Genomic DNA, 115,343 nt, shown 5'->3' on the forward strand with positions numbered 1-115,343 from the left:
AGAATAACCGGCCGGTTGGCCGTCAACTTTTTCACCAGTTGCCAGTCGAACTGCTCGCCGGTGCCGCCGTAGCCTTTGTCACTCCAGGCATCAAGCAACAGCGCCGACACCTGATATCTATCTGCCCCTTCGAGAGAGGCGGCATCTTTCACCCGCAGCCCCTTGATTACCCGTAAAGGCTCAATGATGCAATCTTCCGGCGGCTCGTCTCCGTGCAGCTGCACCACGTCGAGCCGCGCCGCGGTCATGATCCGTCTGACCTGCGGGATGTCCTCGTTGACGAACAGGCCGACGGTGGTCACAAACGGTGGCAACTCGGCGATAATCTTCAGCACCTGAACCGGCGTTACACAACGCGGGCTCTTGGCATAAAAGACGAAGCCGAGTGCATCAGCCCCGGCTTCGACCGCGTATAACGCATCTTCGACATTGGTAATGCCGCAGATTTTAACCTGTGTGTCAGCCACACGCGCTCCTTACATATCAACCTTCGGCAGTTTTTCCAATGACTCTTCAATCGCCTCGGACGGATACTCGTAGTTCTCCAGCTTACCGGAGAAGAAAGCGTCGTAGGATGCCATATCAACGTGGCCGTGGCCGGAAAGGTTGAAGAGAATGGTCTTCTCTTTACCCTCTTCCTTGGCCTGCAGTGCCTCGTCGAAGGCAGCACGGATGGCGTGGGACGATTCCGGTGCCGGGATGATGCCTTCAGCACGGGCAAACTGCACTGCAGCTTCGAAACACTCGACCTGCCCGACAGCCTTGGCTTCGATGACACCTTCATCCAGCAGCTGGGACACCAGCGGTGCTGCACCGTGATAACGCAGCCCCCCGGCATGGATGCCCGGCGGCATGAAGTCGTGGCCGAGGGTGTACATCTTGGAAATCGGCGCCATTTTCGCCTGGTCGCCGTAATCGAAATCGTAGACACCTTTGGTCAGAGTCGGGCAGGAAATCGGCTCAGCAGCAAGAATACGGAGATCCTTACCAGCAGCCTTGTCAGCGACAAAGGGAAAGCCAAGCCCGGCAAAGTTGGAACCACCGCCATGGCAGGCGATGACGACATCCGGATAGTCGCCAATCATATCCATCTGCTGTTTCGCTTCCAGCCCGATGACAGTCTGGTGCAGACAGACATGATTCAGCACGCTGCCGAGACAGTAGCGGGTATCTTCGTGAGTCGCGGCATCCTCAACCGCTTCGCTGATGGCGATACCGAGAGAACCGTTGCTGTCCTGGTCTCTTTCCAGAACCGCGCGCCCGGCATTGGTCTGGTTTGACGGCGAAGGAATGACATCGGCACCCCACAGTTGCATCATGCTTTTACGGTATGGCTTCTGCTGGAAAGACACCTTGACCATATAAACGGTACATTCCAGACCGAACATCTGGCAGGCCAGGGCGATGGAAGAACCCCACTGCCCGGCGCCGGTCTCGCTGGCGATCCGCTTTGTTCCTGCCAACATGTTGTAGTAAGCTTGGGGAACCGCGGTATTCGGTTTGTGGCTGCCGGCTGGCGAGACGCCTTCATATTTATAGTAAATCTTCGCCGGGGTGCCGAGCGCCTTCTCCAGACGATGAGCGCGGAACATCGGCGATGGCCGCCACTGGGCGAGAATCTGACGAACCTCGTCTGGGATATCGATCCAGCGTTGGGTCGAAACCTCCTGCTCAATGAGTCCCATCGGAAACAGCGGCAACAGATCGTCAGGAGTCACCGGCTGCAGAGTTCCGGGATGAACCACCGGTGCCATCGGTCCATTCAGGTCGGGAATGATGTTGTACCACTGCTTGGGGATACGATCTTCCGGTAAAATAATTTTAGTTCTCTGCATTTAAAAACTCCTGCGTCAATTAGAGGGCAATCAATTCAGCTAACTTGGCTTCAATATCATCTTCGCGCATCAAGCTTTCGCCAATCAGAAAGGCACCGGCGCCGGCCGCCGTCAGCCGCTCAATGTCGGCCCGGCTGTTGATACCGCTCTCGGCCACTGCCAGCTGCTGCTTCGGAATACGTCCGGCCAGCTGTTCAGACACCGCCAGGTCGGTCACAAAGGTGCTCAGGTTGCGATTGTTGATCCCGATAAGGTCGACCGGCAACTGTAGCGCGCGCTCCAGCTCAGCCTCGTCGTGCACCTCCAACAAGGTGTCGAGTTTCAGGCTGCGCGCCTTTTCCGCCAGCTCCTGCAACTGCTCATCGTTCAACGCCGAGGCAATCAGCAGAATCGCATCGGCCCCAGCAACCCGCGCCTCAACCACCTGGTAAGGGTCAATAATGAAATCCTTGCGCAACAGTGGCAAAGAAACCTGCTCGCGGATATCCCAGAGAAAACGCAAGTGGCCATAAAAATACTGCTCATCGGTCAGCACCGACAGGCAGGTCGCGCCGCCGTTTTCGTAGGTGATGGCAATCTCGACCGGATCGAAATCCTCGCGGATGATCCCTTTCGATGGAGACCCCTTCTTCACCTCGGTGATCAATGCCGTGCCACCGGAATCGCGCATGGTGCGCAGAGCACGGGCAAAGCCACGCGGCTGGTCTTCCAGATCGCCAACGCGCAGCTCCAGCTCGACCAGCGGTTCGCGCAATTTCGCTGCGGCGACCTCTTCGGTTTTGGTTTTTAAAATTTTATCGAGAATCATGCGCCTTAATCTTTTTGCTTACAAATTTATTGATTGGTCATCCGGACCAGTGCGTCAAGAGTTTCCAGCGCCTTGCCGTTATCGAGGACAGTCTGAATCTTTTCGATGCCTTCATCAACGACTGTCGCCAATCCAGCTGCAACCAGCGCATAAGCACCGTTGAGGACGACAACATCCCGTTTCGGTCCTTTTTCTCCCGACAAAATTGCTTTGACGATGGCTGCATTCTGCTCAGCGTCGCCACCCTGCAAATCTTCGAGCTTGCAACATTCGAAACCGAACTGCTGCGGTTCAATGGTCTGGACCTCAACGGCCCCACCGCTGATCGCTGCCACCAGGGTCGGTCCGGTCAGGGTGATTTCGTCCATGCCGTCACTGCCGTGGACGACAAAACCGCGGCGGCAACCGAGCTGCAGCAGCACCTTCGCCAAAGGTTCGACCAGGTCCTCCTTAAACACACCAAGCACCTGTCGATCGGCACCAGCCGGGTTGGTCAGCGGCCCGAGAATATTAAAAATGGTGCGAATACCGATTTCGCGGCGAGGGCCGATGGCATGCTTCATCGCGCCGTGCAGAGCCGGGGCGAAGAGAAAACCGACGCCGATTTCGTCAACGCAGTGACCGACGGTTTCAGGCGACACGCCGAGATTGACACCCAGCTTTTCCAGCACATCGGCGCTGCCGCAGGAAGAAGAGATGCTACGATTACCATGCTTGGCAACTTTCGCACCACAGGCTGCAACAGCGATAGCCACCGTGGTGGAGATATTGAAACTCTTGGTGCCACTGCCACCGGTGCCGCAGGTATCAAGGATGGTTTCACGGTCGACATTGATCTCATCACGGTCGAGGTCAACCACGCCGCCAACCTGAATCGGCGTTGCGTGAGCGCGCATAACTTTTGCGGCGCCGACAATCTCCGAAAGAGCCTCCCCTTTCATCCGCAACGCGGTGATGAAAGAGCCAACCTGTGCAGGAGTCGCCTCGCCACCCATGATCTGATTCATGGCGTCGATCATCTCTGCTTCACTTAAGTCCTGCCGTTCGACAACCTTGGCAATTGCATCCTTGATCATTTCAAGCCCTCCATCAGGTCAATTCAAGAAAGTTACGCAACAACTGCATCCCCTCGGTGGTAAGGATCGACTCCGGGTGAAACTGCATTCCCCAGACCGGCAGTTGCTTGTGCTGCAGCCCCATGATCTCCTGCTCCTCCGTCCAGGCGGTGATCTCCAGACAAGCGGGGAAAGTCTCCCGTTTGGCGATCAGCGAATGGTAGCGGGTCGCAGTGAACGGGCTGGGAATCCCCTTGAAGATCCCCTGATCATCATGCAGGATCGGACTGGTCTTGCCGTGCATCAAACGATCGGCCCGCACCACGTCGCCACCGAAAGCCTCGGTAATCGACTGGTGGCCGAGACAGATGCCGAGAATGGGAATTTTGCCGGCGAAGCGCTTGATGGCATCAACCGAGATGCCTGCCTCTTTCGGCGTGCAGGGCCCGGGCGAGATGACCAGTCGCTGCGGCGCCATCTCGGCGATATCGTCGAGGGTCAGTTTATCGTTGCGAATAACCTCCACCTCTTCCCCAAGTTCGAGGAAATACTGCACCAGGTTGTAGGTGAAGGAATCGTAGTTATCGATCATCAACAGCATAGTTTACACCAGCCCCCTGTTCGCCATCTCGATGGCGCGTTTTACGCCGCGGGCCTTGTTCAAGGTTTCCTGATACTCCATTTCGGGATCACTGTCGGCGACGATGCCGGCCCCCGCTTGCAGGTAAAGCTTGTCCTTTTCGATCTGCAGGGTACGGATGGCAATAGCCAGATCCATGTTGCCGGAAAAAGAGAAGTAACCGACGGCACCACCGTAAACTTCTCGGCGACTCGGCTCCAGTTCGTCGATGATCTCCATCGCCCGGATCTTCGGTGAGCCGGACAGGGTCCCGGCCGGGAATGCGGCGCGGAAGACATCGAAGGCGTCCAGCCCTTCGCGCAGCTGCCCGCGCACGTTGGAGACAATATGCATAACGTGCGAATAACGTTCGACCACCATCAGCTCGCTCACCTCGACGGTACCGCCACGCGCCACCCGACCAACATCATTACGGCCGAGGTCGACCAGCATGATGTGCTCAGCCCGCTCTTTCGGATCGGCCAGCATCCGCTGTTCCTGCTCCAGATCCTCTTCCGGCGTCTTGCCCCGCGGCAGAGTTCCTGCGATAGGGCGGACATCAACCTGCTCGCCCTCTTTGCGCACCAGAACTTCAGGTGAAGCCCCGACCACCAGCGACTCACCAAAGCGCAGGAAAAACATGTAAGGGGATGGATTAATGGTGCGCAGCGCGCGGTAGATATCGAAAGGATCGGTCTGTACCTGACCGGAAAACCGCTGCGAGATAACAACCTGAAAGATATCACCGGCGCGAATATATTCCTTGCAACGCTCGACAGCCGCCTTGAACTTTTCTTTTTCGAAATTCGGCACCAGCTCCTGCTTGCCATCGCCACCTGCCGGCACCCCGGCCCAGGGCAAAGGCCGACGCAACGAAGCAATCATCGCTTCGATCTGGCGCTGCGCATCCAGGTACGCAGCCCGGGGATCGTCCCCTTCCTGCAGGTGAACATTGCAAACCAGCTTCACCTTCTGCTGCATGTTATCGAAAATCAACAGGCGCTCAGTCAGCATGAAGCATGCGTCCCAGCTGTCTATCTGACGCGGGTTGCTGTCGGGGAGTTCTTCGACGAAGCGGACCATATCGTAACCGAGATAGCCAACGGCGCCTCCAAAGAAACGGGGCAAACCTTCAACTTCGACCGGCTCAAACTCGGCCATCAGTTCACGAAGCTTGTTCAGCGGGTCGTCGCATTTTCCGCTGACAACCGTTTTGCCGCTGGAGAGGACTTCGTAGTAGTCATCACGGCTGCGAAATACCCGCGCCGGACCGCTACCGAGGAAAGAATAGCGCGCCCACTTCTCTCCACCTTCAATCGATTCGAGCAGGAAAGAGGTTTGACCGTCGTCTATCTTGCGAAAAGCGGAGACCGGAGTCTCCATATCGGCGAGAATCTCCCGATAAACCGGGACAAGGTTGCCTTGAGCTGCCAGTCGGCAGAAATCATTTTCTGATGGGAAGTACATGACGTCCAACAAGCTTGAGAAATAACCGTGTAAAAATAGCGTTTTCTACCATTAGACTCCGGCTTTAGTCAACAAAAGAGCCGCCAGCGACGATAAAGAAAAAGTCCGCGCCACACAGGCCCCCATGCAAGCAACGAGAATCGATCTCGCCTGGTCGCCACAAAACCAGTAAAACACATTTATACAAATTTAAAACAAAAACAAGTTCCAGGCAAAACAGGACATTTTCAAGCCTTCACTATTAACGCAAAAAAATACAGATCATGTAGGCACCCTCAAGACAGCAACCCTGGCAACAGGAAAGAAGTAAAAATAAAACCGCTAAAAACAAGTTTATAAAACATTGTTATTTAGACAAAAATAGATCTATTTTTTATGTTTTCATGAATCATATCACACACTTACAGAACTAATAAAAAATACAAAATCTTGCATATAGTGTGACCCTATAGCGATAAAACAAAAAAGCATATTGACAACTTTATAACGCCGTATTACTGTTTGATCACAAAAGAATGGAGAGAAAATTAAAAGTTGCTAAAACGAAGAGCCGGTTTAAAATTTAAACGCGGCCCATAAAAGGGATAAGCAATGCCGAACAGGGAAAAAGATACTTACTGCATAAGATCAGTAGAAAACGCCCTGCTCTTGCTGGAAGCGCTGGCCGAAGGCGATTCCAAATGCAGCCTGTCCCAACTGAGCAGCAAACTTGGCATGACCAAGGCTAGCCTGTTCCGCCTGATGGCAACATTTGAAAGCCACGGCTACGTTGAACGCGGACAAGGCTCCAGTGAATACAAGCTGGGCCTGGCAGCCTTTGAAGTCGGGCAAAAACTACTCTCCCGCATGACCCTCCTCCACAAAGCCCGCCCGGTCATGAACCAACTGGTCCGCCAGTGCAACGAAACCGTCTACCTTGTCGTTCAGCGAGACGACGATGCTCTCTTCCTGGAGATGACCGACAACGACCAGAAGGTCAAAGTCGTCTCCCTCAACGGTCGTCGCTACCCCCTGGGCGATTGCGCTGCCGGCAGAATCCTGCTGGCCTTTGACGATGCCACCAACAAAGAGCGGTCAGAAGAGCTGCCGCACAACATTCAGGATGAAATAAAGCATTGCCGCGAGCAAGGCTTCTGCATTGATCGTGACGGAATCGGCGAAGGCAGCACCTGCATCGCCGTCCCTTTGTTCAACGCCGAAGGCAACTCTTGCGGCTGCCTGGCAATGGTCGGACCGAGCTTCCGCATGGACAACGAGCGGATCAACAACCAGCTGCTTCCCGCAATTAAAGCAGCTGGCGAAATGGCTTCAGCCCGGCTCGGCCACATCGGCTTCGGCCTGAAAAGCAAGCAGCCCGCTGCCGCCAACTAGGCAAAAGCGAAACACCGTAAAGAAAAAAATAACGGGGTTCTATTTTATTATTGACTAGATTTTTTAAAAAGCATACTTTTGAACAAATACAAGAATAAAACACTGTATTATAAAAGTTAAAAAACGTAGCAAGACTGCAACAGCAAAGCTTTTTGAAACAGGAAATTTAAAACTTTAAAAGAAAGGAGGCAAAGTGGCACAAAACAACGTTTATCAAGGGCCGGGCACTTGACCCACCCTTCAAAGGTTCATTGTTAAAAGGTTTGAGTTACAACCATTCATTATTTTGAGGAGGTTTTTTCTATGTCAACACACACACACGACTCAGTAGCATACTGGAAAGAATGCTTAGCACTGATCAGAAACGTTCTGATCGTATGGTTCCTGTGTTCTTACGGTGCGGGAATCCTGTTTGCTCCGGCACTGAACAGCGTTAGCGTCGGCGGATATCCACTCGGCTTCTGGTTTGCCCAGCAGGGCTCAATGTATATTTTTATCGCTCTGATCTTCATCTACGCCAAGTTGATCGGAAACATCGATAAAAAATATGACGTTCACGAAGATTAAGGAGGATATCTTATGGGTCTTCAAGCTTTAACATATCTTGTTGTCGGGCTTACCTTTGCCCTCTATATCGGCATCGCCATCTGGGCACGTGCCGGTTCCACGAGTGAATTCTACGCCGCTGGCGGTTCGGTTCACCCGGTCCTGAACGGTATGGCGACTGGTGCTGACTGGATGTCGGCTGCGTCCTTTATCTCGATGGCCGGTCTGATCGGTCTGTTCGGTTACGGTGGTACCGTCTTCTTGATGGGCTGGACCGGTGGCTACGTCCTTTTGGCGATGCTGCTCGCTCCTTACCTGCGGAAGTTCGGTAAATTTACCGTTCCGTCCTTCTTCAGCGCCCGCTACTATTCAAAAGGCGCCGGTACTGTTGGTGTTGTCTGCCTGCTGATCGCGTCCCTGACTTACATCATCGGTCAGATGACTGGTGTTGGTGTTGCATTCTCCCGTTTCCTCGGCGTTTCCAACGCAACCGGTATCTTCATCGGTATGGGTATCGTCTTTATGTACGCGGTTTTCGGCGGCATGAAAGGCATCACCTACACCCAGGTTGCTCAGTACTGTGTTCTGATTCTTGCTTACACCGTTCCGGCGATTTTCATCTCGCTGAACCTGACCGGCAACCCGATTCCTCAGCTTGGCCTCGGTTCCGACATGGCCGGTACTGATGTTGCCCTGCTCAGCAAGCTTGACCAGGTCGTTACCGATCTCGGTTTTGCCCAGTACACCACGAACTTCCGTGGCAGTATGTTGAACACCTTCGTTTACACCCTGTCGCTGATGATCGGTACCGCAGGTCTGCCGCACGTTATCATGCGCTTCTTCACCGTTCCGACCGTTAAGGACGCACGTTCCTCCGCTGGTTGGGCACTTGTTTTCATCGCGATCCTTTACACCACCGCTCCTGCAGTTGCTGCAATGGCAACCATGAACCTGCACGCAACCGTTAACCCGGGTATCGTCCAAGACGCTAACTTCGACGTAATGGCTCCTGGTTCACAAATCGTATATGACGAGCGTCCGGCATGGATGAAGCGTTGGGAAGTTACCGGCCTGCTGAAGTTTACCGACAAGAACGGCGACGGCCGCATTCAGCACTACAACGACAAGTCAAAAGATCCTAAGTTTGCTGCTGCCGGTTGGGCAGGCAACGAGCTGAGCGTTAACAAGGACATCATGGTTCTCGCGAACCCGGAAATCGCCCTGCTGCCGAACTGGGTTATCGCCCTGGTCGCAGCCGGTGGTCTGGCTGCTGCACTCTCGACCGCTGCTGGTCTGCTGCTCGCAATCTCCTCGGCTATCTCTCACGACCTGATCAAAGAGAAGTTGATGCCTGACATCTCTGAAAAGGGCGAGCTGATGGCTGGTAAGATCTCCATGGCGTGCTCGATCTGCGTCGCCGGTTACCTCGGCCTGAACCCGCCTGACTTCGCAGCTGGTACTGTTGCCATCGCCTTCGGTCTGGCAGCCAGCTCGATCTTCCCGGCGCTGATGATGGGTATCTTCAGCAAGACCATGAACAAAGAAGGCGCGATCGCTGGTATGCTCGCCGGTATCGGCGTCACCATGCTCTACGTTTTCGCTCACAAAGGTATCTTCTTCATCAAGGGCACCGAGTTCCTCGGCCTCTTCGGTGGCAAGTCGAGCTTCTTCTTCGGCATCGAGCCGAACGCCTTCGGTGCAGTGGGTGCGGTTGTTAACTTCGCCGTTGCCTTCGCAGTGAAGAACATGACCACTCCGGTTCCGGAAAACATCGCTCAGATGGTTGAGGATGTCCGGATTCCGAAGGGCTCCAAGGCTGTTGACGGCGCCCACTAATAAGTCCATGTGCCATTGTTGATCAGGCGACAATCTGATCTGTTTCCCCCCGCCGGGCCCGGCGGGGGGAAGATTTTTTCACCAGACTCAATGACACAACCGCCTGTAACCGGGCGATAGGAGCTTAAAGATGGTATTCAACCCAAGCATTGCAATGACATGGATCCTGTTTCTGGCACTGTTCCCGATTTCCTTCGTCTGGCTTCGCCGGGCGTACAGAATCTTCATCAAGAAAAACTACTCAGAAGTCGCCCAGAAAAAAGGGGTGGCGCCGAAAAACCCGCAGAAGTGGGCACCAGTCGTCGGACTGCTCAACCTGGTCGCAGGTGCTGTCTGCGTTTACACCATCTATACTGTCCTGATGGGACTGGCTCCGTACGATGACTGGAGCGCCATGGCTGGCACCACGATCTGGACGAAGCTTTTTGCTGACTTTATCATCCGGCAACAGGCTCATCCGTTCCAATTCGGCAAAAAGAAAAAGCAGGAAGAGAAGAAAACCTGCACAGCGTAAACAAATTAGGGTTTAAGGCACGGCAAACTTTAAACCTACCAGTTCATGTGTTAACATCCCGGCATAAAGTAAAAGGCTTCCATCTTGGAAGCCTTTTGCGTCAGCGCAAAAGCAGTCCTCACTCGGGAGACGCAGAATGGGCCTGATCAACACACTAGGCGACACCGAACCCTTCAACATGCTGCCGGAAGATGTCGTCGAGACCATCATCCGCTCAGCAATCCTGCGCAAGTTCCCGGCCCGCTACCATATTTTCAACCAGCATGATCCCCCCAGCGGCTACCTTTACGTCATCAAGGACGGTGAGATCGAAATCGTTGCCCTGTCGCCCGGCGGTGTCGAAATGGTGGTTGACCGTCGCCACCCCGGGGCTTTCTGTGGCGGCACCCCGGTCTTTACCAACGAAGACTACACTGCCGGTGCCCGGACCGTAAGCGACACCGAATGCTACCTGATTCCGCAACAGCTGCTGCAGGAGATTGCCGCCGACTATCCGCAAATACGGCAATACTTCACCCGCCGCATCCACTCGCAGCTGCGTAATCTCTATTCCGGGATCATGCAGGACCATGTCAGCGACCAGGAAAGCAAGATGGAAGCCTACCCGTTCCAGAAGCGGCTGGCGGAAATCATGAGCTTCCCGGTACAGACCTGCCTGCCCGATGCGACGGCTCAGCAGATCGGCCGGCAGATGCTGGAGCACAAAGTCGGCACCGTGCTGGTTGTCGATGAGAAGAAGCGACCCTTGGGCATCGTTTCAGAAAAAGACCTGGTTGCCAAAGTCATCTCCCCCGAAGGCATCAACAGTCGCACTGCACGTGCACAGGACCTGATGGGGGCAAAGCCTCACCAGATGACGGTGAACAATTACATGTACGAGGCGATGGCGTACCTGGAAAGTCACCAGGCCAAGCACCTGACGGTAATGAATCAGGGCGAACTGGTCGGGATCGTCACCCTGCGCGACCTGATGCGCTACCGCAGTCAGAAGGCAATGCTGCTTGTCGGCAAAATCCGTGACACCAAATCGATTGAAGCCCTGGTACAGATCCGTCTGGAAATGGTCAAGATCGCCAAAATCCTGATGCATGAAGCACGCACGACCGTCGAGACAATGGAGATTCTCTCTTACATCCACCACTGTATTCTGCGTCGTGGCTACGAGCTGGTGCAGGCAGAGATGGAGGAAGAAGGCCTGACCCCGCCAGACATCAGCTACTGCTTTATCATTATGGGCAGTGGCGGCCGTAAAGAGATGCTGCTCGGACCCGATCAGGACAACGGCTTTATCTACGAAAACTTTCCGGATGAAAGGAAAGAGGAAGTCGACGCCTATTTCATTCCCTTTGCCAAACGCCTGGTCGAAGCCTTCGACATCATCGGCTATCCAAAGTGCAAGGGCAAAGTCATGGTCGACAACCCACTCTGGCGTGGAAGATTGGACGAATGGCACGATCGGATCGCCGACTGGATCAACAGTCCCAAACCGCAAAAGGTGCGCTACTCCACCATCTTTTTCGATTTTATGCCACTGGTCGGCGACCCCTCACTCTGCCGCAGCTTGACCAACATCGTTCACCAGCAGATTCGCAAATTTCCGCTGTTCCTCTACCACATGATGGAGCTTGATTTTAAACACAAGGTTCCCCTCGGCCTGCTCGGCCGCTTCATCATGGACAAAGAGGTCAAGGGGAAAATCTCCACCAAGCAGACCGGCAGCATCTTCATCGTCGATTGCGTGCGCATGTTTCTGCTGGAAAAACAAGCCGAGGCAACCACGACCTTCGAGCGGCTTGACGAGCTGGTGAAGTTAAAAGTTTTCAACCACGACACCGCCGACCATATCAAAGCAGCCTATGAAGCCTTCACTTACCTGCGCCTGCGCAACGAAATCTCGCTGATCGAAGCCGGCCTTGAACCGTCCCACTACCTCGACCCCTATGCTTTGAGCAAAGACGAGCAGGAGCTTCTGAAAGAAGCCTTCCGCGTCGCCAGCAAATTGCAGGACTCCTGCAAACGCCATTTCAACGTCGGCTGATCCGCAAAATCCGGGCAACGAGATTTCCCAGTATTTTATGCTTGAAAAACAGAGACAATACGGCATAATTAGCTGACACAAATCTTTCACCCGGGAGGGGCTATGACCGAGCAGAGCAATTCTCTTGACGAAGCAATCCGCCGCAGCAAGCTTTCCAGCAGCAACCAGATGGAGATGCTGACCTTCCGCCTGACCGATGGCCAGTTGTACGGCATCAACGTTTTCAAAATCATCGAAATCCTGGAGTGTCCGGAACGGATCGACAAGCTGCCGCAGTCACATCCAGCGGTCAAGGGTGTCATCTCCTTCCGTGGTCAGGGCATCACAGTCATCGATGTCTCCGAGTCAATCGGCATGGAGAAGGTCGATTTTCAGAACGAGCTAGCCTACCTGGTGGTCTGCGAATACAACAACCAGCTCAACGCGTTCCTGGTAAAGCAGCCGGAAACGCTGTTGACGCGTGGCTGGGACGAAATCAAGAAGCCGGAGGGATTCCACGCCCCCTCGGTGGTTGCCATCGGCTACGCTGACAACGAAGAGATGATCCTGATCCTCGATATCGAAACAGTGCTGGTCGATGTCATCGGAATGGACGCCAACCTGGATCAGCAGTTTATCACCCAGGCCGCCGCCAAGTGTGCCGGGAAAAAAGTCCTCCTGGTCGACGACTCCAATTCGGCAATGAGTTTGATGCAAAACACCATGGAGAAGTTGGGGATCGAACACAACTCCTTCAATTCAGCGGTCAAAGCTCTCGAATACCTGCACACCCAGATTGATCAAAACCAGCCGCCCAGATACGACCTGATCATTTCCGACATCGAAATGCCTGGAATGGACGGCTTTACCTTTACCCGCAATGTCCGCTCCCTTGACGATATGACCGGAACTCCAATCGCCCTGCATAGCTCAATGAGCAACCCGACCAACCAGCAAAAAGCGGTAGAAGCCGGGGCCGATGAATTTATCCCCAAGTTCAACCCGGAAGCTTTGAGCGAACTGGTCTTGCGGCTGACCGCGTAAAAGGACAGGCCGAGCAAATGGATTTCTCGCATAAAGCGCGAACCCGAAATTAGTGGTCTGGAGATTTTCCTTGCCCGTCGAAAGCCTCGAACCATAAAACGAAGTTATATTTTAACTGGCGAGCAATAACGATCAGGCGGTTAACTTACGTTATCACTGCCAAGGCAATGATTCGCTCGTCGTTAATCACACGAGTCGAACTCAGGCTTGCCGAAACGGCTTTCATTCAGTCAAAGTCATTTTTGCCCGATAGCATTCTGAGCGAATCATATTGCAACATTTTTTTTACTTCGTTAGAGTGGGAAAGAATGAAACTCTGTTTCACTTAGGTGGGCAATGACGCTATCAAGGAAAATCATAATTCTTCTCTGCGTGCTCTTTTTCTTCCTGGCAGGAATCGCTCCTGCACTGAGCGTTGCTGATTATTCTCTCCCCGGAAGAGAGACAGGGCCTGCTGTTCTGTCTGAACTCCAAAGGGATATCCAGCTGGGCGCAGCGGATGGAATTGTTGCCGATTCTCAGCAGATCAGTCATAAGCATTTTCCGGCTATCAAGCAGAGGCGTGGAAAACGAAATACTTTCACCGTCCCAACCATAGACCCAGCGCAAAACAGTTCATGTGATAGGTACTCTCCTCTTTCACCTGAAACCTATCTCCAGGCCTCATTTCCCCGGCCAAAACTTGCTTTAAGGCATCTCCGTACTGTCGTTCTCCTGCATTAAACACAGGCTCTCCGTAAAGATAAATGAATACCGTATAGGGCCGACTTATATCCATGTTCCGCATCATCTTGTAGCTTGCTCACTCCGTTCCATGGCTTGCCGATGGAGGTGTTATGCACGCAATAAATAAGCATAAAAGGCTCAAAAAAGAGCTAAAACTGAAAGACGTCTACGCGATCGCGACCGGCGCGACCTTAAGCGCGGGCTTCTTCCTGCTGCCCGGTATCGCAGCGATAGAAGCAGGCCCAGCCCTGGTCCTTGCATATCTGCTGGCCGCCGTTCCGATGGTCCCTGCCATGTTCAGCGTGATCGAGCTCGCAACTGCCATGCCGCGCGCCGGTGGAGTCTACTTCTTTCTCGACCGATCGCTTGGTCCCTATTTCGGAACCATCGGCGGGATCGGCACCTGGCTGGCTTTAATCCTCAAGGTTTCCTTTGCATTGATCGGAATGGGAGCCTACATCGCGCTGTTTCTGCCGAATTTACCCATCATTCCAATAGCGATGGTGATTGCTCTTTTACTTGGAGCCATCAACGTTGTTGGTGCAAAGAAGAGTGGCAGCTTACAGGTTTTTCTGGTTTTTGGCCTGCTGGCAATTCTGGCCTTTTTCCTGCTGGGTGGAGTAATTGAGTTTCAGCCTGTTCATTTTCAAGGCTTCTTCGCTTCTGGTTTCGATGCAATTATCGCAACCTCCGGGATGGTCTATATCAGCTATGTCGGAGTGACCAAAGTCGCCAGTCTTTCAGAAGAAGTGAGCGATCCCGGGACAAACCTGCCGAAAGGGATGATCCTCTCCCTGGTAACAGCTGTGCTGGTCTATTTTTTCGGAACCCTGATGATTGTTGGTCTGGTCCCGCCTGAGCAGCTTAAGGGAAGCTTGACCCCGGTCGCGGCAGCAGCAGAGGTTGCCATGGGACGCTTCGGTGTCGTTCTGGTTTCGGTGGCCGCCCTGCTTGCCTTTGTTTCTGTCGCCAATGCCGGCTTGATGAGTGCGTCCCGTTATCCACTGGCAATGAGCCGTGACCACCTGCTCCCACCCAAGTTCAGGAAGCTGGGGAAGTTCGGCACGCCACTGCCATCCATTCTTCTGACCCTCGGGGTGATTCTGGCAATCCTCATCCTGTTCGATCCAATGAAGATAGCCAAGCTTGCCAGTTCGTTTCAGCTGCTGATGTTCGCGCTGGTCTGTCTCGCAGTGATTGTCATGCGCGAGAGCCGTATCGAATCTTATGATCCCGGCTACAAGTCGCCTTTCTATCCCTGGATGCAGATCGCCGGCATAGTGCTGCCGTTTTTCCTGATTTTTGAAATGGGTTGGGTCTCGATCGTTTTTTCGATCGCCCTGGTCCTTATTTCAACCTTCTGGTTCATCTATTACGGTAAACAGCGCACGGCGCGGAATGGTGCAATCTATCACGTTTTTGCACGCCTCGGGCAATATCAGCATCGCGACCTCGATAGTGAACTGCGCGGAATCCTGCGAGAAAAAGGGCTGCGAAAAGAGGATCCTTTCGACGAGATTGTTGCCCGGAGTCTGGTCCTCGATCTGGAAAACGAAACCAGCTTCGAAGGGCTCGTAACAGTCGTTGCCTATAAATTACAGGCCAAAATCAACCTGACAGCCAAGGAAATCAAAGATCAGATCATGGATGGAACACGTATCGGCGCAACCCCCGTGACCCACGGGATCGCCCTGCCGCACTTCCGTACCGACCGGACTGAGCAGGCCGAAATGGTTCTGGTTCGGGCGCGCAACAGCGTCGTGATGACCCATTACAATCCTCTGACCCACGAAGAGGAAGGTGAAATCTGCGTTAAGGCGCTATTTTTCCTGGTCAGCCCGGAACATGATCCAACCCTGCATTTACGCATTCTGGCAAGGATCGCCGAACGGGTTGATGAAGACAGCTTTGCAGCTGAATGGGATCATGCCGAGGATGAGCACCAACTGCGCCAGTCGTTGCTGCACGACGATCGTTTTGCAACTTTGACTTTGGGCAAATCCAGTGCCTCCGAAAAATTGATTGAAAAAACCTTAAGCGATGTTCAGTTCCCCGAAGGCTGCCTGGTTGCGATGCTGCACCGAGCCGGACAATCGTTTGTTCCGAACGGCAACACGGTACTGCAAGACGGTGATCGCCTGACGATTATCGGTAGCGCCACCGGATTGGTGCGCTTGAAAGAGGAATGCTCCCTATAAAAATATGACATTCAGATAAATCTGGAGGAAAAACATGATCAACAAAAAAGGTCACCCGGAAATCAAACCGGCAGATAAAATTATCGTAGAGGGGTTAAACTGCGTCGTCAGCCAAGTTTATGGCAAGTTTTCGGTCATAGGAGCCTGCGAAGTCGTCGTTGCTGCAGATTCACCAGTTTGCAAAGATGTGTGCTGGGACGGGAAACAATGGGTTTTTTCTCAGCGCCCCACTTTTGTCGATGCCACGAAAAGCGCTCGCTTAAAACCCTTTATCGAGATGCTATAAAAAACGGGCGAAGCCTTCGCTTCGCCCGTTTCTATTTTGCGGTTCGGCAGGTTTTTAAATCAGTTTTTTAACCGCGTCCAAAGCTGCAGCATAATCCGGCTCGGCGGTGACTTCCGGCACCAGCTCACAATAAGCGACCTTATCGTTCTGATCGATAACATAAACCGCCCGAGCCAGCAGCTTCAGGTTTTTCAACAGCAGACCGTAATTCAGACCAAAAGAGCGCTCCTGGTAGTCTGACAGGGTTTTTACTTTATCGATCCCGGCATTGCCGCACCAGCGCTTCTGCGCGAACGGCAGGTCAACACTGATCGTATAAACCGCAACCGAGTCCGGCAGATCAGCAGCCTGCTGATTAAATTGACGGGTCATGGTGTCGCAAACTGGAGTATCGAGAGAAGGAACAACTGTAATCAAACGAACTTTGCCAGCATCAGTCGCCAGGGTCACCGGGGCAAGACCGTTGTCGACAACCTGAAAATCGGGCGCTGCGTCGCCGACTTTGATTTCCGGGCCGAGCAAGGTTGCCGGGTTACCTTTGAAAAGGACTGCTGCATCACGCTCTTGATAATCACTCATAGTATCCTCCTGGATTTGGGTAGAATTCAATATCTGACAAATTTAGTCACATTTTACTCAGCCGTTCCTATTTGTCAATTAAGAAATATAACCGACTTCTTTTTATCCGCCACTTTTCAAACCGGAAAAAAGAGAGTACTCTGCCGATGGCAGAAAAGTGCGCCCTTTCCGGCTGACGAGGAGCTGCAATGACTTCGGCTAAAAAACTGACCATCGCCTCCGTTGCTCAACTGTTGAAGCGACGCAAACTGCTTGCTGATGATCAACTTGAAACCGTCCTGCAGCACGGCGAGCAGCAGGCGGAGCGATTACTCAAGCAACTCAGCGGTGGCCGTAACCGCAAACGGTTGCCGCATGAAGAGCAGCTCTCCCCGGCTGAAGTGATCAGCTCTTTCAACCTGGAAATACCAGGCAGCAAAAAGCTGCTGACCGAAGACATCATCACCGAAGTCTTAGCCCGCGCCATCGGGTTACCCTACCTGAAGATCGATCCGCTGAAGCTTGACCTCGATATCGTCACCAACCACATTTCCCGCGCTTTCGCTTTGCGTAATCTGATGGTACCGGTCGACATGATCAACGGCAAACTGGTAATCGCCGTCTCTGACCCGTCCGCAAACCACGGCATTGAAGAGTTGCAACGCACCCGTCGCATCGAGGTCGACCGGGTACTGGCATCGCGCACCGATATCCTGAAAGTTCTGGGCGAATTTTTCGGTTTCCGTGCCTCGGTCATCGCCGCCGAAACGGAAGCGAAAAACAGCGCCGACATCAGCAACCTGGAGCAGCACTTCCAGATGCGCACCGGTCTGCATGATGATGAAGGGACCGACAAACACATCATCGCCGCGGTCGATTTTTTGCTGCAGTATGCCTTCGACCAGCGCGCCAGCGATATCCACATCGAACCGAAACGTGACAAGTCGCTGATCCGGCTGCGTGTCGATGGCGTGCTGCACAACATCCACAACATCCCGAAAAACCTGCATCCGTCGATCGTCTCGCGGATCAAGCTGCTGGCCCGCCTCGACCTGGCTGAAAAGCGGCGGCCACAGGACGGCCGGATCAAGACCGAGCACAAAGGCAAAGAGATCGAACTGCGTGTCTCCACCCTGCCGGTCGCTTTCGGCGAGAAAGTCGTTATCCGGATTTTCGATCCAGATATTCTTATGCAGGATCTTGAAAAGCTCGGCTTCGAACCGCGTGAGTTCCAGCTGTTCAACTCTTTCATCCACCAACCGAACGGTATCATCCTGGTGACTGGCCCGACTGGTAGCGGCAAGACCACCACGCTCTACTCATCGCTGCGGGCGCTCTCTTCGCCGGAAATCAACATTGTCACCGTCGAGGACCCGATCGAGATGGTGCTGGAAGAATTTAACCAGGTCGGCGTACAGAGCGCTATCGATGTTACATTTTCAACGGTGCTGCGCAACATTCTGCGCCAGGATCCCGACATCATCATGATCGGCGAGATCCGCGACAAGGAAACTGCGGACAACGCCGTGCAAGCGGCGCTGACCGGGCACCTGGTACTTTCGACCCTGCACACCAACGACGCTCCCAGTTCGATCACCCGCCTGCTGGAACTCGGCATCCCCTACTTCCTGCTCGCCTCGACGCTGATCGGCGTCAACGCCCAGCGGTTGGTGCGAAAAATCTGCACCGAGTGCAAAAAGGAGCGGCTCCTGACTGAAGCGGAACGCGACTATCTCGACCTGGGAGACGATGATGTAAAAGTCTGGGAAGGTGAAGGTTGCAACGAGTGCCGTGGCACCGGCTACAAAGGGCGCATCGGCATCTTCGAAGTCCTCGACGTCAACACCAACATCAAAGCGTCTTTGAGCAGCGAAACCGACCTGAACTTGCTGACCAGGCTGGCGCGCGAAGACGGCATGAGTACCCTGCGCGAATCGGCAATCCGCAAAATGCTGCTCGGTGAAACCACCTTTGAAGAGGTAATTGCGGTCACTGGCTAAGCAGCAAACTTGAATTGAAAAAGAATAAAAAGAGAGGCAGCACTTTAGCCAAGCGCTGCCTCTCTTTTTATTTGTATTTTGTCACTTACAGATATTCGACCGAGGTAGCAAAAAAGGTAATCGACTCAAGCTGCTTTTCCTTGGTTTTCTCCAGCACTTCCGGCTTGGGGCAGCTTTCGCCCTCCTTCATTCCTTCTTCCTGCTTCTTCTCCGTTGCACAGAGGTCGATATACTGACCGACAGCAAAACCTTCAAGTTTTACCTGTCTGCCCGTCGCATCTGTTCTGAACTTGAAGGCATTATCCTTTGCCCAGACCAGAATGACCGGATCACCCTTTTTATAGCGGCCCTCGACTAACCACACTTTGCAACCGCTCCTGCAGGCCCCGGCGATGGTTCCGGTTAAGGCAATTTTCTGCTTTTCAACCGTAACGATATCTTTGGCCAGCTGGGGCACCGTCAACGAAGTACTAGCATAAACCACTCCTGCAGCGATGGACAGAGCGACAAACAGGCTGAGACATACAAAGGTCCGTTTCGACATAATCTAAATGTCCTTTCTCGAATGATTCGATCGTGGCTTTTTTACAAGGTGCAAATAGCATCCTGAAATCGCAAGAAACACCATAATAACACCAAGCAGGTCATAAAAAATACGCCCCCAGAAACCGAAAATCTGCCCGGTGTGCAGATCCTGAATCAGCCACATAACCGGAACACTGTCCTCTTCGTCGGGAAAAAGATTTTCCAGCCCTTGCGCTTTGCGGGTGCGGTCAAGCCGCTCCTGGTAACTGTCGGGAAGATAATCTGTTGAAATCCGTCCCTTTTCGAGGATTTCAAAGTCACGATGATGGTTATAGAGAATGCCGGTCAGCGAGCAGACAATCAGAAAGCTGGAAATAAGTAAAGCCAGCCACTTGTAGTGGCCAAACCCATAGAGATGAATTTTCCGCCAGAAAATAATGGTTTTTCTGCGGGATGATTTTGCAGAGTCACTCATAAAGGTTCACCTTACTCCTGTGCCAGTTGCAGAACCGTATGCAGCAAAAGATCGCTGCCACGGCAGATGTCCTCCATTCGGCTGAACTCGGCGACATTGTGGCTGACGCCGTCTACGCTGGGGACAAAAATCATTCCGACATCGGTCAATCCGACCAGGTTCATAGCATCATGCCCGGCGCCGCTCGGCATCTGCAGGCTGCTCAGATGCAACTGGTCTGCATTCTTCTGCAGGCAATCGATGATCTTTGGCGACAGTTCAACCGGCTGGTCGTTACACAACTGCTGATAGTCAATTTTCAAATCACGTCGCTGTGCAACCCCTTTCATCAGTGCGATCACCTTTGCTACTGCGACATCTTTATCAGCCATCTTGACATCGCGGATATCGATGCCCAGCTCGACCCGGCCCGGAACCACGTTCATCGCCCCAGGTGAAATATGCTGATAGCCGACAGTACCAACGGTTCTCTCACCCGCCTCTTTGCCGCAGATCTGCTCCACGCCAAGAACAATTTCACTGGCGGCAGCAAGGGCATCCTTGCGCATCCCCATCGGCGTGTTGCCGGAGTGATCGGCGCGACCTTCGATTGTTACTCTGAAACGGGTGGCAGCAGCTATCGCCGTAACGATACCGACATCAACGTTTCCAGCTTCCAGCACCGGGCCCTGCTCGATATGCAGCTCGAGAAAAGCATGCAGTTGCCCCGGAGCAATTCGTGCCGCTGCAGGCTCACCACTATAGCCGCACTGGTGCAACGCTTGCTGCAACGTACATCCCTCTTTATCGACCAGGCTCTGCAGGCTTTCCGGCGCAAGTTTACCCGCCATCGCTTTGCTGCCGAGAGTGGCGACACTGAAGCGGCTCGATTCCTCCGCAGAAAAATTGACCACCTCGATCGGTCGTTCGGTTTTAATCGTCTGCTCGTTCAGAACCCGGATCACTTCCAACCCGGCCAGCACACCGATAATACCGTCATAATTGCCGCCTTCCGGCACCGTATCCAGATGCGAACCGATAAGCACCGGTGGCAAATCCTGCTTTCCTTCGCGCCGTCCACGGATGTTGCCGAGAGCGTCGATCGACACGTCCAGGCCGATATCCCGCATCTGCTGCTGCAGCCAGTTGCGTGCTTGCCGGTCAGGCTCGGTAAAAGCGAGTCGGCTGTAACCACCTTTTTCCAAACGGCCGAAACGGCCGATGGCCTCAAGATCATTCTGCAGACGTTGCTGACTGACTCTCATCAAACAGACCCTTCAAAAAAGTAAACGATGCCGTATCCCCTTGGGGGCATGGGAAACAAGCGAAGCGACTAAAAAGACAAAAAGAAAAGCCGGGATTGAAGGAAGGAACTTATGGAAAGCACCCCCGACAAGCGCGGCTTTCAAAAAGGTGATCAGGCCAAACACTTCCCGGTAAAATTGACGATGGCGCAAAGCTTCAAGAAACAGAAGGAGAATTCCGGTAACTACGACAAAAAGAAAGGCTGACTCTGCTGCCGGACTATCAACAGCGAAGAAAAAGGCTCCAATGAATATAGCAACAGCAAGCTGGTGAAACGAGCGAACAAAAATTGACAGATAACGAATCTGATCCGATCGATACCCGATCCGACCGGTGTTCGGCTTGCTGTTTTCATTGTGCTGTGACATGTCGCGCATCCTAGCACGACAAATCGCGATCGTGGCGGCATTTTCTCTTCAAACACAAAAAGGCTCCCGAATTTGGCAGGGAGCCTTTTTGCTGTTATTGGTGACATGCAGGGTATCGCAGTTTTAGTATTCGTCCGTTCTGAACCGAAAAAACTAAATACAATTACAGATAAGAACCATCAGTGATGTCGTGACTGTCGCATATGCTATGACCACAGCAATATCGGAAAGGATTTCTTTAAATGTAAGTTTGGCGTCGTGTTTCAGGATTGCCATCTTTAGCTCCTCGGTCGTCTTTTTATTTTCCTGTAAATCTATAAACGCACGAGGCAAGCAATGGTTGACTCTTTTTTTAATTTTTTTTGCAAACCAACGAAAAAGGCTCTCTTCACGCGAAAGAGAGCCTTTTTAACTTTATACCAATGCCCTTAGCTGAAGTGCCGCTGCAGGTGGCCATTGAGCTGCTGCTCGTAATCGGCCTGGAGATCTTCCTGATAAACCAGTGAAGAAGCAATCTCGCTGGCTAAAATTGCAGCACGGTACTTCTGCAGCAACTGGCTCAGCCGCTTGCGATAACGCGGGGTTTCACGCAGCAGCCGTGGCAGGTGGGCCAGCAAGGCTTTACGATAAAGAGGCTTGCTCGCCAATTCCGGACGACTCTGGAAATAATCGAACAGGCGCGCATAGTGGGCATTGATCTCACCCGACAGTCCGGCTGAGATATCGGTGTAGCTGAGCGTGCTGTCCTCTTCCTTGCGCCGGAAGATCAGTCGCGCTTCGTCAGCGGCTCTTTTTTCCAAAATATCAAGCACGTCGTTGACATACTCTTGCTTGTCAGCGATGAACTCTTTCTCGTTCATCAGCAGGTTAGCAATGATTTCGTAGGACGAAGAAATAACGCCACACTTGTTGGCCGAAGCGTCACGCATGATGATGACACCTGCCTTCTGCAGTTCATCGCGCGCCGCCGGGGTGATGAAAGAGTTGGCACCTTCGATGATCGCCCTGGAGCTCGGTGTGCCGTCTGCCAGCAGGAACTGCTGCCAGTTGCCTGCGTGGATCGTCTCAGGCCGACCACCGGCCGGGATGAACAGGTCGGCCTCAACGGTAAAGACCAAACTGTTGAACAGGCGGTAGAACTCGTCGACGGTGATCCATTCTTCGCTCAGCTTGCCGTTTTCTTTGGTCACCTTGCGATAGAGCTCACGCAGGCCCTCTTTACGGGTACTGCTGCGGTAGAGCATCATGCCGCCGTCATGCAGGGCATCAGCATCATACTGGTCGATATCGCTCTGCAGGATGACTTTTTTCAACGCAGCGATGTCGGCACCCTGCGGATCCACCAGCACCCCGGTGCCGTCCAGAATCATCCGGATCTGCACCTGCTCGCCCCGCTCCAGCAGCAAACGCATAGCGTTGCCGGCGACGTCGCCACCGGGGCCGCCGGTGATCTTGACGCTGTACGGGTCTTTGCGCATATCGATGCCAAGCTGCTCGAGGGTGATATCGGCGAAGGTGATAACGCCGGTCGAGGTGACACCGAACTCCTTGTGGTTGATGCCGAACTGCTTACTGGAAATCACACCGGGGCCGAGCAGATAGCCGCGCTTGGTGGAAATTTTCGCGATCAGCTCGACCATTTCGTCGTGCATATTTTCATCCGGTCCCAGTTCGATCGGCTCATCCTCGCCGTAGTAGTCAACCACGCGTGGATCGCGCGGGTGACCATTTTCAGTAACGTAGATATCCAGAAAGGCCTGAATGAAGCCGTACTGCAGCTTGTAAAGGCGGCGAGTGACGATCTCCGGGTCGGAGAGGTCAGCAGCATCGAGGGCGACCACCATCTTCGAGCCACCTTCGTAGATGTCCTTGTTTTTCAGATGCTGGGTATGGGCCAGCACATAGTTCTCACGGAAGATGGTATTGGCGCTGGTGATGAAATCCTCGCGGTTCTTCGCCATGACGGTGCGCCAGCCGCCCCGGGCGATATCGGAGAAGCCAATGTGATAACCACATCCGTGACGGGCGAAGAAAAAGGTTACGCGGAAAGGACGTTCCGGCGGCAGGTCATCGGTAAATTCACTACCCAGTTCATCGAGGTAGCCCGGATGCAGGCGGAAGACCAGCGCGTGTTTCTCGGTGACGAAGAAATTGGTCTTCAGCGTGTGGGTGACAAACAGCAGGCAGCAGCGATAAACCGCTTTGCGGATACCGTCGAGATAGGCATGGCCCGTGTTATAGCTGCTGATCGCCCGCTCGATAATCGTCAGCTCCGCGTTGTAGTTGCTCTCCCGCTCCGGCAGTTGCGGCTCGAAGCGCAGGCGGAACAATGCGACCAGTTTGAGGGCCATTTCCGGATCGGCGGTAAAGCACTCCTCAACCGTCTGATAGTCGAAACGATCGGGCTGATTATGCCCCAGTGAGGTGTGGCAGAAGCTGGCAAAAGCGTTGATCAATGCTGCATCAACACCATCCAGCTGGCCACGGGTGACCATCTGGTAAGTGTCTCCGGCGGTGGTCAGAATCTGGGTATTGAACAGCTCATGCTCAAGCTGATTGTAGAGAAAGCCATCCTTCGCCAATAGCTGTTTTCCTTCTCCACGGACGTAAAAAGTACCGAGGAAATAAGGATGCAAACCATTGTTGATGGTCAAGCTATACGAGCGGGTGATACCGATCTGCAGACGCTGAAAGACCTCCATGATCTGTTGCAGGAAGTCGAGCTGCGGCGGGTTCCCGGCCGCAAACATGATGCGGTATTCCGGGTATTTATGAGTTTCCTCCGCTTTTTCTACATCAAGGTAAACGCCGCCGTGAGCGACTGCCTGGTGGTAAAGCCAGATGATCTGTGCTACCCGGCGGGCCGGTGAGTGGCGGACATAGGCTTCGTTGTTCAGCCAGATCAGGCGCAACTCTTTTTCAAAACGGTTAAAGTCGTACTGCGGGTAACGTTTTTTCATCACCGCGCGTACTTCTTTCTGAATCCGCTGCGGAATTTTCACCGTTTCGCCCGCATTAATCTCTTCTGCCGACTTGCGGTCAAAATCGAAACGCTGCAGTTCCAGTTCCTCGCCGACACCCGGGATCGCCTCGTAAGAATGGGTAAACTGGGAGTAGGAGATCTCCCGTTCGCGCAGCAGCTTGAGGGTATTGTAAAGTGAGCCCGGCCGGTTCAAACGTGCCAGGATCAGGGTCTTGTCGGTATCATGCAATACCAGCCGCTTGTTGGTTTTCAGCGATGGCAGCTGGAATGCCAGCGAACCGATCGCATCCGCTTCCTCGCGCATGGTGATCGACAGATAGGGATGCATCTGCTCCTGCAGCCACTGCAGGTTCGCCCCGGAATCGAGGCTGCGAGCGGTGATCGACTTTGAAACCTGGCGAAACCAACGGGTCTTTTCTGCGTCTGTCATCGGGATCCTCTTTACCCATTCAGAAAGTATTCAGACAAAAAAAGGCACAGAGGCAGAAGAGAAACCACTCCATTGCGTTCGGTTCTCTTTCTGCAACTCTGTGCCAGGGACATTCATATTCTTATGCGTCAGTGTGTCAGCGGAATCAGTTGAACCGGAATCTGTGTCCGGCGCACAATCTTTTTCGCCACGCTGCCAACGAAACTGTAATCGAGTTTGCCTTTGCCATGCATTCCGATCAGCAGCAGATCGGCTCCGACCTTTTCCACCTCGCTGAGGATGGTCGAAGCAGGTGGGCCATGCAGCACTTCAATACGATCGATCCGCTCCAGGTCTTCCGGATGATCCATCAGCTCTGCACTGGCAAACTTGCGCAGACGCTCGGTCAACTCTGCAGCGACCGAATCCTTGTGGGCGATCTCGTCATCCGCCATTTTGTCTGCGTCGACAAACAGCGAAACATAGTTGATCATCGCCTGATCGATATCAGGCAGCACATGCAGAATTTCCACCTTGGCGTCATGGGCGCGGGCGATGCAGATCGCATGCTTGAGAACCTCCGGAGACACCTTCGACATATCGGTCGCAAAAACTATTTTTTTATACTGAGGAATCATTCTTATACCCCCTTCGGTGCGTTAGCGAGAATAGCTGCTTCATGTTTACGGGCACGCGGTTTCTGTATAGCGTAAATGCCGCCCAGCAAGGCCACCCCGAGCAGGTAACAGAGGTAGTGGTTGCCAATCCCCAAAAGGTTACCAAAGAAATCGGGCCGGAACATGATGGCGCAAACCAAAATCAGCAGAAGAGTTTCGTGGATCTTGTTTTTGGCAATAAACCAGCCCTGCGTCGCTGCAGCGAACGAACAGGTACCGATACAGGTCATAAGGAAGATATAGACCGCCAGCGGGAAGCTGTTGATCCCGACCAGGAGGATGTCGGTATTGAAGATGAACATGAACGGTAACACCGCCGTCCGGATATCGTAGAGAAAGCCCTGCACACCGGTCGGTATCGGTTCGCTTCGCGCGATGGCGCTGGCCGCGTAGGCTGCCAGCCCGACCGGCGGGGTGTCGTCAGCCAGAATACCGAAGTAGAAGCAGAACAGGTGAGCAGCGATCAGAGGCACGGCAAAACCGTTCCAGTCCGCCAGAGTGACGAGCGCCGGAGCAGTCAGGCTGGCCATAACGATGTAGTTAGCCGTGGTCGGCAGGCCCATACCAAGAATCAGACTACAAACGGCAACGATTCCCAGCATCATGTAAAGGTTACCCATCGACAAAGTATCGATAATGTCGGTGACCAGGCCCCCGAGCCCCATGGTAACGATACCAACAACAATACCGGCAGCAGCGGTCGCTACAGCTACGCTGACCATGTTACGGGCACCGGCGATCATCCCTTCGTAGATATCGATCACGCCCTTGACCAATCCCAGTTGCAGCGGAGCACCTTCCCGCTTGGCGGTAAAGACATGCTGGAACAGCATGATCACCAGCAGCACCATGGTGGCGCGGAAGGCAGCCATGTCGGGTGAATGACGAGGTACGATCAATTCGTACAGCAGGTAGAGGATCGGCACCAGGTAGTGAAAGCCGTTTTTCAGGATAGTAAAAAAGATCGGCAGCTCCGCCTTGGTCAAGCCGCGCATGCCGAGCTTGCTCGCCTCGATGTGCGTGAGGAAGAACAGAGCGATGTAAGAAGCAAAGGCCGGTACCGCTGCCGCTTTACAGACTTCGAGGTATGGCAGGTTGACATATTCGGCGATAATGAAGGCCGCGGCCCCCATGACCGGCGGCATCAGCTGACCGTTGGTAGAAACCGCCACCTCGATCGCCGCAGCTTTTTTCGCCGGATAGCCAACCTTCTTCATCAACGGAATGGTGAAGGTACCAGTGGTAACGACGTTCGCGATAGACGAGCCGGAAATCAGGCCGGTCAGACCGGACGAGAGAACCGCTGCTTTCGCCGGCCCGCCCTTGTAACGACCGAGCATGCTCATCGCCAGATCGATAAAGAAACGACCGGCCCCCGCCCTCTCCAGCAGCGCACCGAACAGCACGTAGAGGAAAACGATCTTCGCCGAAACATAGATCGGAACACCGTAAATACCCTCGGTGGTCAGGGATATCTGGCCGACATAACGGGTCAAGCTGACACCTTTGAAGGCGAGAAAATCCGGCATGTAAGGGCCGAAGAAGGCATACAGGGTAAAGAGAATACCGATTACCGCCAATGCCGGGCCGACCACGCGCCGGGTCGCTTCCCAGAGCACCAGCACCAGCAATCCCCCAAGGATCATGTCGCGGGTGTTCGGCATACCGACCCGGCTGGCGATCCCTTCATAATCGATGGCGATATAGAGTGCTAAAACGGTCGCCGCCACAGCGATGATCAGGTCGGGCGTCGGAATCCGATCGGTCGCCGACAACCAGCGCAAGCCGGGGATATTAATTTTGCGTTTGAAGGTCGGGAAGGAGACGAAGATCAGAAAAACAGCGAAAGCCAGGTGAATGGCGCGCACGTAGGTGGAATCGAGCAGCAGCCAGCTGGCCAGCGACAGTTGGAACAGCGACCAGGAGAGCGCCACAATCGGCACCAGGAAACGCTGCCAGCCGACGGCATGACGCAGGCCCATCTCCTCTTCTTCAACCATCTTGCGGGCTTGTTCCAAACCCTCATCAACCGGTTCCTGAATCTTCTCGCTCATTGGAAAACTCCTTGTGTTACTGGTTTAACTGCAACAAGCATTCGAGCAAACAGCCAAAAGCTGCTTAATCCAAGGCTTGAACAGTTTCGGGGGGACAGCTGAGCGTCCCCCCGAAAATTGACTGCTTACTTCAGACCGGCTTCCTTGTAGTACTTCATTGCGCCCGGGTGGATCGGGGCGGAGAGACCGTCGAGCATCTGCTTTTTGGTCAGGTTGGCGTAGGCCGGGTGAAGCTTCTTGAACTCTTCGAAGTTTTCGAAGACTTCCTTGGTGATGGCGTAGACGATGTCGTCGGAGACATCAGCGCTGGTGCAGAGGGTCGCCTTGACACCGAAGGTCGGTACGTTGGCTTCGTTAACGACGCCCGGGTACATGTCAACCGGGATGTCGGCTGCAGCATAGAAGGGGAATTTCTCCACCAGTTTGGCACTGATATCAGCCGGAACGGCAACAAAGTTAACCTTCCGGACACCGGCAACAGCTTCCTTGACCGAACCGTTCGGGTGGCCGACGGTGTAGAAGTAGGCATCGATACGGCCGTCCTGCAGCAGGCTGGCGGACTCGGAAGGCTTCATACCCTCAGTTTTGAAATCATTTTCAGGGTCCATGCCGGCCATGGCGAACAGGTCGAGAGCATTGCCACGCTGGCCGGAACCGGGGTTGCCGATGTTGACGATGTTGCCTTTGAGATCAGCGATAGTTTTGATGTTCTTGTCAGCGCCGGCAACGATGGTGACCAGCTCCGGGTGGATGGAGAAAACAGCACGCAGCTTGCTGATCGGCTTGCCTTCCCACTCGCCGGTGCCGTTATAGGCCTGGAACTGGCGGTCGGACTGGAGGATACCGAATTCGAGATCACCGGCAGCAATGGCATTGGCATTAAAGACCGAACCTCCGGTCGATTCGACAGTCGCACGCAGGTTGTACTCTTTACGCTTCTTGTTGACCATCTTGGCGATCGCACCGCCGGTCGGGTAGTAAACGCCGGTGACACCGCCGGTACCGATGGTGACGTAAGTGGTGCGAGCAGCGAAGCTGTTCATCGGGATGAAGCTGAGGGCGACCAGAGCGGCCAGAGCGACAAAAAACAGTTTCTTCATTCTTTCCTCCGTAGGTAATAGGGATTTAGCAACGGGCTATTCCGCGCATGCTATTCATCACAGAACAATGGTTTAGCAAGGCCGATGCCAGTTATCGTCTACGGAGTAAGAAGCTGAATTAACAACAGGTTTTCAAGTTAAGAGAGGGAACCGCCAGCAGCAGAAGGGATATAACCTAAGTTATGGAGCCTGACCTGGTTTGTCGAAAGATTAAAAGAGTCTGGTGCGTTGAAGCGGATATAACCTGAGCTATGACCATAACCCAAGTTATACCCTTTTTAGTTTTGCTGTCGCCGCATTTTGAGCCGTTTGCTCAGTGCCGGTTGCGAGATACCGAGCAACCGCGCCGCCAGCGACTGGTTGCCTTCAGCGCGTTCGAGAGCGGCGTCGACCAGCAGTTCCCCCGCTTCAGTAAGAGTCGGCAGCTCCCTCATGGTCAAAAAGGGGTTCCCTTCATTCGGCAGTGCCTGAGTCCGCTGGCTACCGATCCGCTCCTGAAAGGTGGTCATCGACAGCACTCCGCCACCATGACGGCTGACGGCATCATGTACCATCGCCTGCAACTCGCGAATGTTGCCGGGAAAGCTGTAGCTGCCGAGCAGGGCTTTCAGCTCCGGCGGATAGGTCGGCAACGGCTTCTCCAGTTCAATCGCGCTCTGGGCGAGGAAATGATCGAGCAGCAGCGGAATATCCTCCTTGCGCTCGCGCAATGGCGGCAACTCGATCTGATGCGCCTGGAGACGGAAGTACAGATCTTTACGGAAGCGACCCGCACTAACCGCTTCGGCTAAATCCTGATGGGTCGCGCAGATGATCCGCGCATTGATTCGGCTGGGCCGATCACTGCCGAGACTGTAATATTCGCCCTCCTGCAGCAACCGTAACAGCTTGACCTGGCTGGCTGCAGAGAGATCCCCGATTTCATCAAGGAACAGGGTTCCGCCGGCCGCCTGTTCGATCATCCCGCCCCGATCTTGATCTGCACCGGTGAAGGCACCCCGCCGGTGCCCGAACAGGGTATCGGAAAAAACATTATCATCCAGCCCGGCAACGTTGACACTGACCAGCGGACCGTCAACCTTGGCCAACCTGTGTGCTGCCCGCGCGATCAACTCTTTACCGACACCACTCTCGCCGAGGATCAGTAGCGGCTGCCGCGAGACAGCAATCGACTCAAGATAAGCAAGCTGGGCAAGCACGCCGGGGTCGCGGGTCACAGTGTCGGCAAAGGCCTCCGGACTCTCCAACTCGCGGCTGACCAGCTTGGCGCTGATGCGGCTGTTCTCCCGCTGCAACTCGATCATCGCCACTGCCCGGCGCACACCATCGAGCAAACGGTCTTCATCGACAGTTTTGACGAAATAATCGAAAGCGCCCTTCTGCATGCACTCGACCGCTGTCTCCAGCTTGTTCATGCCGGAAATGATGATCACCTGCACCTGCGGAAACTCCTGCTTGACCTGCGCCAGAACCTCTTCACCGCTCAGGTGCGGCATGGTCAGGTCGAGCAGCACCAGGCCGATATCATTGTCAGCCAGCAGACCCGTCACCTCGCGGCTGTCGGTGGTCTGCAGCAGGTTACTGAAACCACCCGGCCCCTCCAGGGTGATTCCGAGGCTGCGCAACCAGGGCAGTTCGTCATCAACCATCAGAATGCTGAAATCGGGGTATTTATTCTCCATCGGCCTGTTCTTTCTCCAGCGGCAAAATCATGCTGACACAGGTGCCCTCGCCGGGTGTCGAAGTGAACTCCAAACGGCCGTCATGATCGTGCACAATGCCGGACGAAATCGACAACCCAAGCCCGGTTCCACCGGTTTCGCGCCTGGTGGTGAAAAAAGGGTCAGTCAATTTGGACAGGTTCTCCTCGGCGATGCCGCGCCCCTGATCGCAGATTTCCAGCTGCAAACAATCCCCGTCTGGGCAGATTCTGGTAATCAAACTGATCCCCTGTTCTTTCGATTCCAAGGCCTCGCAAGCGTTCAACAACAGGTTAACGACAACCTGCTCGATCCGCTGGGCGCTCCCGCGAAAACGGGGCAGGTTCTCGGCCAACTGCTGATCAAAATTGTCGGTACTTTTACGCAGCCGGTTGTTGACCAGACGCAAAGCCGCCTGCACGACCAGGTTGAGATCGACCGATTCATCCAGCTTCGAGCTGTCGAGCCGGGCGAAATCTTTCAGGTCCTCGACGATCCGTTTGATCCGTGCCGAGCCCTGCTGCATATCCTCGAACATCTGTGGAATTTCCGTGCGCATACGACTGAAATTGAGCCAGCCGAGCTTGAAGTCACCATGCTTCTGATAGTGCTCCTGAAAGATCGGCTGGGCATCCTGCCAGGCTTTTTTCAGGATTGGCAGGTTCAGCAGGATCAGCCCGTTAGGGTTGTTGATTTCGTGCGCCACCCCGGACGTAAGGGTGCCGAGAGAGGTCAGCTTGTCGGCCTGAATCAGTTGTTGCTGACGGATTTCCAGTTCGCGCATAGCGCGCTCCTTCTCCGCCACCTCCTGCTGCAGGGCTTCAGTGCGCAGTGCCACCTGGCGGCTGAGAGTACGGGTCCAGAAGGCAGCGACGATCAGAACCAACAATAACGGCAACAGGACCAAAGCGCCAAGGCGCAGAATCTTTTCCGTCGACATGCCGGGCGCCGGCAAAACACCCAGCCACTTTTCATACAGTTGTTGATAGCGGCCCGATTTTTTCAGCAAGGCCAGAGCCTCATTGAAACGCGCCAGCAGTTCGCGGTTCCCCTTTTTTACTGCATAGCCGTAATCCTGCGCCAGCAGTGGCTTGGCGATCGGCTGAATATTGCGCAGATCGATCTTCGGCAACAGATATTCGCCCGGCAGCTTGGCCACTAATGCAGCATCCGCCACGCCCGCGGAAAGCGCACGTAACGCATCTTCCAGAGTATCGACAGGGGTAATGCGGGCGTTCAGTTCCGGCCTCTGCAGCATAAAGTCGTGCATGACCGCGTTGCGCATGACGATAACATGTTTGCCTGCCAGATCCTGCAGTTCGGCGATATGCGAACCATCGCGCACCCAGATCGATTGGTAGACCTTGGCGTGGGGAATGGAGAAGTCGACCTCGGACAACCGCTCTTGCGTGGTCACCATTCCCTGCAGGATATCGATTTCGCCATGGGCCAGCATCTGTCGCATGTCAGCCCAGTTGCCGAGACGAATCTCAATCTCCATGCCCATGATCTCGGCGATGGCACGCGTTAGCTCGACGTTGAAACCGGCCGCATGACCATTTTCGTCAAGGAACTCGTATGGCGGATAGTTATGATCGCCACCAACCCGAATCAATCGATCGCTGGCCCAGGCTGGAACGACCGACTGAATGAGCAGCAGCCAGAAAATCGCGAATATCAGGTTTCGCATTGAGTAACTCCCATCCTCCTGTGCTCCATAAATATTACGCCCCGCCCAGAACTTCAACCCCTATCCGCGGACAAAGCAACAAACGGCCGGATTGCTTCGAGTTTTCCGGGTATAATAAAAGATAATCCGGCGATACTGTCCCAACCGACTCGGCAGACACCATGAGAATACGCACCAAAATCCTGATCCTACTGCTGGCGATCGCCCTGATCCCGCTGCTGTTGAATACTTTTTTCCAGAGCTATTCGACCCTGCAGCTGAGCCACAAACTTGGCGCCGAAACACGCGAGCAGCTGCTTGAAAACGCCTACACCCTGCTGCACGTTCTGGTCGATGAATATGGTCAGATCCTCAAACGCGACCAGGCCCAGGTTCTGCTGGCGCTCAACCTGCAGGCTCGCGAGGTGGAGAAGCTGCTCGCCGCCACCGCCGAGGGCGATCCGCCGCTCTACTTTTCCGCCGATTTCGAGCGACCAGAAACCAGCCCCGCGGGAACCGAACCCTCGGATAAACACTTCCGCCCCGGCAACACTGGCAAGATCGAGCCGATCCGGGTCAACTACCAGCAGCAGGTGCTTTTCCTGGCAAACGGTGTCGCCCGCTCGCGCGTCGACAGCTTGTTGCGCAAGCTGGCGTCAATGCCAGCTGTCTACCGACTGGTTCACGACATCCGCCCCGACCTGTTCCTCTGGCAGTACACCGCCCTGGAGCAGGGAGTACACTCCAGCTACCCCGGCAAGGGCGGCTATCCCAGTGACTATGACCCACGTCAGCGAGAATGGTACCGTGCCGCAAAAACAGAAAAACGCCCGATCACCCGGGTGATCACTGACCTCAGTACCCGTAGCCTGATTTTGACCATGGCGATGCCGGTCCACACCCCTGATGGCCACTTCGCCGGCGTTACGGCGATCGATGTGGTCTACCAGTGGCTGCTCGCCGACTGGACCATCCCGCCCTCTCTGCAGGAGCAGACACAGGCTATGATCCTCTTCTACCATCCCGACAGCAACAAGCTTGAGGTCATTTACCGGGGAGATCAGGAGGGGCACTATGGCAACTGGCGTATGCCGGTGAAGCAGCAGTTTCTGGCGGTTGACCTGCCGCAGCAATTGGAGCCGGTATTCGCCGACCTACGAGCTGGCCAAACCGGGGTGCGTATCATCCGGCAACAGGGTGAAGAGGTGCTCTGGGCTTACGGCAAACACCAGCAGGGACAGCCATTCCCCTTGATCAGCCTGCCCTATCAACAAGTCATTGCCCAGGCTGAGCGGGCCGAAAACTACGCCCGAGAACAGCTGCTCTGGAGGTTGCAGATCAGTGGCTTGATGCTATGCGGGGTGGTCGCCATCGTTCTTATTCTGACACTGCTCATCTCAAAAGCTCTAACCCGACCGGTATTGCAGCTTGCTGCCGCTGCGGAGAGTTTGAGTAAAGGAGATTTCGACGCACGGGTTACCATTACCTCCGGGGACGAACTGGAAGCCCTCGGCAGCGCCTTCAACAGCATGGGACCGAGCCTGCACGAGCGGGAGCAACTGAAGCAATCACTGGCGCTGGCCCGCGAAGTCCAGCAGCATCTGCTGCCAAAAGCGGCCCCGCAGGTGCCAGGTTTCGAGATCTTCGGGCACAGCCGCTACTGTGACGGCACCGGCGGCGACTATTATGACTTCCTGGAACTGGGGGAGGGGCGCCTGGGTTTGGCGGTCGCTGATGTCTCCGGGCATGGTATCGGCGCGGCGCTGCTGATGACCACGGTCCGCGGGCTGCTTCGTTCACAGGCCCCACAGCTGGGAAGCGACCCGCAGGCCCTGATAAAATCCCTCAATCAGCACCTGGTGCGGGACAGCCGTGACGACTTTTTCGCCACCTTCTTTTACGCCCTGCTTGACACCGATCAACGCCGCTGCAGCTGGGTCTCGGCCGGTCACGGTCCGAGCTTTTACTATGCTGCCGACACTGCGAGGGCACGCGAGCTTCCCAGTTCCGGAATCCCCCTCGGAATCCTCAACGACATAGACTTCGAAGCGATGGAGCCATTGCCGGTCGCCCCCGGTGACATCCTGCTGATCGGCACCGACGGCATCTGGGAAACCTGTGGGCCCTCGAACGAAATGTTCGGTACCGACCGTCTCTGTGGCCTGCTGCAACGTCAGGCGCATCTTGGTGCTGCGGACCTCGGCCGGTTCATCCTGCATGAGCTTGAGGAGTTTCGCGGCGACCAACTGCAGCACGACGATATCACCATGCTGATTGTCAAAGCACACACCAGCGACCAGCCAGTAAAGAACTCAGGCTAAGTCAGGCCGTGAGACCCCAGGATCTGCATGCCTCCACCATCTGTACCCTCACGACAGAAAGCCTAGAACTTCGCATGCCCCGGTGTTCGCGGAAAAGGAATGACATCGCGGATATTCTCCATGCCGGTGACGTACATCAGCAAACGCTCGAAGCCAAGTCCGAAGCCGGCGTGCGGACAGCTTCCCCAACGACGGATATCGAGATACCACTGCAGATGTTCCTGCGGCACACCACATTCGTCCATCCGCGCCTGCAGCACATCAAGCCGCTCTTCACGCTGGCTTCCACCGATAATCTCGCCGACCCGCGGCACCAGCAGATCCATCGCCGCAACGGTCTTGTTATCATCGTTCAGGCGCATGTAGAAGGCTTTGATATTCTTCGGATAATCGGTGACAAAAACTGGTCCATTGAACACCTGTTCAGTTAAATAGCGTTCATGCTCCGACTGCAGATCGCAGCCCCATTCGACGGCGAACTCGAATGTCTGTTTCGCTTTCAGCAGCAGCTCGACCGCTTCGCTGTAGGTAATGGTTTTGAACTCTGCTTTCGCCAGCGCTTCCAGTTTGTCGATCAGCCCCTTTTCAATTCGCTGGTTGAAAAAGTTCAGATCTTCCTGACAGTTGTCGAGGGCGTATGTCACCATGTAACGGAGAAAATCCTCCCCCAGCTGACAGTTGTCAGCCAGATCGGCAAAGGCGATCTCAGGCTCGATCATCCAGAATTCTGCAGCATGGCGACTGGTGTTTGAATTCTCTGCGCGAAAGGTGGGACCAAATGTGTAAACATCGGAAAAAGCAGTGGCGAACAGTTCGGCCTGCAGCTGACCGCTGACGGTCAAACCGGTTCGCTCGCCGAAGAAGTCTTCGTTCCAGTCGACAGCACCGTTCTGCTTCGGCGGATTGTCGGCGTCGAGAGTGGAGACGCGGAACATCTCACCTGCGCCTTCGCAGTCGTTGGCGGTGATGATCGGCGTCTGCACGTACATGAAACCACGCTCCTGGTAAAATTTATGCACGGCGTAGGAGAGTTGGCTACGCATGCGGAAAACCGCGCCGAAGGAATTGGAGCGCGGCCGCAAGTGAGCGATACTGCGCAGAAACTCGAAGGAGTGGCGTTTCTTCTGCAACGGGTAACTGTCGTCGGCATCACCGAGGATTTTCGCCTCTTCGACCTGCAGTTCCCACTTTTGACCGGCGGCAGGCGATTCGATCAACTTCCCCACAACGCTGAGGCAGGCACCAGTGCCGACCTTACTGATTTCGTTATAATTTTCCAGTTCCGGGCTGAGCACCAACTGCAAGCTGTCAAAACAACTGCCATCGTTGAGCGCGATGAAGCTGACCTCTTTGCCGCGCCGTGCCGAGCGGACCCAGCCTTTGACACAGATAGTTCTTTCCTGTTCGGCATTAATAGCCTGCATAATTCTGGTTCTTGTCATTTTTTCCACCCTCTTCGAGGTTCAAGATATAAAGCGCCCCGCGCGTGATTCGAGGAAAACGCCGTACTTTTTATCAACATTGACGATATGTTCCAGCAGCCAGACACGCAAAAACGCCAACAGTTCCTTCGCCAATTGCTGCGGGTCGCTGCTGTTACGGGAAATCATGTCGTCGACTGAATCACGCAGCTGCTGATGAATCTGCCGGTGTTCCTCAAGCCCCGGAAAGCCGTATTCCTGCATCAATTTTTCTTCGTGCTGAAAATGTTTTTCTGTGTAGTCCTTTAACATTTCGAAGGTTTCCTGCAGGACATCATCCCCCTGCTTGTCGCGAACGGCCTGAAAAAGCCGATCAATCTGCGCAACCAACTGCTTGTGCTCATCATCGAGGGCTACGATCCCGGTCTGATAAATCTCTTTCCACGCAATAGTTGCCATGAACTAACTCCCGCCTAGTTTTCAGCGTTCGACTCGCCTGACACCAAAGGCAGCGTGACAGTAAAACAGGTTCCCTTGCCAACGTCCGAGGTGACCGACAAATGCCCGTTGTGATTTTCGGTTATGAGAAAATAGGCAACAGAGAGGCCTAGCCCGGTGCCAACGCCAACCTCTTTGGTGGTAAAGAAAGGCTCGAAAATCCGGCGACAGGTCTCCTCGTTCATGCCATCGCCGTTGTCTTCGACCTGCAGACAGGCAGCGTCTCCCTGCTGGAAAATCCGCACGACGATTTCAGGTTCTGCCACATTTTTGCTGATCGCCTGCGCTGCGTTTTTCAGCAAGCTCAGGACAACCTGCTGAATCTGGCTGGCTTCGCAGGGCACCAGGGGAAGATTCTGATAATCGCGCGTCAGCCTGATCTGGCGAAAATCGAAACTATGCTTCATATCGTAATCGCTGCCTGCCAGTTCGATGGTCTTGTCAACCAGTTCAGCCAAGGCGTGAGGAACAAAGTCAGAAGCACTTTTGCGACTGAAATTGAGCATGTTTTCAATAATGCGCGCCGCCCGCTGGCCCGATTCAGCAATCGACGTGATCATCTGATCGAAACCACGCAAGCGAGCATAGTCTGCGACCTGCTCGATACTCATGCCAAGCTGTTCAGCCACCTGTTGATTCTTTTTCAACGCCGGTGAAAGGCGCTGCTCCATCACCTGGACATTCTGCAACACCGACGCCAGCGGATTATTGATTTCGTGTGCCATGCCGGCAGCGAGATTGCCAACCGACAGCATCTTCTCGGACTGAATCATGACCTCTTCAAGCTTTGCCTTCTCTGTAACATCGTCAACATGCAGAACTGCTTCTTCTGCCTGCACACCAAGAGGATAAACGACCAGGTCGAAAATTTTCCCTTGCTGCGAGGCACAGCCTTTTAGCCGTTGCAAGCGTGCGATATTGCCATGTGCGAGCGTTTCCTCTACAGCAGACAGATAATCGCGAGGTTCGATCAGGGTAAAGATATCTGCCAACGGTTTCCCGTGGGCGTCTGATTCGGCAACCCCGCTCACTTCGGCGATCCGGCTGTTCCAGAGCGAAACAGTTAAATCGCGTTTGACACTGAGCAGGATTGACGGCATGGCATCGACAACTCCATGCAGGTATTCTTTCAGTTCATGCAGCTCTTCTGCCGCTTTGTGGCGCCGGGAAATATCATCAACAGTACCTTCGATAAAAAGGACATTTTCCTCACTATCCCGCACGAAGTGACAACTTATAGAGCCCCAGAACAGTTCCCCGTTAAAGCGTTTAAGCTGAACTTCGAAATGATTGACGATTTCCTCTTTGTGGAGCCTTTCCAGCAATTGCTGCCGATCTTTCTTATCGGCATAGCAAAATTCTGCGAGCTTACGCGCACCGGAAATGTCGCTCAAACGGATCCCCAGAATTTCCGCCATCGCGGGATTGATATTCAGCAGTTCACCATCGAGCGATGACTGAAAAATACCAACTGAAATACTATTGAAAATACTGCGATAACGGCGCTCGGACTCCTGTACTGTCGCCCAACTTTCCTGCATATCTGACAGCATATCGTTAAACACTGTCTCGATCTCTTTCCACTCGTCTTCGCGGTCGAGGGTGATCGGTGTGCTGTAATCACCTTCGTGAAGGCTGAGAAAGCGGCTGCGCAGCTTTTCCATCGGCATACGAACATAGCGACGATGCAGGGTGAAAAAGATCAGGCTGATCACGCCAGCAAACAGAATCAACGCTCCCCAGGTGATTCTTTTGCTTGTGCTGATTGCCTGGTCGATATGCTTGCGCGCTGTTTCTACTGCATGCAGCTGCTCCTGCTCATCTGCCAGTTCGGGATTTGCAACGGATTGCTGGATCTGCTGCTCGACAATCTCAACTAGTTCGGTACGCACCCGGGAGAAAGAAGAGGTCAGGCTGAAAAGGATGGCAGCAAAAACGACAAGCGACAGCAACGTTCCAAGTACGAACTTCCACTGCAGGTTCAAATTCAGGCGAGCCCGAAATTTCATATTTCATCGTTCCTATCACGGAGGACAGTCAAAGGGTTAAAACTTTTAAAGATTAGCATAGTTATGAAAGAAAAAAAATCGTCCAAAAGAAAAGGCCGACAAAAATTGCCGGCCAGTTCAGTTTTAATGGAAAACCGTTTTTAGCTGTGTTCACGCGACTTGAGGAAGGCAACCCCTTCCCACTGTTCCATAGTGTGTCCAAGCCGCCATTCACTCGCGGCCAGGTACGTCAGGTGACCTTCAGCATCGTGAGCTAGGTGGTGCTGATTTTTGCTGGTGAACTCATCGAGCAGTTTTCTGTCGTCACATTCGATCCAGCGCGCGGTGCTATAATCGACACTTTCGTAGACCGCGTTGACGTTGTACTCGGCCTTCAATCGCTCCATGGTGACATCGAACTGCAACACACCGACCGCACCGAGAATAAATTCTGCCCCGCTGATCGGTTTGAACACCTGCACCGCCCCCTCTTCCGCCAACTGGATCAAACCTTTCTGCAATTGTTTCGATTTGAGTGGATCTTTCAGCCGCACCCGGCGGAAATGCTCCGGCGCAAAGTTGGGGATGCCGGTGAACTTGAGCGGTTCTTTCGGCGTAAAGGTGTCGCCGATCTTGATGGTGCCATGGTTGTGCAGACCGATAATATCGCCCGGATAAGCTTCTTCAACATGAGCGCGGTCCTGCGCCATGAAGATAGTCGCCTTTGACAGGTTGACATCTTTACCGATGCGGTGATGCCTGACCTTCATCCCCTTGTTGAACTTACCACTGCAGATGCGCAGGAAAGCAATACGGTCACGGTGAGCCGGGTCCATGTTCGCCTGAATCTTAAATACAAAGCCTGAGAATTCCTCTTCTGCCGGATCGACCACCCGTTCGGTCGACTCACGCGGCCCTGGAGCCGGAGCCAATTCGACGAACGCATCGAGCATTTCCTGCACGCCGAAATTGTTGATTGCACTGCCAAAGAAAACCGGGGTCTGGCTTGCTTTCAGGTAATCATCCAGGCTGAAAGGATTCGCCGCACCCTCCAGAAGTTCAATTTCCTCTCGCAATTCATCGGCCTGTCTACCCAAGACTTCATCTAGCTTCGGATCATCCAGGCTTTCGATCTTGACAGTTTCTGTGCTGGTCGCCGACTCTCCGGGAGTGAACAGGTTCAGCTCTTTGCGATAGAGGTTGTAGACCCCTTTGAAGCGCTTGCCCATGCCGATCGGCCAGGAGAGCGGTGCGCACTCGATCTGCAGTTTCTCTTCGATATCGGAAAGTATCTCAAGAGGGTCGAGACCTTCACGGTCAAGCTTATTGATAAATGTCAACACCGGGGTATTGCGCATGCGGCAAACTTCCATCAGTTTCTCGGTCTGCGGCTCAACCCCTTTGGCGCTGTCAACCACCATGACCGCGCTGTCGACAGCGGTCAGCACCCGGTAGGTATCTTCGGAAAAATCCTGGTGGCCGGGAGTATCGAGCAGGTTGATCTCGTAGTCGCGATACTCGAACTTCATTACCGAGGATGAGACCGAGATGCCCCGCTCCTTTTCGATGCTCATCCAGTCACTGGTGGCATGCCGATCCGACTTGCGCGCCTTGACGGTTCCCGCCATCTGGATCGCGCCACCGAACAGCAGTAGTTTTTCCGTCAACGTGGTTTTACCGGCATCCGGGTGGCTGATGATGCCGAAAGTCCGGCGCTTTTCTATTTCGCGTTGTAATTCTTTACTCAACTTTCTTTCCTTCTTCTGCTTTGCGTTTTGCAACCCATTTTGGCTTTTCAGCCTTCCAGCGTTCATGCATCCAGAACCACTGGCTCGGATCCTTCCGCACCGCTGCTTCGATAAGGTCTGTCAGCATCTGCGTGTTCCGTTCGAGTGCTGCCTCCCCTTCCCCCTCGAGCATAATCATCGGCAGTGCTTCGACCCGATAACGCCCATCCGGCTGACGCAGACAGAACGTCGGCACGACCGGAATCTGGTATTTCATGGCCAGGTTGGTAATCGCCGTTGTGGTGTAGGCCAGGCGACCAAAAAAACGCGTGGGCACAGCACCTGGCGGCGCAATATGCTGATCAAGCAGAATACCGACGATTTTCTGTTGCTGGAGCGCCTTGAGGATTTTCCGCGCACCTTTACGACTGTCGATTGTCTGCGAACCAAAACTTTCCCGGATATTGGTGAAGTAAACATCTGCCAGAGGATTTTTCAATGGTTTGGTAACGGCGGCGGCAGCGTAACCATTGGCAGCCAGAATGTAGTTCCCACACTCCCAGAAGCCCAGATGTCCCGTCAGCAGAATTGCTCCGCGGCCCAGTTCCAGGGGCCGATCAAAATTTTCAAAGCCGACACACTGGTAGTAGCGCTTGACATCCTCTTCACAGCACCGCAACTGATCGAGAAGCAGTGTCTCAACACCGCAAATACCGATATGTTGAAAATTCGCCCATGTCAGTGTTTTCACCTTATGCAGAGGCCATTGGGGAAAGGCCAGCGCCATGTTTTCCTCGGCAATTCGGTAGCGTTTACGCAGGACCAGGCCAGCCAGAATGCCCAACCGACCTCCAGCCTGCAGAGCCATTTCACGAGGAATTTTTTTCAAAATAGCAGCTAGCAGGCGAATGGCATAGTATTCCAGCCGGTGTTTCCATTTGCTCTGCCAGGTATATTTTTTCTTTCTCTTCATTGTCGTACAACCTTTGGCCACGATGTTCGCGGCAAAATCAGCCGGTTACTATAGCCTAAATCTACGTTCTGATGATAGGCGTATTTATTAAATGGCAAAAAAGCCTCCAACATCAGAATGCAACAACGAACCCGAAGTAACGTCAGAGCAAGATTCAAAACGCTTAATGACCTTGAAAACTGCGCGCCCAAATCGACTTGACCCCGGCAAGTGATCCTCTTATGCTGCGTGGTTGATTGATCTGAATCCACTTTTCGCCCTATCAAAAAAAGTGTCCAAAAAAACAGGATAAAAGGAGCAACAGATGGCCGTTTACGAAGCAACCCACCCCCTGATCAAGCATAAACTGGGACTGATGCGACAGCATGACATCAGCACCAAGGAGTTCCGCGAACTGGCATCGGAAGTTGCTCGCCTTCTCACCTATGAAGCAACCAAGGATCTGGAAACCGAGGCGGAAACCATCGAGTGCTGGAGCGGCCCGGTCGAGGTGCAGCGGATCAAGGGCAAGAAAATTACCGTTGTCCCAATCCTGCGCGCCGGCCTCGGCATGATGGACGGCGTGCTCGACCTGATTCCGAGCGCCCGCGTCAGCGTTGTCGGTCTCTACCGCAACGAAGAGACGTTGGAACCGGTCACCTACTATGAAAAAATGACCGGCAGCATGGAAGATCGCACGGCTCTGATCCTCGACCCAATGCTGGCCACCGGCGGTTCGCTGATCGCCTGTATCGACATGCTGAAAAAATCGGGTTGCACCAGCATCCGCGGTCTTTTCCTGGTGGCGGTGCCGGAAGGGATCGAAAAGGTCGAAGCAGCTCATCCTGACGTCGACATTTACGTCGCCTCGGTCGATGAACGTCTGAACGAAAACGGCTACATCCTGCCCGGCCTCGGTGACGCCGGTGACAAGATTTTCGGCACCAAGTAACCCTTTCGACAAAGGATTGATTGCATGAGCCAGAACGCTCCCACCGACTACAACTTCCGCCCCAAAGATTGCCTGCTCGGCGCCCAGATGCTTTTCGTCGCCTTCGGCGCGCTGGTGCTGGTTCCTTTGCTGACTGGCCTGAACGCCAACGTCGCGCTGTTCACCGCCGGCGTCGGTACGCTGATCTTTCAAGTCATCACCCGTGGCAAGGTGCCGGTCTTCCTCGCCTCGAGTTTCGCTTTTATCGCACCGATCATTTACGGCGTACAACAGTGGGGCATCTCGGGAACCATGTGCGGCCTGTTCGCTGCCGGCTTGATGTATGTCATCATCAGCTTTTTGATTCGCATTTTCGGCTCCGACATTCTGCACAGCATCCTGCCGCCGATCGTCACCGGCCCGGTAATCATGGTTATCGGTCTGGTACTGGCTCCGGTCGCCGTCCATATGGCCTCGGGCCGTACCGGTGACGGCTCGGCCTGGCTGGTGCCGGAAACCACAGCCTTTATCATTGCCGGTGTTTCCCTGGCGGTGACCATCATCGTTTCCCTGCTCGGCAAAGGGATTTTCAAATTGATCCCAATCCTCTGCGGTATCGCTGCTGGCTACTTCACCTCGCTGATCCTTGATGTCAGTGGTTTCACTGCTTCGACCCAGGCCGCATTCGATCCAGGCAGTCTGCAGAATTGGACCGGCCCGGCCCTGATCTCGATGCAGAAAGTGGCTGAATCACCCTGGTTTGCCATCCCCAGTTTCACCTTCCCGACCTGGAATCTGGAGGCGATCCTGTTCATTGTTCCGGTTGCGATTGCACCGGCGATCGAGCACTTTGGCGATGTCCTGGCGATCAGCGGTATTACCGGCAAAGACTACGTCGAAGATCCAGGCATCAAGAACACCCTGCTCGGTGACGGTATTGCCACCAGTGTTGCAGCTTTCTTTGGCGGCCCGCCGAACACCACTTATTCGGAGGTTTCCGGTGCTGTCGCCCTGACCCGTTCTTTCAACCCGGCGATTATGACCTGGGCCTCGATCGCGGCAATCCTGCTCGCCTTCATCGGTAAACTGGGCGGTTTCCTCAACACCATCCCGGTCCCGGTCATGGGCGGTATCATGGTGCTGCTGTTCGGTGCCATCGCTGTTATCGGCATCAACACCCTGATCAAAGCTGGCACCGACCTGATGGAGCCGCGCAACCTGGCGATCGTCGCCATTATCCTGGTGTTCGGTATCGGCGGCATGACCTTCGACCTGGCCGTCGTCAAGCTGGGTGGCATCGGTTTGGCCGGTATTATTGGCGTTGTTTTGAACCTGATTCTGCCGGGGAAATCTGCTGCCTAATCAGTACAGGCACTGAAAACAAAAAAGCGGGGCCGCCGATATGGCAGCCCCGCTTTTTATTTGTCAGCATTATATTTTATGCCAGCTTGATAAAACCGATCTGACGTCCGGTTTGCCCTTCATCCCGCCGGTAGGAGAAAAACAGCTCCGGGTGGCAGCAGGTGCACTCGGCAGTCTGCTCGATCGCATTGATCGGCAATCCGACCTTTTCCAACTGCAATCGGCAACTCAGTGCGATATCAAGCTGCCAATGACCGAGACGGGTTTCGCTCGAGATCTCATCCCAGAAGCCGGTTCCCTTGCGAAAGGCGTCTCGCACCGGGCGGTCAACTTCATATTTATGCGCGCCGATGCCAGGGCCAATGGCGGCAAGCAGATCTTCCGGCTGGCAACCGAAATGCTGCTGCATGGCAGCCACCGACTTCGCCAGAATGCCATCAGCAGCTCCGCGCCAGCCAACATGCACAGCCGCAGCAGCAGTCCCCTCTTTATTCCAGAGCAGAACCGGGTAGCAGTCAGCCACCAGCACACCGATCATGATGCCGGGCTGATTGGTGAGAATGGCATCGACCTCAACCGAGAGGAAATGGGTCAAATCGGGGTTCGGTTGATCGAGTACCAACAGGTCTTTGCCATGCACCTGCTTGACCGTCAGCAGCTGATGGGGTTGCAGGTCAAAAGCCCGGGCAAATGTCGATCGATTGCCATCCACGCTGGCCTGCAGGTCATCGGTATTCAAAGCCAGGTTAAGCGAGTTGTAAGGGGCCCGGCTGACACCACCATTACGGGTGCTGAAACCGGCCACAACCCCCGTACTCAATCCTTTCGGCTGCAAATAGGAAAGCTTTCCCTGACGTACAAGTTTCATGTCTGTCTCCGCAAAGTCCTACCGCACCGGCTGAGCCGGATCGGCATATTTCTTTTCCAGATAGTCAACGACTGCGGCAAAAGCCTGCGGCAGCTCGCTGCTGAATTCCATGTATTTACCGCTGTTCGGGTGCTCGAAACCCAGCACTCTGGCATGCAGCGCCTGCCCCGGAAGCTGCTGCAACAGCGCCCGCAGTTTCGTATCGGACAGGTTTTTCAAGCGGCTCAAGCCACCGTAAAGGGGATCACCGGCCAGTGGCAGATTCATCTCCGACAGGTGCACCCGGATCTGGTGGGTGCGGCCGGTCTCGAGTCGGCATTCGACCAGCGACAGGCCGTCGCTCGGAAAACGCTGCAGCACCTGCCAGTGGGTCACCGCACGTTTGCCGTGTCTGGTGTTGCTGCTCATCTTTTTCCGATGCTGCTGATGTCGACCGACCGGTTGATCGATAGTGCCACTATTGTGCTGCGGTTGTCCACAAATCAGCGCCAGGTAGCGCCTTTTCACCGTGTGCGCCTTAAACTGTGCGGCCAGATGCTGATGGCTCTGATCGTTTTTCGTCGCCACCAGCACGCCCGAGGTATCCTTATCGATACGGTGAACAATGCCAGGGCGTAGCTCACCGCCAATACCGGCGAGGTCGTCACAGTGGTGCAACAGCGCGTTTACCAGCGTACCATGCGCATGTCCGGCGGCGGGATGTACCACCATTCCCGGAGCCTTGTCAACCACGATCAGGTCATGATCTTCATACAGTATAGTCAGGGGGATATCTTCCGGCAGAGCTTCGGTCGGTTCCGGTTCGGGGATGTCGATCTCGATCAGCTCCCCACCTTTGAGTTTCTGGCTGGCCTTGGTCGCAGTTCCGTCGAGCAGAACCTGCTGTGAGTCGATTAGTTTTTTGATTTGCGAACGGCTTAAATCCGGAAACCGCTCCGCAAGAAAGCTGTCGAGCCGCTCAGCATCACGGTCGTCCGGATAAGTCAGTTGTTGCGGCGGGGTCATCTACCAGATGTTGCTCTCGATTTTACCGGCTTGCTTGATCATGACATCAACGATCGCCTTCTCGAACAGGTGATCTCGATTGGTCATATCGGGGGAAACGCGAGAGTAAAAATGCTCACGTCCTTCAGCCAGCTCTTCTTCCATCAGCTCAAAGATGCTGTCTTCCTTGATCCCCTCCGCGACTTTATCCTGATTATAAAGGGCAATATCGGAAACGATGGCCCGCGCCAAACGGAACGCCAAATCAGGGTTTTCCACAAGTCTTGCCATAACGTCAGCCTCCAGCAGGTTATGAACGTAACAGGTCACTGCGAACAAGAACCTTAATTTTATTAACAGATTTTCAAAATAGCAAGCACTAATCTTTTCTTAACACAAATCGCCACTCAAAGCGTCCTATTCCCCTGCCAGGCGCTGAGACAAAAAGTGCTGCAAAGCATTGTGATCGCCGCGTCCATGATAAGGCCACTGCGCCCCTTCCGTCTCAATCAGCCAGGTATCAACAAGAAAGGTCTGCATGCCGATAGCGGTTGCCGCCATGTCCTGGTGGGCGTCGTTACCGATCATCAGGCAGTTTTCCGGTTTTACCTGCAAATAGTTGCTGATCTCGTGAAAGTATTCTGATTCCGGCTTGCAGTAGCAGCTATTCTCTGTACTCGTCAGGTAATCGAAAGGGATATCATCCAGTCCGGCCCAGCGTAACCTGGCCCGAATCATAAACTCTGGGAATACCGGGTTGGTCGCGAGCACCAGGGGCAAATTCAGCTGCCGGCAATCCTGCAGAATCTTTTTCGCCAGAGGAATCGGTCGGACAAACTCACGCAATTCCTCCAATCGCTCGGCAGCATAGCGTTGAAACATTTCGACCAATGCCTGCTCCGGCATGTCCAGTTCAGCCTGCAGGTAGGACGTGATCCGCGCTTCGTTGCTCATAATGCCATCCCCACTGGTTTTCAGCAGGTTACGGATTGAACCGAGTTTCGCCCGGATGAACTTTTTCGGCTTTGCATAGGCGCCGGAGTATTGCGCCAGCCCTTCAACATATGACGGGATAAACCGGCTCATATCGACCCGCAACAAAGTGCCGTCAAGATCAAACAGCAGCGCCCGTACTGGTTTTTTTTTGTTATATCTCATCTCCATAAAGCTGCTCATCCTCGATTCATAAATGCAGCCGTTTTGCTGTCGTTCACTTTCTAACACAACAGACGTCAGAGAATCCAACCGATTACAGTGTTTCTAATTACTTGACTGTAAACGCTGGTGACGTTAAAAATTTATTTCATTTTACAAAACCTGAATCAGAGATTGCAGAGTGGCATTCGCTGACCCGGATAAAAAGGAGAGTCCATGGACGAGTTCAGAGCAGAAGTCAAAGAACTCCAGATCGGTCCACAGATCCGCAAACTACGTCAGGACCGCCGCCTGACCCTGCAGGACTTGTCAGCGGAAACAGAATTGTCAAAACCGCTGCTGTCGCAGATTGAAAATGAACAGGTCATCCCACCGCTGGCAACCCTGCTGCGGATTGCCAAAGCGCTGAAGGTTCCGCTACAGACGTTTTTCGAAGAAGAGGACAACAACCAGAAGTGCCTGGTGGTACGCGCCGGTGACTCCAACCTGATTAACCGCCGACCACAGCAGGGTGGCACTCCACAGCCCTACCTTTACCATTCCCTGGCTTATGGCAAAAAGCATAAGCACATGGAGCCTTTTCTGGTCGAATTCGATCCGAAGCAAACCGTATCATCACAAGCGGTCCAGCATGCTGGTGAAGAGTTTCTCTATGTGCTCGAAGGCTGCATCGAACTGACCCACGGTGGCGAGATTTACGTCCTTAATGCCGGTGATTCCGTTTACTGGGATTCCAACGAGCCACACAGTCTGAAAGCTCTTGGCAATGAAATCGCTCACGGCATTGCGGTCCTCTACACCAGAAATTGAATTTGCTTCCCGGTGTTAAATCGACGTTGATCTGCTATGATTTGTCGATAGCCATCGATTCATTTCAACCATCAGCAATAACAGGAGGAGTCACATGGCAAAAGTAGGAGTTGTTCTGGCGGGCTGTGGCGTTTATGACGGCAGCGAAATCCATGAAGCCGTTGTCACCCTGCTGACCCTCGACCGAGCCGGTGCCGAGATCGTCTGTATGGCCCCCAATATAGAGCAGGGTGTCGTCAACCATCTCACGGGAGAACAAGCCGAAGGGTCCAGTCGCAATGTGTTGGAAGAAGCCGCGCGGATTGCCCGAGGTCAGATCAGCGACATTGCCCAGGTAAAAGCATCCGACTTTGATGCTCTGATCATTCCCGGTGGATTCGGCGCAGCAAAAAACCTCTGCACCTTCGCCTTCAAAGGCCCTGACTGCGAAGTTAACGCCGATGTCGCCCGACTGATTCGTGAGGTCATCGCAGCTAAAAAACCTCTTGGCGCACTCTGCATTGCTCCGGCGCTGGTTTCCAAAGTGCTCGGTGAAGATAAGCTGCCACACAGACTGACCATCGGCACCGATCCGGCAACCGCTGAAGCCCTCACCAGCATGGGTTCCACTCACGTCGATTGCAGCCCGCGCGACTGCGTTGTCGATGAAGCAAACAAACTGGTCACGACCCCGGCCTACATGCTCGCAGGCAGCATCGGCGAGGCAGCCGATGGTATTGAGAAAGCCGTCAAGGCAGTATTGGAGTTGGTTTAGTTTTAAATCAACACAAACTATTGCTGACCATACTTGTCATACTTTGCCCGTTCTGCTAAAGTCGGCAAAATTCAACCCCAAGAGGAGGTTCCGATGGACAAGTACCGCTGCATTATTTGTGATTACATTTACGACCCGGAAAAAGGCGACCCTGACAACGGCGTTGCACCGGGAACCAGTTTCGATGACCTACCAGATGACTGGTGTTGCCCGCTTTGCGGAGTCGACAAGTCGAACTTCGAACCGGTGTAACCGGTAACAGAAATTCAAACTCCAGGGTCCGATGCCACGCATACGGGCCCTGTTTTTATTCCACTTCATACAGGAAACAGCATGCCTGTCAGCAGACAACGAAAACCGGAATGGCTAAAAGTCAAACTCCCCTCCGGGCCGGAGTATGCCCGCATCGACCGCTACCATCGGCAGCAGGGACTTAACTCGGTCTGCCGCAGTGCCGCCTGTCCTAACCAGGGTGAATGCTGGAGCAAAGGCACCGCCACCTTCATGATCCTCGGCAACAACTGCAGCCGTCATTGCCGTTTCTGCAACGTTTCCAGCGATGCACTGCTGCCACCCGATCCGCAAGAGCCACAAAAAGTAGCCAAAGCAATTGCTGAACTGAAGCTGAAGCACGCTGTCATCACTTCGGTCACCCGTGACGATCTTCCTGACGGCGGCGCCCATCATTTCGTCGCCCTGGTCGAGCAGATCAAGCAGCAAGCGCCTGACTGCCGGATCGAACTGCTGATCCCTGATTTGCAGGGTGACTGGCTGGCGCTGCAGCAGATAGTCGAATCCGGCCCCGACATCATTGGTCACAACATTGAAACGGTATCGCGCTTGTATGCCGAAGTCCGTCCAGAAGCGGAATATCAACGCTCACTGCAGGTTCTTGCAAAGATCAAACAAATTTCGGCAGACATTATCAGCAAATCAGGCTTAATGCTCGGCATGGGAGAAACAGAAGAAGAGGTTCTGCAGGTGATGCACGACTTGCGGCAGCAAGGTTGCCAGATCCTCACCCTCGGCCAATATCTTGCCCCGAGCAAAAACCACTACCCGGTACAGGAATACATCACCCCTGATCGCTTCAAACAGCTGGCAGAAGAAGGGCAAAAACTTGGTTTCGAACATGTTGAAGCGGGGCCGCTGGTGCGCTCTTCCTATCACGCCGAAGAACAGTTCGTTGCCCGCGAGGAAAAAGTATAATGGACACTTTTACTCTGGTCCGCACGGAACATTTGAACCACCACGGCTACCTGTTCGGCGGAGCGATGTTGAAATGGGTCGATGAAAACGCCTGGGTCGCAGCCACCCGGGATTTTCCCGGCTGTAAATTCGTCACCATCAGCATGGACGCCTGTCACTTCAAGAGCCCGGTCGAAAATGGTGCCATCCTCCGCTTTACCATCGACAAGGTCGATCAGGGGAAAACATCGGTCAGCTATCTGGTCAATGTCTTTGCCGACGAACCGGGGGCAACATGTGAGAAGGAGGTCTTCAGCACCACCGTGAAATTTGTTCGCCTGGACGAAACGGGTGAAGCCTGCGCGTTACCTGAATAGTCCAGCGCAAAAAGAAACCCCGCCGGAACTCTTTCCAGCGGGGTCTTAAAAAGCAAAGCGTGATGAATCAATCAGGCTTTAACGTCGATATTCAGACCTTTACCAGTCTGCTGTGCAACTTCCATTCTCTGCTGCTCATTCGCCGCGTTCTGATCTGCTTTCTGCATCGTCTTGGTCAAAGCATCATAGCCGGCCTGCAATTTGTTCGTCTGCATTTCTTGAGAAGCAATACTTGTTCCTGTCACTTCCATGATCTATCCCTTTCCAGCACTAAGGCTAATAACGTCCCCGTCAATACGGCCTCGGCTTTTTCAATTGCTGTCACAGTAACATTAGGCAAAATTAAAAATCAAGAGAGGCCGGGTAATTCTAATATTAAAATTGCCGCTAAAAAGAACCTTTAGCTATTCTCGCTGCAATCTGAAAAAAAGATTCTATAGTTATTCAAAGCGCTTATTGCGACTAGACAAGCAACTGTTCTATACTGATCCGGTTATAATTTATCGTCTAACGTTAAATGACTCGAAGGTGAGCACACAGATGACCTCCACAGAAAACGTCAGCCCACAATGGATCGAAGCGCAATATCAAAGTTATCAACAAAATCCGCAATCGGTGCCGGAAGAATGGCGCTCGTTCTTTCAAGGGTTCGAGCTCGGACTCGACCGAAGCACATCGGCTCCCGACCACAAACCAGCCGAAGTGCAGACACTGATCCGACGCTACCGCGAAATCGGTCACCTTTATGCCTGTGTCGATCCGCTCACTCCCTGCGAATTCGACCATCCGCAACTGCAGCTCGACAAGTTCGGCCTTGATCAAGCCGATCTTGAGCGAACATTTGCCACTGACAACTTCATCCTGCCGAACGCCCCGCTGAAGGAGATCGTTTCGGTACTGGAGGAAACTTACTGCCGCTCCATCGGCATCGAGTTCACTCACATTCCGATCATGGAAGAGCGTAAATGGCTGCAGGAACGGATGGAGAGTACGCGCAACAAACTGGACCTGAGTCGCGAGAAAAAACTGGCCACACTGAAAAAACTGCTGCAGGCCACCAGGTTCGAATCATTCATTCACCGTAAATTCGTTGGCCAGAAACGCTTCTCACTGGAAGGCGGCGAATCGGTCATTCCGTTGCTCGACCACTTGATCGAACACGGCGCCGGGCTGGAAATCGAACACGTCATCATCGGCATGGCCCACCGCGGGCGCCTCAACGTGCTGGCCAACATTTACGACAAACCCCTGGAAAATATTTTTGCCGAATTTGCTGACAACGAAACCTTCAAAATTGTTGGCGAAGGGGATGTCAAATACCACAAAGGCTACTCGACTGACCGCAAATACGGCGATCGGAACATCCACATCTCCCTCGCCTCGAACCCGAGTCACCTGGAAGCAGTCGATCCGGTGGTCGAAGGCAAATGCCGTGCCCGGCAGGAACGACTCAAAGGTGACGGCGAACAACTGGTGCTGCCACTGCTGATCCACGGCGATGCGGCTTTTGCCGGCCAGGGAGTCGTTGCCGAAGTGCTCAATCTTTCCCAGCTTGAAGGCTACAAAACCGGCGGCACCATCCATCTCGTCATCAACAACCAGATCGGCTTCACCACCCTGCCGGTCGATGCTCGCTCAACCTGCTATCCGACGGATATTGCCAAGATGCTGATGTCGCCGATCCTGCATGTCCACGGCGACGAACCGGAAGCGTTGTTACAAGCGGCCACCATTGCCCTGGAGTTCCGCCAGAAGTTCCGCAAAGACGTGGTCATCGAGGTCATCTGCTACCGTAAACATGGCCACAACGAAGGGGACGAACCCTTCTTCACCCAGCCGAAGATGTACGAAGCGATCCGTTCCAAACAGCCAACAGCTGAGATCTACCGGACTCAGTTGCTGCAAGAGGGATTTGCTGAGACCGAACTGGATGCGCTGGCGACTGATGTCGAAAACGAACTGGAGAACGCGCTGCAACGTCCACCACATGAGCTGGAAGAAGGCTTTATGAAAAAGTGGGCCAAGATCTCCCGCGACTTCAGCTTCGACCCGGTCGACACCTCGGTCGAGAGGCAAGAGCTGAACCGGCTGATCGCTGCCGCGACGGCAACACCCGACGACTTCACTCCGCACCGCAAAATCGCTTCGCTGCTGAAAAAACGTAAGTCTTCGGTCGAAAGCGGTGAGAAGATCGACTGGGGAACAGGGGAAGCGCTTGCTTTTGCCAGTATCGTCGCTGAAGGAAAATCGATCCGTGTCTCCGGCCAGGATTCGCGCCGCGGCACTTTCAATCACCGCCACGCCACCCTGTCCGACATCGAGACTGGCCGGAACCACACGCCCCTCGACATCTTCGCTCACAACTCAGGTGGTCACTTCACCATCTACAACAGCATGCTCTCGGAGATGGCTGTGCTCGGCTTCGACTACGGCTACTCGGTTGAAACCCCCAACGACCTGACAATATGGGAAGCCCAGTTCGGCGACTTCGCCAATGGTGCCCAGGTGATCATCGATCAATTCATCGCCAGCAGCATGGCCAAATGGGATCGCTCAAGCGGCCTGACCATGTTCCTACCGCACGGATACGAAGGCCAGGGGCCGGAGCACTCCAGCGCCCGCATCGAGCGCTACCTGCAACTCTGCGCCGGCAGCAACCTGCTTGTCAGCAACCCGAGCACGCCGGCCCAGCTCTTCCACCTGCTGCGTCGGCAGGTCAACGCCAGCTACCGGCGACCACTGATCGTCTTCACGCCAAAAGCCTTGCTACGCCACCCGGCCTGCACTTCCAGCGCGGAGGATTTCACTGCCGCAGGTTTTCAGGAGATTATCCCCGATCAGCTGGAAAACAAAGATTGCCGCCGGGTTCTGCTCTGCAGCGGTAAAATCTATTACGATCTGCTAGAGCACCGGCAACAGAACAGCTGTGAAGATATTGCTATCATCCGGGTGGAACAGCTCTACCCCTTGCACCGTGACTTACTGCTGCAAATTCTCGAAGGCTACCCACAGCAGACTGAATACTGCTGGGTGCAGGAAGAGACCGGAAATGGCGGAGCCTGGGATCACCTGCGGCCGCAGCTCGGCAAGCTTCTTGGCAGCGAAATTACCTACATCGGCCGCAAACGTTCGGCCAGCCCGGCGGTCGGCTCGCATCGCGTTCACAAGCTGGAGCAACAACGAATTATTGAACAAGCTTTTGCGGAATAAGTGAGGATCAACATGGATATCATCGTTCCACAGGTCGGCGAATCGATCGTCGAAGCGGAAATCGGAGAATGGTTCAAACAGGACGGGGAGCAGGTTGAGCAGGATGACTTGCTGCTGGAGCTGGAAACAGAAAAAATCAATGTCGAGCTGAACGCCGAGAGTTCCGGCAAGTTGACCATACTCGCTCAGCAGGGAGATATCGTCAAAATCGGCGCGGTCATTGGCCGAATCGACGAATCGGCTGTCGGCACCACAACGACAGCTGAAGAACCGGCCAGCGAAACAGCAGAAGCGGAAACGGCTGCAACCGAACAACCGGCGATGAACCCGGCGGTACCAAAAATCGCCGCCGAACGAGGGATCGACCCGACAACGCTTAAAGGCAGTGGCCGCGACGGTCGGATTTTAGTCGATGATATCCCGGCTGCAACCGAACAGCCTGCACCATCTGCGCCCCCGGCAAAAGAAACTCCGGCTGTCGCCACCACATCAGCCCCAGCAGACGACGACCGCATTGAGCGGGTGCCGATGACGCAGATCCGCAAGAAAATTGCCGAACGCCTGCTCATGGCACGCCAGCAGACAGCAATGTTGACTACCTTCAACGAAATCGACATGTCGCGGGTGATCAGCCTGCGCAACAAGCAAAAAGCCGCTTTCGAGAAAAAACATGGCGTGCCTCTCGGCTTCATGTCCTTCTTCGTCAAAGCGACCGCCGAAGCGCTTAAGGACTTCCCCGAAGTCAACGCCCGCATCGATGGCGACGACATCATCTACCACAACTATTACGACATCGGTGTAGCCGTTGGCAGCAAGCGGGGCCTGGTGGTTCCGGTGATCCGCGATGCCGACCAGCTACGCTTCGATGCCATTGAGAAAACCATCCGCGGCTTTGCCGAAAAAGCACAGAGCGGGAAACTGAGCCTTGACGACCTGCAGGGCGGCACCTTCACCATCAGCAATGGCGGCATCTACGGCTCTGTCCTCTCGACCCCGTTGCTCAACCCCCCGCAAAGCGGCATCCTCGGCATGCACGCGATCAAGGATCGCGCCGTCGTCATCGACGGTGAAATTGTTGTTCGACCGATCATGAATATTGCGCTGAGTTATGATCACCGCATCATTGATGGTCAGCAAGCGGTCGGCTTTCTCAAACAGCTTAAAACCTACATTGAAGACCCGGAAGAAATGCTGCTGGAAATGTAGAGGAGATACGCATGTCTGAAAATAATTATGATCTGATCGTTATCGGAGCCGGGCCTGGCGGTTACGTTGCGGCAATTCGCGCGGCACAGCTCGGTTTCTCCGTTGCTGTTGTAGAAAAGCGGGAAACTCTCGGCGGCGTTTGTTTGAATGAGGGCTGCATTCCGAGCAAGGCCCTGCTCGAATCAAGTGAGCAGTTTGCAAAAATCAATCATGATCTGGCCGAGCACGGTATCGAAGTGCTTAACGCAACGCTGAAGCTGGACAAAATGATGGCGCGCAAAGATGGGATCGTCAAAAAGCTCACCGGCGGCGTCAGCGGCCTGATGAAGAAAAACAAGATCGAGGTTATCTCCGGCATAGCGACCCTCACCGGTAAAGATGGCGAGCTGCAGAAGATCAGCGTTGGCGATCAGGAGTACAGCTGCAAAAACCTTCTACTCGCAACCGGCAGCGAAGCGATTGAGCTGCCACACCTGAAGTTCGACGGCGAAACCATCATCAGCGCCCGCGAAGCTCTCAGTTTGAGTGAAGTCCCTGAGCGACTCCTGGTGGTCGGCGGCGGCGTCATCGGCTTGGAAATGGGTTCCGTCTGGAGCCGTCTCGGCGCGCAGGTCACAGTGGTTGAAATGCTCGACCAACTGATTCCCCTCAGTGATCCACAACTGGGCCAGATGCTGCAACGCAGCCTGAAAAAACAGGGGCTGTCAATTCACCTGAAAACCAAACTGGAGAAAGTTGAAAAAACAGCCGATGGCGTTGTCGCCACCCTGACATCAAAAAAGGGGGAAGAACAGATCACCATCGATAAAGTGCTGGTAGCCACAGGTCGCCGGGCACAAACAGAAGGGTTAGGGCTGGAGACTGTCGGCCTGGAGCCGAACAAACAGGGCCAGCTTGATGTCGATGAAAACTACCAGACCTCTGTCCCCGGCATTTATGCCATCGGCGACCTGATTGCCGGGCCGATGCTGGCACACAAGGCAAGCGAAGAAGGCGTAGTTTTCGCCGAACGTCTGGCCGGACAGAAGTCAGCCGTCAACTACAACGCTATCCCCAGCGTCACCTACACGCACCCTGAGGTCGCCTCGGTCGGACGCAGTGAAGAGGGTCTGAAACAGGACAACATCGATTACAACGCTGGCAAGTTTTTCTTTGCAGCCAGTGGGCGGGCCCTTGCCAGTGGCAGCAGCGATGGCTTCGTCAAGGTGCTGGCCACGCCAGACAGCGGTCGCATCCTCGGGATCCACATCATCGGTCCGCACGCCTCCGAACTGATCGCTGAAGCAACCACGCTGGTCAACTTCAACGCCAGCATCCACGATGTCGCCGTCACCTGCCATGCTCACCCGACACTAGCGGAAGCGATTAAAGAAGCAGCGTTGGCGGTGAATGGTGAAGCAATTCACGCCTGACTATTGCTTGACAAAATCGGCCCCAAAGTCGAGAATTAAAAAACGATCGTGACTGTTTTAAAGTGACAGTTACGATCGTTTTTTTTCGCTCCATTCAAATGACTAATTAGGTACAAAAAACAAAGGACAACAACAGTGAAATCGATCAAAAAACTCTTCCTGATCATCCTTCTCGGTTGCCTGGTTGCGGCGGCCGTTTATTATTTTCGTGACACTGAAGGCCCGACCGTCAGCCTGACCCCGGGAGGTGGGCCGATTTCGGCGAAAGTTCCTCTTTCTCTCAACCTGACTGATGCCGGCAGCGGCCTGAAACAGATCGAGGTAACAGCAATCCAAAACGGCAACCGCATGTCGCTGGTCAGCAAGCAGGCCCCGGTCGGCGCCAAGGAAATCGATATCGAGTTGAACCTCGGCTCGTTGAAGCCGAAGCAGGGTCCGCTTGAAATCGAAGTTACCGCTGGAGACCGTTCGATCTACCACATCGGTAAGGGGAACGTCAGTCAACAGAGCTTTCAGTTCACCTACGATACTCGACCACCGATCATTTCGATCCTCAGCAAAGCTCACAACTTCACCAAGGGCGGCAGCGGGCTGGTCACTTACCGGTTGAACGAAGAGGTGGAAAAGACCGGCGTACAGGTCGGTGACAAGTTTTTCCGTGGTTTCCTACAAGATTCTGGAGCCTATGTTGCCCTGATCGCTTACCCGTACTTTATGAAGGAAAGCGAATTCATACCGCGCGTGGTAGCCGTCGACCTAGCGGGCAACGAGCGGCAGGCGGGCATCTACTATCGCGCCAACAATAAGAAATTTCGCCAGCGAACGATCAACCTGAGCAAAAACTTCCTGCAACAGAAAGCACCGGAATTTGAAGCGATGGTCCCGCAACCGGGCGACGAGTTGCAGACATTCCTTTATGTCAATAGCCAGATCCGCAAAGAGAACCGCGCCAAAATGCTTGAGCTATCGAAAAACACTGCGGAGATGCCGCTTTGGCAAGGTCGTTTCCTGCAGATGAAAAATGCTTCAGCGCTGGCCCAGTTTGCCGACTATCGCAGTTATTACTACGAGGGTAAAAAAGTCGATAATGCCGTCCATCTCGGCTACGATATGGCTTCGGTCGCCCAGGCTGAACTTGAAGCGGCCAACGACGGCGAAGTGGTCTGGGCTGAATATCTCGGCATCTACGGCCTCTGCGTGGTGATTGATCACGGCCTCGGCCTGCAGACTCTTTACGCCCACATGAGTCAGCTCGATGTGATGCCTGGCGACATGGTAACCAAAGGGCAGAAAATCGGCCGCAGCGGCGCAACCGGCATGGCTGGAGGGGACCACCTGCACTTCGGTGTTTTTGTCTCCGGAATCGCCGTGCAGCCGCTGGAATGGTGGGACAGAAGCTGGCTGAAAAACAACATCGACAGCAAGCTGGAAGAGCTCTGATCTACCGGACGGATTTTTAATCCGGCTTTACTTGACAGTGTCGAAATTCCGATCTAAATAGTAATCTTTCAACTGCCTATATTCGGCTTATCCGGAAAGGTTTTAAGTAATGAGAAAAACTGCTCTGTTCCTGATGTTGGTGCTGGTCTTCGCCGTGTGCGGCACTGCTTTCGCCGGAAAAGAGATCAAGGCCGGGTTCATTTACGTTGGCCCGGTTGGAGACGCCGGTTGGACGTACGCCCATGATCAGGGACGGCAGGAGATGGAAAAGCTTCCTTTCGTCAAAGAAAACTCCACCTACATCGAGTCGGTTCCAGAAGGAGCAGAGTCTGCCCGTGTGATCAACGGCCTGGTGCGTAAAGGGGCTAACCTGGTGTTCACCACCAGCTTCGGCTACATGGACGCCACTATCGACGTCGCCCGCCGGAATAAAGACGTGGTCTTCATGCACTGCTCTGGCTTCAAAACCGCCGAAAATGTCGGCACCTATTTCGGCCGCATGTATGAGCCACGTTACCTCTCCGGTATCGTTGCCGGTAAAATGACCAAGAAGAACGTCATCGGCTATGTCGCTGCCTTCCCGATCCCCGAAGTTATCCGCGGTATCAACGCTTTTACTCTCGGCGTGCGCAGCGTCAACCCCGCGGCCGAAGTCAAGGTCGTCTGGACCCAGACCTGGTTCGATCCGGGCATTGAGCGTGACGCTGCCGACAGCCTGCTCGATGTCGGTGCTGACGTACTGGCGATGCATCAGGATGCACCTGCCACTCTGCAGGCGGCAGAAGCCCGTGGCGCTTACGTCATCGGCTATAACTCCGACATGCGCGAGTTTGCTCCGAACGCCTTCTTGACCGCACCAGTCTGGCACTGGGGTGCCCTCTACACCAAACTGGCCAAGCAGGTCAGCGAAGGAAGCTGGAAATCCTCACAGATCTGGGACGGCATGAAAGAAGGCCTGGTCGAACTGGCTGATTTCAATCCTAAGGTCCCGGCTGAGGTTCAGAAAATAGTTGCAGACAAGGCTGCAGCCATCAAAGCTGGGACATTCCACCCCTTTTCCGGACCGATCAAGGACCAGTCAGGTCATGTCGTGGTTGAAGCCGGCAAAACTCACAGCGATGGAGATCTGCTTGGCATGAGCTACTTCGTTGAGGGTGTTCAGGGAACCATTCCCAAGTAATTCCGTTTTCTACCAAGGGCACGTCTGCGCAGGCGTGCCTTTTCTTTTTCACGTGTGGGATTCGATGCCCGATTTGCTGCAGATCGAAAACATCCGTAAAACCTTCCCCGGCGTTGTGGCTCTCGACGATGTTTCTTTTTCCGTCTCGCCTGGTGAGATACACACCCTCCTCGGTGAAAACGGTGCCGGCAAAAGCACCTTGATGAACGTTCTGACCGGCCTCTATCACCCGGACCGGGGCAGCATCAGCATCGACGGAGAAGAGGTTCATTTTGCCAGCCCACGCGATTCTCTCGCACGAGGGATCGGCATGGTACATCAGCATTTCATGCTGGTTCCGGCTCACTCGGTCTTCGAAAACATCCTGCTGGCGCTCGACAACGTACCGAATTTCTTCAACCGTAAAGAGTACAAACAGAAGATCGCCGCGCTGATTGACGAGTTCGGTCTTGACCTCGATCTCGACAGCCCGGTCTGGAAGCTGTCCATCGGCGCCCAGCAGTGGATTGAACTGATCAAGCTGCTGATGCGTGACTGCCGCCTGCTGATCCTCGATGAACCGACCGCAGTGCTGACACCACAGGAAGCGGATCGCCTGTTCACTGTCCTTGAACGATTAAAGAAGCAGGGCAAGAGCATCATCTTCATCTCCCACAAAATGCGCGAGGTAATGAAGATCTCCGACCGGGTGACCATCCTGAAAAAGGGGCATAGCATCACAACGTTGCAACGTGGCGACTACGATGAAAACAGGCTGGCATCGCTGATGATCGGCAATGACAAAATTCCACAGTGGCAGAAGAACCTGCAGATGTCGGACGAGATTGTGCTTGAAATCGAGAAGCTCTCGGTTCGCAACGACCGCGGCCTGTCCGATCTCGAGAGCTTCGATCTGCAGTTGAAAAAAGGGGAAATCCTCGGCATTGCAGGGGTCGCCGGGAACGGCCAGAAAGCACTGGCCGAGGTGCTGACCGGACTGAAAAACGCCAACTCTGGAAAAATCCTGGCCAAGGGGGAGGACATCACCAACTCCGACGCGAAAAAATCTTACATCGCCGGCATTGCTCACATCCCCGAGGATCGCAAAAGCATCGGCATCGCCCCCGACATGAGTGTCGACGAAAACCTGATCATGAAAAGTTTCAAGAGCGGTGCTTTTTCCCGCTGGATTTTTCAGGATAAGGGCGCGATCCGCCGCAACGCCAGCGAAAAAATCGAACAGTTCGCCATCAAGTCAGGACCGGACGGCACCCCGGTGCGCTACCTTTCCGGCGGCAACATCCAGAAAGTCATCATCGCCCGCGAGCTTTCCGAAGCCCCGGCGGTTCTGGTCGCCCTCTACCCGACCCGCGGCCTTGATATCGGCAGCGCCGAGTACGTTCACAAGGTGATTGCCGATGGTGCTGACGAGGGGATGAGTACCATCCTGATCGCCGAAGATCTCGACGAACTGCTGAAACTGAGCGACCGAATCGCCGTGATGTTCCGTGGCCAACTGGTCGGTTACGTCGATCCGCGCAACACCACGCGCGAAGAGATCGGCCTGATGATGAGTGGCGAAAAGCAGGGAGGCGCGGCATGCAACTGATTACCGAACGCCGCGAGATATCTTCTGCCCTGTTTCGCTTTTCCGCGCCGATCGTTTCGATCGCCATCGCCCTGTTCGTTGCCGGCTTCCTTTTGCTGGCAAGCGGCGTCAACCCGCTGGAAGCTTACCGCGAAATCATCATTGAATCCCTCGGCTCCATGTACGGACTGTCAGAGACGCTGGTTAAAACCACGCCGCTTATTTTTACCGGCCTGGCCGTCAGTCTCGCTTTTCGCATGCAGATCTGGAACATCGGCGCCGAAGGACAAATCTACATGGGGGCCATGGCCGCCAGCGGTGTCGCACTCTTCTCAGGCATCGAAAATCACTGGCTGATGATGATCGCCATGTTTTCTGCTGCTTTTTTCTGCGGTGGACTCTGGGCCGGGGTGGCCGGTTTTCTGCGGGCAAAATGGAGAGTAAACGAAGTCATCGTCACCCTGCTGATGAACTATATCGCCATCTTACTTGTCGATTACTTGGTCTATGGCCCCTGGAAAGATCCGAAAGGTTTCAACTTTCCACTCACCGCTCAGTTTACCGATGCCGCACGCTTGGCTGAATATTTCAACACCCGGCTGCACAGCGGCTTCTTCCTCGCTATTTTCTGCGCCCTGGTACTTTATCTCTTCATGGAGCGCACTGTCTGGGGTTTTGAAATCAAAGTGATCGGCAGTAACCCGAAGGCCGCCCAGTACGCCGGGATGAACACCGGCCTGGCGATCTTCATGGTGTTGTTCCTCAGCGGCGCCATCGCCGGGGTTGCCGGTTTCAGCGAAGTTGCGGGCCTGCAGCACCGCCTGCAGCACGGCATCTCCCCCGGCTACGGTTACACCGCTATTATTATCGCCTGGCTGGCCAACCGCAGCGCTATCGGCGTAGTCATCGTTTCTTTCTTGATGGGTGTCCTGCTGGTCGGCGGCGACAGTCTGCAACTGCTCTGGCAGCTGCCAGTCGCCTTCGTTTATGCCTTCCAGGGGCTGATCCTGTTCTTCCTGCTGGCGTCCGATTTCTTTATCCAGTATCGGGTCAAACTGGTCCGGGGAGGTATTCATGGTTGAAATTCTGCTTGATGCCACCGTCCGCGCCGGGACACCGATCCTGTTCGCCACTTTAGGTGCCATCATCAACGAACGTGCAGGGATCATCAATCTGGGGATCGAAGGCTTGATGCTGATCGGTGCTCTCGGCGGCTTTGCCGGCACCTACCTGACCGGATCGCTGCTGACCGGCGTGATGGCGGCCTTCCTCTGCGCCTTCGTTGCTGGGGCCATCCACGGCTTTATCACCGTACAGCTGCGCGGCAACCAGATCGTCAGCGGACTGGCCCTGACCATGTTCGGCATCGGCATGACCGCCCTGTTCGGCAAGGGCATGGTCGGCATGACCATCGAAGGCTTCGAACGCATCGCCATCCCCGGACTGTCGCTGCTTCCGGTGATCGGCAAACCCTTCTTCAACCAGGACTGGCTGATCTACTTCAGCTTCGCCCTGGTCGCCCTGATCTGGCTGTTCTTCTATCGCACCCGCTGGGGTCTGGCGGTACGAACCCTGGGGGAGAACCCGGCAGCAGCGGACACCTGTGGAGTGCCGGTCAACCTTTACCGCTTCCTCGCGGTGACCATCGGCTCCGGCATCGTCGGCATAGGCGGTGCTTACTTGAGCCTGGCAACAACACCGATGTGGATCGAAAACATGTCGGCCGGGCGCGGCTGGATTGCTGTCGCGCTGGTTATCTTCGCCAGCTGGTCGAGCCCCCGGGCCTTGCTCGGCGCTTACCTGTTCGGCGGCATCACCGCCATGCAACTCCGCTTTCAGGCGATGGGCACCTCGGTCAGCGCCCATATCCTGCAGATGCTGCCCTACTTTTTTACTATTGTCGTTTTGGTGGTTTCGACCATCCGTCTGCAGAAAGGCGCCAGCCAACAGCCGGAAAGCCTGGGATTATCCTACGACCGGGAGGATCGTAAATGAGATACGCATCGCAAACCCTGCTGGAGCGGATTAAAAAAGAAGGTCGCGTTGAGGGCAATGTGATCAAGGTCGATCGCTTCCTCAACCACATGGTCGATCCGCAGCTGATCGACCTGCTCGCAACCGATGTCGCCACGCATTTTATGGAGAAGTCGATCGAAAAGGTGCTGACGGCGGAGACCAGCGGCATTATGCTGGCACAGGCGGTGGCCGGGATGCTAGGCGTGCCATTCGTCTATGCGAAAAAGAAGCGGCCGCTGACCATGGGCGATCACTACGCCGCTGCCAGCTATTCATTCACCAAAGAGGAATCGACTACCCTCTATGTCGCCAAAGAGGTCCTGCGGCCGCGCGAGCGGATTCTGTTCATTGATGATTTCTTCGCAAAAGGCTCAACGCTCAAAGCGGTGGAGGAGATTGTCGAACAGGCGGAGGCAATGCTGGTCGGCACTGCGGTGATTATCAATAAGTCAGAACGCAACGACATCTACTCAATCCTGACACTGAAAGAACTGCAGGGTTAATCTGCCTGTGACTACGGTTTTTTCAACAACCTGCTGGGGGATATCCCCCATTTGCAAGGGTAACCGGGGTCCAAGCACTTTTTCTGCGTCCTGCCAATTTTCATGATTCAACAATAAGCTATAGAAAAAACTGCCCTTTTCTCATTCGTCTGCATTTCCTGACATTTTGGCCTGGAGCTTGCTATTTACCACCGATAGTAGACAGGTCACGTCCTGCCGAGGAGGACAACATGAATGAGTCGCTGAAGAAATGGGCAAAAGAAGCAACGATATTGCCACCAGAAAAACGGCCGGTACGCCTGGAAAGCAACCCGATTCTGACCTGTTTTACTGTCTCGAGTTTTGCCGTCCCGACCAAAGCAATTCGCCGGATAGAAAGAATCGGTGATCGCGGACGTTATTTGTAAAAAAGCTGTAAAGTAAATGGAAAGCAAAATGAGAGAAAGGGCTGCCTGGTTTGGCGGCCCTTTTGCTGTTTGCGGCCTAAAAAGGGACAGCTCATGGTACGTTGCCCATAAACAGGCCGTTCCTGATCTCCAGACTGGACAGAAGAACCTGTTCGCCATATGCTGTCTGAACTGTGCAAGCCGATGGAAAAGTAACCATGAGTAACGAAGAAAAAGAAACCCGCTGGATGTGCCACATTTGCGATTACAGCTCGAATGTGGGCGAAGGGATCGCTTGCAGCGAGTGCTACAAAATCACCTGTCGACAACACCTGACAACAACGATGGACTTGAATCCTGAAAGCGGCCTTTACGAGTTTCGTCAGGTCTGTGTTGCCTGTCAACTGAAAGACCAAATCTGAGGATTCAAACTATGGCGAACAACAGCACCCAGGTCTACTCCTGTGAAACCGGGCGACTCTGCCCCAAATGCGGCAAAGCGGCGAAAAAATGTGTCTGCAAACAGCAGACAAATACGCCCAAAGGGGACGGTATTGTCCGTATCCAACGTGAGACCAAGGGGCGCAAAGGAAAGGGTGTCACCCTGATTACCGGCGTTCCACTGGCTGGTGAAGAACTAAAAAAACTGGCAAAAAGTTTGAAGCAGAAGTGCGGTACCGGCGGCACAATCAAAAACGGTGTCATCGAAATCCAGGGCGATCACCGCGACCTGTTGCTGGCGGAATTGCAACAAAAAGGATGGGCGGTAAAAAAAGCCGGTGGCTGAAAACCACCGGCTTTAAATTTACTGCTGAGAACCAATCAGGTTGAGCTTACTGCTGGCCTTGCTCTTCCGTCCTTTTCGATCCTCCACCTGCCAGTCGACATGCAACGTCATTCCAGGCTGAAACAGTTCGGCCTGCTGTGGCCGCAGCACAACGGCCATATCAAACATCCCCAGATAATAGTCTCCTTCGAGCGGATTTCCGGCTTCGCCCTTCAGCTCAAAGCGCTCGACCTTCACCGGGCGATCAAAGTTGAAAAAAACTTCCTCCACCTCTTTTTCACCAGGCTGCCAAGAGCCGACGGCATCAAGCAACAACGGCAACTGAACGTCAGTAATCGCCAGTGGTTGATGGCGATAACCTTCGACCGGCTGTCGTTCTGATGGTTCACCACTGTACAGGATCCGTACCCGATCAACCTCTTCGAATTGGACTGCGGATTCCACCGTTGCCCGTTCGATCCCGGCCAGAAGGTGGGATGGCACATCCCTGGTCAACTCAAGAGATACGATCAGGGTAGAACCAGCCTGATCGAGTTGAGTCAGGCGCACTCCTTCGGCAAAAGGCATACGCAGCTTGCTCTGCTCTGCAACCAGCAAGCGCTCACTGAACAGCTGGCTGAGAATGCGGTCTAGCTGCTGATTTTCACTGAACATAAAGAGGGGGATCGGCCGCACCTGTGCCGAGTCATCAGCCAGCGGAAGATAGCCGACATGGGCAAAAACATAGCCCTGTTGCGGTGCCGGAGCTTCGCCGAAATACTGCAGGTAAGCAGGGCTCGCATAAACTTTGCCCCTGTCCGGAGCTGTTGCCTGTTGCTGCTCACAACCGAACAACAGTGTAATCACGAAGAGAAAAAGTACAATCTGGCATCTCATTTCTGTTCTCCCTGTTATTTTTCAGCTTAAAAAATCCATATGGGAAGCGGAACCCGGACCATTCCAATTTGAATTGACAGCCTGCTGACGAATTGCTCTAATACGCGCATTTAATGCGCAATAAGCTCACAAATCCAGGAGGCCCCATGAAAAAGATCATTATTGTATCCCTGCTGCTGTTCACTGCGACAACCAGCCTGGCCAAAATGGTCAGTGTCATCCATCTGCCGGCAGAACTGCGTGATAAACCGATGGTTTCCGGTTCTAAAATGATCCAGAAGCTGGAGCGTTACGCACCGCTGGAAGTGATCGAAAGCGGTTCCGATTATTACAAAGTAAAAACCAGAAGCGGCAAGGTTGGCTATCTGCACAGGTCTCTGACTGGTGATATCAAGTCGGTCGTTGTCACCGGCGATATCTGCAACGTCCGCACCGGCCCCGGCACCGAGTTCCCTATCGTTTTCAAAGCCTACAAGGGCAACAGCTTCAAAGTTCTGTCGCAAGAGCAGGACTGGGTTGAAATCCAAGGCCCGGACAATAAAACCGGCTGGATCTGGCAGAACCTGGTCTGGGGCGAATAAGTTACAGCAAAAAGCCAAAAACAGCAAAGCCGTCTCCGAACTGGAGGCGGCTTTTTTCGTGTCTCGTAGGCAGCAGCGTTACCGAACGGCGCCTTTGCCTCAATACAAGCGCACCGGGGCGAAGCCACCGCCGACCGTGCGCAGGTTGGTCACCTGTCCCTGATACAGACGAGCGCCAACACCGAGCAACCGGTCTCGATAAACGAACAAGCGCAGATCGACCTTGAACTTTTCGCCCTCACTACTGGTCTCCACCGAAGGGGCCACCAGCGACTGCACGAGGGTCGTTGCAGGATCCTGCTCGGCAAATCGCTTGCGGGTAATTCCTTTGCCCAGCACCACCCCGCGGCTACCGAAGCGGGTGACCGGTTTGAAGATCAATTGTTTGCGCTCCGCCCAGACCTGATCGTCATCACAATCAGCCAGCAAGCGGCTCTGCGGAACCACTTGCAGTAGCAGCTGCTGCTCGGCTTTGGAAAGGTCAAACTCGGTCAGAGTCGCCGGATCAGACCAGAGAATCATCCGCCGCTTGTCGGCCAACAACCCGTAGGCGAAAGGGTTGGGTGACAGGCAGACGGTTTTAGCCAGATAGGCCTGGCGCAAACCTGCCATGACATCATCATCAAGAAAGAAATCACAGTGGCGATTGTAAACCAGGTCGATTTTCTCTCCGTTGAGAAAGACGCCATCACTATCAGTCTGCAACTGTCCCGGAGCAGCGATTTCACTTGAAATCCCTTCGCGCCGCAGCCAATCGCGACAGGCAACCATCTCGGGGTAAAGCGGTTGCTCCTCCGGCTCTTCGTCAACCAGCACAACTCGCTGCGGCCCCCGATCCGAGCCGGAAAATGACCGCCACTCCTGCTTGAACGTATCCAGCAATCTGTGCTGAATTCTCCCCGTCAGTTTGATCGGGTCTTGCCCGCTCGACTGGGCTTCACTCAACCAGGCGATATACCCACCCCCTGCGTTGGTATTGATTTCAATCAACTTCGGCCCGTCAGCAGTCAGATGAAAATCGTACCCCATCATCAGGGCATCGTGACCAGGATCAAAGCTGCAGATTTCTGGTAGCTGCGGGCGCACGAGTTGGCGGTATTTATCTGTCTTACTTAGCCGGTAAACCAGGCGCACCAAAGCCATCATCCGACGCAAATCTTTACGGGCCAGCCGGGCGGTCAGCTTGCTGATCGGCAGTTCGGTCAGAGCAGCCATCAGAAAGAATTTATGCGCCGGATCAGCGCCTTGAGCAGACCGTAGCTGCGCCGATTGAATTCCATCACCAGGCGCGGCATATGCAGCAGGTCGGGTTGATCCTGCTCTTCCGGCAATGCGTTGGAGAGACGCATGCTGCCGCCGGGCGCGAGAATTGCGTTGAATTCGTTCTCCAGAATTTGTAGATGCCCGGTGTCGAGCGCTTTGTTCAGGCGCACAACGAGCTTGTCTTTAACGAAACGCATCGAATGGTAGTTGCGATAGAACTCGTTGATATACTCAAGCGCTTCAACCGGGTCTTTGGTAATGGTGAACAGGGCAAAATCCTCAAAGCTGATGAGCTCGCGTTTGAGCAGGCAGTCGCGGATGAAATCGAAAAACTTGTCCCAGTAACCGCCGTTGTCATCATCGATCATGATCAATGGAATCGGCGGGTTTTTGCCGGTCTGCACCAGGGTCATCACTTCCATTCCCTCATCGAGGGTGCCGAAACCACCCGGAAACAGCACTACGGCATCCGCTTCCTTGAGGAAAGCAACCTTGCGGTTGAAGAAATATTTGTAGTTGATGATCTTGTCGCTGCCCTTCATCACCGGATTCATGTCCTGCTCGAACGGCAGGTCGATGTTGACAGCAAAAGAGTTGGCCTCGCCAGCGCCTTCGTTACCTGCCAGCATGATCCCAGGGCCACCGCCGGTGATGACCATGTAGTTGTTCTCAGCCAGCATGCGCGAGAACTCGACACATTTCTGGTAAATCGGCTCTTCCGGTTTGGTGCGGGCACTACCGAAAATACTCACCTTTTTCCGATCACGGTAAGGTGCGAAAATCTTGTTGGTGAAACGCATCTCCTTCATGGTGGTCCGAATCAATTTCTGGTCGGCCAGATAATCGTTCTCCTGGCCTGACTTCAGGGCGCCGAGAATCATCTGGCGAATCATCTCCGGATGATGCACACCCACCCGCTGGAGCAGGTCATCGATAATAGCGTCAATTTCGCCGTTACTACGATCAAAGCTAATCTTCATTGCAACTCCTGGTCGCGGAAAAGTCAGTCCTGTGGAAGATTTTTACGCTGCAAAAAAGGCCCGTTACCCAAACGCTCACTCTGTAACAACAAGCCGGTCATGCCACCGCCACTGTAGCGTTCGGCAAACTGTCGATAAACGACCCGCAGCTGCTGTTCGCATCGGTAAAACTCCTCAACCTGCGAGGAGGTTAGAGAATGTTCAATTATATCACAAACAAAGCTGATGCAATTATAAGGTCGCCGGGTCACCGGCAGAAGGCAGCCTCGCTCGCCAAGAAAAGGGCAGGTGCGGGAAAAATCGGGCTGCGGAGGAAGGTCATTTCTCTGCAGATAGCTGAGCAGGTTCGCCAGCGTCATATGGTTATGCCCCTTGGCGCAGCAGTCGCCGAGACAATCGGCGCAGGAAGTTAGTCCGTTCCCCTGCTCGAAGAGCTGGTTCAGCTGCTGCTGTAAAGTTTCGACCTGTTGCAGCTGCTCAGCAATCCAGGTCTTTTCCGATGCAGGCAAAGCACGATACTCCTGCGCAATCTGCTCTACCAGCTTTTTCCAGCGTTCGTGGCGCTGCCTGTGCATAAGGCCTCTTAAATAAAGAGCGGCAGTGTGAAATCCCACACTGCCGCCGGAAAAAGTGGCCAAAGAAGGCCATAAGCCGGGTTCTGTCCCCTGCGCCGGTTACCCGCCGCAAAGTGATGATCATTCCTCTAGGGCTGCCGTTGCCGACAGCCTCAAGCAGCCATACCCGGAAACTTCGGACGGACCGCCCTCAAACGTTTCCCTATTCGGCCTTGCTCCGGATGGGGTTTACCGAGCTTCCGACGTCACCGCCGGAACTGGTGAGCTCTTACCTCACCCTTTCACCCTTACCTGCAGCAAAAACTGCAGGCGGTCTTCTCTCTGTGGCACTTTCCCTGGGGTCACCCCCGGTTCCCGTTAGGAACCATCCCGTCCTACGGAGCCCGGACTTTCCTCCCGTTTGCCTTGCCCGAAGGTGGCAAACCGGCGATCATCCAGCCTTCTTCGACCAGCAGATAACTATTGTTGCTGCTCGACGTACAGCAAACGGTTGCAGTGCGGACAGGTCTGCATTTCGGTCTCGCGCAGCAAACTGTTGAACTGCTGTGGCGGCAGCTGCATGTTACAGCCGAGGCAAGCCCCGTTGCTAGCCAGAGCTAGAGCCAGTCCTCCACGACGCTTGAACAGGGTCTTGTACTTGCGCAGCAGCGAAGCAGGCAACTCGGCAGCAACAGAATCGCGGGTTTCTTTGCGCTTCTCCAGAATGCCCTCGCTCTCTGCCAGCAGCTCACTGATTTCAGCACCGCGAGCTTCAGCCTTTTCGTTGATGCCGGCCAGTTCGCCCTGCTTCTCCTGCTGATCTTCCTCCAGTGCAGAGATCTCCTGCTGCTTCGCCTGCAGCTGCTCTTCGAGGTCTTTATTGGCTTTCTTCGCCGCATCGATCTCCTTGAGCACAGCGACATATTCCTTCTGCGTCTGGATCTCTGGCAGGCGCCCTTCGACCCGGGCGATGTTGTCTTTCTCACGCAGCATATCCTGCTGCAGCTGAGCCTCGTCTTTCTGCAGCAGTCCCAACTCGGCGTCCAGTTCATCCAGCATCGCCTGAATGCGCGCTGCGTCAGCAGCGAAACTTTCCTGCTCATCGCGATAGCCCTGCTGGCTCTGCTCGATGGCGCTGATCTCCTGATCGATCTCCTGAAGTTCCTTCAGCAGGTTCATCTTTTCATGCACGTTGTTGCCTCCATTTATGCCTTCTGTTGATAAGTGTGGACAGTTAGCAGGTGATAAAGGGGTCCTGCTCACCTGTCATCTCGATAACCTCTACCGGCAGCTGCCGCTCGGCCAGCGCCTGTCGCACCCGACTTGCGAGTTCAGCGACCATAATCTGTTCTGTTGCGAAGTGACCGGCATCGATCAGCGCCAGCCCTTCTGATCGCGCACGCTGCGCGTCGTGATATTTGACGTCGCCGGTCACCAGGCAGTCGGCCCCCAGGCGGATCGCATCTCCAAGCAATGATGCGCCACTGCCGCCGCAAACCGCGACTTTTTCAATTCCCATTCCTTGGTCACCGACCAGGCGCAACGCTGGCAGATTCAACTGCTGCTTGACCTGTTCGGCAAATGCTTTCAACGTCACCTTTTGAGGTAAACGGCCGATCCGGCCAAGACCGATGTCGCTTCGCGTATTGGCCAGAGGAATCAGATCGTAAGCCACCTCCTCGTAGGGGTGCGTTTTAATCATCCGCGCAACAACTTTTGCCAACGCGGCCCCCGGCACAATGGTCTCGAGCCGGTATTCACTGGTTTGTTCCAGTTCACCCGGCTGGCCAATAAAAGGATCGGTGCTGTCATTGCCACGGAAACTTCCGGTCCCCTCGGTGCGGAAAGAGCAGTGATCATACTCACCGATATGTCCGGCGCCAGCGGCAAACAGAGCTGTCATCATCTCCTGCTCGTGCCCCTTCGGAACATAGACGACCAGCTTGTAATATCCTCCAGCTTGCGGTCGTTCCACCGGGGTGCAGTTTTCCAATCCCAAGCGTGCAGCCAGCCAGTCATTCAATCCGTCAGCAGCACGATCAAGGTTGGTGTGGGCACTGTAAATAGCGATGTTGTTGCGGATGGCGCGGAAGATAACCCGCCCGGGTTCGTCAGCGGGAGTGAGCCGTTTGAGACCTTTAAAGATCAAAGGATGATGGGAAATAACGAGTTTAGCAGCGGCACGTTCGGCTTCATCAAGGGCGCGTTCCTCGGCGTCGAGACAGACAAGAATGCGTTCGATTTCAGTTGTCGGATCGCCCAGCTGCAAGCCGACGTTATCCCAATCCTCCGCCAGGGACGGCGCGTAAAGCCCGTTCAGCAGGCCGACCAGGTCAGCTAAACGCGCTATTTTCTGTTTAGCCATCCGCCCCTCCCTGCAAAAAGAAAGAGTGCACCGGTTTTCCGGTGCACTCTTGATAGTTCTGGTTTTCCCCCTTGGCGATTCCAGCCGCTTTCTTTTCACATCCCCGTAAAAGATCCCCGGGTTGTGTTGGGTGTATCAATCGACTCTCTGCGTTCAACGCAATCTGTCCAGTTTCGCTGCGACGGAATTTTCCGCCGGGGGTTTAGATGGTGGGCCCACGAGGACTCGAACCTCGGACCAGCCGGTTATGAGCCGGCGGCTCTAACCAACTGAGCTATAGGCCCTTGCACAAGCGCACATAGTAAGGAAATCGCTCTTTGCATGTCAAGAGCTTCCTGTGCCCAAAGTAAGATTACTGGTTGCTATCGGTCGATGCAAATCCTTTGAGCCGTTTCGCCCGGCTCGGATGACGCAATTTGCGCAGCGCCTTGGCCTCGATCTGACGAATCCGCTCTCGGGTGACATTGAAGTCCTGGCCAACCTCTTCCAGGGTGTGGTCCGACTTCTCACCAATACCGAAACGCATGCGCAGAACCTTCTCCTCCCGCGGCGTCAACGACGACAAGACGCGCGACGTCTGGTCCGACAGGTTGCCCTTGATAACAGCTTCCAGCGGCGAGACCACACCCTTGTCCTCGATAAAATCGCCCAGCGAGGAATCTTCTTCTTCGCCGATCGGGGTCTCAAGACTGATCGGCTCCTTGGCGATTTTCAGCACCCGGCGGACCTTATCGAGCGGCAGATCCATCCGCTCGGCAATCTCTTCCGGGGTCGGCTCGCGACCGAACTCCTGAACCAGCTGACGGGTGGTACGAATCAGCTTGTTGATGGTTTCGATCATATGCACCGGGATCCGGATGGTACGGGCCTGGTCAGCGATAGCACGAGTGATCGCCTGTCGAATCCACCAGGTTGCATAGGTAGAGAACTTGTAACCACGACGGTACTCGAACTTGTCGACCGCTTTCATCAGGCCGATGTTGCCTTCCTGAATCAGGTCGAGGAACTGCAGACCACGGTTGGTGTATTTTTTGGCGATGGAAACAACCAGGCGCAGGTTGGCTTCGACCAGCTCGGTCTTTGCCTTCTTGGCACGCCATTCGCCCTTGTAGACCTCTTTCAAGTATTCGAGCAGATCTTCCGGTTCGAAACCGGACTCTTCTTTGACCCGCTTGAACTTGCGTTTGGCGGCTTTCAGGCGCTTCTCGACCGACAGCAGGATATCGCCGGAAACCTCCAACTCTGCCGCAACAGCGTGCGCCTCATCATCACTTTTGCGCATACGACGCAGATAACTGCGGATTTCCTTGTACGGCTTGCCGATCTGCTTTTCGCACTCGGCAATCTCTTTCTGTCCCTTTTTAACCTGCTCGCCCATCTCCTTGAGACGATCGACGATCTTGGCAACCTGGAAATCCTTCAAACGCACTTGACGCAACAACTCAATCAGCTGATCGCGCAGCTCCTGTTCTTTCTTTGCCAGCGTCTTCTGTTTGCGATCTGATGGCGGCGGCTCGGCAGCCAGTTCTTCCTGCACCGCCAGTAGTTGCTCGTCGAGCGGTTTGACCTGCTGGGACAGCTCGGTCAAGCGCTCACGCTGTTTCTCTTCCGCTTCCCCGCCCTCTTCTTCGTCGTAATCGCGGGTGACTTCGGAGACACCGATCTGGCCTTTTTCCAGCCGTTGCAGCAGATTGATCACTTCGCGCGCAGCAATCGGGGTGCGCATGACCACTTTGGCCACCTGCGCTTCGCCCTCTTCGATCCGCTTGGCGATTTCGACCTCACCCTCGCGGGTCAGCAGTGCGACCTGCCCCATTTCCCGCAGGTACATCCGCACCGGGTCGCTAGTCCGACCAAGGGTTCCGGCCTCAAGCTCGACATCCCCCTCATCCTTGTCGTCATCGGAATCGCTATCGTCATCATTCTGTGAACCGTCAGCCTTGCTGTCGGAATCGACAACCTCAATATCCATTTCGCCAAACATGCTCATGACATCCTCAAGCTGCTCCGAAGAGACCATGTTGGCCGGCAGAATATCATTCACCTCGTCATAGGTCAGGAAACCTTTTTCCTTCCCCAGATCGATCAGTTGTTGAACCTCTTCAGGATTCGTTTTTTTCGACATTTTCGCGTCTTCTCCTTACGACCTGATTTTCTCAATACTCCAAGTGTAACCGCTACTTCAATTTTTTAAACCGGTCCATAAGATCTTCCGGGACCGCTTGGCCAGATTTTTCCGCCTGACTGATCTGATTGAGCATCTCCTCGCGTTCTTTTCTTTTCAGTTCTCGCACCAGCGAGTCGCGACATTGCTGCAACATCAGCTCGGCATCACCAGCAAATTCAGCCGGGTCTTTATGTGCCAGCGGGCCGACCTGCGGAATCAGTTCCGCGGCCAGTTTACTGACAACCGCTTCCGGAGCCGCTCCGTCCGCAGTCAATTCTTCCAGCAGTTGTTCAGCCAGCTGCTGCGCTCTGGCTGCTGAAAAATATGTTTCCACCCCTTCAGCGGCGATCCTGCTGCGCGCGTCCGGATTGTGCAGCAGCAGGCACAATGCCTGTTCTTCGGCGCGGCTCCAGATTTTTTCCGGTGCAGTCGGTTGCACCGACCTCGCCTCCGGCATCGGCGCGCCGTAAGACATTTCCGGCGGCGGATAATCGTACGGCTGCGGCGGGGCCTCCGACAGATAATCGTTCCGCTCCGGTGCGGCTTTCGGCCGGGTTTGAAGCTCGACCATTTTCTGTTTGAGCAGCTCCAACTCGATGCCGCTGCGCCCGGCCAGTTCTTTCAGGTAAAGATCCTGCTCCATGCTGCTTGAGAGCTCTGCGATCCGCTCGATCACGCTCTCCGCCGCACGAACTTTTTGTTCCACTCCCGCCCCGGCATTCTGCAGGGCGTCTTCCATGAACAGGTCCATAACCGGGCGGGCCTGTTCCAGCCGCTGCCGAAACGCATCCGGGCCTTGAGTCTGGACGAAAGAATCGGGATCATCCCCTTTCGGCAGCTCGATCACGAGCGCCGGGACACCCTCATCCTGCAGTGCTGTCATCGCCTTGAAGGTCGCCTGCTTGCCCGCCTCGTCCTGATCGAACAGCAGGATTGCCTTCTGCACATAACGCTTCAGCATCCGCGCATGCTCGGCGGTCAACGCCGTACCACAGGTTGCAACGACCTGCTGAAAACCGGCCCGGTGCAGGGCCAGCTGATCAAAATAGCCTTCAACCAGAATCACTTCGCCGCTCTGACGCATCGACTGCCGTGCCTGGTACAAACCGAACAACACCCGCCCCTTGTGATAAATCGGCGACTCGGGCGAGTTGATGTATTTCGGCTTACTGTCGTCGAGCACCCGCCCGCCGAAAGCGACCGGCCGTCCCTGCAGGTCGAAGATCGGGAACATCAAACGACCGCGAAACAGATCGTAGTCGTTGCGACCCTGCTTACTTTCGCGGATCAGCCCAAGAGTACGAGCATCTTCGAGGTTGGCGCCCTGCTCCTTCAGATATGTCGTCAAACCTTCCCAGACGTCGGTAGCGTAGCCGATCTGGTACTCACCCGCCGCTTTACGACCGTAACCTCGGCGCTTCAAATACTGCCGACAGGGCTCACCGGCCGGTTCTTCCATCAGCAAACGATGAAAATACTCCGCAGCCAATTCATTCACCCGGAACAGCTGCTCGCGGTGCTTCTGCCGCTGCTCCTCTTCCGGTGACAGCTGCCGTTCTTCCAGCTCGATGCCGGCCCGCTCCGCCAACCGCCGCACGGCGTCGGGAAACGTCAGGCCTTCGATCTGCTGTAGAAACGAAAAAGCATCACCGCCGACGCCGCAACCGAAGCAGTGGTAAAACTGCCGTCCGGCGTGGACACTGAACGATGGCGATTTCTCTGAATGAAACGGACAAAGGCCCATATGGTTGGCCCCGGAGCGCTTCAGATCAACGTACTGCGAGACCAGCTCGACAATGTCTGTCCGCTCGCGCACTTCGTTGATCTTGCTCTCCGAAATCTGTCCGCTCATCGATCACCCAGTTCGGCGATAGTGATGTTGTCTCCACCCTGCTCCGCCGGCGCTGCGTAAAAGGCGCTCACGCCACGCTGCTTGGCGAGAAATTCTCTCACTGCCCGACGCAGAATGCCTTCACCCGCACCGTGAATAATCTCTACCTGCTGCAAATTGCCAAGTAGAGCATCGTCGATAAAACGTTCCAATTCGACCAGCGCGGCATCAACCCGCTGACCGATCAGCTTCAACTGCGTACTGGTCTGGCGTTCAGCAACCTTGCGCGTCACCTGCCCGCCACCCTTTTTATCGCTGGCAAAACGACGCGGGGAGAACTGCTCCAACGCGGAGAGCGGCTGACGCATCCGCTTGCCGCCAACGTTCAGCTCAACACCGTCGCTGAGCAAACGTTCGACTTTGGCCTCGACACCGAGCAGCGCAATCCGTACCAGCTCACCGACCGCCAGCTGCTCCGGCGCCGCGCCCTGCCGTTTGCGCTTCGGCTTGAACGGTTTCAGTTCTTCTCGGGCGGCGTTAAGCGCTTCTTTATCGGCCACCGCCTGTTTCGGCGAACCGTCGGCCTGCTGACGCTTGCGCAGCTTTTTAAGCCGCGATTCGGTAGTCGCGATCAGCTCGTCGGCCTGCTTGGTGGCACGGGCGAGGATTTCTTTCTTTTTGCTTTTCAGCTCCTGCAGCTGCTGTTTGCGTAACTGCTGTGCCCCTTGCGCCAAGCTGCGCGCCTGCTTGGCCAAAACCAGTTCTTTTTCCAGTTCCTGCTTCTGCATATTGAGCTGGGCCAGCAGCGCGGTGCTGTCGTTTTCACCCTCGCCGAGGTAATTCTTCGCCCGTTCCAGCACCACGTTCGGCAAACCGAGCCGCCGGGCCGTAGCCATGGCGCTACTGGCTCCGGGGATGCCGTAGGTCAGCCGATATTTCGGCGCCAGCGTTTGCGGGTCGAACTCGACCGCCGCGTTTTCGATGCCCGGCTGTGCATGGGCGAAATGTTTCAGCTGCCCCAGATGGGTGGTCAGCATCGTCTTCGCCCCCTGAATGCGTAGCTGATCGAGTACAGATTGCGCCAGTGCCGCCCCTTCAGCCGGGTCGGTGCCGGTCCCCGCTTCATCGAGCAGCACCAGGGTTTCGCCATCAGCCTGTTCCAGAATCGACTTGATCCGCATCAGGTGGCCGGAAAAGGTCGACAGGCTTTCAGAAATACTCTGTTCGTCACCGATATCGACATGCAGCTGCTCGAACAAGTGCAGCTTGCTATCGGGATGACAGGGCACATGCAGTCCCGAACGCACCATCAACAGCTGTAAGCCCAGTGTCTTCAGCGCCACCGACTTGCCGCCGGTGTTCGGGCCGCTGACGACCAAGGCGCTGCAATCACGCGGCAGCAGGATATCGATCGGCACCGCTTTCGCCGGGTCGATGCGCCCGTCTGTTTCCATCAACAGCGGGTGACGCGCCTCTTTCAATTCAACCAGTACCGGCTTGACCAGCTCAGGCCGATGCCCTTGGTACTGCCTGGACAATCGCGCAGCGGCCAGGCGCAGATCAAGCCGACCCAATATGCGCTGGTTATTCAACAGCTCGCTACTGTCACGCCGTACCAGGTCAGCGAGCTGCAGTAGAATTTTGCGAATTTCACGCTGTTCTTCCCGCAGCAGCTGCTGCAGGCTGTTATTGCCTTCGAGCACCTTGGTCGGCTCGATGTACAGGGTCTGCCCACTTGAGGATTCATCCTGCACGAAACCTTTGACCTGGCCGCGATGATCCGCCTTCAGCGGCACCACGTAGCGACCGTTGCGCACCGTCACCAGCTTTTCCTGAAAGCAACTGCCGAACTGTTCGCTCGACAGCATCTGCTCCAGCTGCTGCTTGACCCGGTTGCGGGTCTGGCGAATGCGGTAACGCAGGTCGCCGAGTTCAAACGATGCGCTATCCAGCAGCTCGCCGCGCGGACCGATCGAATCGATCAGACGCCGCTTCAGCTCGGAGAGCGAACTCAACTGTGACGCCAAAGCGGACAGCAGCGGCTGCGCTTCCAGTGGCCCTGCCCAGCGTTTGCAATCCTCGGCAACACGCAACGACTGAGCAATTTTCAGCAGCTCTTCCGCTGCTATCAAACTGCCTTCAGCCTGGCCCTGCTCAACCACCTGGCGGATATCGAAACAACCACCGAGCGAAGGGGCTTGACCATCAATCAGCAGGCGAACAGCTTCGTCCAATTCGGACAGGGCCGTTTCAATCTTTTTGCGCTCTGCCAGCGGGGCGAGATTCTCCGCTAACAGACGCCCCGGTTCCGACTGCGTTTGTCCGGCCAGCAGGCCGCGCAGGCGAGGATATTCCAGGCTTTCGAGGGCTGCTTTGCTACAGAGCATCGTTACCTTCGCCCCATCAGCTCTTTACTACCGGTAAAGATCGACTGACCCAACTGCTCGAAAGGCGGCGCCAGCTGTGAATCACCCATCATCCTGCGGGCCGATTTCGGCACTACCGATGAGTTGAGTGCCAGCACGATCATCGACAACAGCACCACACCTTGAACTGTTCCGAACAAAGCCCCGGCCATGCGATTAAAACCGCCGAGAAAAACCAGCTTAACAAAACGATGCAGCAAGAAACCGACCACACTGAAGACAATCGTCACCAGCAGAAATATGGCGACAAAAGATCCCCAGACACATAGCTGCGCCGGGAAACCGAATGCATCCTGAAGAGCTTGTGCCAGCGGCAAATGAAAGCTGAAAGCAAAAACACCGCCCAGCACCAGACCGAGCAGGGAGCAGACCTCTTTCAACAACCCCCGGATCGCTCCTTTGAGCAGAAACAGGCCGAGAATACCGAGAATGCCGACATCAATTGCACTCAACGAAAAGGCTCCGATCAGCCGGACAGTTGTTCGCGCACAAGCTGGTTCACCAGCTTGCCATCTGCAGCCCCCTTGGTTTTGGCCATGACCTGCGGCATCACTTTGCCCATATCTTTCATCGTAGAAGCGCCGGTTTCAGCAATCACTGCAGTGACGATCTCGCGTAGCTCATCCTCGCCCAACTGGGCCGGCAGGTAATCCTGCAGAACGACAAGTTCGGCTTCTTCTTTTTCTGCCAGCTCCAACCGGTCGTTATCGCGGTACATCTGCGCCGCTTCCCGGCGCTGCTTGACCAGGGTGCCGATAACGGCAATCACTGCGTCATCATCCAGCTCTTTACCGAGATCGATCTCTTTATTCTTGATGGCGCTGCGCAGCTGACGGATGGTACTGAGACGCTCCGTCTGCTTGGCTTTCATCGCCTCTTTCATATCATTGGTGAGTTGCTCTTTGAGACTCATAACTTCCCCGTTTCCGGACAGTTGACAGCAAAGAGGGTGCGCAGAGAACTCTGGCACCCGTATTTAAACGAATTTGGCAGTATATTGATTTCAATATCTGCATGCAAGCATTTTTTACTGGTGGCTCATTTCCCGAAAACGATCGCTGCAAGCGGAAAACGGCTGCCCCCTCTTGAAAGAGCCAAGATAAGCGTTATTCTTGAACCAAAGCGGAGGTTATCGTGAAACCTTTGTGCCTCTACAGTTTAATCCTGCTTATCTGCTTCCTTCTCCCTGCCAGCAATTCCTTTTCCGCAGGGGAGAAGTACGCCCTCAACCTCTGGGGCGCAAAACTGACCAGCAACAACTGGGATGACTTCTTCGGCAAACCTCACAAACTGAACTACGTCGATTCGAAAATTTTCATCGTCAGCCTGGCAAAGCGCCTTGGCAAGCAACATCGACGACTCAACTACGAAATCGAGGGTCAGCTGGGAAAACATAGTGGCATTCAGAATCACTGGGAAATAAATGGTTTGGGCGTTGCGCGCTGGGAACCTTTTTTCTGGGATCGCTGGATCGATACCAGCATGGCATTCGGATTGGGCCTTTCCTATGCCACGGAAAAACCGAAAGTTGAAATTCTCAATGAGGGCAGCACAGAGAAATGGATGATTTACTGGATGATGGAGCTGGCTTTCGATCTGCCACAGCACCCGCAGTTTGCGCTGATCACGCGACTCCACCACCGCTCCGAAGCCTACGGACTGATGGCTGAAGAAGGAGGCTCAAACGCGTTGGCGATCGGGCTGAAATACAGATTTTAGAAATGGAGACTTATGCATCATAAACTCGCAATTCTCACCATTTTTCTTTGTGGACTGCTGCTGTCGACGAGCGGGCGCAGCGCCCCGAATGAAATTCGTCAACTGCAGATTGCCGCCAGTATTAACCCGGTGACGGCAAATTTTATCATCGAGCAGATCGAGCAGGCGAACCGGGAGAATGATCGTGCCATCCTGATCCAGCTCGACACACCCGGCGGTCTCGACAGCGCCATGCGCGAAATCATTCAGGCGCAATTGAATTCGCGGGCGCCGGTCATCGTCTATGTCGCACCGCAAGGCGCACGAGCCGCTTCGGCCGGGGCTTTCATCACCATCGCAGCCGATTTCGCCGCCATGGCCCCCGGGACCAACATCGGCGCAGCCCACCCGGTCAACCTCGGCGGTGGTGGTCAGGCAGAAGGAGCGATGGCTGACAAGGCCACCAACGACGCTGCCGCCTATGCCCGCAGCCTGGCCGAGCAGCGTGGCCGCAACCCGGATTGGGCAGAGAAAGCGGTGCGCGAAAGCGACTCGATCTCGGCCGCAACTGCACTTGAACAACAGGTTGTCGACTTTGTTGCCGAGAGCACAGGCGATCTGCTGAAACAGATCGACGGGCTCACCTACCTGCGCAATGGCCAGAAAATGACGTTGATCACCTCCGACGCACAATTGGTCACCGTCGAAATGACCTGGCGCCAGAAAGTACTCAACAGCATTGCGAATCCAAATATCGCCTACCTGCTGATGATGCTCGGCATCCTCGGTATCTTCTTTGAAATCTCGCAGCCGGGGGTCATCCTGCCCGGTGTGATCGGCGCGGTCGCCATTCTGTTGGCATTCTTCGGCCTTTCCGCCCTGCCGGTCAACTATGTTGGGGTTCTGCTGATCCTGCTCGCTTTCGTTCTCTTTATTCTCGAAGTCAAAGTCGTCTCCTACGGCATGCTCTCGGTCTGCGGCGTTATTGCCATGGCTTTCGGATCCTTGATGCTGATCGACAGCAGCGAACCTTACCTGCAGATCTCTCGCGCCCTGATCGCAGCGACCGTCACAGTCAGCGCCGGCTTTTTCCTGTTTGCCGTATCGATGGTTGTGCGGACGCAAAAACGCCCTGCGGTGTCGGGACAGGAAGGAATGATCGGTGAAATCGGCACTGTGGTTAAGGCAATTCACGGGCGTGGCAGTGTTTTTGTCCACGGCGAGTATTGGCAGGCCCAGGCAGAAGAACCAATTCCCGAAGGTACTGAAATCGAAGTGACTGGTATGGCGCGCGGACTTGAATTAAAGGTAAAATCGAGAGAAAACTTGCAAACTAAAAAGACAATGGAGGATTAAACGATGTTTTTCGGCATTAATATTTTCTGGGTGATCGTCCTCGCTTTCGTCCTCGTCATCATCGGCTCTGCCGTACGCATCCTGCTCGAATACGAGCGGGGCGTGGTTTTTCGGCTGGGACGTTTTTCCAGCGTCAAGGGGCCGGGGCTGAAATTCATCATCCCGATCATCGACCAGATGAAAAAAGTCAGCATGCGTACCGTGGCGATGGACGTACCACCACAGGACATCATAACCAAAGACAACGTCTCGGTGAAAGTCAACGCGGTGCTCTACTTCCGCGTCGTCCACCCGGACAAAGCGCTGATCGAGGTGGAGAACTACCTTTACGCCACCAGCCAGCTTGCGCAAACCTCGTTGCGTAGCGTGCTTGGTCAGGTTGAGCTGGATGAACTCTTGTCGCACCGAGACAAGATCAACCAGAACCTGCAGGAGATTCTCGATCGCCAGACCGATCCCTGGGGGGTCAAAATTTCCAACGTCGAGATCAAACATGTCGATCTACCGGCAGAAATGCAGCGGGCGATGGCACGGCAGGCTGAGGCGGAGCGGGAGAGAAGAGCTAAAGTGATCCATGCCGAAGGCGAGCTGCAGGCCTCAACATCGCTAGCCAGCGCCGCTCACCAGATAGCAGAAGAAAGCGGCGCCCTGCAGCTGCGCTTTTTGCAAACGCTGACTGAAATAGCTACCGAGAAAAACTCGACCATCATCTTCCCGGTGCCGATCGACCTGCTGAAGCCTTTTATCGAAAAAAAGGATAAATAAACATCTCCGGCGGCAGATTTGTTCAAATACGGATTTGACAGATCTGTCGCCGGGGGCTAATCTTTACCAGCAAAAGAGGCTTTTCCGCCTCTCACTTCTCCGTAAAGTCGCGGTTCTATATTCAAGCGGGCTTCAGCGCTGAGCCCACCCTTCTTCGACAACGTTGTCTGCAGCATTTTTTCTTATGGAGGTTGCCATGCAACGTTTCGAACCGATCACCCAGGATTTATGCGAACAACTGAAACAGGACATCGCCGAGGCACTCGCGCCCCTGGCGGAAAAGTACGGGCTGGATTTGGCGACTGTGAAAGAGTTCTGTGACGACGACGCAGAAAGCGTTGCGGTCAACCTGCGTTTCTCGCTGCCGGCACGCACGGAATCTGTGGCATCACGCAAAGAAGAGAATGATTTCCGCTGCTATGCCGAAGGCTACGGCATGCAATCAAACTGGCTCGGTAAAGAGTTTACACGTGGGAATTTTACCTACAAGGTGGCCGGGCTGAACATCAACCTGCCGAAAGAGTGTGTCATCCTGCAGCGTTCTGATGGCTCACGCTGCCAGGAGAACGGCAAACTGATCGCCCGCTATCTTGGTTAAGAAGAAAAGGCGGAGCTGCTTTAAAGCGGCTCCGCCTTTGTTCAATTACTCCTGATACCAGCTCGGTTTGCGTTTCTCGATGAAGGCTTTGACCCCTTCTTCAGCCTCGTCGCCCGCACAAATTGCGGCAAACATGTCATCCATGATATCGAGTTTGCGATCATAAGCATCCTCGTACAACCGGTTCAGCCCCTCTTTGCCGATACGCAGGGCAACTGAGCTCTTCTTTACCAGTTTCTTTGCCAGGTCCAGAGCAGCAGCATCGAGTTGATCGTCAGCAACCACCTGGTTGATCAGACCCAGCTTCTCCGCTTCAGCCGCACCGAACATATCACCGGTCAAAACCATTTCAATCAGCTTCTTACGGCCGATGACCTTTGACATCGGTGCCGCCGGTCCAAGGCAGATCAGCCCGACATTAATCGCGGTGGTACCAAAGGTGGTCGATTCGGTGGCAATCGTCAGGTCAGCGGCGAACGCCAAACCGGCGCCGTTAGCCAAAGTGTAACCATGAACGGCGGCAATGGTAGTTTTGGTCATCTTGGCGATAGTGTGGTAAAAGGCATCGATGCCGTAGAGAAATTTGCGGTATTCGGTATGTGTTTTGTTATTGAACTGATCGAGCTGAATCCCGGTACAGAAATGTTTACCGTTGGCATTGATGATGACGACTTTGACTTCGTCATCCTTCTCCATCGCCCAAAGCGCTGCATCGAGCTGCTCGGCAAATTCAGGGGTAAAGGTGTTCATCTGTTCGGGGCGGTTCAGGGTGATAAAACCTATGCGATTTTCCTTGCGGGTTAAAATTGGCTGTGCAGACATTTCTCTCCTCCTCTGGAAAAATAAAACAACGTTTCCAAGAATAGAGCATTTTTCACTCAAAAGAAATGAAATCATAAAAAAAGCCGTCGATCACTTCGACGGCTTCAATTTATTTCAGGGAATCGAGCAGGTTTACTTGCTGCGGTTGGCCTTTTCTTCAATTCCAGACATGCCGAAACGGCGACGCAGCTCAGCATAAATCTTTTCCGGAGGAATATCGTAATAGCCGAGCAATACCAGCACGTGAAAAAACAGGTCGGCAACCTCGTAAACCAGCTCGTCCTTGTCGCCCCCTTTTCCGGCCACGGCAGTCTCGGTCGCTTCCTCGCCGACCTTACTGAGAATTTTATCCAACCCCCTGTCGAACAGCGACTTGACGTACGATTTTTCACCGTCAGCCATCGCTTTGCGTTCAAGGACGATCTGGTAGACCGCTTCTAAAATATCTTCCCTCGGATTGACTTGCTCTGCCATGATTCGCTCCACTAAATCCGCGCCGGCACGCCGTGCTGCTTCAAGTACTCTTTGCACTCGGCGATAGTGTATTCCTTGAAGTGAAAAATCGACGCCGCCAGCGCCGCAGAGGCGCCGCCCTCGACCAGACCTTCGCGGATGTGCTCCAGATTACCGACACCACCGGAGGCAATCACCGGCACATCAACAGCATCGCTGACGGCCCGGGTCAGCTCGATATCGTAGCCCGCCTTGGTGCCGTCGCCATCCATCGAAGTCAGCAGGATTTCACCGCTGCCGTAATCGACCATCTTCTTCGCCCATTCGATCGCATCGATGCCGGTCGGCTTACGACCGCCGTGGGTATAAACTTCCCAGCGCAACGGATCAGAATCGGGCACTCGACGGGCGTCGATAGCGACAACGGTGCACTGGCTGCCGAAGCGCTCGGCCGCCTCTTTGACAAACTCGGGATTGAAAACCGCCGCAGTGTTAATCGAGACCTTGTCGGCGCCGGCGTTGAGCATCTTGCGGATATCCTCACAGCTGCGGATACCGCCGCCCACCGTCAGCGGCATGAAGACACGCTCGGCAGTCCGACGCACAACGTCGACGATCGTATCGCGGTTGTCACTGGATGCCGTAATATCGAGGAAAGTCAGTTCGTCAGCGCCCTGTGCATCATAGGCCTCAGCTGCTTCGACCGGATCGCCGGCATCCCGCAGACCGACAAAGTTGACCCCTTTAACGACGCGACCATCCTTCACATCGAGGCAGGGGATAATGCGTTTGGTCAGCATCTTACTTGATCTCCCCTTTCGTCAGCGCCACCGCTTCACGCAGATCGATAGCGCCGGAATAGATCGCCTTGCCAGTGATTACGCCAGTCACGCCAGAGGCTTCGATCGCCATCAGGCGGCGGATATCATCGAGGGTCGACAAGCCGCCGGAGGCTATAACCGGAATGTTGATCGACTCAGCCAGTTTTTTGGTCGCTTCGATGTTCGGCCCCTGCATCATGCCGTCGCGAGCGATATCGGTATAGATAATCGCCTCGACACCGAAACCCTCCATCTCCTTGGCCATCTCGGTCGCCAGTTTCTCAGTGACATCGGCCCAGCCGCGCACTGCCACCAGACCATCTTTGGCATCGATGCCGACGACAATCTGACCCGGAAACTTCTTGCAGGCTTCCTCAACCAGAGCCGGATTCTCCTTGGCGATAGTGCCGAGAATCACCCGGTCGATGCCGAGTTCAAGGTAGCCCTCGATGGTCTGCATATCACGGATACCACCACCCAGCTCAGACGGGATATCGATGGCATCGACGATCGCCTTGATCGCCTCTTTATTCTTCGGCACCCCGGCGAAAGCACCGTCGAGATCGACAATGTGCAGCAGTTCGCCGCCTTGCTCCTGCCAGATACGCGCCTGCTCGCCCGGGTTGTCGTTGTAAACGGTATCTTTATCCATCAGGCCCTGTTCGAGCCGGACGCACTTGCCTTCTTTAAGGTCGATTGCTGGAAGAATAATCATTTAAAGCTCTCCGAAATTCTTAAAAATCTGCAGGCCGATATCCTGGCTCTTCTCCGGGTGAAACTGGGTCGCCATGATGTTGTCGCGCCACAGCGAAGCACAGAACTCGACATCGCCATAGGTACAGGTCGCAGCCACATCCTCGACATTTTCCGCAGCACAATAGTAGGAGTGGACGAAGTAAACGAAGCTGTCGTCTTTCACCCCGCTAAAGATCGGCGAGTCCTTTTTCAGACTGATATTATTCCAACCCATGTGCGGCACCTTGAGGCGCTCACCGCCTTCAACCATACCGGAAGGAAAACGTACAACCTTGCCCGGGATCAGCCCAAGACCTGCGTGGCGGCCGAACTCCTCACTCTCGTCGAACATCATCTGCATGCCGACACAGATGCCGAGCAGCGGCTTGCCAGCTTCAACGTGAGCCAGCAGCGGCTCGACAAAACCACCTTCACGCAGATTGTTGATACAATCACGGAAGGCGCCGACACCCGGCAGCACGACTTTATCGGCAGTCGCGATATCTTCAGGCTTATCACTGACGCGTGCGTCAAAACCGAGCTTTTCAAAAGCCTTCTCAACGCTGCGCAGATTGCCCATTTCGTAATCGATTATGTTAATCATATTCCTACTCAAGTTTACCTTTTGTAGACATCACGCCCTGAATACGGGGATCGATGCTGGTCGCCTGATCGAGGGCACGGCCAAAGGCCTTGAAAATCCCCTCAATGATATGATGCAGGTTATCACCGTAGGCCAAATTGACGTGGATGTTGGCACCTGAGTGATTGCAGAAGGCGACGAAGAACTCTTCAACCAGCTCCGTATCAAAAGTACCGACCTTGGCTTTAGGCAGATTGACGTTAAACACCAGAAACGGCCGGCCGGAGAAATCGATCACCACCGAAGCCAGTGCTTCGTGCATCGGCATGGTCTCACGACCGAAACGGCGCACGCCGGCTTTGTCGCCGAGGGCCTGCTTAAAGGCTTCACCGAGAACTATGCCAATATCTTCAACCGTGTGATGATCATCAATTTCAGTGTCACCGGTCGCCTTGACGGTGAGGTCAAAAAAACCATGCCGAGCCACTGCCGAGAGCATGTGGTTGAAAAAAGGCACCGGCGTTTCCAGATGATGCTGTCCGCTGCCATCCAGGTTCAGTTCGATACTGATATTGGTTTCTTTGGTTTCACGGTCGATTTTTGCTGTGCGTGACATAGCAATCTCCCTGCTATTTTTTCAAGCGGATCGAAACAGACTTGGCGTGCGCTTCCAGCCCTTCCAGTTCGGCGATATGAACAATCTCGTTACCGAGCCGCTGCAGGCCGGCTTGCGAAAAAGAAACGATGCTCGATTTTTTGACGAAGTCATCGAGCGACAACGGCGAAAAGAACCGCGCTGTTCCGCCAGTCGGCAGAGTGTGGTTCGGCCCGGCCAGGTAATCACCGGCGGCTTCCGGGGTGTGATGCCCCATGAAAACCGCCCCGGCATGTTTGATCTGCGGCAGAATATCAAACGGGCTATCAACCGCCAGTTCCAAGTGTTCCGGCGCGATACGGTTGGAAAACGCAATCGCCTCGTCCAGATTCTGGGCAAGTATGATGGCGCCGTAATCGTCGATCGATTTCCGTGCGATCCCTTCGCGGCTCAGTTCCGAGAGCTGCTTCTCGACTTCGGCTTGCACCGCAGCTGCCATCTTTTCGCAACTGGTCACCAGCACTGAAGAAGCCAACTCATCGTGCTCAGCCTGCGAAAGCAGATCGGCGGCGATGTGAGCGGCGTTACCGCTGCCGTCGTTGATCACCAGGATTTCACTGGGACCTGCGATCATGTCGATGTCGACCTGACCAAATACCAGCTGTTTGGCGGTTGCAACGTAGATGTTGCCCGGCCCGGTAATCTTATCGACCCGCGGCACGCTGTCGGTGCCGTAAGCCAGCGCGGCAACCGCCTGAGCCCCGCCGAGCTTGAAGATACGATCAACGCCGGAAATCTTTGCAGCCGCCAAAACGTGAGGATTCACCTCGCCGTTCGGCATCGGCACCACCATGATCACCTCTTCGACCCCGGCCACCTTGGCCGGCACTGCGTTCATCAGCACCGATGAAGGATAAGTCGCCTTGCCGCCCGGGACGTAGATACCGACCCGATCGAGGGGCCGCACCATCTGGCCAACCAGCACATCCGACTCGTCGGTGGAGATCCAGGTTTCCTGTTTCTGTTTGGCGTGATAGTCGGCGATCCGCTCGGCAGCCAGTTGCAGCGCACTGAGCGATTCGGCAGAAATCTGCGCCATTGCGGCTTCGATTTCCTCCTCGGTCACTTCGAGGGAATCGACATCCAATTCCAGCTTGTCGAACTTGGCGGTCAGTTCGAACAGCGCGACATCACCCCTCTTGCGGACATCGGCGATGATATTTTTAACCGTCTCTTCAATGCCGGCCGGAACCTCCTCCGCCCGCTGTTCGATGCGGCGGAATTCGGTGTCAAAATCGCTATCGGAAAATTTCAAAATACGCATCATTTTTATTTGTCCCCCAATGACTACATGGAGATTTTCACATCGTCGCCGATCAGCGGCTCCAGCCCATCGATGATCTCGCTGATGCGCTTATGCTTGGTCTTCAAACTGGCGCGGTTAACGATCAGACGGCTGGTAATCTCGGCAATGGTTTCGACCTCGACCATGTTATTCGCCTTCAGGGTCCCCCCGGTCGAAACCAGGTCGACAATCCGCTCGGAGAGACCGACCAGTGGTGCCAACTCGATTGAACCATAGAGCTTGATCAACTCGACCTGCACTCCCTTGCTGGCAAAGTAGCGTTCGGTGACGTTCGGGTATTTGGTAGCGACACGGATATTCGACCAGTTGGTCGGGTCGTCATCCGCCTGCAGCGCTTTCGGCTCGGCGACCACCAGACGGCAGTAACCGAACTTGAGATCAAGTGGCTCGTAGAGGTCTTTGCCCTGCTCCAGCAGAGTATCTTTACCGACCACGCCGATATCGGCGCAACCGTACTCGACATAGGTCGGCACATCGGTGGCGCGCACTGCCATGACACGGACCTTTTGCTCCTTGTTCTCGAAAACCAGCTTGCGCGTGCCCTTCTCGTTCATCTCCGGGCAGCTGATGCCGATCTTGCCGAACAGCTCCATCGAATCCTGCATGATCCGCCCCTTCGGCAGGGCGAATGTGATCCAATCGCTCATTTACTTTTCTTCCTTTTTCCACCCCATGAGGTTTGGAGTCCTCACGGAAAGGGTATCTGTCGCCCGGACGGCGACAGCTAAGCTCCAAGGATGGATTCATGCGTCCCTTGGAGTGAGGACTTCAAACCGACTCAGCTACTCTTTTTCCCGCCAAACATTGGCACCAAGCGCAGCCAGTTTCTTTTCAATCTTCTCATAGCCACGGTCAAGATGATAAATCCGCGACACCTCAGTGGTATTCTCCGACGCCAACCCAGCCAGGATCAACGAAGCGCTGGCACGCAGATCGGTCGCCATCACCGGCGCGCCAGTCATCTGCTCGACGCCACGAATGATGGCACTGTTACCATCGATCAAAATATCGGCTCCCATACGCTGCAACTCGCCGACATGCATAAAACGGTTCTCGAAAACCGTTTCGGAGATCCGGCTTGAGCCTTCGGCCCTGGTCATCAGCGCCATGAACTGGGCCTGCATATCGGTCGGGAAACCGGGAAAGACACTGGTGCGGATGTCGACCGAACGAATTTTCCCCGGCCCGACCACCCGCAAACCATCCGCCTCTTCCTCAATCCTGACACCTGCTTCGACCATCTTGCCGATCAGCGCTTCTTGGTGCTCACGCACGGCTCCTTTGATCAGCACGTTACCACCGGTAATCGCCGCAGCGATCATGAAGGTGCCAGCCTCAATGCGATCAGGGATGACACTGCATTCGAGCGGCTGCAGTTTCTCAACCCCCTGAATACGTATAACAGCAGTCCCGGCCCCCTCAATCTTGGCCCCCATGCTGTTGAGTGCATCCGCTAACTGGACAATCTCCGGCTCACGGGCTGCGTTCTCCAGTACTGTTTCACCTTCAGCCAGCGCCGCCGCCATCAGCAGGTTTTCTGTACCACCGACCGTTGGCATATCAAAATTGATTTTCGCGCCGACCAATTTTTCAGCCTTTGCTTCAACATAGCCGTGATCGAGAGTGATTTCCGCACCTAGAGCTTCAAAACCTTTCAAATGCTGATCGATCGGGCGTGCACCGATGGCACAACCGCCAGGCAGCGAAACTCGGGCATGACCGAATCGCGCCAGCAGCGGTCCCAGAACCAGCACTGAGGCACGCATGGTTTTCACCAGATCGTAAGGAGCTTCAATACTTGCGATCTTGCACGCATCGACCCGAACGCAATCTTGCACCCGCCCAGCATCCGCCCCCAGTTCACAGAGCAGCTTGACCGCGGTGTTGATATCGCGCAGATCAGGAATGTTGCAGATCTCGCTCTGCCCTTCGGCCAACAGCGTGGCGAACAGCAGAGGCAACGCCGAATTCTTAGCCCCGCTGACCTGCACTTCGCCGTTCAGCGGCACCCCACCTTTGATGACAATTTTATCCAACTTTATTCACTTTCTCATTTATTACAGCCACCAACCACGCGGGGTTGACCGGCATAATCATCACGCACAAAAACATCCTGCAGACCGGCATCCCGGAACAGTTGCGACACATTTTCAGCCTGCCGGAAACCGATCTCTACCAGCAACCAGCCACCCGGCTGCAGACGGCTCCGCGCCTGCGCTGCCAGCTTGCGGTAACAATCAAGGCCGTTACCCGCCGCCAGCAAAGCCTGCTGCGGTTCGAAGCAGCGTACTTCCGGCATCAGCTCATCCCACTCGTCTCGGGCAATATAAGGGGGATTGGAAACGATCAGATCATACTGTTGCTGCGGCAATTCGGCAAGGTCTGCCTGCAGAAACTGCATTTGTCTGGCGACGCCATTTTTCTCAGCGTTTCGCGCCGCGACTTCAAGCGCGTCAGACGAGATATCAAGTGCTGTGACCTGCCAATCGGCAAGCTCAGTTGCCAGGCTGATGGCGATCGCCCCACTGCCAGTGCCGACATCGAGCAAACTGCCGTTTGCTGCATCAGCGTGATTGAGCGCTTCCTCAACCAGAATCTCGGTATCACCGCGCGGAATCAGCACCGCCGGAGTCACTTCAAACGGCAGCGACCAGAATTCAGTCTGTCCAGTCAGATACTGCAGTGGCTCTCGCTGCCCACGCCGCTTGACCAGCGGCCGGATAGCATCAAGCTCGTCAGCATTCAGCGGTCGCTCAAAGTTGAGATAGAGTCCGACCCGGTCCAGCTTCAGTACATGGGCCAGCACCAGTTCGGCATCAAGTCGCGGATTGTCGATGCCCTTTTCGCCGAAATAATCGGTCGTCCAGCGCAGCAACCGGAGCAGTGTCCAGGTCTCGGCCACTTATCCCTCTTGTTGCTGGCTCATTTGCGCCGCTTGCTGATCGGTGATCAATGCCTCGATGATTTCGTCGACATCGCCCTGCATGATGGCGTCCAGCTTGTAGAGCGTCAGGCCGATGCGGTGATCGGTGCAACGCCCCTGTGGATAGTTGTAGGTGCGGATCCGTTCACTGCGGTCGCCGCTGCCGACCTGATTTTTCCGGTCAGCCGCCATGGCGGCGTTCTGCTCCGCCTGCATCTGATCAAAAATGCGCGACTTGAGCACTTTCATCGCCTTGGCCTTGTTTTTGTGCTGCGACTTCTCGTCCTGGCAGGCAACAACGACCCCGGTTGGGATATGCGTCAGACGCACCGCCGATTCGGTCTTGTTAACGTGCTGACCACCGGCACCGGAAGCACGGTAGAGGTCGGTGCGGATATCGGCCGGGTTGATATCGATATCGACATCCTCGGCCTCCGGCAACACAGCCACGGTGCAGGCCGAGGTGTGAATCCGTCCCTGCGTCTCGGTCTCCGGCACCCGCTGCACCCGGTGGGTGCCGCTTTCGAACTTCAGCCGCGAGTAAACCCGCTCGCCGCTGATCAGGGCAACAACCTCTTTGAATCCACCACCATCGGTCTCCGAAGCACTCATCATCTCCACCTTCCAGCGGTTACGGTCGGCGTAACGGGAGTACATACGGAACAGGTCGGCAGCAAACAGGGCAGCTTCGTCACCACCAGTTCCGGCGCGGATTTCGAGAATGATATTCTTCTCGTCGTTCGGATCCTTCGGCAACATCAAAACTTTCAGCTCTTCTTCCAGCTGAGCCTGCTGCTCTTCCAGTTCCGGCAGTTCGGCCTTGGCCAACTCCTTCATCTCCGGGTCGGAATCCTGCAGCAGTTCGCGGTTGCCCTCGATATCGCTGCAAACCTGCTTGTACTTACCGTAGACGCTGACCACCTCGGTCAGGTCGGCGTGCTCTTTTGTCAGCTCGCGATAACGTTTCTGATCGGAAATGACCGACGGATCAGAAAGCAGACCTTCGACTTCGCGGAAGCGATCAACAACATCTTCAAGGCTAGAAAACATATCTTTTATCCAAAGTTGGCAAATTCTTCGCGTACGGCAGCCGCTTCGCCACAGGTCATTTTCCCTTCCGGACAGGGTCCGGAGAGACAACCTGGACCAGCTTTGTCGAACAGGGTCGGCGCGATCGGCTTGACCAGTTTGAGCATCTGCTTGGCCATTTCCTGAATCTCCCACTGTGCGCGACGACAGCAACGCAGGGCAAAGAAGTGGCGCAGCTCACGGCCGTTCATGGTGACAACAATTTTTGTCGTCGCCGCATTCGGCAAAAGAAAACGAGCGTCCTCGGCCGGGATATCAGCATCGAGCATCTCGCCGTAGAACTGATGAATTTCGTCGAGCAACTGCTGGTAGCGCTGGTTCAATTCGGGTTTGGCGGCGATGCTCTCCGGGGTTACGGAGGAGAAACGCTTCTTGTGCGAAACGTAACGCTGGCTCTGCTGCGAGTAGGACGCCAACCGATGCCGTACCAGCTGATGCGAACAGGCTCGGCTGATCCCTTCGACACCAAAAGAGAAGCTGACATGCTCCATCACCGAGTGATGGCCGAGAGAAAGAATCTTCTCGAGAAACTCCTGGCGGTCGATTTTGCTCTTTTCCATCAGCTCATCGATAGACGAGTTGGAGTAGCAAAGCCGGGCCGCAGCAGCAACAACCTGTTCGGGGTCGGGAGTGTGTATCAGCAGTTCGACATGCATGATTTGTATCCGTTATAAACGAAAAAAGGCGGCCCACTGGGCCGCCCGATTCCTTTACCCAAATATTTACTTCTGGGCGTACTTTTTGCGGAAACGCTCGATCCGACCAGCGGTGTCGATCAGCTTCTGCTTGCCGGTGTAGAACGGGTGGCAAGCGGAGCAGATTTCCGTATGGATCTCTTTCTCCAGGGTCGAACGGGTTTCAAAAGTGTTCCCGCAATCGCAACGCACAGTGACATCGTTGTACTTAGGATGGATTCCTTCTTTCATCTTTTTTCTCCTTGGCGGCCTGGCTTTGTACAGGCCTGTAGGTATTGGGGTCAAACAAACCGCTTAAATAGCAGATTTGTCTCCCGCAATCAAGCTCTTATTGATTCATTGAATCGAGGAACTGTTGGTTGGTCTCTGTTTCCGCCAATTTTTCCAGCAGGAACTCCATGCTATCGACAGTATTCATACTGGACAGAACTTTGCGCAACAGCCAGGTCCGCTGCAGCTGGGTCTGGTCGACCAGCAGGTCTTCTTTACGGGTACCGGAACGGTTGATGTCCATTGCCGGGAAGGTCCGCTTATCCGCCAAACGCCGATCAAGGTGCAGTTCCTGGTTGCCGGTCCCTTTGAATTCCTCGAAGATAACCTCGTCCATCTTGCTGCCGGTATCGATCAAAGCGGTCGCGATAATAGTCAGGCTACCGCCTTCTTCAATATTCCGTGCAGCGCCGAAGAAGCGCTTCGGCTTGTGCAAGGCGTGGGCATCGACACCACCGGAGAGAATTTTACCGGAGGATGGGATGATGGTGTTATATGCGCGGGCCAGACGGGTGATCGAATCGAGCAAAATAACCACGTCGCGCTTGTGCTCGACCAGTCGCTTGGCTTTTTCGATGACCATCTCAGCGACCTGGACGTGACGGTTGGCCGGCTCATCGAAGGTCGAGGAAATGACCTCGCCGTTGACGCTGCGCTGCATGTCGGTGACCTCCTCCGGACGCTCATCGATCAACAGAACAATCAGGTAGGCCTCCGGGTGGTTGGCCGAGATCGAGTTGGCGATGTTCTGCAACAGAACCGTTTTACCAGTACGCGGCGGTGCCACGATCAGGCCGCGCTGACCTTTACCGATCGGCGAAACCAGGTCGATAATCCGGGTGGCAGTATTCTCCGATCCATTCTCCATCACCAGTTGCTCATCGGGGTAGAGCGGTGTCAGGTTATCGAAGAAGGTTTTCTCTTTCATCTTCGCCGGGTCTTCAAAATTGACCTCGGAAACCTTCAGCAGCGCGAAGTAACGCTCGCCCTCCTTTGGAGGACGGATCTGACCGGAAACGGTATCGCCGGTGCGCAGGGCAAAACGACGAATCTGCGATGGCGAGATATAAATATCATCCGGCCCCGGCAGGTAGTTGGCGTCTGGCGCCCGGAGGAACCCGAAGCCGTCAGGCAGAATTTCCAGCACCCCCTCGCCGTAGATCGCTTTTTTCTGTTTTGCGGTCGCATTAAGGATGGCGAAGATCAGGTCTTGGCGACGCATACCACCGATCTCTTCCAACTTCAGATCTTTGCCGAGCGCAATCAGGTCGGAAATTTTCTTTTTCTTCAGTTCTTTTAGGTTCATAGGTTCTCCAGGGGTGCCAATCGGTGCGCAGGGACCTTACTTAAGGGTTTGCACAAAAGAGGTCATGAGGAAATGAATGGATTGTTTTTATTTAGAAACTCAATACAGATTTTAAATGTATATTCTGCAAAAAAGGCAATTCGGCAGCTAGGTAGACGTTTATTTTTGAAGGTTATTTCAACCTGACTATCGGCAGGACAACTATCACAGGCGGCCGCTTAGCGCGTCAGCACACCGTATATGAATCTGCTTTTACCCGCTTTCACCCACGGTGTCAACCGGGAATTAACATTTTCTATCCATTTTACCAACAGATACCTTGACCGGAGACTGCTGCTTCCGGTCAAGGTATCTGCACAAATTACTATTCGAACAAGCGGGGGCTGATTCCTTTCACGATCCGCTCGATCAGCTGCTGATAAGGCTGTGGCAGTTCGCCTTCCTCCGCCTCCAAAGCACGTTCGATGCCAGCCAGACTGATATTCTTCACCTTGACAACATCGGTCAGGTTGTAGTGTGCCTCATCAAAATCAGGGTACTGCAACAGCAGCATGCGGACGGCCTCTTTTCCGCTCAAACGCCAGAGAACTTTGCCGTTGCGATCGACAACCTCAGCAGTCGCGACAATATCATTGTAAGACGTTTCAAGGGATTCCAGCAGTGTTCGAGACCTGCGGGTTTCTGTTACCTGCGTGCCTGCGATCACGACAACCAACAGTCCGTCAACAACATTCTGCTCAGCCAGCTGCCGAACCGCTTCAGCGTTGTACTGATAGCCGGTCGGTCGCCCATCGTCCACCCGCGGCAATTCAGCTGACAGCAGCGACAGTCCCAGCAGCTCGGCGTTGCCAGGCAGGGCGCGAACATCGAAATAGCCCTTTTTCTCACGCAGCTGTTCCACCAACGGCATCTGCTTGTCCGCAGCTGAACGTACGATTAGATCGATCAAGGTGTTTTTCTGCGGGTAATCGAAATGAGCGGCTTGGTCGACCAGAATCGGCAAAACCCCCAACACTTGCACCTCGGCACGATAATTTTCTTTCGGTACCTGGTACTGCCCCCAGCTACAGCCGGCCAACAACAGGATCAGTCCAAAAATCAGATTTTTTTTCACGTCTGTCCTCCTTTTCATTTGAATCATCGTTGCTGACATTCTAATGATTCCCTGCAACGATGCAAATAAAAGCAGTCAAAAAGATCATACCAGTTCAGGAGCCGGCCGGGCCGAAGCACCAACGGCATCAAGGTCAAAGTTCTGCAGCCCCCATTGCAACAGCTCTCTTGTCGATCCGCCACGCATTTCAGACGGCGGATTCTGGCCAAGAAAAGAAAATGCATACCACAAGGCGCGGTCACAATTCAGCTCGTCAACAACACCTGACTGCCCGTGTCTCTTGCTTAACTTCTCACCATCCGCCCCCAAGGCCAGAGGGAGATGAACATAGTCGGGTGGCCGCTGCTGCAAGCAACGATAGAGATAAATTTGCCGCGGCGTTGATGACAGCAGATCGGCGCCACGCACAACCTGAGTGACCGCCGAATCGATATCGTCAACCACCACCGCCAACTGGTAAGCGTAAAGCCCGTCGGCCCGGCGCAAAACAAAATCGCCGAGCTCCTGTTGCAGATTCTGCTGCAAACAGCCGAACACCGGGTCACACCAACCGACCTCCTCGTCGACAACCCGCAAGCGCAGGGATTTTTCTGCCCTATTTCCAACCGGGCCGGACCGACATGTCCCGGGATAAATCGGTCCATCATCACCTGAATGCGGCGCGCTGGCGATTAGTTCACGTCGAGAGCAGCTGCATTCGAACACAAATTGCCGCTCAATCAACCAGTCGATAATTTCTGCGTAGCGATCGAAACGCTGGCTCTGATAAATCACCGGGCCATCCCACTCGAAACCGATCCGCTCAAGCAGTGACAGAATGCTGTCTGCCGATCCGGGAACGACTCGTGGTGGATCGAGATCTTCAACCCGCAAAAGCCAGCGTCCTCCAGCCTGCTTCGCCAGGAGATAACTTCCGACCGCAGCGACAAGAGAACCGAAATGGAGTGGCCCTGTCGGGCTCGGAGCGAAACGTCCCATCGGGGATCGCAATGATTTATCAGCCATTTTTTCCACGAAAAAGACCTTTTCAGAAACGAAAACTCGGCAAAATGATGCGTCCAGAACGGTGCACTGTCAAGAACTGTTAATCCTTTACCTCAGCAAATAACTTCATTGACAATATCCAAGCTTCCGTGTATCTGTAACTCAATAAGTAACCATTGGAGGTAATGCGGTGGTCATAACGCGAGCAACAGAATACGCCATTCGAACAATCATTTATCTGGCCCAACAGCCGAAAAATGAGATCGTCCTGAAAAAGGACATCTGCCGGACCCAGAATGTCACTCCGGCCTTCCTGACGAAAATCCTGCAGCCACTGATCAAGGCAGGCATCGTCAGCTCTCAACGCGGCGTCGGTGGCGGCTTCCTGCTCGCCAGAGATCCTGATGAGATAAACCTGCTCGATATCTTGCAGGCCGAAGAAGGTGAATTGAGCCTGAACCACTGCCTGATCGAAGAAGGCGTCTGCCGGCGCGACCAGCACTGCTCGGCCCACGAAGTCTGGCACGAAGCTCAAGATGAAATGATCCGGGTGTTGGAAAAATACAGCGTTGCCGAACTGGTTAAAATGGAACAGGAAAAGCTGGCGCAACTGGCGGCCAGGTAGCAAGTTACATTTCCACGGAAAAGGGGCTGCAGATTTTGTCTGCAGCCCCTTTTTATTTATCGTCAAAAAATACCCTGGTGACCAGGAGGGATAAGGTCGCCAGGGCAAAGCAGAGGGCTGCCACTGCCCTCTGTAATCTTGCTTTTTAACCCAGTCTACAACCCGTAAACGGCCTGTCAATCCTCTCTGGAATTAATTTTAACTCATTATTTTACGCTCTCTTCAGGGTAGGCACCAATCTGGTGCACGCTCAAATCGGAACCGTTGAATTCACGCTCTTCATCCAAACGGAAACCGGCAACCATATCGATCAGTTTATAGACAACAAAACCGGTAGCCACGGCGTAGACAACCGCCAACAAGCTGCCAGCCAGCTGGGACATAAAAGAAACGCCACCAATACCACCGAACGCCGAAGTGCCGAAGATGCCGGCAGAGATTCCGCCCCAGGTGCCGACCACACCATGCAGCGGCCAAACGCCAAGAACATCATCAATCTTCAGTTTCTCCTGCTCATACTGGAAACCGTAGACAAAGATCAGAGCGCCGATACCGCCGACAAAGAAAGCGCCAATCGGATGAACCAGGTCAGAACCAGCGCAGATGGCGATCAGACCAGCCAGGGCACCGTTGTGGACAAAACCAGGGTCATTCTTGCTGGCAACCAACGCAAACAGAACACCACCAACCATCGCCAGCAGAGAGTTGACTGCAACCAGGCCGGAAACACCGCCCAACGATTGAGCACTCATCACGTTGAAACCGAACCAGCCAATCGCCAAAATCCAGCTACCAAGCGCAAGAAACGGAATGTTGCTGATCGGAATCGCCTGGCTGCGACCACGTATCCAGCGCCCCATTCGAGGACCGAGAATGAGAACTGCAGGCAGAGCCAGCCAGCCGCCGATTGAATGTACAACGACACTGCCGGCAAAATCGTGAAACGGGGCTCCGAAGGTGTTCTCGAAGAAACCTTGCAGACCGGCACTGTTTTGACCCCAGATAATAGATTCGAATATCGGGTAGGAGATGCCGGCAAAAATAGCACCGGCAAAGACCTGTGGCCAGAACTTGGCGCGCTCGGCGATACCGCCAGAGATGATCGCCGGAATACAGGCAGCAAAGCAAAGCAGGAAGAAAAAGCGAACCAGCTCGTAACCCTGATTGTTGCCCATCAAATCGGCAGCGGGCATAAGGAAATGCACACCGTATGAGATCGGGTAACCGATCAGAAAATAGACAACGGTCGACACCGACCAGTCGGAAAGAATTTTCACAAAAGCATTGACCTGGTTTTTACGGCGGACAGTGCCGACTTCCAGGAACGCAAAACCGGCGTGCATGGCGAAAACCATGACAGCGCCGAGCAACAAAAACAGAACATCCCCACCTTTTTGCAGGGCAGCAAGCGATGCTTCCATCGGTAAGACCTCCTCGTCTCCTATGTCGCGTCAACATCATTGTTAAACCTCCGCTTACCGCTTCAAACCCCGTGCCGACTTTCTTCCTCCCATTAAAATGGGCTTTTGCCAGCAGGTCAACGTCACAGCTGATTACTTTTCAGGCAGTGGCGCCCAAAAAACAGGCAGCCTTCACCGTTTTTTCAATCACCGAGGAGGTAACAGCTTGCTTGCATGTTTTCCATTAACGATATACAATCTGCAGATTCTATTAATTCTCTAATTCTGCTACTTTTTTTGAATTATTCCCTAGCACACGAGGGTCGAATGCGAAACATCATCAGCATCCGCTGGAAAATCCTGGTCGCCCTGCTCATTCTGGCCGTTCTTCCGATGCTATTGCTCACCTATCTCTTTTCCGACATTGCCAGCAGTCAGGTCGAAGATCAAATGGAGCTGATGGCCGACCAGGCCGGGCGTTACATCATGCAGGGCGTGTCGCAAAAAGAAGATTCGCTGCTAGAAGACATGGAAATCCTCGGCAAAGATGAGGAGATGCTCAACGCTATTTATTTTGGCCAGATCACTGGCGACCCCGAACAGTTGCACCACCTGATGAAGCATAACGGCACCCAGTTCGGCTTTGACCTGCTTGAGCTGGTTCACGCTGATGGCCATCGCCACGTTCTGGAAGCTAATGGGAAAAATGCCGAACCAAAAATCATCAAAAAAGTTGAAGGAAAGAAGGTCGAATTCAGCACCGAAAGCGACAGTCAGCTCACCGTGCAAAAAAACCGGCTCGCCATCATTGCCACTGTTCCACTCAACTTCCAGGGTTCCCTGATCGGCAACCTGCGCGCCTACCACTACATCGATCAAAAACACTCTCTGCAGCTACAGGACATGATTGGTGCTGATATCGCCTTCCATGATGGCAAAAGAATCGTCACGACCAGCCTGGAAGAACTGAAAAACCTGCAAAAGGACCTGGACCAGACTCTGGACGAAGATGCAGTCCATATGTATTTGCGTGGGCAGGAACACATCGTCTACAACTACCCCCTCAATCATGAATCGGCGGGTTTTTTGATTGCTCTCGACAGTTCCTCGATCCAGATTGCCAACAAGAGCATGCAGCGTACACTGGTGTTGATTTCTTTAGCCGTGATGACCATCGCCATCGCCCTTGGCATCATTATCTCCCGCAGCATTGCCCGGCCGCTCGACTCGGTCGTCGCCAACCTGCAGGAGATTGCTGAAGGCGAAGCAGACCTGACAAAAACACTGGATATCCACTCCAACGATGAAGTCGGCATGCTTGCCAACAGCTTCAACCTCTTTGTTGAAAGGCTGCGCGGTATCGTCGAAAACAGCCGCAAAGCGGCAACCGGGCTTACCTCTGCCACCGCCACCATCCGCTCCCGGTCAAGCGAAGTCAGCGCCGCGGCAGTACAGCAGACCAAAGCACTGGAGCAGACCCATACAGGGATTACCGAAATCGGCGCAACGTCAGGAGAAATTGCCGACAATGTCTCCAACCTCGTCGCCGCTGTGCAGGAAAGCGCTGCTGCAACCCACGAACTGGAGTCAACCACGTTTAGCATCGGCGAACAGATGGAAAACCTGTTCGGCATCATCAGCGATATCTCCAGCTCGATCCACCAGCTCTCATCTTCCAACGAGCAGGTCGACGGGAACATCATCGAATTGACCAGCAACGCCCGCGAAACTTCGAAATCGGCAGACGAACTGGAGCAGGCGACCAGCGTCATTGAAAAGAGCGCAAAACGAACCAGCCAGCTTGCCCAGCAGGCAGCAAGCGACGCGCTGGAAGGGAAGGCAGCGGTCCAGGACACCATCCGCGGCATCAGTGACCTGGAAGAGATGATGGAACAGGCCTATATGACGATCCAGGATCTGGGCGAGCGCTCCGATGCCATCGGCAACATCATCAACGTCATCGCCGAAGTCGCCGACCAGACCAATCTGCTGGCCCTGAACGCAGCTATCATTGCCGCCCAGGCGGGTGAACACGGCCAAGGCTTCGCCGTCGTCGCCGAAGAAATCCGCAACCTGGCCGAACGCACATCGGTGTCAACCAAAGAGATAGCCGAGATCATCGAGAACCTGCAGCAGGGAACCAAAACTGCTGTCTCGACCATCGAAGCAGGAACCTTACGTGCGCAGCAGGAGGTTGCACGCTCCGCCGCTGCCGGTGAAGCGCTGGAAAAACTGCACGAAAGTTCACTGATTTCAACCGAGCAGATCACCGGCATTGCCAAGCAGACGCAGAAGCAGTCGGCGGAAAATCGCAACATCGCCAAAGCGATGCTCGGCATTACCAAGATGCTCGATCAGATCGCGACATCAATCGGCCAGCAGACAGCCAGCACCCGCAACCTCTCGGAGGCTGCCGAGTCGATGAAGAACATCGCCGCAAAGGTTAAAAACAGTACCGGCGAACAGAACCGCGGCAGCCAGCAGATCTCGCAGAGCATGGAGCATATCCAGCAGATGATCGAACGGATCGACACCGCGACCCGGCACCAGGACGAGCGCAGCAACGAAGTCGTCAAATCGGTCGCCATGGTACACCGGATTGCCGAAGAGAACGCCGACCGCGCCAACGGCATGGACAGCGTCGTCGAAAGCCTGATCGAGCACACTGATCTGCTGCAAAAAGAAATGGGTGCGTTCAAAATCGATAACGAAGAGCAGAAAGAGAGTTGAGCAGCAGTTCCGATTGACAACGGCCGACCCGTACGCTAGAGTCGCCGAGCAAGCAAACAGCAACAACGTCTTTATCCAGAGTGGTGGAGGGAAACGGCCCTGCGAAACCACGGCAACCGGTCGGTTGAAAAATCGGCGCCTGGTGCCAATTCCTGCCCAGTGGAAATTTTCCAGGGGACAGATGAGGACGGAGCCACTGATACAGCCATCCCGTATTCAGAAGGCCCTTTCCCATCGTCCCGGGAAAGGGCTTTTTTAGTTTTCGAGAGGGACTTCGCTTGAACGATTCGGTTGGTCTGGTCAAAACTGAATACGCTGATTTTGATGTCGAACTGCGGCTGGAGAGCGGTCGTCTTCTGGGGCCGCTGACCATCGCCTTCGAGCGGTACGGCCAACTCAACGCAGCCAAAGACAACGTCATTCTGGTTACCCACGCCTGGACCGGCGATGCCCATGCAGCCGGCGTTCATGATGAGGAAGACCGCAAGCCGGGCTGGTGGGATAATATGATCGGCCCCGGCAAAGTATTCGACACCGATAAGTATTTCGTCCTCTGCAGCAACGTTATCGGCTCCTGCAAAGGTTCGACCGGGCCAACCAGCATCGACCCGAAAACAGGCCGGCCCTACCGGCTGAAATTCCCCTCACTGATGGTGCGCGACATGGTCCGCGCGCAGAAACTACTGATCGACCATCTCGGCATCACATCGATCCACGCTGTCGTCGGTGGCTCGATGGGTGCCATGCAGGCGATCGAGTGGGCAATCCACTACCCGGAAATGATCCGTGCCATCGTACCGATCGCCGGCACCGGCCGCACCTCGCCGATGGCGATTGCCCTCAACGCTCTGGCACGTCAGGCAATTTTCAACGATCCACTGTGGAAAAAAGGCAACTACAGGCCGGAACACCCACCGGCTGACGGGCTGGCGCTGGCGCGCGCAGTGGGACATATTTCGTTTCTTTCAGATGCCTCGATGTGGTTGAAATTCGGACGGCGTTTTTCGGTACGGGACGGGATGTTCGACTTTTTCGGCAAGTTTGAAATTGAACGCTACCTCGATTACAACGGCGGCAACTTCGTCGATCGTTTCGACACCAATTCATTCCTCTACCTGGCGAAAGCGCTCGACCTGTACGACGTCGCCTGGAACTTCGATTCTCTCAGCGAAGCACTCGACCGGCTGAACTGCCCGTCACTCTGGTTCGCCTTTACGTCCGACTGGCTCTACACGCCGCAGCAGACCCAAGAAGTGGTCGATGAGCTGCGGCGGCTGAATAAACCGGTCGATTACCACCTGATCGAATCGGATTATGGCCACGATTCCTTCCTGGTCGAACCGGAAAAATTCATCCCGATTTTGCAGACATTCCTTGCCGAGGTTCCCCGATCGGCCTAGGCAACTGTCTTCAGGAACTGATAGACGGCTTCGCTATCCATCTCCACCGGGTTGCCACTTAAACTGTTCCCCTGCGCTTTCTCCGCCAACAGGCGAAGATCTTCATCAAGTAGTGGCAACAAGCGCAAACTGCTTGGCACCTCCAATGCTTTCAGTAGCTGTTTGAGCTTGGCGATGCCACGATCCACCGTCTCACCTGTCACCTGCTTCTCTCCCAGCATCGCGGCAAAAGCCTGCGCCATCTCATCCGCGGCCCCGGACTTGTTGTACTCCATCACGTGCGGCAGCATGACGCCACAGGCGATTCCATGGCCGACCCGGTGAACGGCACCAAGAGCAGAAGCAACAGCGTGCGCCAGCCCCAAACCTGAATTTGCCAGGCAGATGCCACTGACAGCCGAAGCAATCATCATCCGCTCACGTGCAACCAGGCTGTACGGCTGACGAAAACATGTCAGCAAAGCCTCTGGAACCTTGACCAGCGCTTCACACGCAAGCGCTGTCGTCGTTTCTGTGCGACGCCTGGAGATCGCCGATTCAAGCAACTGTGTCAGAGCATCCAGCCCGGTCGCAACAGTCACTCCGGAAGGCAGATCGGTGGTCAATTCGGGATCGAGAATAACTGCGTCCGGAATCATCCGCTCATCGCGGAAGCTCTTTTTGTACTGCTTGCGGTAGTTGCTGATGACCGCGTTTTTGGTCATCTCTGCACCGGTCCCGGACGTGGTTGGAATAGCGATCATCGGCAGAGGGTCGGCTTCGATTTTCCGCCCGCTGCCCACGCCTTCCAGGTAATCCTCGACCATGCCGCCGTTCGTCGCCAGCGCCGCACCGGCTTTCGCGGTATCGATTACGCTGCCGCCACCACAGGCGATCACCAGCTTTGGCTGCAGTTCGCGCACCTGCTGCGTCGTCGCATCGACAGATTCGTTTGTCGGCTCACCGCTGATGCCAGAAATCAGCTCACACTGCACTCCTTCCGCTGCCATCCGGGCCTGCAACTGCTCAAGCAGGCGCTTGTAGCTGACTCCCCCTAACAGGACAACGGTTGCACCAGGGGCAACAAAGCTTCTCACCAGCTCAGGCAAATCCTTGATTCGGCCGCGGCCGAACCGAATGATCTCGGGAGCTGCCAATTGCAGTTTTTTTGTCGTTTCTGCCAACAGATTCAGATCGTCAAGATACATGAGCTTCTCTCTAACGGATCAATTATCATCAAACAGGTCCAGCTGCTGAAACCTGTGCTTTTCAGATTTAAACGGCCGAGGTTGAAAGCGTGGACATTCCAGCATCTGAATTGCTATCGGTTGCTTGCACTGGCGGATGCAACGGACACACAGCTTGTTGAACTCTTCGGCTTTCTTTTCAGACATAGATAAAAACCTTTTCACTTTTGGGCAGTCTACTGCAGGAAAAGGTGACAAGCAAGTGATCAAGCACAAACAAAGGTTGTTCGGTTGCTGGCAAAGTGCTAAATTATTAAAACATTCTCTTAATTCTAACCAATAATCGATACCGATGTCAGCAACCACCCTCGACATAACGATCCTCGGCTCCGGAACCAGCACAGGTGTTCCTGTCATTGGCTGCGATTGCGATGTTTGTACGTCAAATGATCCGCACAACAAACGCACCCGCTGCAGCGCACTGCTCAGTTACGCTGGCCACAACCTGCTGATCGACACCGCCACCGACCTGCGACAGCAGGCGCTACGCGAGGGTATCCGCCAGATCGACGCGGTACTTTACACCCACAGCCACGCTGATCACATGCACGGCATCGATGATCTGCGCAGTTTCAACTTCCGCCACCGGGGCTCAATTCCGCTTTATGGATCGCCACGCACGCTGGAACGGGTGCGGGATAATTTCGATTACATTTTCGCTAACCTGGAAAAACCGGGCTACGTCCCCCGCCTCAGCCTGCATCCGATCGAGGATGATTTTTACCTGTTCGAGCAGAAAATCGAGCCGATCGCGCTGGAGCATGGCGGCATGCAGGTTTATGGTTACCGCTGCGGCCCCTTCGCCTATTTAACCGACTGCAACGGCATCCCGGAAGCATCGCTGCTCAAACTGTCCGGGCTGAAGCTGCTGGTGCTCGACGGGCTGCGCTTCAAACCACACGACACCCATTTTAACATCAGCCAGGCGATTGAAATGGCGAAAAGAATCGGGGCTGAACGGACCCTGCTGACCCATCTCAGTCATGACATCGATCACAGACGCGACAGCAAAACACTGCCTGCAGGGATCGAGTTCGCTTACGACGGATTCAGCTGTTCCCTCCCCTTGTCGCCGGAGGCGCGCAAATGAACACCGAACTGCGGCTGCACGGCCGTATCAACGACAGCATCGAATATTACGCCACTGCCGCCGGAAAACGCCTGCTGCATCATCACTTCTACCAGATTTCCGAACAGCAGCTGCGGCTGTTCTCTCCCGGCAACGAGCTGACCTTAAGCAACGATGGGATCAAGCAGGTCGGTAACGGCGGCACCTTCTGTGAATACATGTTCGGTGTTGATCAGCCGCTGGCAGACCTGACCAAGGGGGGCATCCTCAACCGACTGACCCTGCATGGCGCCAGCTACAACGAAGACGGTCGCCTTGAACTTGGCAAGCAGAACAGCAACCAGAGCAGCTACTCGCAACTGTTTTTCGAAGGACATGCGGTCTTCAACTATGCTTTCTTCGTGGACGGCATCAGCGGCAGCAACCATCCACAAAAGCAGGAGCAGATCCTGCGCCTGCTCGGTCGTCGGTTGAAGCGCCTGCCCCACCTCAACCAGAGGGACGATTCCGAGTTGGCAACCGAACTGTTGAAGGTTTTGCCGGAACAGGCGACACTCTACCTGGTTCGACTGATCAACATCCGTAACAAGCGCTACCAGCAGCAGTTCCAAAAACTCTACTACCAGCATCGCCAGATTCCGGACGAGCAGTTCAGTGAGCTGCAGGTGCTGGCCAACGACCTCGGTATCGACCGCTACCAGCAGGAACGCATCCGCGTCGACGTCATGTACCGGCACCGTGACAACTACCGCATCATCGACGAATACCGCCGCACCCTGATTCAGTGCTACCGGCAGGGCTACCTCGAACCGGAACAGCATGCCCAGCTGACCCGGTTAAAAACCCTCTCGGTGCGCAACAAGATCCCTTCACCACTGTTTTTGACGCTGGACGACCAGTTGAAGATTCCGGCCAGGCAGCTGGCTGACGAGCCGGAATACATGTCGACCACGCGGCAGATTCTGCAGAAAATCTTCCAGCCCTATCGCAGTGGCTCCGGTGTTGACAGCATCGACATGGAACAGCTGTTGTTCGCCAAGCAGCAGGCACAGCGCAACCGCGACCACGGCTTCGAACAGCTGCTGCTGGAAACCGGCAAAGAGTGCGACGAGGCGATCCGCGACGGTGCGCCGCTATCGCTGCTGGAAAACTTTTCCTACATCATCACCTTCTTCGACCGCTATGACAGCAGCCTGAACATGCTCAGCCAGATGGCCTTCATGGAAAATTTTCGCCTGACGGACAAGATCCTGCGCAGCCTGCTCGGCAACCAGCAGGCATTCAACAGCCTGTCGCGCAACCTGTTCGGCCGTCTGTTTTTCGACGACATCCTCGGCAACGGCTATCTCGGTCGTTTCGGCCGACGCAAACTCGATTGCCTTGAACGCGGGTTGAACGAAACCTCCGCCGGGCAGCTGACACTGGAAGAGCTGGAAAACCGGTTGAAACAGCTCGATGCCGAAGAACGTCTCTACAACACCGTGCTGCACAACGCCAAGGAGCGTATCCGCAACCGCTATTCGCGTTACGAAACCGATTCGGAGCAGCAGCAGCTGTTCAACGAGTTGAGCGACGAACTGCTGGTCCGTGGCATCATCAGCGACCTGCTCGATCCCGGCCTGTTCCGCAACGTCATCCACGACATCAAAAAGGAAGCGATTTACCTGCACAGCCTGCTACCGGAAATCATCTCTTCACAGGATCGCCACCTGCGCGAGGATTTTCTCAGCAACAGCGGTCTCGACCGTTTCTACGTCGAAGAACTGGAACGAGAGTATTTTACCCACAACCAGATCGACCTCGACCACCTGTCGCGGCTGCGGTCGGAAAGCGCATGATTTTTACCTAAAGCGGGCAAAGCTCTGTTATGATTAGGGTTCATGTAATAATTTGATTGCCGTTTCAGGGGAGCTCATCATGGCTGATGTCAACCGCAACCAGATCCGCAACTTCGGCATTATCTCGCACATCGATGCCGGTAAAACCACCGTTTCCGAACGGATTCTCTTCTACACCGGCGAAATCCACAAAATGGGCGAAGTTCACGACGGCATGGCGGTCATGGACTGGATGGATCAGGAGCAGGAGCGCGGCATCACCATCACGGCATCGGCCACCACCTGCAGCTGGCGCGACTATACCTTCAACCTGATCGACACCCCTGGCCATATCGACTTCACCATCGAGGTTGAACGCTCGCTGCGTGCTCTCGACGGCGCCGTCGCTATTTTCAGTGCGGTCGAAGGCGTCCAGCCGCAGAGCGAATCGGTCTGGCGCCAGGCCGACCGCTACAGCGTTCCGCGCATCTGCCTGATCAATAAAATGGACCGCATCGGCGCCGACCACCGTGACGTATTGATCGCCATGATCGAAAAACTGCACGCCAAACCGATTCTGCTGCAGCTGCCGATCGGCCACGAAGACGCCTTTCGCGGCGTCGTCGATCTGGTCAACGAGAAAGCGATCCTGTTCGATGAAGAAGATTTCGGCAAAACCCTGACTGAAGAAGACATCCCTGCAGAGCTGCTGGAAGATGTTCACCAGGCCCGCGAACGGATCATCGAAGCGGCCGCCGATTACGACGACTCAATCCTCAACGATTTTCTCGAGGGCGAACCGATCAGCGGCGAGCGCCTGATGCCAGCACTGCGACAAGGCGTCATCGGCTGTCATATTTCGCCGGTATTCCTCGGTTCGGCACTGCGCAACAAAGGTATCCAGCCATTGCTCGACGCCATCTGCTCTTTGCTCCCGTCCCCCTTGGACATCCCCCCTGCCGATGCCATGCGGCTCGACAACGAACAGCAGGAAAAAATCGAAACCGACAGCAAGGGGCCACTCTGCGCACTGGCGTTTAAGGTTCTGGCCGACGAAGGGCGCAAGCTGACCTATCTGCGCATCTACTCCGGCAGCCTGAAGCCGGGCGATGCTGTCTACAACAGTCGCACCCTCGGTGAAGAAAAAGTCGCCCGGCTGTTCCGCATGCATTCGCACAAACGAGAGCGGATCGACCGTGCGGTCGCCGGCGACATTGTCACAGCCACGGGGCTGAAAAATGTCCTCACCGGCGACACCATCAGCCTGGCGGAGACGCCGCTACAGCTGGCCGGGCTGGAGTACCCGGAGCCGGTGGTCTCGCTGGCGGTCGAGCCGAAAACCGTCGACGACCGCGACAAGCTACCGCCGGCGCTGGAAAAGCTGCAGTGGGAAGACCCGACCTTCCTCGTCAAAGAAGACCCGGAGACCGGTCAGACCCTGCTCACCGGCATGGGCGAACTCCACCTGGAAGTTGTGGTGCAGCGACTTGAAACCGACTTCGGAGTCGGCACCATCACCGGCCGTCCGCAGGTCGTCTACCGTGAAACCCTGACCAAAGAAAGCGGACATCACGAACTGTTTGAACGCGAGATCGATGGCAAAATACATCAAGGTGAGGCACACATCAGAATCGTGCCGACCCCACGCCGCAGCGGCCTGCAGATCGAGATTCCTGCCGAGGTGCTGGAACAGTGGCCTGAGGAGAATCGGGAAGCGTTGCAGCTGAAATTGGAAGCAGCCTGCCAGTCGGGACCGGTCGCAGGCTACCCGCTCACCGACATGCAGCTGACCCTGAGCAAGGCTCCATACGACGGCAACAAAACCACCGATCTCGGCATTTCAGCGGCAATCAACCGCGCTGTGTCACAGGCATTGAGTAGCGGCAAGCCGACCCTGCTGGAGCCAGTGATGGCCTTGGAACTAACCGCCCCGGCAGACTACACCGGCCGGGTAATGGGCAGCCTGCAACAGAAACGGGGACAGGTGGAGGGGGTTACTTCACGACCGGGGCAGGACGTGGTACGGGCAACAGTGCCGCTGCTGGAGATGTTCGGTTACATGACCGAACTGCGCAGCGCCACCAAGGGGCAAGGCAGCTTTACCATGGAGTTTTCCCACTTCGACCAGGCACCGCTGGAAACCTTGCAGAAGTTTGGCTTTAAATAGCAAAGGGCCTGATCAGTCGAGCTGGCGTGCCATCATTTTCACCACGTCCATCGGTGTCGCCGGCTTATAGACAAAATTGGTCCCCTCTTTGAGCACCCCGTCTTCGAACAGGCTGCGATCGGTATAGCCCGAAGTGTAAAGCACCTTCAGCTCCGGATCTTTTTCCAGCAGACGCTTCGCCAGTTCGACACCGCCGATATGCGGCATGACCACATCGGTCACCAACATATCGACCCGCTCAGCCGCGGCGTATTTTTCCAGTGCGTCAACACCATCCTCAGCCGGAATCACCCGGTAGCCGAGTGATTCGAGAAATTCACAATGCATCTGCCGTAATGCGTTTTCATCTTCAGCAAAAAGAATCGTTTCATTCCCTTTACGCAGATCCTTTTTCTGTGTTTTTTCTTTTACCTGCTCTGAACCCTGTTCCGAGCGTGGCAACAGAATTGTAAATGACGTTCCCTTCCCGACCTCACTGTCAACCTGCAGGTCACCGTTGTTCTGAGTGATGATCCCGTAGACCATCGCCAGACCGAGGCCGGTGCCTTTGTCCTTCTCCTTGGTGGTGAAGAAAGGTTCAAAAATATTTTCCAGAAGCTCTTCTGGGATGCCACAACCGGTGTCGCTGATCGTCAAACAAACCGTATCCTTCTGTTGCATCTCCGGTAAAAAGCCAGGACGGCACTCGCAGTCGACCGGGCAGTTTACCAGGTTGATTTTCAGCTGCCCGCCCTCCGGCATCGCGTCTTTGGCATTGACCGCCAGGTTGACAATCACCTGTTCCAGCTGCGATTTATCCATCAGCACCGGCCAGAGGTTATCACCCACCTCGATCTGCAGGTCGATCTGTTCACCAACCAAACGGCGCAACATATCGGACAGGGCCAAAGCTTCGGCGCCAAGATCAAGGGTCTGCGGGGTGCGCGTCTGCTTGCGGCTGAACGCCAGCAGCTGCTTGGTCAAACCTGCCGCCCGCTCACCGGAGTTGCGGATTTCCTGAACATAGCGGAAGCAGCTGTGCTCTTGTTCGAGTCGATGCGTGATCAGCTCGGCATAACCGATGATCGCACTGAGAATGTTATTGAAATCGTGCGCAACACCACCCGCCAGCCGCCCGATCGATTCCATTTTCTGCGAATGCTGCAGCCGCTCCTCCATCTGGTCGCGTGCTTCGCGGGCTGCAACCAGGGCCGTAATATCGCGGTCAACGCCACGGAAGCCGATAAAATTCTCATCTTTATCGTACAGTGGCGAACCACTGGACATCAGGTACTTGATACTGCCATCGGCACAGGTAATCCGCCGTTCAACATTGACAAAGGCTGTCCGCTCGCGAAAATGCCCTTCGACCTCGGCAAAAACCGATTCCTCTTCGCAGCCTTTCGACAGTTCCAGGTACTTGCGCCCCAGCATGCTGGCCTGCGAGTAGCCTGTGATCGACTGCTCGGCTTCACTGCAATAGGAGAAACGGTGGTTAACGTTGGTTTCCCAGATCCACTCGTTCAGGCTTTCCACCAGCGAACGGTATTTCTTTTCCGATTCCAGCAGATCCGCTTTTTTCGTCCGCAGTTCAACCGCCAGGTCCTGCATCGTGCCGGTCAGTTCGCCCAGTTCATCTTCGCTCTGCGGCTCCATTTCAAAGAATTCGGCATCGGTCTGCAGTGCCTGCATCACCTGCTTCTGGTTGAACAGGAAACGACGGATGTAAACGCGAATCCGGTACCAATAGAATCCAGCCGCCAAAACACCGACAAAGCTGATCGCCAGTGAGAGCTGCGAAACCAGTCGCTGCTGAGCAGCATTCTCTTCGTTCAGTGCGCTCAGAATCTCTCTGCTCATATTGGAAAAGTTCAGCGCCGAGGATTCGACAAACTGCTTGCGATCATCCAGTTCCAGGTTACGCTGATAATATTTTTCCAGCATCTGCACCAGATGATCGAGCTGCGCCGTTAAAATGGGATCGGCTGTCACGGAGTTCAGGACAGCGATCGATTTTTTAATTTCGGGCAACCGCTGGTACTGGCGATGATGGACATATGAGGACACCTGGAACTGCAGATTCAGATCGAGCACCAGGGTCTCATTCGCCTGATCGTGGCTGTGCTGCAGACCTTGCTGATGTTCGGCGGAATGCTCGGCGCTCGCTGCGCCATGGGCATGCAAAGTCCGCAACGAATTATGAATCGCTGCTTCCAGCCGTTCGGTGGCACCGCGTACCTCTGCCAGTTCATGCAGCGCCTGGCCGAAGTTCTCCAGGTGGAAACTCAAGCCACCGAGCTTTTCCTGCAGGTATTGCGAGGTATGGGCCATCTCTTGCTGGATAATTGCGCAGGTCGCGGTGCTCTCTTTGCGCAGACGTTCGAACTTCGCCCGATCGAACCACTTGCCCTGCTGAAACAGGGCCAGGTGCAGGACATCAAGTTCTCGCACCTGTGTTTGCAGAAGGCTGATGTGATCAAGAACCTGCCTGTGCCGCTGCTGGGCGTAGTAGGTCAAAAACTGGCTCATAGCCAGAATCAGGGTGACGAAAGTGATGCTGAAAAAGATCCAGAAGACCTTTTGCGAAAGTTTCATCGGCTATCCAGCAGCTCGCGAACCTTGTCGTAGGTTGGCTGATGATAGATCAGATCGGCAGCGTTGTCGGCATCACGCTCTTTGCCAAGGGCCCCATCAAAACTCCCCCGCTCCTGCATGTTTTCGATCCAGACATCGATACCACGCTGCCAGTCGTCAGAGAAGTCGGTCAGGTAATGGATTGTCGGCAGGGACATCAACTCCACTTCGAGCGGCTTGCCGAGCCACTTCGCCACCAATTCCGCACCTTCCTGCGGATGCTGCTGCAGGTAGAGGTTGGCACGCATCAGCAGTGCAGTCAATTTGCTCAGCAGTTTATCCTCCCGCATCAGCAGGTTGCCATTGGCAGCAATAGCGCAGCAGGGATGATCGACCCACTGATGTTCCGGCGGCAGATCGCGCAACCGGGCGACCATCTTGCCCACCCGCTGATACTCCGCCAGCGCCGCAAAGGGCTGCATAACGACAAAGCCGTCGATCAAACCGTTCTCTAACGCCGGAATCAGGTTTTTCGGCCCGTGCATGTTGAGCACCAGGACCTCGACGCCAGCGTTGCTGTTCTCCTTGGCAAAGCTGATCCCTTCGGCGTTCAGCGCCTGCTCGAAGATCAGGTTCTGCACTGAATTTTTGGTTTTATAACCGATGCGTAACGGTTGTTTTCTTTGTTTGACCAACGCAATAAAGCCGGCCCAGTCGTTGGCAGGCAGGCTGTTGTGCAAAATCAGGCCGGCTCCTTCGGACATCAAGGGGGCAACGATTTTCAGACTGCTGCCGTCATCGATCTGCGCCAGCATCGCCGGAACGCCACCCAGCACAACATCGAGCTGCTTTTCGCTCAACTTGCGCACCAGCTGCGCCCCACCTGTTGAGCCCTGCACCAGAAGAGTCGCAATCGGCTTGCCGTTTTCGATCAACCGATACTCTTCCTTGAACTTGACTTCCTGCAAATAGATACCACCATGTTGATGAAAATATTCCGGCAGCTGGGCTGCAATATAAATTGCGGCATGGTGGTCATGCGGCGCATGCCCCAGGCGGATAATCGGCAGGGGTTCAGGCTGCTGCGTGCAGGCAGGCAGGAACAAAAGAAGGCTGATCAGTAACAGGAAACATTTCTTCATCGAGACACCGTCTGTAAAAAAACATTCAACATACTGCGGCAACAGAACAACTGCCCCCTCGCAAGCCGGAGAACGGCTCAGAAACAACCTGCTTAGTATACTCTAATCCTGGACAAGATCAACAGGAACAGCGAAAAAATAACCGATTTCTAACGGAAAACCAGAAACAGGGAGACGAAAAAACGTATACGAAAAACGGCGGGAAACGTCTGGCAAATGATCTTTGCCGAAAGGTTCAATATTCCTGATAGATGGCGTGCCCCTTCTCGACCAGCAGATCATTGACGTTATGCCAACTGTCATCGACGCTGTCCTGCAACCAGATTTCTGCAATATAGCGGCCGTACTTGCCCTTGCTGTCCCGCAACGTCTGCAACATCACCTCTTTATCCAAAATCAGGCCACGCAGATAGTCGCGTGAAAGGCGTCCGGCCTCTTTGCTTTCACCGCGAATCTCCGGGGCATTGATCCGGGACAGGCGTAACGTTTCTTTCTTCTTCCAGATGCCGAAGCCAAGGTCCAGATCGGCATGGCAGGTATCACCGTCGTACACGGAAACAATCTTCGCCCGGTAGTAATAACAATTCTCTGTCATCGCCCCCCACTTTCACGCTCAGCCTTGCTGCACTTCTTTAACCGCGCTGCCCAGTTCGCGCATGCTGTATGGTTTTTTCAGGTAGCCGCTGGCCCCTGCCTTCTGGGTCAACTTGACCTCGTCGCTCTCAGAAAAACCGCTGCTGATCAAGGCTTTCTGGCCCGGTCGCAACGCCACGGCACGCTCATAGGTTTCGCGGCCATTCATCCCCGGCTCCATGATCATATCGAGCAAGAGCAAATCGAATTGCTCTTCCCGCAACATGGCCAAAGCCTCTTCCCCACTTTCGGCAACAGAAACAGAGTAACCGAGGGTGGTCAGCATCTGGCTTGCCAGATCACGGATCTGCTCTTCGTCGTCGATAACCAGGATTCGTTCGCCGTTCGCCTGCAGCTCTGAACAGTCGGCGATTTCCTCGGCAGAGATTTCCCCGCGGCAGACCGGCAGGTAGATTTTAAAACAGCTGCCTCTCTCCGGCTGGTCCACGTCGATATAGCCACCATGATCCTGCACCGTGTTCCAAACCACCGCCAGCCCCAAGCCGGTGCCACTATGCCCCAGCTTTTTGCGCGTGAAGAAAGGTTCGAAGATATGTTCGATATCTTCCGCAGCGATCCCGGGACCATTATCACAAATCTGCAGCCGCACATATTCGCCAACCGCAACCTCTTCGTACTGACCGAAAGGGCTGTCGATATAGCAGTTCTTCGTCTGCAACAGAATATTGCCCTCTTTGGTCGCTTCGGCGGCATTGAGAACCAGATTCAAAATGGTTTTCTTGATATGCACAACAGAGCAGGAGATATTCAGTAGTTCTTCGTCAAGCTTTGTATCGACTTTTACCTGCGGGAAACGCTTCTGCAGTTCGGCGTGCTCCGGTGAAAAAAGGTACTCTTTGACCAAGCGGTTGAGATTGATGGTCTTCTTGTCGGACGCCGCGTTGCGCGAAATCGTCAGCATATCGGCGACAACGGCCGCTGCCCGCTCACCGGAATCACGCACGGCGGAGGCATGTTTGCGACAGGGACTGTCCTCCGGCAGCTTCATCAGCATCAGTTCCGCGTAGCCGCTGACCCCGGCGAGGATATTGTTCAGGTCATGCGCGACTCCACCCGCGAGCAGGCCGAGCGCCTCCATTTTCTTCGATCGATTGACCTGTTCCTGCAATTTTCTCGTTTGCAGCTCCGCAGCTTCACGCTCTTCCAGCTCTTTCTGCAGCTCCCCGGTCCGCTGCGCAACCTGCGTTTTAAGGCTGCGGTTCCACTGCAGAACCAGTAGCAGAATAAAGAGAAACAACACAACGACAACGGTCAGAATAAAAGTCGGCGAAGGTCGCCAACCCTCCTTGCCAAGTGAAACCCAGTTGTCGAGTATTTTTTTGCGCTCCTGCGGCGTGATCGTTGCCATCCCTTTGCTCAGAATGCTCTGCAACACCGGCCAGTCGCTACGGCAGGCAAAGGAAAGATCAAAGATGAAATCGGTGTCTTCAGTGACCTTCAGGTTGGTGATGCCATCTTTTGCAATATAGTAGGAGGCTGAAGCGATATTGAGGATCATCGCATCGACCTTGCCGAAAGAGACCTGGCGTAACCCGGCAGAGATATCAGGCATAACCTCCAGGGGGATTTCGGGATGCGCCCGCTTCATATATTCGTGGTCGGCGTAATTCGCCACCACGGCCACCCGCTTCCCCTGCAGATAATTCAGCTTGGGAAAGTCCTGCTCCGAATCGCGCACCAAGACCACCGCGGGGAATTCAACGAACGGCTTGGTGAACAGCATGTATTCAAGCCGCTCCGGCGTCGGTACGGCGGCTCCCCACATATCGATGCGCCGGTCTTTCGCCGCCTGCACCACGTCACTCCAGTTGTCCATGCGGACGATTTCGAACTTCAGCGGCAACTTCTTTTCCAGCAGAGCGACGAAATCAGCAGCGATCCCACGATAGTTTAAATTGTTGTCTAAATATTCAAGTGGCGGGAAGTCGGGGTCGGGAGCAAGTCGGACAACGGGGTGAGCCTGAATCCATGCCTCTTCTTCAGCAGTCAGGGCAAGGGGGCCTGTCTCGCCGGTGTATGCCTGGGCCCAGCCGACGGGAAGGCAGACAAAGAGTGCACTACAGATCAGCAAACATGCCGATCGCAGAAAATGCAGCATGGTAAAAACCCCGGTTTACAAAGCAGTTAGCAGCAACAAACAGCAACGACTTGTTAGATAATACCAAGGTTTTACAGAAATTAAAGTTTTTTATCGATTGATTTACTCTTAAACATGGCCGTGGTCGCGACCACTTTTCTGCAGGTAATATTCGTAATCTCCCTCATAAGAGATCATCTCCCCGTGGTCAATCTCAAAAACCCGGCCGACCAGCGAACGCAGAAAGTGGCGGTCGTGACTAACCAGCATCAGGGTTCCGGTGAAATTCTGCAAGGCCTCAAGCAGCACTTCGCGCGACTGGATATCGAGGTGGTTGGTCGGCTCGTCGAGAATCAGCAGGTTGAGTGGTCGCCCGAGCAGCGTTGCCAGCACCAGCCGTGATTTTTCCCCGCCGGAGAGCTTGTCGACCCGCTTGTCGACATCATCCCCCTGAAACAGAAAAGCGGCACAAAGGTTACGCAGCACGCCGATTGTCTGCTGTGGCAGGGCATCCTGTACGGTTTCGAAAACTGTCTTTTTCGGATCGAGAAGCTCCATCGAATGCTGGCTGAAATAACCGAGATGCACGTTCGCACCGATGGTCGCACTACCGCTGGTCGCTTCAGTTTCACCGCTGATGACTTTCAGGAAGGTCGATTTACCGGCGCCGTTGACACCGACCACGGCAATCTTTTCGCCCCGCCGAACCATGCCTGAGATGCCAGAAAAAACCGGCTTTTCGCCGCCGCCATCGAGCGGCCAGACTTTTGCCAGATCATCAAGCGCAACAACATCGTCGCCGCTGCGCGGCGGCTCTGAAAACTCGAACTTGACCACCTTCTGCTCCGGCGGCAGCTCGATCCGCTCGATCTTCTCCAGCTTTTTCACCCGTGACTGTACTTGAGCCGCGTGCGAGGCACGGGCGGCAAAACGGGCAATGAAATCTTCTTCTTTTGCCAACATCTCCTGCTGCCGGTTGTAGCTGGCCACCAGCTGCTCGCGGCGGATCTCCCGCTCACGCAGGTAGAAATCGTAGTTGCCGCCGTAGCTGGTGATAGAGCCACCGGCCACTTCAACGATGCGATCGACCAGTCGGTTCATGAAATCACGGTCGTGGCTGGTCATTACCAGCGCGCCTTTGTACTCTTCGGCCAGCCAGTTTTCCAGCCAGACGATTGATTCGACATCCAGGTGGTTAGTCGGCTCATCGAGCAACAGTACATCAGGATTAATCGTCAGAATCCGCGCCAGGGCAATACGCATTTTCCAGCCACCACTGAAAGATTCGACCGGCCGGTTGTAATCGTCCGGGCCGATGCCAAGGCCGGTCAGCACAGCCTGCGCGCGGCTCTCCAGATCGTAACCGCCACGATGCTCGAACTCCTGCTGGGCGTCGCCGTAGCGTTCCAGCAGTGTCGCCATCTCGTCATCCTCCAGCGGCTCGCACATCTGCGCTTCCATTTCAGAGATCTGTTCACCCAACGCGACCGTGGCCTCAGAAGCGGCGACCACCTCTTCCAGCGCACTGCGGCCCGACATGTCGCCAACATCCTGCGAAAAATAGCCGATCACGGTCTTTTTGCCACAGCTGATTTCACCGGCATCGAGCGCTTCTTCCCCGGTCATCAGGCGGAAAATGGTCGACTTGCCGGCACCGTTCGGGCCGACTAGGCCGGTGCGACTGCCGGGCAGAACCTGGAAGCTGGCGTTTTTGAACAGCACCCGGTTGCCGTGCTGTTTGCAGATATCGGTCAGATGGATCATGGCTACCTCACAGAAGCGGCCCGGATCAATACGATCCGGGCCGGGAAAAGTCACGCAGTGGTAGCATGTCAGGCAGGTTGGTTCAAGATTTTTCGGCTGCAGGCGTTACCAGGGTTTGATCGCTCCGGACTCCAGTCCGGCCCGTTCAACAGCTGCGGTCACAGCCTGATGCACTTCGGGATGCAACAAGCCCGGAACCAGCTCGTTCTCCTCCGCACACTTGGCAATGGTTTGAGCAGCGGCAATTTTCATCTTGTCGTTGATCCGGGTCGCGCGGATGTTCAGTGCCCCGCGGAACAACCCCGGAAAAGCCAGCGCGTTGTTGACGCTCTTGCC

The 115,343-nt window shown here is 54.7% G+C and carries 104 protein-coding genes, 1 tRNA gene, 1 other RNA gene and 1 riboswitch (2 of these 107 only partly in view); of the genes, 40 read left to right on the forward strand and 66 right to left on the reverse strand.

What is annotated here, in order from left to right; all coding sequences use genetic code 11:
- The 6 genes in view from BUB13_RS05605 to trpE are tightly spaced (at most 26 nt apart) and all read right to left on the reverse strand, a layout consistent with a single transcriptional unit that may run on beyond the window.
- On the reverse strand, window positions 1-467 hold the 5' portion of the coding sequence (locus tag BUB13_RS05605; RefSeq protein ID WP_072906562.1) for a phosphoribosylanthranilate isomerase. Its footprint begins 151 nt before the window's first position; the window shows 467 of its 618 coding nt (coding positions 1-467); its start codon is at window positions 465-467; its stop codon lies beyond the left edge, outside the window.
- Window positions 468-476: 9 nt separating this feature from the next.
- A complete protein-coding gene (locus BUB13_RS05610) occupies window positions 477-1,835 on the reverse strand; it encodes a TrpB-like pyridoxal phosphate-dependent enzyme (protein WP_072906564.1) in 1,359 nt (452 codons plus the stop codon).
- Window positions 1,836-1,854: 19 nt separating this feature from the next.
- Entirely contained in the window at window positions 1,855-2,643 is a 789-nt protein-coding gene (gene trpC / locus BUB13_RS05615) for an indole-3-glycerol phosphate synthase TrpC (protein WP_072906575.1), read from the reverse strand.
- A 26-nt stretch (window positions 2,644-2,669) separates the two neighbouring features.
- Window positions 2,670-3,719 (reverse strand): anthranilate phosphoribosyltransferase, encoded by a 1,050-nt coding sequence (gene trpD / locus BUB13_RS05620; protein ID WP_072906589.1) that lies wholly within the window; start codon window positions 3,717-3,719, stop codon window positions 2,670-2,672.
- A 13-nt stretch (window positions 3,720-3,732) separates the two neighbouring features.
- Window positions 3,733-4,299: an anthranilate synthase component II gene (locus BUB13_RS05625; RefSeq protein WP_072906594.1), complete on the reverse strand. Its 567-nt coding sequence runs from the start codon at window positions 4,297-4,299 to the stop codon at window positions 3,733-3,735.
- Window positions 4,300-4,302: 3 nt separating this feature from the next.
- The gene (gene trpE, locus BUB13_RS05630) at window positions 4,303-5,784 is read right to left on the reverse strand and encodes an anthranilate synthase component I (RefSeq protein WP_072906598.1); all 1,482 of its coding nucleotides are present in this window, start codon (window positions 5,782-5,784) and stop codon (window positions 4,303-4,305) included.
- Between the two features lie 591 nt (window positions 5,785-6,375).
- Here trpE and BUB13_RS05635 point away from each other — a divergent pair.
- The 6 genes from BUB13_RS05635 to BUB13_RS05660 all read left to right on the forward strand — a co-directional run bounded on the left by BUB13_RS05635 (window position 6,376) and on the right by BUB13_RS05660 (window position 13,112).
- Window positions 6,376-7,155 carry an IclR family transcriptional regulator gene (locus BUB13_RS05635; RefSeq protein ID WP_072906601.1) on the forward strand — a complete coding sequence of 260 codons (780 nt, stop codon included), beginning with the start codon at window positions 6,376-6,378 and terminating at the stop codon, window positions 7,153-7,155.
- Between the two features lie 303 nt (window positions 7,156-7,458).
- Complete coding sequence (locus BUB13_RS05640; protein WP_072906603.1) at window positions 7,459-7,722, forward strand: DUF4212 domain-containing protein; 264 nt, start codon at window positions 7,459-7,461, stop codon at window positions 7,720-7,722.
- 12 nt (window positions 7,723-7,734) lie between these two features.
- A complete protein-coding gene (locus BUB13_RS05645) occupies window positions 7,735-9,537 on the forward strand; it encodes a sodium:solute symporter family protein (RefSeq protein WP_072906607.1) in 1,803 nt (600 codons plus the stop codon).
- A 130-nt stretch (window positions 9,538-9,667) separates the two neighbouring features.
- Window positions 9,668-10,051 carry a hypothetical protein gene (locus tag BUB13_RS05650; RefSeq protein ID WP_072906611.1) on the forward strand — a complete coding sequence of 128 codons (384 nt, stop codon included), beginning with the start codon at window positions 9,668-9,670 and terminating at the stop codon, window positions 10,049-10,051.
- 136 nt (window positions 10,052-10,187) lie between these two features.
- Complete coding sequence (locus BUB13_RS05655) at window positions 10,188-12,089, forward strand: DUF294 nucleotidyltransferase-like domain-containing protein (RefSeq protein WP_072906614.1); 1,902 nt, start codon at window positions 10,188-10,190, stop codon at window positions 12,087-12,089.
- Between the two features lie 102 nt (window positions 12,090-12,191).
- Window positions 12,192-13,112, forward strand: coding sequence for a chemotaxis protein CheV (locus BUB13_RS05660; protein WP_072906616.1), 921 nt, complete (start codon window positions 12,192-12,194; stop codon window positions 13,110-13,112).
- Between the two features lie 345 nt (window positions 13,113-13,457).
- Here BUB13_RS05660 and BUB13_RS05665 read toward each other — a convergent pair whose 3' ends face one another.
- Entirely contained in the window at window positions 13,458-13,646 is a 189-nt protein-coding gene (locus tag BUB13_RS05665; protein ID WP_072906620.1) for a hypothetical protein, read from the reverse strand.
- Between the two features lie 302 nt (window positions 13,647-13,948).
- Between BUB13_RS05665 and BUB13_RS05675 the strand changes: the two genes are divergently transcribed.
- Both BUB13_RS05675 and BUB13_RS05680 read left to right on the forward strand, forming a co-directional pair.
- Window positions 13,949-16,036, forward strand: coding sequence for an amino acid permease (locus tag BUB13_RS05675; RefSeq protein WP_072906624.1), 2,088 nt, complete (start codon window positions 13,949-13,951; stop codon window positions 16,034-16,036).
- Window positions 16,037-16,070: 34 nt separating this feature from the next.
- Window positions 16,071-16,322 carry a hypothetical protein gene (locus BUB13_RS05680; RefSeq protein ID WP_072906626.1) on the forward strand — a complete coding sequence of 84 codons (252 nt, stop codon included), beginning with the start codon at window positions 16,071-16,073 and terminating at the stop codon, window positions 16,320-16,322.
- A 54-nt stretch (window positions 16,323-16,376) separates the two neighbouring features.
- Here the strand turns inward: BUB13_RS05680 and tpx are convergent, their stop codons facing one another.
- Window positions 16,377-16,901, reverse strand: a complete 525-nt coding sequence (gene tpx, locus BUB13_RS05685; protein ID WP_072906628.1) for a thiol peroxidase — start codon at window positions 16,899-16,901, stop codon at window positions 16,377-16,379.
- Window positions 16,902-17,089: 188 nt separating this feature from the next.
- Here tpx and BUB13_RS05690 point away from each other — a divergent pair, with 188 nt between their 5' ends.
- Window positions 17,090-18,880, forward strand: coding sequence for a GspE/PulE family protein (locus BUB13_RS05690; protein WP_072906630.1), 1,791 nt, complete (start codon window positions 17,090-17,092; stop codon window positions 18,878-18,880).
- Window positions 18,881-18,965: 85 nt separating this feature from the next.
- On the opposite strand, the gene BUB13_RS05695 is transcribed toward BUB13_RS05690, so the two are convergent.
- From BUB13_RS05695 to BUB13_RS05745, 10 genes are all read right to left on the reverse strand, one after another.
- Window positions 18,966-19,424, reverse strand: coding sequence for a hypothetical protein (locus BUB13_RS05695; RefSeq protein ID WP_072906632.1), 459 nt, complete (start codon window positions 19,422-19,424; stop codon window positions 18,966-18,968).
- Between the two features lie 3 nt (window positions 19,425-19,427).
- Window positions 19,428-19,880, reverse strand: coding sequence for a PepSY domain-containing protein (locus BUB13_RS05700; protein WP_072906634.1), 453 nt, complete (start codon window positions 19,878-19,880; stop codon window positions 19,428-19,430).
- An 11-nt stretch (window positions 19,881-19,891) separates the two neighbouring features.
- Window positions 19,892-21,124, reverse strand: coding sequence for a M20 family metallo-hydrolase (locus BUB13_RS05705; RefSeq protein ID WP_072906636.1), 1,233 nt, complete (start codon window positions 21,122-21,124; stop codon window positions 19,892-19,894).
- 12 nt (window positions 21,125-21,136) lie between these two features.
- The gene (locus BUB13_RS05710) at window positions 21,137-21,532 is read right to left on the reverse strand and encodes a hypothetical protein (RefSeq protein ID WP_084091781.1); all 396 of its coding nucleotides are present in this window, start codon (window positions 21,530-21,532) and stop codon (window positions 21,137-21,139) included.
- Window positions 21,533-21,960: 428 nt separating this feature from the next.
- The gene (locus tag BUB13_RS05720) at window positions 21,961-24,945 is read right to left on the reverse strand and encodes an NAD-glutamate dehydrogenase domain-containing protein (protein WP_084091783.1); all 2,985 of its coding nucleotides are present in this window, start codon (window positions 24,943-24,945) and stop codon (window positions 21,961-21,963) included.
- A gap of 128 nt (window positions 24,946-25,073) precedes the next feature.
- Entirely contained in the window at window positions 25,074-25,562 is a 489-nt protein-coding gene (locus BUB13_RS05725) for a universal stress protein (protein ID WP_072906642.1), read from the reverse strand.
- Window positions 25,563-25,564: 2 nt separating this feature from the next.
- Window positions 25,565-27,655, reverse strand: a complete 2,091-nt coding sequence (locus tag BUB13_RS05730; RefSeq protein ID WP_072906643.1) for a TRAP transporter permease — start codon at window positions 27,653-27,655, stop codon at window positions 25,565-25,567.
- A 125-nt stretch (window positions 27,656-27,780) separates the two neighbouring features.
- Window positions 27,781-28,755 (reverse strand): TAXI family TRAP transporter solute-binding subunit, encoded by a 975-nt coding sequence (locus BUB13_RS05735; RefSeq protein ID WP_072906645.1) that lies wholly within the window; start codon window positions 28,753-28,755, stop codon window positions 27,781-27,783.
- Between the two features lie 278 nt (window positions 28,756-29,033).
- A complete protein-coding gene (locus tag BUB13_RS05740; protein WP_072906647.1) occupies window positions 29,034-30,437 on the reverse strand; it encodes a sigma-54-dependent transcriptional regulator in 1,404 nt (467 codons plus the stop codon).
- Complete coding sequence (locus BUB13_RS05745; RefSeq protein WP_072906649.1) at window positions 30,427-32,145, reverse strand: transporter substrate-binding domain-containing protein; 1,719 nt, start codon at window positions 32,143-32,145, stop codon at window positions 30,427-30,429. Before BUB13_RS05745 ends, BUB13_RS05740 begins: the two co-directional genes overlap by 11 nt.
- A gap of 161 nt (window positions 32,146-32,306) precedes the next feature.
- On the opposite strand from BUB13_RS05745, the gene BUB13_RS05750 reads away from it, so the two are divergent.
- Window positions 32,307-34,445 (forward strand): SpoIIE family protein phosphatase, encoded by a 2,139-nt coding sequence (locus BUB13_RS05750; RefSeq protein ID WP_072906651.1) that lies wholly within the window; start codon window positions 32,307-32,309, stop codon window positions 34,443-34,445.
- Window positions 34,446-34,507: 62 nt separating this feature from the next.
- On the opposite strand, the gene asnS is transcribed toward BUB13_RS05750, so the two are convergent.
- From asnS to BUB13_RS05775, 5 genes are all read right to left on the reverse strand, one after another.
- Window positions 34,508-35,887, reverse strand: coding sequence for an asparagine--tRNA ligase (asnS, locus tag BUB13_RS05755; RefSeq protein WP_072906653.1), 1,380 nt, complete (start codon window positions 35,885-35,887; stop codon window positions 34,508-34,510).
- Window positions 35,888-35,908: 21 nt separating this feature from the next.
- Window positions 35,909-36,325, reverse strand: a complete 417-nt coding sequence (locus BUB13_RS05760) for a bacteriohemerythrin (RefSeq protein ID WP_072906655.1) — start codon at window positions 36,323-36,325, stop codon at window positions 35,909-35,911.
- A 14-nt stretch (window positions 36,326-36,339) separates the two neighbouring features.
- On the reverse strand, window positions 36,340-38,373 hold the full coding sequence (locus BUB13_RS05765) for an ATP-binding protein (RefSeq protein WP_072906657.1): 2,034 nt from the start codon (window positions 38,371-38,373) through the stop codon (window positions 36,340-36,342).
- Between the two features lie 140 nt (window positions 38,374-38,513).
- Window positions 38,514-40,100 carry a peptide chain release factor 3 gene (locus tag BUB13_RS05770; RefSeq protein WP_072906659.1) on the reverse strand — a complete coding sequence of 529 codons (1,587 nt, stop codon included), beginning with the start codon at window positions 40,098-40,100 and terminating at the stop codon, window positions 38,514-38,516.
- Complete coding sequence (locus tag BUB13_RS05775) at window positions 40,093-41,052, reverse strand: lysophospholipid acyltransferase family protein (protein WP_072906661.1); 960 nt, start codon at window positions 41,050-41,052, stop codon at window positions 40,093-40,095. Before BUB13_RS05775 ends, BUB13_RS05770 begins: the two co-directional genes overlap by 8 nt.
- Window positions 41,053-41,356: 304 nt before the next feature.
- On the opposite strand from BUB13_RS05775, the gene upp reads away from it, so the two are divergent.
- Together upp and BUB13_RS05785 are read left to right on the forward strand one after the other, a co-directional pair.
- Window positions 41,357-41,983, forward strand: a complete 627-nt coding sequence (gene upp, locus BUB13_RS05780) for a uracil phosphoribosyltransferase (RefSeq protein WP_072906663.1) — start codon at window positions 41,357-41,359, stop codon at window positions 41,981-41,983.
- A gap of 24 nt (window positions 41,984-42,007) precedes the next feature.
- On the forward strand, window positions 42,008-43,324 hold the full coding sequence (locus BUB13_RS05785; protein WP_072906665.1) for a uracil-xanthine permease family protein: 1,317 nt from the start codon (window positions 42,008-42,010) through the stop codon (window positions 43,322-43,324).
- Between the two features lie 76 nt (window positions 43,325-43,400).
- Here the strand turns inward: BUB13_RS05785 and pgeF are convergent, their stop codons facing one another.
- The 4 genes from pgeF to BUB13_RS05805 form a co-directional block, all read right to left on the reverse strand.
- Entirely contained in the window at window positions 43,401-44,192 is a 792-nt protein-coding gene (pgeF, locus tag BUB13_RS05790; RefSeq protein WP_072906667.1) for a peptidoglycan editing factor PgeF, read from the reverse strand.
- Between the two features lie 18 nt (window positions 44,193-44,210).
- Window positions 44,211-45,197, reverse strand: a complete 987-nt coding sequence (locus tag BUB13_RS05795) for an RluA family pseudouridine synthase (protein ID WP_072906669.1) — start codon at window positions 45,195-45,197, stop codon at window positions 44,211-44,213.
- Window positions 45,198-45,467 carry a hypothetical protein gene (locus BUB13_RS05800; RefSeq protein WP_072906682.1) on the reverse strand — a complete coding sequence of 90 codons (270 nt, stop codon included), beginning with the start codon at window positions 45,465-45,467 and terminating at the stop codon, window positions 45,198-45,200.
- A gap of 126 nt (window positions 45,468-45,593) precedes the next feature.
- On the reverse strand, window positions 45,594-46,334 hold the full coding sequence (locus BUB13_RS05805; RefSeq protein ID WP_161947626.1) for an HAD family hydrolase: 741 nt from the start codon (window positions 46,332-46,334) through the stop codon (window positions 45,594-45,596).
- A 213-nt stretch (window positions 46,335-46,547) separates the two neighbouring features.
- On the opposite strand from BUB13_RS05805, the gene BUB13_RS05810 reads away from it, so the two are divergent.
- The 5 genes from BUB13_RS05810 to BUB13_RS05830 all read left to right on the forward strand — a co-directional run bounded on the left by BUB13_RS05810 (window position 46,548) and on the right by BUB13_RS05830 (window position 49,460).
- Window positions 46,548-47,141 (forward strand): helix-turn-helix domain-containing protein, encoded by a 594-nt coding sequence (locus tag BUB13_RS05810; RefSeq protein ID WP_072906697.1) that lies wholly within the window; start codon window positions 46,548-46,550, stop codon window positions 47,139-47,141.
- A gap of 94 nt (window positions 47,142-47,235) precedes the next feature.
- Window positions 47,236-47,895 carry an isoprenoid biosynthesis glyoxalase ElbB gene (elbB, locus tag BUB13_RS05815; RefSeq protein WP_072906699.1) on the forward strand — a complete coding sequence of 220 codons (660 nt, stop codon included), beginning with the start codon at window positions 47,236-47,238 and terminating at the stop codon, window positions 47,893-47,895.
- Window positions 47,896-47,988: 93 nt separating this feature from the next.
- Window positions 47,989-48,147 (forward strand): rubredoxin, encoded by a 159-nt coding sequence (gene rd, locus BUB13_RS05820; RefSeq protein ID WP_072906701.1) that lies wholly within the window; start codon window positions 47,989-47,991, stop codon window positions 48,145-48,147.
- Between the two features lie 81 nt (window positions 48,148-48,228).
- The gene (lipA, locus tag BUB13_RS05825; RefSeq protein ID WP_072906703.1) at window positions 48,229-49,104 is read left to right on the forward strand and encodes a lipoyl synthase; all 876 of its coding nucleotides are present in this window, start codon (window positions 48,229-48,231) and stop codon (window positions 49,102-49,104) included.
- Window positions 49,104-49,460, forward strand: a complete 357-nt coding sequence (locus BUB13_RS05830; RefSeq protein WP_072906705.1) for an acyl-CoA thioesterase — start codon at window positions 49,104-49,106, stop codon at window positions 49,458-49,460. The genes lipA and BUB13_RS05830 overlap by 1 nt, the downstream gene beginning before the upstream one ends.
- A gap of 71 nt (window positions 49,461-49,531) precedes the next feature.
- On the opposite strand, the gene BUB13_RS05835 is transcribed toward BUB13_RS05830, so the two are convergent.
- Entirely contained in the window at window positions 49,532-49,711 is a 180-nt protein-coding gene (locus tag BUB13_RS05835; RefSeq protein ID WP_072906718.1) for a hypothetical protein, read from the reverse strand.
- A 289-nt stretch (window positions 49,712-50,000) separates the two neighbouring features.
- Here BUB13_RS05835 and BUB13_RS05840 point away from each other — a divergent pair, with 289 nt between their 5' ends.
- From BUB13_RS05840 to BUB13_RS05890, 12 genes are all read left to right on the forward strand, one after another.
- Complete coding sequence (locus BUB13_RS05840; RefSeq protein WP_072906720.1) at window positions 50,001-52,670, forward strand: 2-oxoglutarate dehydrogenase E1 component; 2,670 nt, start codon at window positions 50,001-50,003, stop codon at window positions 52,668-52,670.
- Between the two features lie 6 nt (window positions 52,671-52,676).
- Window positions 52,677-53,876: a 2-oxoglutarate dehydrogenase complex dihydrolipoyllysine-residue succinyltransferase gene (odhB, locus tag BUB13_RS05845; protein ID WP_425269178.1), complete on the forward strand. Its 1,200-nt coding sequence runs from the start codon at window positions 52,677-52,679 to the stop codon at window positions 53,874-53,876.
- 11 nt (window positions 53,877-53,887) lie between these two features.
- The gene (lpdA, locus tag BUB13_RS05850) at window positions 53,888-55,288 is read left to right on the forward strand and encodes a dihydrolipoyl dehydrogenase (protein ID WP_072906724.1); all 1,401 of its coding nucleotides are present in this window, start codon (window positions 53,888-53,890) and stop codon (window positions 55,286-55,288) included.
- A gap of 135 nt (window positions 55,289-55,423) precedes the next feature.
- Window positions 55,424-56,728, forward strand: coding sequence for a M23 family metallopeptidase (locus BUB13_RS05855; RefSeq protein WP_072906726.1), 1,305 nt, complete (start codon window positions 55,424-55,426; stop codon window positions 56,726-56,728).
- 109 nt (window positions 56,729-56,837) lie between these two features.
- A complete protein-coding gene (locus BUB13_RS05860; protein WP_072906728.1) occupies window positions 56,838-57,908 on the forward strand; it encodes a BMP family ABC transporter substrate-binding protein in 1,071 nt (356 codons plus the stop codon).
- A gap of 64 nt (window positions 57,909-57,972) precedes the next feature.
- Window positions 57,973-59,496 carry an ABC transporter ATP-binding protein gene (locus BUB13_RS05865; RefSeq protein WP_072906730.1) on the forward strand — a complete coding sequence of 508 codons (1,524 nt, stop codon included), beginning with the start codon at window positions 57,973-57,975 and terminating at the stop codon, window positions 59,494-59,496.
- Window positions 59,487-60,557 carry an ABC transporter permease gene (locus BUB13_RS05870; protein WP_072906731.1) on the forward strand — a complete coding sequence of 357 codons (1,071 nt, stop codon included), beginning with the start codon at window positions 59,487-59,489 and terminating at the stop codon, window positions 60,555-60,557. The genes BUB13_RS05865 and BUB13_RS05870 overlap by 10 nt, the downstream gene beginning before the upstream one ends.
- Entirely contained in the window at window positions 60,550-61,470 is a 921-nt protein-coding gene (locus tag BUB13_RS05875) for an ABC transporter permease (protein WP_072906733.1), read from the forward strand. The genes BUB13_RS05870 and BUB13_RS05875 overlap by 8 nt, the downstream gene beginning before the upstream one ends.
- Window positions 61,467-61,994: a phosphoribosyltransferase family protein gene (locus BUB13_RS05880; RefSeq protein WP_072906735.1), complete on the forward strand. Its 528-nt coding sequence runs from the start codon at window positions 61,467-61,469 to the stop codon at window positions 61,992-61,994. Before BUB13_RS05875 ends, BUB13_RS05880 begins: the two co-directional genes overlap by 4 nt.
- Window positions 61,995-62,224: 230 nt before the next feature.
- Entirely contained in the window at window positions 62,225-62,401 is a 177-nt protein-coding gene (locus BUB13_RS18890) for a hypothetical protein (RefSeq protein WP_153305028.1), read from the forward strand.
- Window positions 62,402-62,598: 197 nt separating this feature from the next.
- Window positions 62,599-62,802, forward strand: coding sequence for a hypothetical protein (locus BUB13_RS05885; protein ID WP_072906737.1), 204 nt, complete (start codon window positions 62,599-62,601; stop codon window positions 62,800-62,802).
- Between the two features lie 11 nt (window positions 62,803-62,813).
- On the forward strand, window positions 62,814-63,167 hold the full coding sequence (locus BUB13_RS05890) for a translation initiation factor Sui1 (protein WP_072906739.1): 354 nt from the start codon (window positions 62,814-62,816) through the stop codon (window positions 63,165-63,167).
- Between the two features lie 18 nt (window positions 63,168-63,185).
- Here the strand turns inward: BUB13_RS05890 and BUB13_RS05895 are convergent, their stop codons facing one another.
- The gene (locus BUB13_RS05895) at window positions 63,186-64,043 is read right to left on the reverse strand and encodes a GerMN domain-containing protein (protein ID WP_072906741.1); all 858 of its coding nucleotides are present in this window, start codon (window positions 64,041-64,043) and stop codon (window positions 63,186-63,188) included.
- Between the two features lie 146 nt (window positions 64,044-64,189).
- On the opposite strand from BUB13_RS05895, the gene BUB13_RS05900 reads away from it, so the two are divergent.
- Window positions 64,190-64,624, forward strand: a complete 435-nt coding sequence (locus BUB13_RS05900; RefSeq protein WP_072906742.1) for an SH3 domain-containing protein — start codon at window positions 64,190-64,192, stop codon at window positions 64,622-64,624.
- Between the two features lie 99 nt (window positions 64,625-64,723).
- Here BUB13_RS05900 and BUB13_RS05905 read toward each other — a convergent pair whose 3' ends face one another.
- The 12 genes from BUB13_RS05905 to BUB13_RS05960 all read right to left on the reverse strand — a co-directional run bounded on the left by BUB13_RS05905 (window position 64,724) and on the right by BUB13_RS05960 (window position 77,123).
- Window positions 64,724-65,839: a hypothetical protein gene (locus tag BUB13_RS05905; RefSeq protein WP_072906744.1), complete on the reverse strand. Its 1,116-nt coding sequence runs from the start codon at window positions 65,837-65,839 to the stop codon at window positions 64,724-64,726.
- Window positions 65,839-66,867 carry an LOG family protein gene (locus BUB13_RS05910; RefSeq protein WP_072906746.1) on the reverse strand — a complete coding sequence of 343 codons (1,029 nt, stop codon included), beginning with the start codon at window positions 66,865-66,867 and terminating at the stop codon, window positions 65,839-65,841. The genes BUB13_RS05905 and BUB13_RS05910 overlap by 1 nt, the downstream gene beginning before the upstream one ends.
- Window positions 66,868-66,890: 23 nt before the next feature.
- Entirely contained in the window at window positions 66,891-67,442 is a 552-nt protein-coding gene (locus BUB13_RS05915; protein WP_072906748.1) for a hypothetical protein, read from the reverse strand.
- A gap of 57 nt (window positions 67,443-67,499) precedes the next feature.
- Window positions 67,500-67,888: RNase P RNA component class A (rnpB, locus tag BUB13_RS05920), an RNA gene on the reverse strand.
- A gap of 13 nt (window positions 67,889-67,901) precedes the next feature.
- Window positions 67,902-68,612, reverse strand: a complete 711-nt coding sequence (locus tag BUB13_RS05925) for a zinc ribbon domain-containing protein (protein WP_072906750.1) — start codon at window positions 68,610-68,612, stop codon at window positions 67,902-67,904.
- Window positions 68,613-68,655: 43 nt separating this feature from the next.
- Entirely contained in the window at window positions 68,656-69,786 is a 1,131-nt protein-coding gene (locus BUB13_RS05930; RefSeq protein ID WP_072906752.1) for a Nif3-like dinuclear metal center hexameric protein, read from the reverse strand.
- 207 nt (window positions 69,787-69,993) lie between these two features.
- Window positions 69,994-70,070, reverse strand: a tRNA-Ile gene (locus tag BUB13_RS05935).
- Between the two features lie 68 nt (window positions 70,071-70,138).
- Window positions 70,139-71,911: an RNA polymerase sigma factor RpoD gene (rpoD, locus tag BUB13_RS05940; RefSeq protein WP_072906754.1), complete on the reverse strand. Its 1,773-nt coding sequence runs from the start codon at window positions 71,909-71,911 to the stop codon at window positions 70,139-70,141.
- Window positions 71,912-71,963: 52 nt separating this feature from the next.
- The gene (gene dnaG / locus BUB13_RS05945; protein ID WP_072906756.1) at window positions 71,964-73,805 is read right to left on the reverse strand and encodes a DNA primase; all 1,842 of its coding nucleotides are present in this window, start codon (window positions 73,803-73,805) and stop codon (window positions 71,964-71,966) included.
- Entirely contained in the window at window positions 73,802-76,171 is a 2,370-nt protein-coding gene (locus BUB13_RS05950; protein WP_072906758.1) for an endonuclease MutS2, read from the reverse strand. The genes dnaG and BUB13_RS05950 overlap by 4 nt, the downstream gene beginning before the upstream one ends.
- Before the next feature lie 2 nt (window positions 76,172-76,173).
- Window positions 76,174-76,662 (reverse strand): CvpA family protein, encoded by a 489-nt coding sequence (locus tag BUB13_RS05955; protein ID WP_072906760.1) that lies wholly within the window; start codon window positions 76,660-76,662, stop codon window positions 76,174-76,176.
- Window positions 76,663-76,676: 14 nt separating this feature from the next.
- On the reverse strand, window positions 76,677-77,123 hold the full coding sequence (locus tag BUB13_RS05960) for a GatB/YqeY domain-containing protein (protein ID WP_072906762.1): 447 nt from the start codon (window positions 77,121-77,123) through the stop codon (window positions 76,677-76,679).
- 221 nt (window positions 77,124-77,344) lie between these two features.
- Between BUB13_RS05960 and BUB13_RS05965 the strand changes: the two genes are divergently transcribed.
- The 4 genes from BUB13_RS05965 to BUB13_RS05980 all read left to right on the forward strand — a co-directional run bounded on the left by BUB13_RS05965 (window position 77,345) and on the right by BUB13_RS05980 (window position 80,627).
- Window positions 77,345-77,929, forward strand: a complete 585-nt coding sequence (locus BUB13_RS05965) for a hypothetical protein (RefSeq protein ID WP_084091791.1) — start codon at window positions 77,345-77,347, stop codon at window positions 77,927-77,929.
- A 12-nt stretch (window positions 77,930-77,941) separates the two neighbouring features.
- On the forward strand, window positions 77,942-79,264 hold the full coding sequence (locus tag BUB13_RS05970) for an NfeD family protein (protein ID WP_072906766.1): 1,323 nt from the start codon (window positions 77,942-77,944) through the stop codon (window positions 79,262-79,264).
- Window positions 79,265-79,267: 3 nt separating this feature from the next.
- A complete protein-coding gene (locus tag BUB13_RS05975; RefSeq protein ID WP_072906768.1) occupies window positions 79,268-80,029 on the forward strand; it encodes a slipin family protein in 762 nt (253 codons plus the stop codon).
- 196 nt (window positions 80,030-80,225) lie between these two features.
- A complete protein-coding gene (locus BUB13_RS05980) occupies window positions 80,226-80,627 on the forward strand; it encodes a hypothetical protein (RefSeq protein WP_072906770.1) in 402 nt (133 codons plus the stop codon).
- A gap of 45 nt (window positions 80,628-80,672) precedes the next feature.
- Here the strand turns inward: BUB13_RS05980 and BUB13_RS05985 are convergent, their stop codons facing one another.
- The 16 genes from BUB13_RS05985 to gluQRS form a co-directional block, all read right to left on the reverse strand.
- Window positions 80,673-81,449, reverse strand: coding sequence for an enoyl-CoA hydratase/isomerase family protein (locus tag BUB13_RS05985; protein WP_072906772.1), 777 nt, complete (start codon window positions 81,447-81,449; stop codon window positions 80,673-80,675).
- A gap of 132 nt (window positions 81,450-81,581) precedes the next feature.
- Entirely contained in the window at window positions 81,582-81,923 is a 342-nt protein-coding gene (locus BUB13_RS05990; protein WP_072906774.1) for a phosphoribosyl-ATP diphosphatase, read from the reverse strand.
- 11 nt (window positions 81,924-81,934) lie between these two features.
- Window positions 81,935-82,702: an imidazole glycerol phosphate synthase subunit HisF gene (gene hisF, locus BUB13_RS05995; protein WP_072906776.1), complete on the reverse strand. Its 768-nt coding sequence runs from the start codon at window positions 82,700-82,702 to the stop codon at window positions 81,935-81,937.
- A gap of 1 nt (window position 82,703) precedes the next feature.
- Entirely contained in the window at window positions 82,704-83,438 is a 735-nt protein-coding gene (hisA, locus tag BUB13_RS06000) for a 1-(5-phosphoribosyl)-5-[(5-phosphoribosylamino)methylideneamino]imidazole-4-carboxamide isomerase (protein WP_072906778.1), read from the reverse strand.
- A complete protein-coding gene (hisH, locus tag BUB13_RS06005; RefSeq protein ID WP_072906780.1) occupies window positions 83,439-84,062 on the reverse strand; it encodes an imidazole glycerol phosphate synthase subunit HisH in 624 nt (207 codons plus the stop codon).
- A 4-nt stretch (window positions 84,063-84,066) separates the two neighbouring features.
- Window positions 84,067-84,657, reverse strand: a complete 591-nt coding sequence (gene hisB / locus BUB13_RS06010; protein ID WP_072906782.1) for an imidazoleglycerol-phosphate dehydratase HisB — start codon at window positions 84,655-84,657, stop codon at window positions 84,067-84,069.
- 13 nt (window positions 84,658-84,670) lie between these two features.
- Window positions 84,671-85,960: a histidinol dehydrogenase gene (gene hisD / locus BUB13_RS06015; protein WP_072907092.1), complete on the reverse strand. Its 1,290-nt coding sequence runs from the start codon at window positions 85,958-85,960 to the stop codon at window positions 84,671-84,673.
- 23 nt (window positions 85,961-85,983) lie between these two features.
- On the reverse strand, window positions 85,984-86,649 hold the full coding sequence (gene hisG / locus BUB13_RS06020) for an ATP phosphoribosyltransferase (RefSeq protein WP_072906784.1): 666 nt from the start codon (window positions 86,647-86,649) through the stop codon (window positions 85,984-85,986).
- Window positions 86,650-86,784: 135 nt separating this feature from the next.
- Window positions 86,785-88,038: a UDP-N-acetylglucosamine 1-carboxyvinyltransferase gene (murA, locus tag BUB13_RS06025; protein ID WP_072906786.1), complete on the reverse strand. Its 1,254-nt coding sequence runs from the start codon at window positions 88,036-88,038 to the stop codon at window positions 86,785-86,787.
- A 14-nt stretch (window positions 88,039-88,052) separates the two neighbouring features.
- The gene (gene prmC, locus BUB13_RS06030; RefSeq protein ID WP_072906788.1) at window positions 88,053-88,904 is read right to left on the reverse strand and encodes a peptide chain release factor N(5)-glutamine methyltransferase; all 852 of its coding nucleotides are present in this window, start codon (window positions 88,902-88,904) and stop codon (window positions 88,053-88,055) included.
- Window positions 88,905-89,975 (reverse strand): peptide chain release factor 1, encoded by a 1,071-nt coding sequence (gene prfA / locus BUB13_RS06035; RefSeq protein WP_072906790.1) that lies wholly within the window; start codon window positions 89,973-89,975, stop codon window positions 88,905-88,907. It abuts the gene before it with no gap.
- Window positions 89,976-89,980: 5 nt separating this feature from the next.
- Window positions 89,981-90,670: an FAD-dependent thymidylate synthase gene (gene thyX / locus BUB13_RS06040; protein WP_072906792.1), complete on the reverse strand. Its 690-nt coding sequence runs from the start codon at window positions 90,668-90,670 to the stop codon at window positions 89,981-89,983.
- 66 nt (window positions 90,671-90,736) lie between these two features.
- A complete protein-coding gene (gene rpmE, locus BUB13_RS06045; RefSeq protein WP_072906794.1) occupies window positions 90,737-90,940 on the reverse strand; it encodes a 50S ribosomal protein L31 in 204 nt (67 codons plus the stop codon).
- A gap of 97 nt (window positions 90,941-91,037) precedes the next feature.
- The gene (rho, locus tag BUB13_RS06050; protein ID WP_072906796.1) at window positions 91,038-92,285 is read right to left on the reverse strand and encodes a transcription termination factor Rho; all 1,248 of its coding nucleotides are present in this window, start codon (window positions 92,283-92,285) and stop codon (window positions 91,038-91,040) included.
- Window positions 92,286-92,649: 364 nt separating this feature from the next.
- A complete protein-coding gene (locus BUB13_RS06055) occupies window positions 92,650-93,399 on the reverse strand; it encodes a hypothetical protein (RefSeq protein ID WP_072906798.1) in 750 nt (249 codons plus the stop codon).
- A gap of 84 nt (window positions 93,400-93,483) precedes the next feature.
- Window positions 93,484-94,404, reverse strand: a complete 921-nt coding sequence (gene gluQRS, locus BUB13_RS06060) for a tRNA glutamyl-Q(34) synthetase GluQRS (RefSeq protein WP_072906800.1) — start codon at window positions 94,402-94,404, stop codon at window positions 93,484-93,486.
- A gap of 169 nt (window positions 94,405-94,573) precedes the next feature.
- On the opposite strand from gluQRS, the gene BUB13_RS06065 reads away from it, so the two are divergent.
- Window positions 94,574-95,008, forward strand: a complete 435-nt coding sequence (locus tag BUB13_RS06065; RefSeq protein WP_072906802.1) for an RrF2 family transcriptional regulator — start codon at window positions 94,574-94,576, stop codon at window positions 95,006-95,008.
- A gap of 206 nt (window positions 95,009-95,214) precedes the next feature.
- Here BUB13_RS06065 and BUB13_RS06070 read toward each other — a convergent pair whose 3' ends face one another.
- Window positions 95,215-96,429 carry an ammonium transporter gene (locus tag BUB13_RS06070; RefSeq protein ID WP_072906803.1) on the reverse strand — a complete coding sequence of 405 codons (1,215 nt, stop codon included), beginning with the start codon at window positions 96,427-96,429 and terminating at the stop codon, window positions 95,215-95,217.
- 306 nt (window positions 96,430-96,735) lie between these two features.
- Between BUB13_RS06070 and BUB13_RS06075 the strand changes: the two genes are divergently transcribed.
- Together BUB13_RS06075 and metX are read left to right on the forward strand one after the other, a co-directional pair.
- Entirely contained in the window at window positions 96,736-99,138 is a 2,403-nt protein-coding gene (locus tag BUB13_RS06075; RefSeq protein WP_072906805.1) for a methyl-accepting chemotaxis protein, read from the forward strand.
- A gap of 68 nt (window positions 99,139-99,206) precedes the next feature.
- A riboswitch (SAM riboswitch) is annotated at window positions 99,207-99,326 on the forward strand.
- A 90-nt stretch (window positions 99,327-99,416) separates the two neighbouring features.
- Window positions 99,417-100,538 (forward strand): homoserine O-acetyltransferase MetX, encoded by a 1,122-nt coding sequence (gene metX / locus BUB13_RS06080; protein WP_072906806.1) that lies wholly within the window; start codon window positions 99,417-99,419, stop codon window positions 100,536-100,538.
- Here the strand turns inward: metX and BUB13_RS06085 are convergent.
- Together BUB13_RS06085 and BUB13_RS19035 are read right to left on the reverse strand one after the other, a co-directional pair.
- On the reverse strand, window positions 100,535-101,725 hold the full coding sequence (locus tag BUB13_RS06085; RefSeq protein ID WP_072906807.1) for an iron-containing alcohol dehydrogenase: 1,191 nt from the start codon (window positions 101,723-101,725) through the stop codon (window positions 100,535-100,537). The two genes, metX and BUB13_RS06085, sit on opposite strands and share 4 nt — an antisense overlap.
- A gap of 18 nt (window positions 101,726-101,743) precedes the next feature.
- Window positions 101,744-101,911 (reverse strand): hypothetical protein, encoded by a 168-nt coding sequence (locus BUB13_RS19035; RefSeq protein WP_167366804.1) that lies wholly within the window; start codon window positions 101,909-101,911, stop codon window positions 101,744-101,746.
- 145 nt (window positions 101,912-102,056) lie between these two features.
- Between BUB13_RS19035 and BUB13_RS06090 the strand changes: the two genes are divergently transcribed.
- From BUB13_RS06090 to fusA, 3 genes are all read left to right on the forward strand, one after another.
- Window positions 102,057-102,854, forward strand: a complete 798-nt coding sequence (locus tag BUB13_RS06090) for a GPMC system MBL fold metallohydrolase (RefSeq protein WP_072906808.1) — start codon at window positions 102,057-102,059, stop codon at window positions 102,852-102,854.
- Window positions 102,851-104,671: a TIGR04442 family protein gene (locus BUB13_RS06095; protein WP_072906809.1), complete on the forward strand. Its 1,821-nt coding sequence runs from the start codon at window positions 102,851-102,853 to the stop codon at window positions 104,669-104,671. Before BUB13_RS06090 ends, BUB13_RS06095 begins: the two co-directional genes overlap by 4 nt.
- Before the next feature lie 79 nt (window positions 104,672-104,750).
- Window positions 104,751-106,817, forward strand: coding sequence for an elongation factor G (fusA, locus tag BUB13_RS06100; RefSeq protein ID WP_072906810.1), 2,067 nt, complete (start codon window positions 104,751-104,753; stop codon window positions 106,815-106,817).
- Window positions 106,818-106,829: 12 nt separating this feature from the next.
- Here fusA and BUB13_RS06105 read toward each other — a convergent pair whose 3' ends face one another.
- The 6 genes from BUB13_RS06105 to BUB13_RS06130 form a co-directional block, all read right to left on the reverse strand.
- On the reverse strand, window positions 106,830-109,391 hold the full coding sequence (locus BUB13_RS06105) for an ATP-binding protein (protein WP_072906811.1): 2,562 nt from the start codon (window positions 109,389-109,391) through the stop codon (window positions 106,830-106,832).
- Window positions 109,388-110,512, reverse strand: coding sequence for an ABC transporter substrate-binding protein (locus BUB13_RS06110; protein WP_139249318.1), 1,125 nt, complete (start codon window positions 110,510-110,512; stop codon window positions 109,388-109,390). The genes BUB13_RS06105 and BUB13_RS06110 overlap by 4 nt, the downstream gene beginning before the upstream one ends.
- A 235-nt stretch (window positions 110,513-110,747) precedes the next feature.
- Window positions 110,748-111,107, reverse strand: a complete 360-nt coding sequence (locus tag BUB13_RS06115; RefSeq protein WP_072906815.1) for a thermonuclease family protein — start codon at window positions 111,105-111,107, stop codon at window positions 110,748-110,750.
- Between the two features lie 18 nt (window positions 111,108-111,125).
- Window positions 111,126-113,264: a response regulator gene (locus tag BUB13_RS06120; RefSeq protein WP_072906817.1), complete on the reverse strand. Its 2,139-nt coding sequence runs from the start codon at window positions 113,262-113,264 to the stop codon at window positions 111,126-111,128.
- 108 nt (window positions 113,265-113,372) lie between these two features.
- Window positions 113,373-115,007, reverse strand: coding sequence for an ABC-F family ATP-binding cassette domain-containing protein (locus tag BUB13_RS06125; RefSeq protein WP_072906819.1), 1,635 nt, complete (start codon window positions 115,005-115,007; stop codon window positions 113,373-113,375).
- A 105-nt stretch (window positions 115,008-115,112) separates the two neighbouring features.
- Window positions 115,113-115,343 carry the final stretch of an NAD-dependent malic enzyme gene (locus BUB13_RS06130; RefSeq protein WP_425269179.1) on the reverse strand. The gene runs 1,059 nt beyond the window's last position, so only the last 231 of its 1,290 coding nucleotides appear in the window; the start codon falls outside the window, past its right edge — the gene reads right to left on this strand; it ends in the stop codon at window positions 115,113-115,115.

The sequence above is a fragment of the Malonomonas rubra DSM 5091 genome (assembly GCF_900142125.1).
Taxonomy (GTDB): domain Bacteria; phylum Desulfobacterota; class Desulfuromonadia; order Desulfuromonadales; family Geopsychrobacteraceae; genus Malonomonas; species Malonomonas rubra.

Bases quoted from the DNA above. Each gene is read 5' to 3' on its own strand.
- BUB13_RS05610 (WP_072906564.1), bottom strand. From the start codon at position 1,835: ATGCAGAGAACTAAAATTATTTTACCGGAAGATCGTATCCCCAAGCAG.
- trpC (WP_072906575.1), bottom strand. From the start codon at position 2,643: ATGATTCTCGATAAAATTTTAAAAACCAAAACCGAAGAGGTCGCCGCA.
- trpD (WP_072906589.1), bottom strand. From the start codon at position 3,719: ATGATCAAGGATGCAATTGCCAAGGTTGTCGAACGGCAGGACTTAAGT.
- BUB13_RS05625 (WP_072906594.1), bottom strand. From the start codon at position 4,299: ATGCTGTTGATGATCGATAACTACGATTCCTTCACCTACAACCTGGTG.
- trpE (WP_072906598.1), bottom strand. From the start codon at position 5,784: ATGTACTTCCCATCAGAAAATGATTTCTGCCGACTGGCAGCTCAAGGC.
- BUB13_RS05635 (WP_072906601.1), top strand. From the start codon at position 6,376: ATGCCGAACAGGGAAAAAGATACTTACTGCATAAGATCAGTAGAAAAC.
- BUB13_RS05640 (WP_072906603.1), top strand. From the start codon at position 7,459: ATGTCAACACACACACACGACTCAGTAGCATACTGGAAAGAATGCTTA.
- BUB13_RS05645 (WP_072906607.1), top strand. From the start codon at position 7,735: ATGGGTCTTCAAGCTTTAACATATCTTGTTGTCGGGCTTACCTTTGCC.
- BUB13_RS05650 (WP_072906611.1), top strand. From the start codon at position 9,668: ATGGTATTCAACCCAAGCATTGCAATGACATGGATCCTGTTTCTGGCA.
- BUB13_RS05655 (WP_072906614.1), top strand. From the start codon at position 10,188: ATGGGCCTGATCAACACACTAGGCGACACCGAACCCTTCAACATGCTG.
- BUB13_RS05660 (WP_072906616.1), top strand. From the start codon at position 12,192: ATGACCGAGCAGAGCAATTCTCTTGACGAAGCAATCCGCCGCAGCAAG.
- BUB13_RS05665 (WP_072906620.1), bottom strand. From the start codon at position 13,646: ATGACTGATCTGCTGAGAATCGGCAACAATTCCATCCGCTGCGCCCAG.
- BUB13_RS05675 (WP_072906624.1), top strand. From the start codon at position 13,949: ATGCACGCAATAAATAAGCATAAAAGGCTCAAAAAAGAGCTAAAACTG.
- BUB13_RS05680 (WP_072906626.1), top strand. From the start codon at position 16,071: ATGATCAACAAAAAAGGTCACCCGGAAATCAAACCGGCAGATAAAATT.
- tpx (WP_072906628.1), bottom strand. From the start codon at position 16,901: ATGAGTGATTATCAAGAGCGTGATGCAGCAGTCCTTTTCAAAGGTAAC.
- BUB13_RS05690 (WP_072906630.1), top strand. From the start codon at position 17,090: ATGACTTCGGCTAAAAAACTGACCATCGCCTCCGTTGCTCAACTGTTG.
- BUB13_RS05695 (WP_072906632.1), bottom strand. From the start codon at position 19,424: ATGTCGAAACGGACCTTTGTATGTCTCAGCCTGTTTGTCGCTCTGTCC.
- BUB13_RS05700 (WP_072906634.1), bottom strand. From the start codon at position 19,880: ATGAGTGACTCTGCAAAATCATCCCGCAGAAAAACCATTATTTTCTGG.
- BUB13_RS05705 (WP_072906636.1), bottom strand. From the start codon at position 21,124: ATGAGAGTCAGTCAGCAACGTCTGCAGAATGATCTTGAGGCCATCGGC.
- BUB13_RS05710 (WP_084091781.1), bottom strand. From the start codon at position 21,532: ATGTCACAGCACAATGAAAACAGCAAGCCGAACACCGGTCGGATCGGG.
- BUB13_RS05720 (WP_084091783.1), bottom strand. From the start codon at position 24,945: ATGACAGACGCAGAAAAGACCCGTTGGTTTCGCCAGGTTTCAAAGTCG.
- BUB13_RS05725 (WP_072906642.1), bottom strand. From the start codon at position 25,562: ATGATTCCTCAGTATAAAAAAATAGTTTTTGCGACCGATATGTCGAAG.
- BUB13_RS05730 (WP_072906643.1), bottom strand. From the start codon at position 27,655: ATGAGCGAGAAGATTCAGGAACCGGTTGATGAGGGTTTGGAACAAGCC.
- BUB13_RS05735 (WP_072906645.1), bottom strand. From the start codon at position 28,755: ATGAAGAAACTGTTTTTTGTCGCTCTGGCCGCTCTGGTCGCCCTCAGC.
- BUB13_RS05740 (WP_072906647.1), bottom strand. From the start codon at position 30,437: ATGGAGAATAAATACCCCGATTTCAGCATTCTGATGGTTGATGACGAA.
- BUB13_RS05745 (WP_072906649.1), bottom strand. From the start codon at position 32,145: ATGCGAAACCTGATATTCGCGATTTTCTGGCTGCTGCTCATTCAGTCG.
- BUB13_RS05750 (WP_072906651.1), top strand. From the start codon at position 32,307: ATGAGAATACGCACCAAAATCCTGATCCTACTGCTGGCGATCGCCCTG.
- asnS (WP_072906653.1), bottom strand. From the start codon at position 35,887: ATGACAAGAACCAGAATTATGCAGGCTATTAATGCCGAACAGGAAAGA.
- BUB13_RS05760 (WP_072906655.1), bottom strand. From the start codon at position 36,325: ATGGCAACTATTGCGTGGAAAGAGATTTATCAGACCGGGATCGTAGCC.
- BUB13_RS05765 (WP_072906657.1), bottom strand. From the start codon at position 38,373: ATGAAATTTCGGGCTCGCCTGAATTTGAACCTGCAGTGGAAGTTCGTA.
- BUB13_RS05775 (WP_072906661.1), bottom strand. From the start codon at position 41,052: ATGAAGAGAAAGAAAAAATATACCTGGCAGAGCAAATGGAAACACCGG.
- upp (WP_072906663.1), top strand. From the start codon at position 41,357: ATGGCCGTTTACGAAGCAACCCACCCCCTGATCAAGCATAAACTGGGA.
- BUB13_RS05785 (WP_072906665.1), top strand. From the start codon at position 42,008: ATGAGCCAGAACGCTCCCACCGACTACAACTTCCGCCCCAAAGATTGC.
- pgeF (WP_072906667.1), bottom strand. From the start codon at position 44,192: ATGAAACTTGTACGTCAGGGAAAGCTTTCCTATTTGCAGCCGAAAGGA.
- BUB13_RS05795 (WP_072906669.1), bottom strand. From the start codon at position 45,197: ATGACCCCGCCGCAACAACTGACTTATCCGGACGACCGTGATGCTGAG.
- BUB13_RS05800 (WP_072906682.1), bottom strand. From the start codon at position 45,467: ATGGCAAGACTTGTGGAAAACCCTGATTTGGCGTTCCGTTTGGCGCGG.
- BUB13_RS05805 (WP_161947626.1), bottom strand. From the start codon at position 46,334: ATGAGATATAACAAAAAAAAACCAGTACGGGCGCTGCTGTTTGATCTT.
- BUB13_RS05810 (WP_072906697.1), top strand. From the start codon at position 46,548: ATGGACGAGTTCAGAGCAGAAGTCAAAGAACTCCAGATCGGTCCACAG.
- elbB (WP_072906699.1), top strand. From the start codon at position 47,236: ATGGCAAAAGTAGGAGTTGTTCTGGCGGGCTGTGGCGTTTATGACGGC.
- rd (WP_072906701.1), top strand. From the start codon at position 47,989: ATGGACAAGTACCGCTGCATTATTTGTGATTACATTTACGACCCGGAA.
- lipA (WP_072906703.1), top strand. From the start codon at position 48,229: ATGCCTGTCAGCAGACAACGAAAACCGGAATGGCTAAAAGTCAAACTC.
- BUB13_RS05830 (WP_072906705.1), top strand. From the start codon at position 49,104: ATGGACACTTTTACTCTGGTCCGCACGGAACATTTGAACCACCACGGC.
- BUB13_RS05835 (WP_072906718.1), bottom strand. From the start codon at position 49,711: ATGGAAGTGACAGGAACAAGTATTGCTTCTCAAGAAATGCAGACGAAC.
- BUB13_RS05840 (WP_072906720.1), top strand. From the start codon at position 50,001: ATGACCTCCACAGAAAACGTCAGCCCACAATGGATCGAAGCGCAATAT.
- lpdA (WP_072906724.1), top strand. From the start codon at position 53,888: ATGTCTGAAAATAATTATGATCTGATCGTTATCGGAGCCGGGCCTGGC.
- BUB13_RS05860 (WP_072906728.1), top strand. From the start codon at position 56,838: ATGAGAAAAACTGCTCTGTTCCTGATGTTGGTGCTGGTCTTCGCCGTG.
- BUB13_RS05865 (WP_072906730.1), top strand. From the start codon at position 57,973: ATGCCCGATTTGCTGCAGATCGAAAACATCCGTAAAACCTTCCCCGGC.
- BUB13_RS05870 (WP_072906731.1), top strand. From the start codon at position 59,487: ATGCAACTGATTACCGAACGCCGCGAGATATCTTCTGCCCTGTTTCGC.
- BUB13_RS05875 (WP_072906733.1), top strand. From the start codon at position 60,550: ATGGTTGAAATTCTGCTTGATGCCACCGTCCGCGCCGGGACACCGATC.
- BUB13_RS05880 (WP_072906735.1), top strand. From the start codon at position 61,467: ATGAGATACGCATCGCAAACCCTGCTGGAGCGGATTAAAAAAGAAGGT.
- BUB13_RS18890 (WP_153305028.1), top strand. From the start codon at position 62,225: ATGAATGAGTCGCTGAAGAAATGGGCAAAAGAAGCAACGATATTGCCA.
- BUB13_RS05885 (WP_072906737.1), top strand. From the start codon at position 62,599: ATGAGTAACGAAGAAAAAGAAACCCGCTGGATGTGCCACATTTGCGAT.
- BUB13_RS05890 (WP_072906739.1), top strand. From the start codon at position 62,814: ATGGCGAACAACAGCACCCAGGTCTACTCCTGTGAAACCGGGCGACTC.
- BUB13_RS05895 (WP_072906741.1), bottom strand. From the start codon at position 64,043: ATGAGATGCCAGATTGTACTTTTTCTCTTCGTGATTACACTGTTGTTC.
- BUB13_RS05900 (WP_072906742.1), top strand. From the start codon at position 64,190: ATGAAAAAGATCATTATTGTATCCCTGCTGCTGTTCACTGCGACAACC.
- BUB13_RS05905 (WP_072906744.1), bottom strand. From the start codon at position 65,839: ATGGCTGCTCTGACCGAACTGCCGATCAGCAAGCTGACCGCCCGGCTG.
- BUB13_RS05910 (WP_072906746.1), bottom strand. From the start codon at position 66,867: ATGAAGATTAGCTTTGATCGTAGTAACGGCGAAATTGACGCTATTATC.
- BUB13_RS05915 (WP_072906748.1), bottom strand. From the start codon at position 67,442: ATGCACAGGCAGCGCCACGAACGCTGGAAAAAGCTGGTAGAGCAGATT.
- BUB13_RS05930 (WP_072906752.1), bottom strand. From the start codon at position 69,786: ATGGCTAAACAGAAAATAGCGCGTTTAGCTGACCTGGTCGGCCTGCTG.
- rpoD (WP_072906754.1), bottom strand. From the start codon at position 71,911: ATGTCGAAAAAAACGAATCCTGAAGAGGTTCAACAACTGATCGATCTG.
- dnaG (WP_072906756.1), bottom strand. From the start codon at position 73,805: ATGAGCGGACAGATTTCGGAGAGCAAGATCAACGAAGTGCGCGAGCGG.
- BUB13_RS05950 (WP_072906758.1), bottom strand. From the start codon at position 76,171: ATGCTCTGTAGCAAAGCAGCCCTCGAAAGCCTGGAATATCCTCGCCTG.
- BUB13_RS05960 (WP_072906762.1), bottom strand. From the start codon at position 77,123: ATGAGTCTCAAAGAGCAACTCACCAATGATATGAAAGAGGCGATGAAA.
- BUB13_RS05970 (WP_072906766.1), top strand. From the start codon at position 77,942: ATGCATCATAAACTCGCAATTCTCACCATTTTTCTTTGTGGACTGCTG.
- BUB13_RS05975 (WP_072906768.1), top strand. From the start codon at position 79,268: ATGTTTTTCGGCATTAATATTTTCTGGGTGATCGTCCTCGCTTTCGTC.
- BUB13_RS05980 (WP_072906770.1), top strand. From the start codon at position 80,226: ATGCAACGTTTCGAACCGATCACCCAGGATTTATGCGAACAACTGAAA.
- BUB13_RS05985 (WP_072906772.1), bottom strand. From the start codon at position 81,449: ATGTCTGCACAGCCAATTTTAACCCGCAAGGAAAATCGCATAGGTTTT.
- BUB13_RS05990 (WP_072906774.1), bottom strand. From the start codon at position 81,923: ATGGCAGAGCAAGTCAATCCGAGGGAAGATATTTTAGAAGCGGTCTAC.
- hisF (WP_072906776.1), bottom strand. From the start codon at position 82,702: ATGCTGACCAAACGCATTATCCCCTGCCTCGATGTGAAGGATGGTCGC.
- hisA (WP_072906778.1), bottom strand. From the start codon at position 83,438: ATGATTATTCTTCCAGCAATCGACCTTAAAGAAGGCAAGTGCGTCCGG.
- hisH (WP_072906780.1), bottom strand. From the start codon at position 84,062: ATGATTAACATAATCGATTACGAAATGGGCAATCTGCGCAGCGTTGAG.
- hisB (WP_072906782.1), bottom strand. From the start codon at position 84,657: ATGTCACGCACAGCAAAAATCGACCGTGAAACCAAAGAAACCAATATC.
- hisD (WP_072907092.1), bottom strand. From the start codon at position 85,960: ATGCGTATTTTGAAATTTTCCGATAGCGATTTTGACACCGAATTCCGC.
- hisG (WP_072906784.1), bottom strand. From the start codon at position 86,649: ATGAGCGATTGGATCACATTCGCCCTGCCGAAGGGGCGGATCATGCAG.
- prfA (WP_072906790.1), bottom strand. From the start codon at position 89,975: ATGTTTTCTAGCCTTGAAGATGTTGTTGATCGCTTCCGCGAAGTCGAA.
- thyX (WP_072906792.1), bottom strand. From the start codon at position 90,670: ATGCATGTCGAACTGCTGATACACACTCCCGACCCCGAACAGGTTGTT.
- rpmE (WP_072906794.1), bottom strand. From the start codon at position 90,940: ATGAAAGAAGGAATCCATCCTAAGTACAACGATGTCACTGTGCGTTGC.
- rho (WP_072906796.1), bottom strand. From the start codon at position 92,285: ATGAACCTAAAAGAACTGAAGAAAAAGAAAATTTCCGACCTGATTGCG.
- gluQRS (WP_072906800.1), bottom strand. From the start codon at position 94,404: ATGGCTGATAAATCATTGCGATCCCCGATGGGACGTTTCGCTCCGAGC.
- BUB13_RS06070 (WP_072906803.1), bottom strand. From the start codon at position 96,429: ATGGAAGCATCGCTTGCTGCCCTGCAAAAAGGTGGGGATGTTCTGTTT.
- BUB13_RS06075 (WP_072906805.1), top strand. From the start codon at position 96,736: ATGCGAAACATCATCAGCATCCGCTGGAAAATCCTGGTCGCCCTGCTC.
- BUB13_RS06085 (WP_072906807.1), bottom strand. From the start codon at position 101,725: ATGTATCTTGACGATCTGAATCTGTTGGCAGAAACGACAAAAAAACTG.
- BUB13_RS19035 (WP_167366804.1), bottom strand. From the start codon at position 101,911: ATGTCTGAAAAGAAAGCCGAAGAGTTCAACAAGCTGTGTGTCCGTTGC.
- BUB13_RS06090 (WP_072906808.1), top strand. From the start codon at position 102,057: ATGTCAGCAACCACCCTCGACATAACGATCCTCGGCTCCGGAACCAGC.
- BUB13_RS06095 (WP_072906809.1), top strand. From the start codon at position 102,851: ATGAACACCGAACTGCGGCTGCACGGCCGTATCAACGACAGCATCGAA.
- fusA (WP_072906810.1), top strand. From the start codon at position 104,751: ATGGCTGATGTCAACCGCAACCAGATCCGCAACTTCGGCATTATCTCG.
- BUB13_RS06105 (WP_072906811.1), bottom strand. From the start codon at position 109,391: ATGAAACTTTCGCAAAAGGTCTTCTGGATCTTTTTCAGCATCACTTTC.
- BUB13_RS06110 (WP_139249318.1), bottom strand. From the start codon at position 110,512: ATGAAGAAATGTTTCCTGTTACTGATCAGCCTTCTTTTGTTCCTGCCT.
- BUB13_RS06115 (WP_072906815.1), bottom strand. From the start codon at position 111,107: ATGACAGAGAATTGTTATTACTACCGGGCGAAGATTGTTTCCGTGTAC.
- BUB13_RS06120 (WP_072906817.1), bottom strand. From the start codon at position 113,264: ATGCTGCATTTTCTGCGATCGGCATGTTTGCTGATCTGTAGTGCACTC.
- BUB13_RS06125 (WP_072906819.1), bottom strand. From the start codon at position 115,007: ATGATCCATCTGACCGATATCTGCAAACAGCACGGCAACCGGGTGCTG.